Below are 109035 nucleotides of genomic sequence, written 5' to 3' on the forward strand. Positions count from 1 at the left end.
ACACGCTGCGTGCGGCGGGCGGCCTGGGGGTTCATGCACCCAAAAGCACTTTTGCCTAACAATAATTGATGTATATGGGGGTCGCCGCGCGCGCCCCGACACCCATACAATCCAGGATCTGTACCCATGCGCTGGCAGCCGGCTGAACACCGCTATGAGAAAATGCTCTACAACAGATGTGGGCGATCCGGCCTGAAACTGCCGGCGATCTCGCTCGGCCTGTGGCACAATTTCGGCAACGACACGCCGCACAACACCAAGCAGGCGATCGCGCGCAAGGCCTTCGATCTCGGCATCACCCATTTCGATCTCGCCAACAATTACGGCCCGCCGCCCGGCTCGGCCGAGATCGCCTTCGGCGAGATATTGCGCACCGACTTCGCCGGCTATCGCGACGAGCTGATCATCTCGACCAAGGCCGGCTATGAGATGTGGGCAGGGCCTTATGGCGAATGGGGCAGCCGCAAATATGTGCTGGCGAGCCTCGACCAGAGCCTGAAGCGGATGGGGCTCGACTATGTCGACATCTTCTATTCGCACCGCTTCGATCCGGATACGCCGCTTGAGGAAACGATGGGCGCTCTCGACCATGCGGTGCGTTCCGGCAAGGCGCTCTATGCCGGCATCTCGTCCTACAATTCGCAGCGCACGCGCGAGGCCGCCGACATATTGAAGCAGCTCGGTACGCCCTGCATCATCCATCAGCCGAGCTATTCGATGCTCAACCGCTGGGTCGAAGAGGACGGACTGCTCGATACGCTGGAAGGGCTCGGTGTCGGATCGATCGTGTTCTCGCCGCTGGCGCAAGGCATGCTGACCGACAAATATCTCGGCGGCATCCCCGAGGGTAGCCGCGCCAGCCAAGGCAAGTCGCTGCGGCCCGCCTTCATCAACGAAAAGACCATCGCCAACATCCAGGCGCTGAACGCGATCGCCGGCAAGCGTGGCCAGACGCTGGCGCAGATGGCGCTGGCCTGGGTGCTGCGCAAGGGCCGGGTCACCTCGGCGCTGATCGGCGCCAGCCGGCCCGAACAGGTCGAGGACTGCGTCGGCGCGCTCAAGGTGCTCGAGTTCAGCGATGCCGAGCTCGCCGAAATCGACACTTACGCACGCGAGTCCGACATCAATCTGTGGGCGGCGTCGGCCGAGCGCAAAGGCCCGCCGCGGAAGTAAGCGGAACAGCCGGCACCGGACATGAATCAAAACGGCGGGAAAGATCCCGCCGTTTTGCGTTTATCAAGCTTCGGGCCCGTTCAGGGCTTCTTGGCCGTGCCGAGACCGGCCTTGGGCGCCGCCGCGGCTGCCGGAGCCGGGGTCTTCATCTTGGCTTCGATCCAACCCGTATAGTTGGCCAATCGCGTGTAGATGCCATAGGCATTCTTGTGGCCGCAAGCGGCGGTGCCGTCGGACGGACCTTCGCCCCAGGAGACGACGCCGACCTGGACCGGACCGTTGGCGCCGGTCATGAACAGCGGACCGCCGCTGTCGCCGTTGCAGGCGTCGCGTTCGCCGCTGTCGGTGCCGGCGCAGATCATGTTCTTGGTCAGCGGATCCGACATATCGGCGGCGATCGCATTGGCGGCGGCATCGATGCCCTTTTCCGAATAACGCATCCGATGCGAGAGATCGCCAAGTGCCGCCTTCAGGTCATGCGCATAGATCGACTTGATGCCGCTGTTGCAGGCAGCGCTCGGCTCGAGATCGAGATCGGCCACCATCAGCGCGGTCGGGAAGGTGCCGTCCTGCATCTTGCCCCAGCCGATGACCGTGGTCTTGCCGCTGTCTGGCGTCGGCTCATTGGTGATCTTGATGACCGGCGCATCGGCGGGCTCCGCCAGCCGGAGCAGGCCGAGATCATTGTCCAGCGTCTGTTCGCTGTAGCCCTCGTTGACGATGACCTCGACCACCTTGTAGCGCTTGCCTTCGGTAAGATCGGTGGCGCCGGTCAGCACGGTCACCGTGTCGGGCGAAATCGGCCGGCCCTTGTCGTTGAGGCAGTGCGCCGCCGTCAGCACCCATTGCGGAGCAATCAGGCTGCCGCCGCAGAATTGCGCGTTCGGCTGCGAGGCCGGGCTGGGGTCCAGCCGGGCGCTGGTCAGCAGCGCCACCTGGAACGGATAGGCCCCTTTGTCGGCTTCCTTGCCGCCATAGACGCGGTCGGCCCCGTCGGGATTCTCGGCCTTGGCCTTGTCCCGGGATTCGGCAACGCGCTGCATCGGCGAGACCGCCGCTTCCGGCCTGGCGGCGTCGTCGGCTGCATAGAGCGCGTTGACGGCGGGGAAAGCGGCCGCGATGCCCAGCAGCGATGCAGCGGCAAGCGGCCTGAACCGATGGATAATGTTCACCTTGAAACCCTCCTGAGATGAAAATTGCCGAGCCATGCCGCCATGACGCATAACCAACAGAAGCGGTAGCGGTACCTCGATCGCCTTCTGCCAGAACGAACGACATCCGCGCGGTTATAAAACCGAAATACCACTTTTGCTAATCGTGCCCCATCGGGCAGAGCCCACCCAAACCCTATAGCCCCCCACGGGCTACGTGGAAGCGATTTGTCATTGCCAATGTTGGATTATTTTAGGCAGTATATCGACGCGGGTGCGTTTGGCGGAGGGCTTTAACGAGGCCGCCCGGACCGATGATCCGATACGGGCGGGTAACCAAACTAATTTTTTAACTCCACCACGATCTCGACAATATTTCTGTATTTTGCTCCACTCCTTGCTGACTTTTGGGAGAGTCTCACCATGACGAAACTGACAAGCACTATCATTGCGTCCGCACTGCTATCCACCGCACTGTGGACGATGCCTGCCTTCGCCGCCGATCCCGGCTCAGCGAATGCCGGCAATGGCGAAAGCATGCGCGATCTCGGAACGGGCGACTACCAGCCCGGCCGGGCAAAGCCGATCGCTCCGCCGAAACTGACCGAAGATGAAGCCAGCCGGGCAGCGCCGCTGACCGACGAGGGCACGGCGGTCAAATCCTATGGCATCGTCGGACGTTCCGCCGATGGCAAGGACATCAAGATCGATGCAGGCGAGACGCTGAAGGACCTTGTCATCAAGGAATTGAACGCGCCCGCCAACACACCGAACGCCGACAAGACCGGACTGACGGGCGGCGACGAAGCCGGCCGCCAGGTGTTCGGGGCCGACGACCGCGAGCAGATCAAGAACACCAAGACCTACCCGTTCACCGCGATCGGCTATATCGAAGGCAAAGCCAAGAGCGGTTACGGCAGCTGTTCGGGGACTTTGATCGGTCCGCGCACGGTGCTCACCGCCGCGCATTGTCTCTACAGCAATGAAGACAAGGCTTGGCTCGACGACGTCATCTTCGTGCCGTCGCTCAACGGCAACACCGCCGACGATGCACCGTTTGGCGCTTTCAGCTATGAGAGCGTCTACATCCTGCAGGGCTTCATCGACAATTATCAGGGTTACTACGGCTCGGTTATTCCGTGGGACCTCGGCATCATCACGCTGAAGCAGGATGTCGGCACCAATCTCGGCTGGCTGGGTTATGCCAACTATGAGAACCTCGGCGATTTCACCGCCAACATCGTTGGCTACCCCGGCGACAAGCCGATGGGTACGATGTGGAAGGCGACCTGCGAAGTGAAAGCCGAAAACATCGGCGCGGAGTATTTCCAGTACGACTGCGACACCTATCCGGGGTCGAGCGGCAGCTCGGTCTACGCCTATGACAATGGCGCCAAGCAGCGCGTCGTCACCGGCGTGAACGTGGCCGAAAGCCCCAACGCCAACACAGCGGTGCGCCTGAACGCTGCCAACGTGGCGTGGATCAACAGCCTGTACAAATAAGGCCCGATCTTTCGCCGGCAAACAGCGGCGAGAAACAGCATTAGCAAACCGGCGGCGGGACGTTCCTGCCGCCGGTTTTTTTGTATCGGAACACCTCTCTTGCACTGTGTTACAGCGGTGCTTACGCTAGGCGATCCAAGGGGTTGGGTAAGATGGCGCGGGCAAGAATGATCTTCGGAGTCAAAGCGATGGCGGCTGCATCCATGCTGGCCGCACTGACATGCTTTTCCGCTATGGCCGATCAAGGCGGTGCCACACCCGATGGCGCCTGGGCCGAGCGGGTGCAAATCCTCTATAAAAGCGAAACACGTTCGGTGCTGCGCAAGAATGTACGGGTCTGGGATTCCCACCCGGAATTGGGTCTTGATTTCACCTGGGAGCCGGCAGCCGGCGTGTCGCCGGACCGCACCGTCGCAGCCGACGGCACCGTCAACGGCAAGGGCAGGCTGGTCTGGCGCGTACGCGGCTCGGCGAGCTATGACCCCAAGACGATCTATTCCAGCTATTTCGGCGAGATCAGGAATGGCCGCCCCGAAGGACAAGGCCGGCTGGAGCTGCGTTCAGGCGAGATTCTCGACGGCCGTTGGGTCGCCGGCCAGCTCTACGGCCATGCGATCCATGTCGATGCCGACGGCAATCGCTATGAAGGGCAATTCAGGGCCGGTGTGCCGAATGGCGAGGGCAGGCTGGAGACGAAGACAGGCGAGATATTCGTCGGCTCTTTTGCCGATGGGCTGAAGGACGGCAAGGGCCGCACCCGGCTGTCCGGCGGCACCGTCTACTGGTCGCAATGGGCGATGGGCAAGGAGATCGGCGGTGCGCGCCCCGACGTGCTGGCCGATGCCAGAGTGGGCGGGTTGCTCAAGGCGCAGACCGGCGGCGGTTCCGCCGACAAGGTCGAGATCGGCATTGCCGTCGACCAGCGCATGACGCAGCAGGCCGACATGCAGTACCAGCATCTGGTGCGCGACGAAGACATCGCGATCTATCCGGTGTCGGACCAGTACAACGATGCCTGGAACGGCACCGGAGAGATTCGTACCGGCAATGTCTATGAAGGCATGGACTGGGAGACGGCGCCGGCCTTCGCCGAAGTCGACCTCAAGACCACCGACCAGTCGAGGGTCAAGATCGACAGCCTGGAAATGAAGGTGGCCGCGAGCGAGGCCTACCGCAAGCCGATGCTGTCGATCAGCGAGCACTATGGCTGCGTCGGCTTCCGCCCCGACTTCTCGATCGTCAACAATGGCTGGGGCGACGTGAAAGACATGAAGATGTCGATCCAGTTCACCAGGACCGACGAGGAGGACAACGCGACCGGCGAGCCGAGCCGCATGTTCACGAAGGACATCGGCACTTTCGGCGATGGCGTCGACGTCTCGATCAAGGACGTGCTGACTGAAGCCGGCGTCGACACAACCACGCTCGAGACCGAGCGCTTCACCTGCCCGTCAAGGGACAGCCTGGATGTCTGCCGCGCCCAGGTGGCCAACAAGGTCAAGTTCGGCGACGTTGCCGATTACATCAGCGGCAGCGTCGAGAAAATGAGCGTGACCGGGATTGGCAAGCTCGATTATTCCTGGGCGGACGATCAGGGCGCTGTCTACCAGCAGAGCGAGCCGTTTCGCGTCATCGTCTCGCTGGTCAGCATCGAGGTCCCAGAATCGCTCGCCGAATGCGGCGATGGCGGCGGCGCGTCGCCCGAAGCGCTGCGCTACCAGAACATCGAATTTCCGATCGGCAAGACCGATTACAGCATCCCCATGCCGGTGCGCGGCAACAAGAATCTCAGCGCCTACACGGCACGGCTGAAAATGTGGTCGTCAATGTCGTCGATCCATCGCTTCAGCATCGCCGCCCATTTCGCCGATGGCAGCACACGTGAGAGCAAGCCGGCCACGTTCTTCTATTTCAGGCCGAAGCAGTCGCTGTTCGAAACCAGCACCAAGCCGGCGGTCTGCTATCTGCCGGAAGATCTGCAAGGCTGTTGAGGTCCTGTCACGTCCTTTCGGGAATCGCGTCATTTCGAGCCCATCTCGAAAAAATTGGGCAGCGGGATCAGCCGGGCAAAGATCGTGTCCTGGCTGAACACCCTGAGTTCCAGCATCGACCCGGACGATCGTTCGGCTTTCTGGTCGAACAGGAAATTGCCGAGCGAATAGATCTCCGCAACATCGCCGCCGCCGAGCGGCAGGATCGCCTCGCTCGATACATGTGGATGACCGCCGACGATTGCCGTGACACCGCGCAGCCGCATCTGGTCGGCAAGCATCTCCTCGCGCGGCGACGGCTCCGTCTTGTACTCGCGGCCCCAATGGACGAAGGCAATCACCGGCCGCTCGGCATTGTCGTGCAGCAGCCGGTCGAGCAAAGCAGGCGTCAGAAGGTCGGTGTTCCTGGAGCCGTTGGTATCGATGTCGGTCAGCCCGACCAGGTCGAGATCGGCAAGCGCCAGCGTCTCGCCCTGCCCGAAATGGGCGATGCCGGCCGCATCGAGTGCGGCCAGCGTCTCGGCATAGCCTGACGGGCCGAGGTCGTAGGCGTGATTGTTGGCCAGGCTGACAGCGGCGACATGCAATTTCTTGAGCATGTCGATGGCGAGGTCTGCGGGCATGGCCAGCGTCATGTCGTCGATCGCCTCAGGGACGTTGGGCAGGATCACGCCTTCGAGATTGACGATCAGCGGCCGCGAGCGGGTCAGGGCCAGCACGCTTTCGACGATCTTCTCGGCAACACCGTCGCGGACCAGGATCTTCTTCATGGCGCGGGCGAAATTCACGTCGCCCGCGAAATAGTAGAGCTTGTCGTCGGGACGGGCAGGATTGTTGAAGCCGGGGCCGAAGGCGCCGAACAGCGCCACGACATAGCTGGTGGTGCGCTCGACATAGTCGCTTGAATGCGCCTGCGAGTTCTCGTTGGCGACGACCAGCGGCGCAGCACCGAACAGTTCGCGCTGCAGCCTGGTCTGGATATAGAGCGCACCGACCGAATCGGCGTGATCCGGCTGGCGCAGCGCCGCGATGCCGTCGAGCGACCCGGCGGCGAGCATGTTGAGCGTCTGCTGGTCGAAACGCCTGGCTTCGTGCTGCGGCAGATAGTGGGAGAAATCGGTGGATTCGACGATCAGCGTGTCCTTGTCGACGATCGCTTTCAGCGCCTGCGCCAGCCGGTCCCAGTCGGCTCGCTTGGCTTTGACCGACATCGCCACCGGCACGATTGCAGCTTCGGGGAAATAGTGATGCAGGAAAGGCAGCATCGCCTGCACGCCATGCTCCCTGGCGAACAGGCAGGAGTCTTCGACCATGTCGCGGTTCGCTTCCAGAAGGTGCACGGCTTCCGTGTCGGCCTGGACTGGACCGAGCACTGTTTCAAAACCGCGCGGCGTCGTGGCGAAGAGTTTCTGCGTCTCGTGGAAATGGTCCGGCGACAGGATGACGATGCGCTTGTAGCGGAAGCCGGACGCGGCGTGGAAACCGAGTGCGACGAGATCTGCGACGAGCAGGTGGTGGGGGACTGTGATGCCGGTGAGGCGTTGGTTGGACGGCTCGATTCTGGCGACGGCGGCGATGGCGTCGGTGAAGAGTGTGGGGTCGGAGTAGAAGGACGGGAAGTTTGTGTCGCCGGGCGGGCAGGTGATGGGGGCGGCAGACGCTTGAAGCACTGAGAGGATAAGCAAGGCGGTGGCAAAGACCAGAATGCTGGTCCGTGCCCAGGCACCCCCCGCTGTCCTGCCGGACATCTCCCCCGCAAGGGGGGAGATTGGATGTCGCCTCGACTTTCGCCAATCATCAACCTTGAAAATAGATCTCCAGCAATGAAGAGACTGATCTCCCCCCTTGCGGGGGAGATGGCCGGCAGGCCAGAGGTGGGTGCCTGGGTGCCGACCTCTCACGGCTCAGCCAGCACAATGTTCTCCACGCCGCCGACATAGTAGAACGGCTTCTGCTTGGACGCGGTCAGCCGCAGCACTTCGCGCGAAATGTAGTCGGCGAGGCCGAACAGCGTCACGCCGCCGTCGGAGGTCTTGGCCCGGCCGCGCAGGCCTTCGAGGATCGAATAGGTGAAGACGCCATGGCCGAGCTCGGGCAGTTCGGCGGCGGTGTTGTTGGCAGCGGTGGCCGAGAAGACGACGATGCGTGCGTCCTGCGCGTCTTTTTCCAGGCGCGGGTTGAAGGCGTTGGCGGCGTGGCAGGTGTCGAGCAGCATGAAGCGCATGCCCTTGGCCCGCTCAACCGATTTCTGGATGTCGCCCCAGTCGACCAGCGAGGAGCGCTTCCAGCGGTCGGGATCCTGTTTGCGGCCGTCCGTGGGGATGAAATAATAGTCTTCGTCGATGTTGATGCCGTGACCGGCGACGAAAATGATGGTGGTGTCGTTCTCGCCGGGTTTGTCGAGGAAATCGGCGAGCTGGTCGTCGATGGTGTCGGAATCCGGTTCCAGGATGGTGTCGGCGCTGGCGACCTTGAACACGTCCTTGCCGGTATCGGGCGCCTCATCCAGCGCTTCGCGGTTGACCAGAACCAGCGTCTCCATCGCCGAAAACAAGGGCGCGGATTTCTGCGAGATCACCTTGAGGAATTCGGTGGCGTCATCGACGGGATAGCGCAGATCGCAGGCGTGGCCGGCGCATGCATCGGTGAGGAAAGGATATTTGTCGACGCCGATCACGGCGACGTAGAGCTTGCCCTTGTTGGCTGGATTTTCGGTTTTCCTGGCAAGCGCTGTGACACTGCGCTCGGTCAGATAGCCGAACTCGTTGGTGCCGGTGATGCGAATGGTATTTTCGCCATTCTCGACCGGCACTTCGACGATGGTGCTCTTGCCGCCATCGATTGACCGAACGGTGACATCGCCGACATTGCGGCTGTCCGACAGGATCGAAAATCCGGCGACATCGGCGCCGGCTTCCTGCGCGCCCGAAATCTCGACGGCGACATAGCCCTCGCGGACGTTGCTCTGGTCGGCGGCAAGCTTGATGCCGAATTCCGGCGGTTTGCGCTCGAGCAGCTTTTCCAGCTCGCGGTCGACGCCGGGGCGCATTTCCTGGACCGCCTGTTCGGCGCTGCGCAGGATGATGGCCCGGCGCACCATTTCCGGGCTCCAGAGATATTTCTTCAGCTGGCCGGCGCTGATGAAACGCCCTTCGTGGTCGCGACCCTGATTGACGTGCCAGCCTATCAACTTGTCGCCGTCGGCGGAGGAATAATAGTAGCCCTGCGGCATCCAGGCGATCCATTCGGAACCGGCGAAGAACATCGACACGATCAGTTTGTGGCTCTTCAAATTCCACAACCGCACGGTCTGGTCGGCGCTGCCGGTGACCAACAGCCCTTCCTTCTCGGCGGCAACCATGGCGTTGATCTCGCCGGTGTGGCCGGTGAATTCACCCGATACATCGGCGGTCGCGGTTTTGTATTCCAACAGCGTGCCGTCGCTGCCGCCGGTGATCAGGCCAAGCCCATTGCCGATCAGCGTGTAAGCCGAATGGACGAAGCCATTGGTGGCGGCATTCTCGATGCTGTGCATCACCTTTCCGCCGCTCGCGATTTCGAGCACGGCATTCTCCAGGCCGTCCTTGCCGCCGGGGGCAGCACGGAGCGACCACTCACCCTCTGCGAGTGCCGCGCGGGCATAGGCGCCCTGTTCCGCCAACGCCACCGGGTCTTCGAAGAACCGCTCGGCCGTCGGTAGTGCCAGTACCTTGTCCAGCGTGCCCTGCAGCTCGGGACAGGACACGCGTTCAGGGCAGGGGTTGGTGTTGCCCCAAGCGATGGAGTTGCTCGCCGCATCGATCCCGATCGCCGTCACGGGTTCGCCGACCCCTTGCAGCAGCGCCTTGCGCTCGCCGGTCATGGGGTTCCAGACCTGGATGCCGTTGCGGGTGCCGCCGGCTGTCGCCACCAGCGAGCCGTCGGCATTGCCGGCGCCAGCAAAGACCGTGCCGTCATGGCCGTTATAGTCGAGCAGTTGCTCGCCGCTGTCGGTATTCCAGATCACCGAGCGATGCTTGTCGGCGCAGCGATAGCTGCATGACGCCACAAGCCGCGAACCCGTCGCGAAGCTCAGAGCGCCGATCTGGAAATCCTGCTTCGGCATGGCGCGGACGAATTTGCCCGTGCTGGCCTGCCAGAGCTGGACGTCGCCGTCCTTGCTGCCGGTGGCGAACAGCCTGCCATCCAATGACACGGCGAGTGCGGCGACGCCGACATCGCGCAGCGGTTCGGCCTCGGCGGGCAAAGCGATTTCCTCTGACTTGGCGACGTCCCAGAGCCGGATGCCATTGTCGGTGGTCGTCGCTGCCAGCCGGGTTCCCGCAGCGGCGAAGGCGAGCTTTTCTACACGCCAGGAATCGGCATCGAATTTTTCCGCCAGCGTCCAGCCCGACGCGGATTTGTCGTCCGCCCGCCAGAGGTAGACGAAACCATCGCCACCGCCGGCGGCGAGCGTGTTTCCGTCGGGTGAAAAGGCGACATCATAGATGGCATAGTCGGCGGCCTTGAGCACGGTTCTGATCTTGCCGGTGGCGAAATCGAACAGCCTGATATCGCCATAAGGGGGCTTGTCGCCGATGCCGGCGCCGAAATAACCGCCGGCGGCGATCGTCTTGCCATCCGGCGACACGGCAATCGCAAAGACCTTGCCGTCATTGCCATTGCCAAGATAGCCGCGAATGGTGCGGAGCGTCACCCCGCTCTGCCAGTCCCAGATGCGGATGGTCTTGTCATCGGACGCCGAGACCAGTCCCTCGCCGTCCGGCGTGAAGGCAAGATCGGTGACCCTGGCGCTGTGGCCGCCGGTGTTGAGATCGAGATGGAAATCGAGGTCCTCGGCACCGGCGGTTGACGTTAACGCCAGAAGACCGACCAGGATTAGCCACCGGATAGCACGAAAGGGATGGGAGCTGCCCGGCACCTTGTTGCGCCGCTATTTGGAGTCGGCGGGCGGCGGCGACCCGTGACGCACATAATTCTCGATCGCCTGGGCATAATTGGCGGAACCGGCCTTGCGTTCTTTTTCGATGTAGCCGGCAAAATAGCTCCAGAACGACACCGCATAGCCGCGGAAATAGGCATCGGCGACATCGCGCGAACAGAGCTTGCCCTCAACACAGATGGAGAGACGATTGAGGAAATAGACGATGCGATCAAAATTGTCGTTGAAATCGGCGATCGGCATGGTGCCGCCGCCGGCAGTCATCGCCTCGATGCCAATGCGTTGCCGGAAGACCTGTTCCTCGGTCGGCGACGGCGTGGCGCTGAGCAGATTGTCGTATTTGGCGTTGAGCGACGAGAGGCGCTCCTTGAGCGCGCGCTGCGCCTGCTGAAAATCCTTGCTTTCCCAAAGCTCGACCAGCGACATCGTCTGCTCGACGCGCTTCTGTTCCTGGTTTGCCAGAAACTGGAAGACCGAGAAGGCCAGGGTGAAGATGATCGCCAGGCGCACGGCGAGACCCGACCAGGCGTAGATCAGCATGCGCCAGTCGCGGTCGGTGAAGGGGTTGGCTTCCTTCTTGATCTCGTGACTGCTCGGCCACGGAAAGCCTTCGGTGGTTTCGGGCAAGGTCGCCGGCTTCTTGGCCGGCGGAGGCGCCGATGTGGTCGGCGATTTCTGCGTTGCAGTGCCCCCCGGCTTTTTCATCCGCAGCTGTCCAGTTGGATGATGGCGGTGGGATCGAGCACGATGCCGGGTGTCTCCAGCTTCTTTTTCAGGCAATCGAGCTGCGTGCGCGAAATCATGAACTGCACGTCCGGTTCGGCAGCCGCCTTGCTGGGTGACGGCAAGGGCTCGACCACGCCGCGCGAGGCGCAGCTGGAGAGATCGACGACAACGGCCGTGTTGCCGGTCTTGGCGATCTGGTCGTACTGGTCGAGAAAGCAGGTGGCGAGCTCGGAATTGGTGACGATCTGCTTGGCGCACAGGCCGCAATTCTCGTCCGCCGAGGCGCTGGCAACCAGCAACAGGCTGCCGGCAAGGCCGGCCGTCGCTGCACGCCAGGAGAGCACGGGGATAGTCACTGATGTCCTCATCTGTTGCATCCAGCCGCGGCGCATAGAGGTGTCGCGAGCCGGGAATGTTCATATATCACGCCTACAAGAGCCGGCGAAGCAATGTCAGGTCAGGCGCGGGGCACCGTCTCCATCGGGAAGATCATCACCGCGCCTTTGGGACCGCTCTTGTCGGCAAGCCGCATCACGGAGCGCGTTGCCGGTGCCATGCCGATGTCGGCCAGCATGTCGGAAAAACCAGGCGTTCCCGATGCGGCACGCGTCACGGCGCGCACGCCTTCCTGGGCAAGAAAGCTCAGATCCTCTTTCTCGCTTTGCGGCGGCGCCTCGGTCAGCACGGCAATCATTCGCTCCATGCCGAAGCTGGTGTCGGTGAAGGCGAGCAGCCCTTCCTTCAGGCCCTGATCGGCCTGCTGATTGATCGGGGCCAGCCGCTCGGCGACGATGTGGGTGATCGAATAGTCGCTGCCGATATACAGCACGTTGATGTCGACGAACTCGTCGGACTCGTTCTTGGCCGCAATGTGTACCTGATCGCCCGGCGAAACGCGCGGCACCGTTGACGATTCGATCGGCTCCAGCGCATCGCTGTCCTGGCGCTTGATCAGGAACTGGACGCTGACCTCGTCCGGCCGGTAGTCGGACGCCGCGGCGAGCCGCGACAGGCCGGTGGCGCGGAAGATCGTGGTCAGGGTCTTGGCTGTGTTTTCCGCAAGCTTGTCGCGGCCATCCTGATGGATGACGACGCGCGGCGGCTTGCTGCCGTCCTTCAAGCTGATGTCGCCGGACGCCGGCAGGAACCACAGCGCCGGTTCGTCGCTGGCGTTGGCGGCAGCGCCGTCCATGGATTTTTCGCGCAGCACCGCAAGCCGCAGATCGGCGCTCTTGCCGGGCTCGACCAGCGCGATGTGAAAGCCGGACTTCGGCTTCGCCACCAATTCGTCCAGAACCGAATTGACCAGCTCGGTTTCTTTTTCGAGCCCTGCGGTCGGCGCCGGCTTTGCCACCAGCAGCTTGTAGTCGACTGCGAGTTCGGCAACGCGCGCATAGGCGCCGGCGGGCACCGCCGTCGGCGCAAGCGCCGGCTTGCCGTCGAATTCGACCGGTGCGAGCTGGCTTTCGAGGTTTTTTGCCGATTTCACTTCGAGATAGCCGACGGCGTCGGAGAGCTTCGACAGCGCCGAAGGCAAAATGGCGAGCTTGCTGCCGGGGGTCAGACCCTGCAGCAGCCCGGCGCCGATCGCGGCATCGCCGTCCTTGACGGCAATCGGCCATTGCATGACGGCGTCGGTCTTGTCGGTGCCGAACACGCGGGCGTCCAGTTCGCCCTCGAACAGGGGCGTCGGCCTTGTGCGGCCATCGGCCGAATATTGCTGCAGCACGGCCTGGCCGAGCTGGCGATAGGTGACGTTGGGGTTCTCGGCCAATTTCGACAGGATCGTGAAGGTGAACAGGCCGAAGCGCGGCGCGTCGGGCGTGCCCTTGGGCAGCGGCATTTCCGGCGTCGTCTCGACCGTCTGCGCGGCATAGAAGGCGACCAGCTTGCCCCGGGCGATTGGCTCTGCGCCGGTCGGCGTCAGGTTGAAGGCCGGCTTGCGGCCGCCATTCTCGTCGAAACCGCGCGATGGGCTTGCCGAGATGTCGTCATAGGCCTTCACCGCGGCTGCTCTCGCCGCGTCGTCGCCGCCGACGAGGTCGGCGAACTCGACCTTGCGCTCCAGTTCGTCATCGACTTCCGCGGCGCGCGTCGCGGTGCCGGAATGGCAGCAGTCGAACACCACCCAGACAAAGGCGCCCTTGTCGCGGATGGCGTCGAGTGCGGCGCCGACTTCGTTGTCGACCAGCGCGTTCGGCACGCCCTCTTCGCGGTTGATCCATTTGTCGATATCGGACGGCAGGAAAATCTCGTCGAGGCCGTCGGTCTCGTCACCGGCCTTGGCTTGCGGCTGCTGGGCGCCGTGGCCCGACAGATGCAGATAGACGAAATCGTCGCGTTGCACCTTGCCGGCGAGGTCGGCAAGGGCGGCCTTGATCGCCGCATGCGTCGGCGGGCCGTTGGCGCCTTCGACGTCCTTGGCGAGCAGGATCACATTCTCGGCCGAGAACTTCACCGGATCGGGCGTGTTCTTCAGGAGATAGTCGCGCACCAGGCCGGCATCGTTCTTCGGCCCGATCAGCCAGTTCTTCTGCGGCAGGTTCGGATAGTCGGTGCAGGCAACCAGCAGCGCGTGATAGGTGCGCGAGGCGGCGAGGGCACGGAACGAAACCGTACCGGCAACCACAAGCGCCGACGTGCCGACGAGCAGCGTCCGTCGTGTCAGTTTGATCATAATTGCTTCCCCAAGCCCGATCGAATTTGCAAGTGCGGCACCTTTCCTCGCGAATTTTGTCAGTATTTTGAATGTGGTCGGTGCCGTCAATCGGCGGTGGTGGTCATGGTGTCGATGGCGATAACGGAAACAGTGGCAAAAAGCCTGCTTCATCGCTATCTCAAGGGAATTGAGACCGTCGCATGGCAGAAATGATTTGCGAGCGGCGCTGGATCAAACAGATGGAACGTGATGTCGTCCGAGAACCGCTCCACACTTTTCGGCATCATGCTCTAAACGATCGGAAAACGGGATCATGGCGGCAAGGGATGTGCTGACGAAGAATCAGCTGAGCGTACTCGAAAAGCTCGAGGCCGCCAGCGGACCGCTCAGCGCCTATACGCTTCTCGACCAGCTGCGCGAGCGCGGTTTCCGCGCGCCGCTACAGGTTTACCGGGCACTCGACAGCCTGGTGAAGTCAGGCTTCGTGCACCGGTTGGAAAGCCTCAACTCCTTCGTCGCCTGCGCCGAACCGCACGACCATACGCATTCGATGACAGCCTTCGCTATCTGCGACACATGCGGGCAGGTGATGGAGATGTCCGACCATGACGTCGACCATCGGCTGGACGAATGGGTGCGCTCGACCGGGTTTGCTGCGAAGAAGGCGGTGATCGAGTTTCGCGGGACGTGTGCCAAGTGCCTGGCTGAGGCGGCTTAGCTTGCTTCCTACTTGAGCCGAGGCGGTGCGCTATTCTCGAATTCGTTCAAGAATGTCTCATAGACGACGTACCGCGTAGGCCCAGGTGTTAGCTGCTCCATAAGCAGGGGTTTCACCTCGTCGAGCCAAGATAATTTGCCAAGGCCAGACCCGATTTTTGGCAAGGCGATGGATTCTACCCGGTTTTTGTCGGCCCATTTCACAAGCCCGCGAACTGCTTTCCGTAAATAGGGAAGCGTGGCGTGATACATATCTGGCTGGGTTGCCAGATAAATGAAGCCCGGCTGATTGCCGTCTGGCTCCAATGTCCAGATATGACCCCCAATAAACCTGCCGGTCCGAGCATATTTCTTGAACGCAGCCTGCACATTCGGCCACTTTTTCGAAATCTTCAGCGCAAGTCCGGTGCCAAGGCCCTCTTGATTGCCCTCTGCCACGCCTTGAGCGATATAGCTTTCCTGGGCGGCCAGCAGGTCTCCGGTGACAAAGACAATCATCGCACCTTCAATGCGCCTCGTCCCAGTTGTTCGCTGCGCGGGCATCGACATGCAGCGGCACCGACATCGAGATGGCCGGCATCGGCGCGTTCTCCATCACCCTGCGCACCACGGGGATCGTCGCCTCGACTTCCGCTTCAACCGTCTCGAAGATCAATTCGTCATGCACCTGCAAGAGCATGCGGGCGGACAGGCCGGCCTTTTCCAGCGCCTCGTCCATATGCACCATGGCGCGGCGGATGATATCGGCAGCGGTGCCTTGCAGCCTGGCGTTGATCGAGGCGCGCTCGTTGAAGGCACGGATCGACGGGTTTGACGACCGGATCTCAGGATAGTGGATGCGGCGGCCGAAGATGGTTTCGACGAAGCCATGCTCGCGGGCATAGGCTTTTGTTGCCTCGATATAGTCGCGGATGCCGGGGAAACGCTCGAAGTATTTCTTGATGTAGGCGCCGGCCTCCTCGCGCGGGATCGACAGCTGGTTGGCCAGCCCAAAGGCCGAGATGCCGTAGATGATGCCGAAATTGATTGCCTTGGCGCGGCGGCGCACTTCGGAAGGCATGCCTTCGACCGGCACGTTGAACATTTCCGAGGCGGTGATGGCGTGGATGTCGGCGCCATCGGCGAAGGCCTGCTTCAGTTGCGGGATCTCGGCGACGTGGGCAAGCACGCGCAGTTCGATCTGGCTGTAGTCGGCCGAGACCAGTTTCTGGCCCTTGTCGGCGATGAAGGCCGTCCTGATCTTGCGTCCCTCCGCGGTGCGCACCGGGATGTTCTGCAGATTGGGATCGGATGAGGAAAGCCGGCCCGTCGTCGTCGCGGCCAGCGCATAGGAGGTGTGGACGCGCCTGGTGTCGGGATGGATGAAGCCCGGCAGCGCGTCGGTGTAGGTCGATTTCAGCTTGGTCAGCTGGCGCCAGTCGACGATCTTGCGCGGCAGTTCGTGGCCTTCGGCGGCGAGATCCTCCAGAAGCTGCGCGGAAGTCGACCATTGCCCGGTCTTGGTCTTGGAGCCGCCGGGCAGGCCCATGCGGCCGAACAGGATGTCGCCCAGCTGCTTTGGCGACCCGATGTTGATGCGCTCGCCGACAAGGCCGTAGATTTCCTCTTCCAGGCGTGCGGCGCCTTGCGCCAGCTCGCCGGAGAGCCGCGACAGGATCTGGCGGTCGACCGAGATGCCGCGCTGCTCCATCCGCGCCAGCACCGGCACCAGCGGCCGCTCCAGCCGCTCATAGACCGAGACCAGGCCCTTGGCGGCAAGTCGGGGCTTCAGCACCTGCCACAGCCGCAGCGCCACGTCGGCATGGCCGGCGGCGTAGGCGGTCGCCCGGTCGATGTCGACCTGGTCGAAGCCGACCGAGCTTCTGCCGGAACCGGCGAGATCCTTGAGCGGCGTCGTGGCATGGCCGAGCCATTTGTCGGCGAGCGAGGACAAAGTGTGGTGGCCGGTGCCGGCGTCGAGCACATAGGAAATCAACATCGTGTCGTCGAAGGGTGCGATATCGATGCCGTGGCGGCTCATGACGACGATGTCGTATTTGGCGTCCTGGGCGATCTTGAGCACCGATTTGTCTTCCAGCAGCGGCTTCAGCAGCGCCAGCGCCTCGCGGATCGGAATCTGGTTCTCCAGCGTGCCGCCGCCGAGCAGGTCGCCGGCGCCGCTCTTGTGGGCGAGCGGCACATAGGCGGCGCGGCCGGGGCCGATCGCCAGAGAGAAACCGATGAGGTCGGCCAGCATCGGATCGGAAGACGTGGTTTCGGTGTCGAAGGCGACGATGCCGGTCTCCTTGGCTTGGGCCAGCCATGTCTTGAGCGTCGCCGTGTCGCGGATGGCGACATAGGCGGCGGGATCGATTTTGGCCGCAGCGGCCGTTTCCAGGCGAAGTGCGGCAAGCAGCGAAGGGGCGTCGCCGGCTCTGGCGGTTTCGGTTTTGGCTTCATCCTGTGTTGCCGCAGGCGCCGCTATGCCGGAACCGACATCGGGGCCGTGCGCGGTGTCGGCGCGCTCGACGGTGACGGCGACAGCCTGCACATCGCCGGCTTCGGTGCTGGTCGCCTCGGCCACACGGCGGGTCAGCGAGGTGAATTCCATGGTTTTGAGAAAGCCGATCAGCTTCGGCCCATCCGGCGCATGCAGCACGAAATCGTCGAGCCCGTCGGTCACCGGCACGTCGTTCTTCAGCGTCACCAGCTGGCGCGATATGCGCGCCTTGTCGGCATTGGCGATGATCGATTCGCGCCTCTTGTCCTGCTTGATCTCGCTGGCCCGGGCGAGCAGCCCGTCAAGGTCGCCGAACTGTTCCAGAAGCTGCGCCGCCGTTTTCGGCCCGATGCCGGGTACGCCCGGCACATTGTCGACGGAGTCGCCGGTCAGCGCCTGCAGGTCGATCATCTTTTCCGGCGGCACGCCCCATTTCTCGATGACTTCGGGGATGCCGATCTGGCGGTCCTTCATCGGGTCGTACATGCCGACCGTGGGTCCGACCAGCTGCATCAGATCCTTGTCGGAGGAGATGATAGTGGTGTCGCCGCCGGCCTCGCACGCCAGCCTGGCATAAGTGGCGATGAGGTCGTCGGCCTCGTAGCCTTCGATCTCGATGCAAGGCAGGTTGAAGGCCACGGTTGCCTGGCGGATCAGACCGAATTGCGGGATCAGGTCTTCGGGCGGTGCGTTGCGGTTGGCCTTGTATTCCGGGTAAAGATCATTGCGGAAGGTTTTCGACGAATAATCGAAAATGACCGCTAAATGCGTCGGCACGATGCCTACATCGGTGTTGCGGGCGTCCTGCATCAGCTTCCACAACATGTTGCAGAAGCCGGAGACCGCGCCGACCGGCAGCCCATCGGATTTGCGGGTCAGCGGCGGCAGCGCATGATAGGCGCGAAAGATGTAGCCGGAGCCGTCGATAAGGAAGAGATGGTCGCCTTTTTTCATGCCGGCAGGGATAGCGCGCCGGGACGGCGCGGTCCATGGCAAAGGCGGGCTTCCAACAGGTGTTGCGGCGACATGCTGACAGAGCCTGCCTGCCGATAGGCCCTGCTGCTGTTTGCCTCGGCGCTCACGGCTATGTTACAAAAGTGTAATTTTTGTGCCCTTGAAACGCCACGATCCGAGACACAAATAAAGGTCATCGGCAGTTTTCGCCGAGTCCGGAGCAAGGCCCGTCCCCCGCCTATCCCGGACAATTGCGGCAGCCTATCCCCCCTCTCCGGGCTGCCGCATCGTTTCGAGTAAAAACCGCCGTGGTTCCCCTCCACCACGGCGGTTCTTTTTTGCCTTCTGACAAGTGTTTACGGTCCGTGGTCCAACGATCGCGGGCTTTTCGTTTTGATGCGCTGCCTTTACGGTCCCGGCACCGAAAAGAAAGGCCCGCAGTAATGTCCACTATTTCCTCCGTCCTAGACCGTCTCGATAAAAATCTCGACCATAGCCTGGAGCGCCTGTTCGGCCTGCTTCGCATCAAGTCGATCTCGACCGATTCCGACTATGCCGCCGACTGCCGCAAGGCCGCCGAATGGCTGGTGGCGGACCTCAAGCTGATCGGCTTCGACGCTTCGGTGCGCGACACGCCGGGACACCCGATGGTGGTTGCGCACCATGAAGGCCCCGCCGGCTCGCCGCATGTGCTGTTTTACGGCCATTACGACGTGCAGCCGGTCGATCCGATCGAGCTTTGGGAGAACGACCCGTTTGCGCCGGCGGTCAAGGAGATCGAGCCCGGTCACAAGGTAATCACCGGCCGTGGCTCGGCCGACGACAAGGGGCAGCTGATGACCTTCGTCGAGGCCTGCCGCGCCTGGAAGCAGGTGCATGGCAATCTGCCCTGCCGCATCACCATCCTGTTCGAGGGCGAGGAGGAGTCCGGTTCGCCGTCGCTCAAGCCGTTCCTCGAGGCCAATGCCGATGAGCTCAAGGCCGATTTCGCGCTGGTCTGCGACACCGGCATGTGGGACCGCGAGACGCCGTCGATCTGCGTTTCGCTGCGCGGAATGGTCGGCGAGGAGGTCACCGTCAAGGCCGCCGATCGCGACCTGCATTCGGGCCTCTATGGCGGCGCCGCCGCCAACCCGATCCGCATCCTGGCGAAAATCCTCGCCGACATCCATGACGAGAACGGCCACATCACCATTCCCGGCTTCTATGACGGGGTCGAGGAAACGCCGTCGCAGATCCTGAAATCATGGGAAACTCTGGGCGAGACCGCCGAAACCTTCCTCGGACCGATCGGCCTCTCGATCCCGTCGGGCGAAAAAGGCCGCTCGGTGATGGAACTGACCTGGGCGCGGCCGACGGCCGAGTTCAACGGCATCATCGGCGGCTATACCGGCAAGGGGTTCAAGACAGTGATCGCGGCGGAAGCGTCGTCGAAAATCTCCTTCCGCCTCGTCCACAAGCAGGACCCCGAGAAGATCCGCGCCGCTTTCCGGAAATTCGTCGAGGCGCGCATTCCCGGGGACTGTTCGGTCGAATTCCACCCGCATGGCGGCGGGCCGGCAATTCAGCTTTCCTACGACTCGCCATTCCTGACCAAGGCCAAGACTGCGCTGTCGGATGAATGGCCGAAGCCCGCTGTGACCACGGGCGGTGGTGGTTCCATTCCGGTGGTCGGCGACTTTCAGACCTATCTCGGCATGGAATCGCTGCTGGTCGGGTTCGGGCTCGACGACGACCGCATCCACTCGCCCAACGAGAAATACGAGCTGACCTCCTTCCACAAGGGCCAGCGCTCCTGGGCGCGCATTCTCGATGCGCTGACGCGCTGAGGAGGCTGGGAAGTTTTCTTGTTGATTTTTCAGCGGATCGCGGCGAGGACGAGTTACGCCGCGATCCGGAGACAACCATGGCCGACATCCGCTTCCACAAGAACGATCTGCCCGACCTCGCCCACTACAATGTCGACGCGGTGGCCATCGATACCGAGACGCTGGGCTTGAACCCGCACCGCGACCGGCTGTGCGTGGTGCAGATTTCGCCCGGCGATGGCTCCGCCGACGTGATCCAGATCGCGCCCGGCCAGAAGAAAGCGCCGAACCTCGTCAGCCTGCTGCGCAACCGCGGCATATCGAAACTGTTCCACTACGGCCGTTTCGACCTCGCCGTGCTCTACAACGCCTTCGGCGTCATGCCGGAGCCGGTGTTCTGCACCAAGATCGCCTCGCGGCTGACCCGCACCTATACCGACCGGCACGGCTTGAAGGACATCTGCTTCGAACTGCTTGGCGTCGGCCTGTCGAAGGCGCAGCAGTCGTCGGACTGGGCGGCCGAGACCCTGTCGCCCGAACAGCTCGAATATGCCGCTTCCGACGTTCTCTATCTGCACCGTCTGCGCGAGGTCCTGGCTGGACGCCTGGCGCGGGACGGGCGCACCAAGGAAGCCGACGCCTGCTTCTGCTTCCTGCCGACGCGTGCCAAGCTCGATTTGATGGGTTGGGACGAAGAGGATATTTTTGCCCACAGCTGATGGCCTTCAGATAACGCTTCCGGCAGCCTTGCAACCAGACACGCGTCGTGGCGTTCTGTCGACTCAATGAGGGGGATGACGTGGCAGACCGCAAACCGATAGCGACCGCCCCGACGGATGGATCCAAGGTCACTGTTCTGTGGAAGGACGGCGCCGGCGTCGTCAGCGAATCCGTCGGGCAATATCGCGACGGCGCCTGGTGGGTCTACACCGACAGCGATACCCAGAAAAAGGTCGACCCGACCAGCTGGCGGCCAGTCTCCAGCGACGATGACGACGATCAATGAGCGCCGCTAGCGGGTGCAACTGCTTTCGCATAGCCTGAAGTCGTTGATATCGAGGCCGATTCGGGGCCTTCCGCTCCGTAGCCTCTCTTCCTGGAGGAACGCGTCATGGGCATCGAAAGCCTTCTCATCTTCATCATAATCGGCGCCATTGCCGGCTGGCTCGCCGGCCTCATCGTCTCGGGCTTCGGCTTCGGCCTCATCGGCAACATCATCGTCGGCATTATCGGCGCCCTGATCGCCGGCTGGCTATTTCCAAGGCTCGGTTTCGCTATCGGCGGCGGCATTCTGGCTGCCATCATCAACGCCACGATCGGCGCCGTCATCCTGCTGGTGCTGGTCAAGGTTCTGAAGCGAGCTTGACGCTCTAAGTTTCATTCAACGCAATTCCTCAGGAGAAAGCCTGTGCTTTCCTGAAATTGCTGCCAAAGGAGCGCGCCGTGAAACAGAACACTCTCTATCTCCTTGTCGGCGCGCTCGTTGTCGTGGTCATCGCGCTCGGTGCATATGTCTATCACGAACAGACCAAGCCCAAGGGCGTCGAACTGAAGATCGACGACAAGGGCATTTCGATCCAGCAGAATTGAAATATTCGGGGTAGCCAGGGCCTCTGCCTTTTGCGGCAGACAGGCCGCGAGGATGCGGCTTTCGGACCCAGTTGGCGGCAGCGGATTTTAGAAATTCTTAAGGAATTTCAGAAGGGTGCATAAACCCTGCTTTAACGCGCCCTTAAAGGTAAGTCATTGATTTTATTGCAAAGTGTTACCGGTTCCATCTCCGGTAGGCGCCATCGCCAATTTGTGCGTAGCATATTCTGGGAACTCTGCCTCGGCCCACGCACTCAGCGGCTTAACCATAATGAGCGCATCATCGGCATAGCCGTTGCGGCTGTAGAAATTGTGTGTGCGCTCTTTGCCGAGAACCATTGAGATGCGGGTGATGTCGCAGCCGACACGCGCTGCTTCCTTCTCGATCCATCCCATCAGTTTGGCGCCGATACCAGCACTGCGCATATCAGCGTCGACAACCACATGGTCGGCCTCCGCCCACTTTCCTGCCCATAGCTGCACCCCTATCCAGAAGCCTGACATGCCGACCATTCTTTCACCGACGAAGGCGGCAATGCAGCGATAGTTGCCTTGGGCGATCATGGCGGTTAGGCGCTCCTGAAACATGTCCTCCGGCATGGATCCGGTTTGCTGATAAAGCGGGTAGATGGCCGCGATCTCTTCGAGCCCCACCAGTTCGCGAATGACGATGTCCATTTAAAGCCCTCCTCTCGCACCCAGGGGTCACGATACCGGTGGGCGTGACAGGGATTCAACCTGTGACCCATGCAATGTCAATGCGGTGCCAACAGAGCGGGAACGGAGCGAAAACATTCAAATGTTTCTGTGCCGTTTCTGTGCCAGAAGATGACGACGAAAAAAGCCCGTTGCCGCGATTGGCAACGGGCTTGAGCTATGGCGTCGGGTCAGGAGAGCAAAATGGAGACCCAACGACACGATGCGCCACGCCTCATGATCGACGTCTTAACCGAACCGCGACAATTCTAACCATCTTGTCGACGTGTGGATAACTTTGCTGGCGCGGGCCTACGGCAGGGAGAAGACGTGATTTGACCTTGGCGGAACGACCGCCAACGATGCGACGGCTTGGGAGGCGCGACATGCAAGTATGCAAAGACATGATTGTGGTGCCGCCGATCGGCGCACAATTCGAGACACCGGAATTCCTCGCCGAGATCAGCGCCCTGCTTGAGGATGCCTTTCCCGATTACGATTTCACCATCACCACCGTAAGCAAGTTTCGGGATGACAGCTTCGTGTTGATCCCCATGCTCGGCAGCGTCGGCGGTGAGGGCTCCGTTCTGGCGGCTTACCCAGACATGGCAGCGTTGCAGGAGATCGGCAATCTCCTATTCAAGCACATCCATCGGCCATCACCATCGCGACATTAGGTGCCGCACGTGGCCCCAATCCGTTCCCGGATCTCGGTCTCACCGTCTGCCTGGCGGCTAATCCTTTGGCGCATCCGCGACGCTATTGTCGTCGCGATGACCTTGACGAAGGCGCTTCAGCAGTTCGCGTGAGGATTGGATCGCCCTGCGCGATTGATCCATGTTCTGGCGAAACGTGGCGCGTTCCTCCATGGACTTCTGCCACTTCAGCAAGGTGGCCGTAGTCGCAGTGGCCGCTTGAGCGATATTTATGGGCGTTGCAACCATCGCTTCCTCCCAAAAAGGCAATGGTAAACGCAATCTTTATAGGCCCAACGAAACCCTTTCTGCAATCAAAAACGACCGTACTGATTCGTACGGCAAAATGGCTATTCGTGGGGGCGCTCGACGGCGGCTTCGTCGACCTCGGCTTCGATCTCGCCGTTGGCGGAGTTGGCTTGGATAAACCGTGTCGGATCAGGTGATGCTTCTCAGGCCCTAAATGGCCGGCGCGATGTTGCCGATGAGACAACAGTGAAACCCACGCCGGCGACTACGGGGAGGGACCCCGCCGTGATAGTTTAGGGCCGTTCGAACGACCCGCAATGCTTCGTAAAAAACGTACGCTCAAATGGAACGCATGAAGCTAAGCCTTGTCGAGAAGCGGGTTTCGCTTCGGCGCCGTGCTCGGCGCCAAGATGAGCGTGCGCGAATAACGCCACGAGCTTTCAAGGCGAAATGTCGTTGACAAACCTACTCATATTTTCTTTGGGCTTTCCGCTTCAGGAGGACCATCAGCAGCACGGTGCGCATTGCCTCATGCTGGCGGCCATCTATCTCCACCGTCCAGTCGTCAGGGGGATTGTGCCACGGGAAGTCTGAATCGCGCAAAGCCTCGCGAAACGTCTCAGGGTCAATCCCAACAGCGTTCGCCATCTCTGCGGCGGTAGTTACTCCGGCCATGCCACCTCCCGATGCTATGCGATAAGGCAGATAGGGCGATTGTTAGCAGGCTTCAAATACAACCGGCTGACCACTTCTGGCTTAAAAACTGTTAATCCCAAACCGTATTTGTTATTGAAAGCCCGCTTTCGTCGGCGCTATAGAACTCGACGTTGCCATTGCTTTTCGTAGGGAGGCTGTGATGGATAACGTGGTTCCTTTCCGCAAGGCCGTGCCTTGCGTCGAAGTGACAGAAACCTGCGGTGAATGGTTGGTTCGCGTGGTCGAGAATGATCAGGAAATTACCCGAACATTCGAGCTTGAATCGTTCGCGCTGTCCTTTGCGGAGGGCCAGCGGATACGCCTGCATCTCGACAAGTTCGTTCGCCTGTAGCTCTTGAAGAAGATCGCCGAGCGCGAACCACCCTACCCATCCGTAGGGAAATGGCCGGTGCAGTTGGGCATGCTCGTGGGGGCTTAACCGCACCGGCCGCTGCGGGAAGATATGATGTCCCCCGCGCTGCTTAAGATATAGGCATATTAGCAAGCCAGCAAATTATCTCGCAATGCCATCTTGAAGGCTCTACCGCGAAGCCAACCTTATTCCGGGAGAACGGACGGAATTGGTGAAGGTGATGTCGAACCCCGGTAGCAGTGAGCATCTTTGGGCTTTGGACCTTGCCGACCTGCGCAAGGAGTTTGGAAAGTTCGTTCAAGAGCGCGGCACAACGCCTCTTGAGTGGGACGAGCACACCAAGCTGTTCCTTAAAGAACGAAGGGAACGCTGTCAGGAACCGGATTCTTCCCAGCCGTTGGGGAATGGCTAGGTCGTCTTGGAATCAGCAACTTGTATCGAAATGGCACGGTCGCTCCGATCATGGCTGGTGGAAGAAAGAGCGCACATGCATCATCTTCGGGAGGAACTCGCCTCCGTACGGAGTGAGAGTGCTCACTCCCACCAGGAACGCATCAGATCCGAGCGCGTCAGGCCAGCGGGCTTTGTGATGGGATGGCCCGCGCCTGCTTCCGGACCCGAGAGATCGATGCCCGCGGAGATGCGCTAGGACAAGTCATTAACTTTCCGACGCGATAGATCGATCCGGTATTATGTAGCTGTCACCCCTGAAATGGCCAATCACCTGCTGGTGTCAACGGAAGGACTGGGTAAGCCCATAATCTGGCAGGTCAGAGTAAGCCTCCGAACGAGTGTTGCGCGCCAAGCCTAAGAAGAACGCCTAGACGTTTCACTATTGAGGGCCAGGTACCTCGGGTCGAGAATTGCGCCACTCGGAATCTTTAGCCCGTCAACATCAAAGGGCAAGAGAAGTTCAAGTTGGTCACGGTCTCGCGCAGCCCTTGTCCGGATTTTTGTTACGGCTGGCGGCGGCAACGGGGGCATTGCCGGGTAGCGCCCATCCAGCAAATCACCGACGGTCACGATCTGTACGCGGGGCAGTCTGCCGTGCGCAGACCGTTCCACAAACCCTGCGCCGGCAGCATCTGAAAGCATTGCCTTAGTTGGCTCTGCAAGAGTGACCAGAATGCCCATATTGGCGTCCTCTTCCCTTTGGACAACGCCGCTCAATTCCCGAACCATGGCTGGCCCGAGGTGTTCTCCGCCCTTCACAGAGACAATTATTCGCCCGAATCCGTACGGGCCGTTTGCAAAATAGATGTTTCCATCAATGCCCCTATCGGCTCCCTTCTTTGATTCATAGGTCTGCGCACCAAGCAGCCAAGAAGCCCACCATTGAAATTGGTGTTTGTCGCGCCGCGCGAGATCACGTGCGCCAGCAAGATCGGTCGGCCTTCCGCTTACTTCGAATTTTTGGACGTTCTCTATTTTTCTTAAGCGGCGTTCGATCAACGTTATGGCATAGTGGGTCACGTCAATTCCGATCCACTTCCGATTGAGTCGCTCTGCCGCTTCAACGCTTGTGCCGCAGCCGCAAAATGGGTCGAGCACGATGTCGCCGGGATTCGATGAGGCATTCAAAATTCGTTCAAGCAGAGCGAGAGGCTTTTGGGTTGGATATCCGAGCCTTTCACGCGCCTGTGAATTCACCGGGAAGATATCAGTCCAGAGATTGTCGACAATCTCGCCCTTCTGCTCATCTAGGTAGCGAATGAGATACGGCACACCATTGCGAGACCAGTAAATACGATTCGCCCGGTCTATTTCGGCAAGTTTCTCACGAACGACCCTCCAGCCGTGAGGCGGCGTAAATCCGTTGTATTCGTATACCAAGTTCGGTCTCGGCCCCATACTCTGGGATCGAATAATGTTGTCATGACGGTAATGCCTCCGTTGTGCGTCAACGTGGCGATAGTGGCTCGCTTTGTAAGATTCCGAGTGCTCGCCGTATTGGGTATTCCATGTCGCTTTGTCCGATTTTGCATAAAAGAAGATCGTATCCGTAACGCGGCTAAAGCCAGATTTTGTATCGCTATGGGCCGTGGTCCGCTTCCAGATGATTTCGTTCCGATAATTCCTTGGCCCGAAAATGGTGTCTAACAGCATTTTTAGGTAGTGACTGGCCGTTGAGTCACAGTGAAGATAGAGCGACCCAGTCGGTTTCAGTGTGCGGTGTAATTCAATCAAACGGACGGCCATCATAGCGAGGTAGGCCATCATCGAATTGTCGCCAAGCCAAGCGCGGAAGGCCCGAAGGACAAGCGCCAAGTCATCCCCTTCGCGCATGACATCATCAAATGCTATGGCCGCAGATTCTCCCCACGACCAGGTATCGCGAAACGCCTCTGCTTGCGCCTCGGATGGTATGCCGGCGCCCTCTTTGAATAGGACATTGTAGTTGGCATTCGAATTGAAAGGAGGGTCTAGATAGACAAGATCAACGCTCTCGTCTTTGACCTGCCTTCGCAGAACGTCAAGGTTGTCACCGAAGAATAGCTTGTTCATAGCTTCTGTCCCCGACAACAGAGTTGCAGGTTGTAGTTAAATCTTCGAAAATTCAGGAATTATTAACGAATGGCTAGAGTGCGCGCCTATAGGGCGGCGCGACTTGACAGCGCTCTGGACTCCCCAAAGTGTTCGACGCATTCTCTCGTTGGAGAGAGGGTTATGGGCCTCCAAAGGCAGAAGCTTGTAAGGCGGCGTCGGCGTTCGCTGTTAGATCAGCGGGCGCTAATCCCGGTTTTGCTTTGTGGCGTTGCCGGAGCCAGCTACTTCATGCCACAAGCCGAACTGCATCCTCTGCCGACCGTGCATCGGCAGGGCGACTCCCCAGCGTCCCGAGCGCCGGTTGGCTGCAACATCAAGGGTAATATCAGCGTCGAGACAGGCGAGCGCATCTATCACATGCCAGGTCAGCGCTATTACAACACAACAGTCGTCAACCCAGCCAAGGGCGAGCGCTGGTTTTGCTCCCAATGGCAAGCTTGGTGGGCGGGGTGGCGGAAGGCTAAGGTGTAACATTCCCCTACGGCTGGGTAGCCAAGCGCTGCGCTTGAAATCGTAGCGTGGTTGCGCGACTGTCTCGCCAGCGTGAGGCGAGCAACCCAAATGAAACGTATGGAAAAGGCACCCTTTGTGCCGACCGAAATTCGCGTTGCCACGGTTCGGGCCAAAGACGGCGTTCTCGGAGTTCTTTCCATTCAGACAACGGAAGGTCGCTTGGATATTGCCCTCGACCTAACAACAGCAGACGCTATCGTGGACGTATCAACAGCATTCGCTCAAAGTTGGATTCGCTCGATAGCAGCTTACTCTGATCTTGGCTGGGTAGCGCCCTTATCGGAATAGAGAAACCCGCCGCTGAGGGGGGACCATGGCGGCGGGTTCTGCACCTTGAATAGAGCGGCCATATTCCTGAGAAAGCCGCTGCACGACATAAACCCGCAGATGCGGCTCTTGTTCCAAACAATTTTAAGCACCAGCCTGTCTCGGACCCACATACCCGTGCGCAGTTCCGTACAGGACATTGTAATTGGCATTAGCCGCCACGCATCACCCGCCAAATATCTGACCAGTAGGCCGTGACCAGGGAGGCCAAGGCGGCCGCTGCCATACCGGTCACGCCCAAGGCACCTAGGCCCATCAGCTTCCATCTGGTCACCTCGGCAGTGACGGCTTTCACCTCCGTCATATCTTCGCTGAGGGATCTCACCGCGCCTTCAGTTTCGGCAAGCCGCTCCACCAGCTCGTCGGTCTTCGCGTACATCTTCGACCGGCTGGCAGCGGCGCGCTGTTCAGACTGCTCATAAGAGAGCGCGGCCCTGGCATCGCTGTCTTTGATATCGCGCCGGATCTCGGTTACGTCCCGCTGGACGCCCTCCATAGCGGCGACGAGGCCGCCTACCATCATCTCTAGGCTCTTCGTCGCCGATGTTGCCATGTCAGGCTTCCCAGCCGCAGAGCTTTTCGCCCTTGAGATTGTGGGCGAGCGCGTCTCTTGCCTCAACAACGGTCATGTCCTCGACCGGGTTGCGGTTCGGCTCCTCGATATCGCAGAATGAACCGCCCGCGTGCTGACAGGCGCCGAGCGCCATGAAGGCGACAAGCGCTAGGACTTTGGGCGTGACCATCTGGCCTGTCCTTTCAGCACTTCGGCGTCACTCATGCCGGCGACGGCCTGGTCGATCTTGTCGGATTCGGTGCGGGCCGCCAGCCGCTCGGCGTCATGCTTGGCCTGCTCTGCCTTGGCTCCGGAAAGCCTGCCCTTGATCCAAGCACCGATGGCAAGGACAACGCCGGCACCAATGGCCATGACGGTGGGATTGAGAAAGAATCCTTCGAGGCCGGCGATGATGAGTTCGGCCATCTCACTTCTCCTCGGCCGGCGGTGGAGGCGCAACCATGCCGGTCGGGCCATCGCGCACGGCGTTGATCACCAGCTTGAGCAAAGCCAGCGCGCCGCTGATCTGCAATGCCGTGCGATCGGTGAGGCCGAACATGGTCCAGTCGAAGCCGACGAGCGCGCCACCGCAAACGACGGTGATCAGCACGTTCAGGAGGTTGTGGAAGCTGTTGGTGTTGAACCACTTCATGGTCATTTCCTTCCGAAGAGGGCTTTGAGGATAGCGAACAGGCCCGCCCAAAACGGATTGCGCTCGACATAGGCCGGATCAGGAGCGGCAGGAGGCGCTACGGGTGGCTGTGGAGCCGGGATGGGCTTCGCGGGCGCCGGCTGTATCGTCATCGACCGTGACGCCCGGCGCACGCTCTCGACGCGAGAGGCCCAGCCCTTGCCGAAGGTGGGCCATGTCTTGAGCCCCTTCTGGAAGGTCAGCCGATTGTCGCAGAGAGCGTCGATGACCGCGCCGGGTGACTTCTTGCCTAGCGCGGCCATGGTGGCAGGGCCTATGCGCCCGTCCTGCGCCACACCGACCACGGCTTGCAGATACTTCGCAGCTCGGCTCGGGCCGCTGTTGACCGCGAAGTCAAAGGTGGCATAATCGACACCATCGGGTAGTTCGGCGCCAGCGACCGCATCCCAATAAAAGCGGCGATAAACAGTGGCGATCTGCGCATCGGTGATATGGCGCAGATCGTCCTTCGTCGCATCCGCCTTCACATAGCGGCGGAAATTGGCAATGGTAACGCCCTTCATGGTGGCGCCGCCCGGATCGGCCGGATTGTCCGACCAGAGCCCTTCCGATTTGAGAACGAGCGCGAGCGCCCGCACGAAATTGCGGTCCATGTGTAAGCCTCTTGAGGTTGCATTTGAAAGAAGGTAACCGCTCTTTAGCGGTCAGGGCGGGATGTCTAAATGTCAGTATTTTCTAAGTGGTTCAAAGACGCGCGCGCGAAACTGCCCGATAATGTGTCCGTCGGCCGCCACACCTACGGCGTCACTTGGCGGAAGGTGCTTTTCCCGACTAATGAAGCGCCCCTAAATGTGGGTAGCTTCTGCTCTGTTGCTGGCCAAGTGCTGTTCATGTGCACCGGCCAACACCAGACGAAGAGTGCCACTTCATTCCCGATCTATAGCCGCGTCCTGAAGCAGCCTGAGCCTTTACCCAACGCTGGGAAGCCTGGGGGCATCACGATCGGCAACGATGTTTGGATTGGCCACGGCGCCATCATATTGCCAGGCGTGACAGTCGGCGACGGCGCTGTTGTGGGTGCCGGCTCCGTCGTCACTAAGTCTGTCGAGCCCTATGCGATAGTGGCCGGCAATCGTGCACAAGTTATCCGCAGTCGGTTCCCTGCTGATACCGTTGCGCAATTGCTGGAAATACAGTGGTGGTTATGGGACGAGGATAAGATCAAGAGCGAGGCAGCTACTCTCAGCGGTCCGATCGAGGTTTTCATTGCAAAGCACGCTACTCGAATAAAGTCAGTGTCGACCCCGAAGCTCTAGTAATCTGCGCCGTAGGCGCGTGAGGCGACGCAGTTTCACAAGAGGTGGCGTACGGTTGCACCGAGGTGAGTGGTGATGAAGGACGTTTTCGGTTACATCGCGTATGGCGGAAACGAATTGTACCATCGCGGCGCGTTGCTGAGCGCCCTCAAGCTTTTGTATCATTGTCCAGAAGCAAAGATCATTATTGCGACGGACAGGCCCGAATTGTTTGTCGACTATCCCATGGAGACGTTGCTTCTGACTGACATGCAGAAAGAGGCTTGGTCCTTCAGCGGTCAATATCATTTTGGCATCAAGGCCCGGGCGCTGATCAAATTACTGAGGATGACCGACCGCCTCATCTTCATGGACTCAGACCACTACCCAGCAGGATTTCTATCCCTTGGCTTCGAAAGCATTTCGCCTAAGCATTCAGTGATGCGACGCCTAGAGAAACCCCACAAATGGACGCCTGTGCTGGAAGGGGAAGGCCTTCGGATCGGCGAACATGTTATCACGGGCCGCGAACCTATGTGGCAAAGTGGCATTCTCGGAGTGCATCGAGACAATCTTCCCGCTCTGATGGACGCGTATCCACCGATGCTTGCTGTCCATCAGATATCGAAAATTGACGCTGCGGAGCAGTTCTGCATCGGCATAGCCTTGTCCTTGGGGGGGCGGACGATCAGCCCCCATAAGCTCAAGATCAGGGACTATAATACACGAGGGAAGAAGGCGTTCGCAGAACCTCGTGTATATCGCTTCTTCGATGCATACGCTGCCGAGCCCGTTGCACGGCAAATCGTCGAAGCTGGCCGATATCGAATGTGGCGGACGCCGGTGGATATCATTCGCCAAAAACTCAAGGCGCGAGGATGACCGCAGGATCAAGCCCAAGAGCACGGACTAGTCCGACTGCGTCAGGATCGTCGCTGTAAACTTCCGGCCGATCCGGCGCGAACCAGCGGGCAAAATAGATTGGGTTGCCCGCCAGGGCGGCATAGGCCTGCGACATCTTGCCAGCCTCAATAATCCGAGCCTGCACAACCGATTTTGGCACCATGCGACGCTCAGCAGGCGGCGCGCTCCACGCTTTGCCATCCCAGACTTGGCGGGCATCTGCCGGGGCCTCCAAGACCTCAATGCCATTTTCAGGCAGCACGACGCCTTCACCGTCGAAGCCGCCGAGATAGACGCCATCGGCGTCGACGAAAAATTTGGTCATATCTACCGGTCCCTTACCCAGAAATTGTGATTGATGTATGTGTTGGCCAAGCACGCTCTTTTTGCGATGAGGCGAAGATGTTCTATTTGGGGTTGGCGATCGGCTTTGCGTTGGGCGTCGTCGCTATGTCAGCTGTCGTTTACTATTGGACGCACCACGATGATTTTGAGATCAGGCGAGGGGAAACGCGGTAGGCGCATGCCTTCTCGGCACCGATTTAGACGGGCAGATTTGACCGAATGAACTCATGCTTCTTTTTGGCCGCTGACGCGGAATATTTCCCGTACGCCTGCCTTGCAGCGCGTCGGATCGCAGACGTTTCGACGCCGATCGATGGCTACCTTTTTTATACCGGAGTTCGCCAAGAGGATCTCGGTATCGGCCAGCGTATATTGAGCGGCCGCGTCGAATTGGTTGATGTCGCCGCCTTCATCGCGAATGCTCGATTTGAGGCCGCAAGCCACAGCATAGCAGCCTACGTTCGCCTCTTCTCCGATCGGTTGCCTGTTTTCACGGGCTACGATCGCATCGCATATTCAGATTCCGACGTCCTTTTCAACCGCGACATCAACGATCTGGTTGGGCAGCAATTGCGCGCCCCACTACTCGCCGCTCATGACGATTACATGTATTTCCGGCCATCATATCGCGAAAAGCTGGGCCTGCAGCCCGGCGCGCCATACTTCAATTCCGGCGTCGTCGTCATGGACATGAACTCGATTCGGGCTGACGACCTATTGGGGCTAACCCGCAAGACGGCCGTTCTCGGAAAACTGAACGATCAGAACGCGCTGAACATCGTCTTCGAGGGCAAGTGGCAGACAATGCACCCGAACTGGAATCTGCAATCACTCGGCACAAGGGAATTCCGGTTCGCCCATGCCTATGCCCGCCATTTCGCCGGCGGCAAGCCTTGGGGCAATCAGGTGGGTGTCGAACTTGAAGCCCTCAAAGTTTGGCGCGATCTGGCGAAGGACACGCCTTGGGCAGGACCTTTCAAGCAACTGATCCCATTTGAGCGAGGTGTCATCAAAAGGTTCAAGCGCCGATTTGATGGTCTGACGGCCATGGTATCGAGCAAAGAATACTATCAGCGACGCGCTCGCTACGATGGACGGAAGACGCATGCTTTATATTCAGCGCAAGCTGATGCTGGGGAAATGGCGATCAGTTTTCCGGAGGTTGTCGGCGGCTTCGCCTAGGCCCATGCCCTCACGACAATTTTCCAACTGCTGGCTGTGGCCACAAAACCACTACCACCGGCTTTGCTGATGTAATCGAAAACGGTGTTACCGATCCTGACGTTGATGTTCGTAGCATCCGGCCAAATACCATGCCCCTTGCTACCGGCACCGTTGCTCATGAAGAGCGGAATTTCGTCCCCGATAGCCCAGCCATTATCTACTGTGGTGCATTGCGCAAACATCGCATACAGTTTTGGCTTCACACCAAGACCGTGCGCAAGCGTCAGGAGTCCACCTAGTGTGTAGGGCTGCTGGGCGCTCTCATAGGCTGTTTGGAATTTAGCGCCAGCGATCTGAAGGTATCGCGCATCCTGTTCGGCCTGAGACCACTGGATTTTGTACCAAGCACCCCAGACGCCGCCATTCTGGTGGCGCCGCCAGATTGTCGTGTTGGCTGCTGCTGCCGTGGTGAAGTCATAGACTGTCTGCGTCCTGTATCCGGCAGCACCGTGGGCTTCGACCGTGCCGATGTTCCACCCGGTGTTTGCCGCAGGGGCGTTGGCCGCCCCACTGCCCATATACCAGCCGTTGTCGAGCGCCGTGTTCCAATCGGCAATGGTCTTGGCCACCACGCCCAGGCGCGTGGGGAGGTTGGCGTCGGAGATTGCGGCGATCGGCTGGCCTGAGGCGCGCATGTAGGATCGAACACGCCAGCTGCCACCGCCCAGGGACTGCGCCACGGCGGTATCACCGGCGGCGGCAACGATGTTGGCGGCGCCCGGCAGGATGAGCGTGGCGGCATTATGGGTAAGCGTCGCCGCTCCGGAGAAGGTCAGGAAACGCAAGACGCCGCTGGGCAGCACGCCGAAAGCGGTGATCGCAGCCGCGCCCGACACCGTGACGGAGACACCGGTTGCTGCGGCCAGATCAGTCGTTGCGGCTGATGCGATGACACTGCTGGTCGTATGCAGAGCATCATTGCCACCAACCGCCGTGCTCGCGCCCGTGCCGCCCATCGTGATCGGGCGCGGCGTGTTCATGATCGACAGGAGATCGGCCAAGAAGGCGTTATATTTCCCGCTCTCGATCGTTGTGTTCGGGATCGCCGTTGTGTTCGGCGGCCATGACGTGACGCCGGCTCCATTCATAGGCATTGGCAGCACCTTTTGCTTTTTGGGGGATTGATCTATGTTCCGCGCCTATGCGCGTCAGAATTCTTCAGATCGTCTCGGCAGTGATTACGATTGTGATCCTGGTCGCTTTTCGCGACGCCCTGAAATGGTGGCTTGATCAGATGTCGGAGGACTTCATCTCCGGGCTGTTTTTCGGTGTGTTCGGGATGCTCGCCATCTTCCTGGGTCTAATGCTGTGGGAGCGCCGTGCGTTGGCCCGACGAGAGCAGCAGCGCGCGAGAGACCTTATCGACCTCTGACGCGTTCACACGCGAGCCACGGCCAGCGCGAAGAAGAGCCTCAAGCACTTCCGGATCGTTGCTGGTGAGGATCTTGGCCATAGCGCTCCGCGTGGCTTCATTCTTGACGCCGCTGAGTGCTTCAACGACCGCGTCAACGCCTTTCATGGCCGTGGCCCGGGCCGCCCCCGCTACCCCACCTGCCATGAACGCCTGAGGGACACCAAAGGCCTCGGCGCCGGAGCCGGTGAGTTCCTGCTGTGAGGCCTGGCGGGCTGCGGTGTAGGAGTTGCGAACTACCTGATCGGTTGTCTCGGCAAAGTGGCGCTCGCGCTCCAGCATGTCGAGCACCTTGCCGGTTGGCTCGCGGCCAAACAGAGTGGATAGCCGCGCGCGGTTCCAGTCGCCTTCGCCGCCGACGGCGCGCTGAAGAGCCACTCGGTCGTTAGCGGTCGTGCCAACCAGGCGCTCGATCTCGGCGCGGGCTCCCTGACGCAAGCGGACCGGCACCGCCGAAGGGCCGATCTGCAGACCCTGTGGCAGAGCACCTTGCCTGACCTCATCAACCAACTCATTCGGCCGTGGCGCTTCTCGGCCACCGGCGAGAACCGACTGTCCGCGCCCTACAGCCTCTTTCTGCCGGGCAAGCTCGGAGTATTTCGCGTCGACCTCCTTGATGCCTGGAACAGACGCCCGAAGCTCGTCGTCAACCGCTTGTCGGGCGGTTGTCAGCGCGTTCCTTGCATTTGTGCCCTGCGCTGTCTCCAGCAGGTCGTCGATCGCATGGCGGGTGTTCAGCAATTCGGCAGCGTCAGCCACAAGGGACGGCCCTGGTGCTGGCTGACCAAGCGCACGGGCGCGAGCGATATCTGCCGGGGTAGGCTCATGATCCAGCATCGCCCTGACCCGCTGGATGAGGCGTTGAGGTTCACCGCGAAGCGTCTGGGCTTCGGTTTCGAGGTATCGGGCGATCGGCAACGTGTCGACTGGTCCAGCGTCGCGCAAGGCCTCTCGATATTCCGGCGCCAAAAGCTGCTGGTTCCGGTTCGCGCGGTCGATAAGGTGCGATGGCGTTGGGGCATCACCAAGCGTCTCGTCTAGCCCGGAGCGGATACGCCAATTGGCATCCGCTTCGCGAGCGCCGACTGCACCCTTGACGATTGTCTTGCCTTCGCCAGGAAGAGCAGCCAGGCCAGCAGCCTGTGACCGAAGATTTTCGCCAAGATCCATGATCATGCCGCCGGGGCCGAGCTTTTCCATCTGACCCCGAGCGCCGGCATCGAGGGCGTCACGCCCTGCCGCCCTCGACAGCATCGCCGCGGCAACCTTGTCGATGCCAAGTTCCTTGGCTGCAGCGCCGAGGTTCCATCCATCGGCCAGCCATTTGACGCCTCGGCCAGCGAGCGGGCCTACGATCGGTGCGGCGAGACCCAGGCCGGCGCCGATTAGAGCACCCTTCCGAGCTTCAGACCAATCACCACCGGACCTGACGAGAGCATCCGCGCCGCTTATCGCCCCGCCCGACCCAGCACCCAGCACCAGTCGAGTTCCAAGTGTTCCTGCACCGACGCCGAAGGCTCCAGGCGCCGCTGCGATGGCCGGTATCGTGCCAGCAACTGCACCAGTAATCTGAGACGCCCGATCCAGCTTCGGATTCATCGACTTTTCTGCAGCGGTGCCGGCTTGGATGCGCTTCAGAACTTGGTCATAGGTCTCGTCAGACGCTCCTGCGATTGTCGCAGCAGCTGCCCGATCGACGCCGCCTCGGATAATTGGGCCCAAGATCGGAATGCCCTCCAGTATCCCGCCCGACGTGGTGCGCATTTTGCTCAGAGCATCGTCGCCCTCGATCCTGTCGGTGAGCGCATTGTACCCGGGAGGCGCGAACGCCGGGACGCGGGCCGGCTGCAGCGTGTCTTGGTCGATGCCGGCAACAGCGCGCTTTTGCTCGGGTGACAGCGTCTGCATCTGTTGGGCAAGCGCAATGCCGGCCTGAGCGCGTGTCTGCGCTGAGGCATCGGGCGCGGCCTGTCCAAGGGCGCCCAGCGCGGTCCTTTCGTCGGGCGCGTCGACTTCGTAGGTCTTGCCGTCCGCGCCTTGAATTTCGAATGTCGCCATTATGGTTTCACCCTGATCCGAACACCGTTGCCGACATCCTTCCAGCCATCCGGATTTGGCGATGCTGCCGGAGCGTTCGGCTCGGCCGTAGTCCGGTCGACCGAAGCCTTGATGCCTTCCAGCATGCGCTTCAGCTCTTTGACGCTGTTGGCCGCCCTGTCACCCGCCCCGCCAGTAGCTGCGGTGTAGACCTGGCTCGGAAGGTTCCATGCCCCGCCGTCCTTGGTCACGTCGACAACCGGGTCGTAGATCATGTTTTCCATCAACTGGAGATCAGGCCCATTGAGGACACCCAGATTGAAGAGTTCCTTCATCTGCAACATGATGCCTTGGCGGACGGTGTTCAGATTGTCCTTGGACGCGCCGGGCATTGCCTCGATGCCGGTCTTGGCGACCAGCTCCGAATAGCGGTCGAGTTCGCCGGTGATGGCATCGAACGCCTGGTTGACGGAGGAAACCCGGTTCCGCTGTGTTTCTGTCGGCTTCATTGTGCCGGGGATGACGGCTCCTGCAGAAGGAGCGGCCGAAGGCGGCGCAGCGACGGCGGGAGCCGGTGCCCCAGCAGCAGGAGGCGCTACCTGAGCGGGCGAAGTCACTCCTGGCGCGGCTGGTGCGGCAGGCACGGCACCACCACCGGGAGCCTGTAGCCATGCCGGAAGGTTGGGCGGCACCTGAATAGGCACCATCCCATCAGGCGTCTGCACCATCTGCGTCTTTGGCTGCGAAATGATGGCGTAGGCAGTTGCATATTCTCGCGAAGCGGGATCGGCGGTCGAGAGGATGTTCCAAGCCTGGGCATCGAGGCCGTTGCCTTCGAACTTCGTCGGGCCGCCGCCTGAAATGCTTTTCGTCTCGCCGCTGGCCGCATCGAACAGGGTGTCGTCGTCCAGCTTCTGCCACTGCTTCGGCGGAACGGCCAGAGACTTGCGCGCAGCCTGAATTTGCAGCTGCCGCAAAGGATCGGCCTCCTGCATTTTCTGCTGGAGCATCATATTGGCCATCGTCTTTTGCTCGGGCGACGCCCACGGGTCAGCGGCAACCTGCATGATCTGCTGAATAAACGGACCGCCCTGACCGGGCTGGATAGCGCCGCCAGTGCCGCCAGCCTCTACCGGGATGCTGGACAGGTCTTCCTGCGGAGACATCGCCTGAGCGACCTTCTGGACGCCGGCAGAGGCTGGTGCAGCCTGCTGGGGCTGCTGAGCGCCAGCAAGAGCCGCAACGACCGGCGACGGGGCCGCTGCCGCTGGAGCGGGCTGCTGAGCCGCGCTGAGGGCCTGCACGACGCCACCGCGACCGCTCAGCGGTTCCGGGCTCATCATTGTTGACAGCACGCGCTGGCCGGCCGGCGTGGTCGCAGCAGCATCGCCGGGGCCGGGATTGGGCAAAGGCGCATCGGCATTGACCGGAATCCATCCCTGATTGCCAGTCGCGCCGGCCATGCCAGTCGTCTCGACAAACTGATAGGTCTTGCCGTCGGCGCCGCGGCGAACTTCACCAGCTTTTCCAGGTTCTTGCGGAGCGCCGGGATAAGTGGGACGCGTTGCGGGTGCCATCGGGTCGTTAGGATCGAGCGGAGGAAGGCCGCTGGGATCATACGCAGGAGCCGTGGTGCCGGGCGACATAGTGGCGAGGCTCGGGGCCGGTGTCATACCAGCGGAGGGATCGACCGAGGCAACCTGAACTGGGTCTTGTGACTGCTCCTGCTGGGCCGCCCGCGTTGCCTGTGAGGGCGTAGCGCCGGCGCCAAGCGCCTTCTGGTAGGTCGCAACGAACCTGTTCGTATTTGTGCCCTGCTCGATGCCACCGGGAAGGCTCGTCCACGTCCCGCTCAAGACCTGGCCTACGTTGGCGATTGCGTCCGGATCGCCGGATTGTAGAACGTCGTCGAGCACTTGGCCCGTCTTGGCCTTGTAGGTCTTGGCGGCGAGGTTCCATGCCGCCTTGTCCTGGTTGACTGGCGAGAAGTCGGGCAAGCCGAGTTCCTTGGCCTCATCGTCCCATGTGGAACCCAAAAACTGATACTTGCCGGCGGCTGACGAGGTGCGGCCAGCATTCGGCCCGGTTTGGATGCGCACCGCCTGGTTAGGGTGGCGGGAGAAATCGTCGAACTTCCCGCCGCCATAGATGACGTTGTAGCGACCGCCGCTTTCTGGGCCGGAAATCGTGTTGAGCAGCGCCTTCTGGTAAGGCTTTGCGTCCTGCCATGCGAGTTGGTCGCCGCCGTAGTCGGCCGCGCCGCTCGCGGAGGCCGCAACTGGAGAGCCCGGAGCCGCCGGGAAAATGCCGGCATTGATCATGCCGCCAAACGCGTCGGTCGCGCGGGCTTGTCCTGCGGTCTCTGCCGCGTCGGCGCGCCTGTTGAGCACATTCTGCACGATGCCGTCGCCGAGCGCGTTCAAGCCCTCGCCGATGTTCTGCGGCGCCCGCTGGGAAGACATCAGCGCCTGGACAATTGCCCGCTTCTTGGCGACTGACGCAGGCGTCTCGCCCTTCTCGGCATCGAAGATGAATGACAACGCCATGTCTCAGGCCCCCAACGACAGAGCTTTGCCGTAGTCGACCTGGCGATAACCGTCAGGCCGACGCGAAACAGCATCGGGTCGCACCTTCTCGACTTCGCTGGCCATGAGCCCGAGCCGCATCGGAGCGCCCTTCGCTTCGCCTTTGTAGTGGAACTTCCACAGCCCCATTTCCGGGGTGATGTCGGCGAGCCGTTCCTTGTCCTTTTTCGCGTCGTCGTCGGATAGTCCGATGAGCTTGCTGCCGAGACCAAAAAGACCACCGACCAAGCTTCCGGTCTGCGCGTTTTTTGCATTCACCGCGTCGACGCGCTGCTGGTAATTCTGGTTGATCAGCCCGGCGTTGTCGGTTGTCGGAATGGTGCTGCCGGTATACCCGGCGGCCTGTGGCGAACTGACCTGCGATCCCGAAAGCAGCGCCGTGATTTCGTTGATCGGTTGGTTGCGGATTGCCTGGCCCTCCGCGAACGCCTGCCCATGCCCCGAAAGGATGAGCTGGTTATTGGCGTCGTTGACGTTGTGGCCCTGCTGGGCCATTGCTCGGTCATAGGCGGCCGAGCCAAGTTTGATGCCCTGATTTGAGAGCTTTGTTGCCAAGGCATCCTGCTGTTGAGCCAAGATCGGATCGAGGCGCGCTTTCCCGAGCTGCAGCAGCCGTGCTTCGGTGGCGTCGTTCGAGCCATCGAAGGGCTTGGCCATGTAGTCGTTCAGGAACGACGATTGGTTGTTGGCAAGGGTGCCAAGGTTCAGCTGCGCCTTGTCGGTCTGGTCCTTGATCGCCTGCTGCGCGGCGGAAAGCGTCGTCGTCGCGGTGCGCGTCGGGATTTGATAGGTCTTGCCCGTATAGGGATCAGTGATCGATTGCGTGCCGCTGTTCGTATAGGTGATCGTGCCATCAGGCCCGACCTGATTGGCGTTGTTCAAATACGAGTTGGCAATAGCAGTCGAGATGTTCGTCCCGGTCGAAGCCGCGGAAGTTTCCTTGGGATCTGGCGGCTTAGGTGCTGAGGCTTTACCCATTTGTCTTCCTCGTGAAACGGCCGTTGCGCCAGTCTTCTTCAGTGAGCGTGAAAACGTAGCCGTCTTCGTCGCGGCCGCGCATGCGCTTGATCAAGTAAGGGGTGAAGCCGAAGGCCTTGGCGATGCGCACCATGCGCTCGTTCTTCGCGGAGACCTGCAGAACCACCATCTGACATCCGACCTGGTCGAACGGATACGAAAACATGATGTGGCGGACGTTTGCCGTCAGCCATCGCGGCGTCTTCGAAGCACTCGAAATCTGCATTAGCCCCGGCTCGGGCTGGTAATCGTGAAACACCATGCCCGCCACGAGCTCGCCCGTCTCGTCGTCTCCAACGCCGATCGCCTGGCACTTGCCGAAACCGGCTTCGCAGCCAGGCGTCATGTCGGCCACGAACCGAGCGACCGCTTCGCTATGGCCGAAAATCAGTTTCAAACGACCACCGAACCGACTTCATAGGTCATGTCGATCGCGACGAGCTCGGCATCAGGCGTCGGCGTCACACCACAGGTCACCTGCACCTGAGGCGCGATGGCAAACCCCGTCAGGCCGACAGAGACCCATTTCGTGGAAACCGTCTTCGTTGCGCTGGCGTCCCACTTCGCAACATCCCAGAGGCCCAGATCCCATTCATCGAAAACGACATCGTCGGCAACCGACGACGGCGCCGACGGCAGCGAGACCTGATAGTCCTTGGAAACCGAGAGCTTGGCGATGAACTTCCGGCTGGCCAGGAAGACCGTCCGCGCCATGTGAACGATCTTTCTCCGCGCCGGCGACTTCATGTGATCGAACAGGCCAACATAGGTGCAGGTATAAGGCGAGCCGTCATCACTGCCGCTGACCTCGCACTGCATGATCTTGCCATCCGACGTCCCGAAATACGCCCAGCCGTCATGCAGGACTAGGCATCGCGTATCCCAGCCTGTGTAGTCCGCCCATGCACCGGTTTGCAGGTTGACGACGAAGCACCTCGCATCCTGTCCGACATCCGCCGGCAGCGAGACGATTGCCATGTTGAACAGCGGCCACTTCAGGATTTCCCAAGGCAGGTTGGCGCGAGCCGCAGCTTCCCTGCGCCAGTCCGGCTCGATGTTGCGCGAAACGCTGATCATCGAAAGCGCCGCACGGTCTTTCTGGATGGCTTGGGAAATCGGAATGATGCCATCATCCATGCCGATCAGCAGTTCGCCACCGGCTTGCATGACTGCGCGCTTGCCGCGCGGCGGCGACATGTCATAGCGGCCTACGAGCGACCAGTCATTCGGGTCGGCCGGGTTTGCACCCTCGTAGACCGCTACCTCGCCCTTGGTCGAAACGAATACGCATTTGTCGTCGACACCGTCGCCGGCATCAAGCGACCAGGTGCCGCCAAAAAGCAGCGATCCGCCCTTCTGGAAGACACCGGCAAGTGAGAGATCGACGGCGGCGCCGGCAATGGTATCGACTGGTAGAAACCAAGCCGTAAGGCTGTTTTTTTGGATGAAAAATTCGCGGTTTCGATAGGTCCAGACGTGCGAGAGCTTGTTCGTGGCAATGGTGCCCAGCGCGGCCACCGTCGTCCATGCCGTGCCGTCGAATTGGCGCATGCTGTCCGTGCCGTTCACGGCCGACAGATAGTCGCCGCCAGCGGTCTCGAACTGCACATAGGAGAAATAACCGCTGGTCAGCCCGGAGACCACGGGAGCCGGCGCTACATTGGGGTTGGCAGGGTTCGTGACATCGAAAATCTTCGTGCCATCGGCCGCGAACATGAACCGGCCCGGCGACGCGTCATAGGACATCATGCTGACCACTGCGGTAGTGCCGATCGTCGCCTTCTTCTTCTCGCCGCCACGCAATCGGATGCCGGTTGTCGTAGGAAACCAGTTCTCGAGGACGCGGGCACCCTGCGGCTTCGACGCAGCGAGGTTTTCATTCGAAATCTTGCCCCGGATCGGTGCTGGAAATGTGAGCGTGCTGTGGTGCTGCTGCGATTGGGCCGCAACAGGAACGCGCCTGAAGCCGGCCCTCATGGCGTGATTACTCCCGGAAAGGCAAAGTCGGCGTCAATCGTCGAGCGACGCCGACCGACGGCCAGGATGTTGGAGCCCTTGTCGGCACCGGCTGACACCGCGATGGCATCCTCGTAGGTCGCCATGTCCTCGGAATAGGCTTGCCCTTTGTTGGCCTTCCATTGCCAAATGATGCCGAGCTTCAAAACGCGCTCATCGAGGCGGAACACGTCATCGTCAGCCGTGAAAGCTGCCTTTGTGGCGCCGTCCTTGTCCTTCACGATTTTGTTGGTCAGGTAATAGAATTGCGCCGTGGCCAGGTTGGGGATGGCGGGCTTGATCTGGATCTGATCCCCGATCATCGTCCATGCGCCAACGAGGATTTGAAAATTCTGCACCGCCAGCCCCAGCCACTCGTCGCTGTCGGGATAGTGCGTGAGCGACGTGTAGGGGCTTGCCGACGGCCAGACACGCGCTTTCTTCAGCATGCGCTGGTAATCGGCCGGGAGATTGAGGCCGGTCGAAACGCCGTCGCCGGTGAGCGTGGCAAGCGTCTTGAGTTTCGTCCAGTCCCGAGTGTCGAATGCGATCCTCTGCGCCATCTCGTTGGCGAGCGACTGCAATTCGATATGCTCGCGGTCGGTCGACGAAAAGACGGCGGTCGGCACGGTCAAGCCGATGACCGTGCAGACATCCTTGATGACGCTGAGGATCGTCATGACGGATCAATCCACCATCGCCAATTCCTTGGCCGCAGCGACCAAGGTGTCGTGGTTCGGATTGCCACGCGGCCGGGAGCCGGTTTCCTTGGCGATGTAGACCTTCAGGGCTTCATCATCCATCGCCTCAATCTCGGCAGCGGTTGGCGGCTTGGTCGGCTCGTCTTCGTTTTCTTCGTCGACTTCATCATCGTCGGCGGTCTGGTCGTCGTCTTTCTCGTCGGGCTCTGCCGCGACAGCGGTTGCGGTATCGTCGCCCTTTACGCCAGCCTGCATGAACTCTTCGCGCAGCCGGCGTTCATCCGCCAACTGCTGGGTCAGGGCCGCGACCTGAGCCGCAAGGTTGACGATGTCGGCGCTGCCGGCCGCATTGTCGAGATAGGCCTGCGCCTGGTTCTTCAGTTCGCGGCCGCCCATGCCGAGCTGCTTCAGCGGGGTGCCGTCCAGCGAAGCCAGCTGCTCGACTGTGTGGACGCCGAGCGCCTTCAACTCGCGGCGCTTGCCTTCCTTCAGGAACGGCGCTTCGGAAAGCGGCGTGCCGGAAAGCGGCTGGGAGGTGCCGTCTTTGAAGGCGAGATATTGCTTGTTGTAGAGCTGGGCATAGGTGACGAGACCGCCGCCGGCCGCAATGCTCTCGCGCGTGGCGTTCGGTTCGGCATCATGCGCCGGATAGGTCGCCTTGGTCTGGCGATTCGCCGGGAATGAAAGGTCGCAGACCTCCATATCGGTGAAGATCGGCCGGCCGGCTGACCTGCTGGCCTGTTCGTTGGGGATGACGTGATTTCGGAAAACGACGTTGACGATGTTCTGGTTCGCGCTCATGGCGAAACTCCTGTCTGAGAGGGTGCAAAGAAAAACGGGAGCCGAAGCCCCCGTTTCAGTGTCCTGTTGGAATTGGCCGGGTTACGCGGCCAGAGCGTCGTCGACGTACGGTCGATCGATCTCGAACTCGGCGAGACCGGCAGACGGTACGCCGACCGCAGAAGCGCCCTTGGCGTTCTTGACGCGGTCGCCAGCGACAACAGCATCGTCGACGCTGCCGGCGGTCGCCGTGGCGTAGACGTTGGCATTGTCGAGGAAGCCGACCAGAGCCTTGCCGATCGCCTTGCCCTTGATCTGATACCAACCGAACTGGCTGGCGACATTCGCGGACATGGCGACTGCAATGGAACCGATCATGTCGGGGCCGAGGAGCACCGTCGACCAGTCGTCAGGATTGTAGAGCACCCACGAGCCGACACCGGTGGTGGCGACGCCGGCGAGATAGATGAACTCGCCGACGCCGTAGACCGGATCTTGCGCCTGGATGATCTGACCCAGCCAAGGGCCAGGAGTGGAGCGCCCGGCCGCCGTAGAGGCCGGGAGCGTTGCGGCGATCGGCGGGAGGCCGAGATGCGGAGTGTGAGGAACGTATGCCATTTTCTGGGTCCTCTCCTTTACGCGGCCGGGTTGCTGTCGATGAGCTTCCACTGGAACAGCGGATTGTTCATCGTCAGTTCGCCCATGAAGCCGATGTACTGGACATTCGCGTCCTGATTGATCGGCATCATGGATTTGCCGATCTTGTTGAAGTTGCGTTCCGGGTGGTAGCGGAGCCAGAGCGTGTCGGTGTCCAGACCATAGGTCGTGTTCGCCGGCATGTTGGAGCCGATGCCGCCTTCCTGGACGATTTCAGCGGAGCGACCGGCGCCGAAGTATTTCAGCGACGTGAAGCCGAGCTTGCCGAGCCCAGAAACATCGTTGACGCGCTGGATTGCCACGGTGGCCGCGTCATAGGCTGCGTAATGCTCCGGCGACATCAGCAGGAGATCGGCGGCCCTGGTGCCACGCGAGCGCTGCGTCATGATCGAGTTGAGCATCGGGCGGATGGTGGTCGCCGTTACCTGCGTTCCGATAGCCGGGAAGGCAGAATTCGCATCGAACACCGAAGTGCGCCAGATCGCATTGGCGCCGCGATCGATACCGGCATAGACGCCGGAATTGACCACAGTCGGAACCGCCAGCTGGAGGCCGCCAAGTTCCTTGCCGCCGAAGCGGGTGCCGTTGCCGTGGAGCGAGATATCAACCTCGTCCTGCAACTCACCTTCCGCAGCCTCGATGTGAGACTCCAGAATGTCCATGAGCTGGTTTTCGCCCTCGTTGTTGAGGATGTCCTCATTGGCGAGAGTGACGGCGACCGCGCACATTTTCGGCGAGTATTCGGCGTCGTTGAACAACTCAGCCGGAACCGGGTTGAGGAAGTCGAAGCCGTTATACCAGACCGCCGAACCCGTCTTGGTGTAGAGCAGGCGCTGGCGGATTTTCGGGCCGGAGTACTCCTTGAACTTGCCCTTGCGCTTCAGCACGTTGAGCAAGCGTTGGAATTGGAGACCAGGTCCTGGTAACCCGAGGCTCGATCCTCAAGCGCCAGAGACAAAATCTCCTGGTTCTTTTCTACGGAAGTAAGAGCCATGTCGGCCCTCCTTTTTGCGATGGATTATCCGATCTGGGACACAGCCCGCCGGAGCGAATCCTTGATTGAGGTGGAAGCTCGCTTCGTTGCCGGGTCTGAGCCAGCCGAGGGCGCGCCTGTGATGGATTTCTGGCCCTTCAGGGTCTGAGCCTGGAGGTCTTGAGCGGTGCGCGTCTGAGGCGCTGCTGAAACTGTGGTTGTCGATGCGGCCGGTTCGGGATTGAGCATTTCCGCGAGCTTGTAAGCTTCGGCCAGATCGGCGGTTTTGCCCGATTTCAAGAAAAAGGCGATGTCTTCGGCCAGGTCCTCGAAACGGGGATTGTCAGCCGCGAACTTCTGCACCTGCGCGTCGATCGTTGCGACGTGCTGCTGCTGCATCGTGTTGGTGACGCCGCCGACGCTATGCTTCAGCGTCTCGATCTCGCGCTTGAGCTGCTGGATGGTGGCGTCATTCTGGCCCTGCACCTCGTCGGGCTTCTGGCCCATGACATGCGCAGCGAGCTGGCGAAGCGAGATGCCGGCATAGTCGCAGACGGCCTCAATGCCCTTCAGCGGGTCCGAGAGTAGCGTCCGCTCCAAATTGGTGTAGCGCGTCATCGCATCGCGCATCGTGGTGTTGTTCTTGGTGGCCAGTTCGTGGAAGTCCCGGACCTTCTCGAATTCCTCCGCTGGCACGCGGTGCTTTTCGATGCCGGCTTCAAGCTCGCGGATCGAGCGGTGAACGGCTGCCTTGACCGGGTCGGGAGCCTTTTCCCATTCGGCCATCGCAGCGGCATCGCTCTTGAAGCGCGCTGGCGCCTCGGCATGGCTGGTTTGCGTCTTGCCGGGCTCGGTCCTGGCTGTCTCTGCCGGCTTGGCAGGCTGCTGAGTGGTGTTCGCGTCCTTGGTCGGCTTCGGATCGGGAAGCGTCTTGTCGGTCTTGTCAGCAGCCTTCTCGGCCGGCTTGGGCTGGGCCTCCACTGGTTTCTTGCCGGTGTCGGTCTCTTCGGCCTTGGCTTTCTCATTGACTTTTTCGGCCGCAGCCTTCAGCGCTTCGCGAGCGGTCGGCGCCTTCTTTGCTTCCGGTTCGGGCTTGGGCTCGGCGGTGTTGGGTTCGGTGCTGATCGGATTCGGCGTCTGCACGTCGTCGGCAACAGTCGAGATTTCGGCGGGCGCCGAAGCGCCTCCGTTCAAGTCTTCCATGGGATTGCTCCGTCTGAGGGATTGCTGGTTAGTGGTGGTCCTGGCGCATCAATTCCAGCGCCTGGTCGATGTGCTCGCGCGTGATTCCGCGCAGCAATTTCTCTTCCATCTTCGCCCGAATGTCGTTCGGGATGATCAGGGACAGCGCGCCCTCAAGCATGGCGACACACAAGACAGCCTGCTGGCCAATATCGAGGCGACTGGCTTTGAATGATGCCTCGATCGCGTTGGCGAGGCCGGCGCTGATCACGGCGCCCGGACCCGTTCGCCGCGGTCAAATCGGGCTTTTGCTTTCAGCACTGTTTCTTTGATCGCCTTACGGTCGATCTTCGCACGCTTGCGGGGCCGCAGCCGTGCCGGGTCGTTGCCAACTTCCTCGAGCCCGGCGGCGCGGTAAGTCGCGCGAAGAGCCGATTTCGAGGTGTAGACCTTGCCGTCGTGCATCGACTGGACTTCGGACATGGTGTCCGAATTGATCATTGGCGCCGACAGATGCGAGCGCTTCGGCTTGGTGGTATCCACCTTGCGAAAAACCTGCCGGCCGTCGCCGAGATTGATCCACGTGTAAGCCATTACAGGCCGCTGGTCCGCTTCAGCAGAGTTGCAACGCCCGGGTTCACATTGCTTAAAGCAAGCTTGTGCGCATCGAAGACACCGGCGTTGATCTGCTTGGCCAGTTCCTTTGCCTGCTCGCCAGGCACCCCAACGGACATAAGCCGGTCGACGTTGCCATTGGTGAGGCCAGCATTCATCTGGCGGGCTACTTCGACCGCCACCGGATATGACATCCCGCCCCGGCAGAGTTCATCAGCACTGACTGGCATGGTGTTGTCCTTTTCAAAGTTGAGCAGCAGATGGCTGAGGCGCGGCGTTCTTCTGCGCTTGGCCGAGCACCTGAAGGCGCAGTTTTTCGATTTCGAGCTGACCCTTCTGCATGTCCTGCTCGTGCTTCTGAGCTGCGGCAGCCGCGTTCGCCTCGATCTCGCGGATGCGGATATCGGCCTCGCGCTGCTTTTGCGCGGCATCGGCGTTGATCCGGGCGATATCGGCCTCCGCCTTGGTCCTTGCGATTTCCGCGTCGCTTTGTGACTTGGCCATTGCGGCGTCAGACTTGGCCTTTTCCACCGCCATCTTGCCTTCGTTGGCCTTGGCGTCAGCTTCCGCCTTGCCGGCACTGGGATCTGGCCTGGGCTGGGAACCCATCGCCTTCATCTGCTCCGCAAACTCGTCAATCGTCGCATCCATGCTGCGACCGGGGCGGAACGGCGCCATGGCGAATTTCAGCACCTCGGCAGCGAAGGGAGCCGTCTCGGGTTGCGCCTGCACCATCGGGCCAAGCTGGGCGAGCGTGCCAGCTAGTGCCGTCAGGAACTCGCTGCGGCGCTGCTTCTCGGCGTTCTCGTCGGGCTGGATGGTGCTGTCGGTCTCGATGTCGAGACTGAACGGCCGGATTTTCTGATCGTGCAGGAAGTCCATCACCTGGTCGATAGTGACGGTCTTTTTCAGATCCTCGATCTGCTTGGCGATCTGGGCAATCTGGCCCTGAGCCTGCTGCATGATCTGCTGCGCGGCTTTCGGGTTCTGCTTCGCCATCGCGGCGACTTCAGGATCGCTCGACGCGCCCTGCAATTCCTTCTCGATGCTCCTGGCCTGGGCCTCCAGCGGCTTTACCTGCTTGGCGATATCGGCATCGCTCGGCAGTTCCATCTGGCTCATTTCCAACAGCGTCTTCGACTGGAAATTCTCTGCCATGACCTCGGCGATGATGCGCGCCGCGTCGCGAGCGATGCGCACCAGCTCGTTCTGCCGGTCGCGGATGCGGACAGAGCCGTATTGCGTCTTGATCTGCTGCGCTCCGAGCGTTTCGTTCGGGTTGCTCTCGCCCCGCATGATGTCCGACAGGCCGCTGATCTGGTAAATGTCCTCGATAAGCTGCTTACGAAGGGCGATCAGCTGCGTGATCGTCGATGCCACCATGTCGGTCGGCAGCCAGACAATCGTGTCCTTGGCCGATCCATTGCCGAAAGCAGCCCAATTGCTGACCGGAACCATGATCTGGCGCGGATCGCGCGTCTTAACCGCAGCCTCGATCGCATCGCCGATTTCACCAGCGCCGGCCGGATAGAAGCCGCGCACTTGAAGCGCTTCGGTCAATGCCGAAATGCGGTTGGTGATGTCGTTGATTTCCTCGATCTGGTCTTTGTAGAAGACGTAATCGGGGACCGGGATAAGGCTCTCCGGCTGCAACGTGCCATAGGCCGGCTGCGGACACGGGAAGAAGTTTTCCAGCATCAGGTGCGGCGCGCCCTCGTCCAGCACGACATCAACGCCTGGTGACAGCCACACCACCTTGTTTTCGGACTTCGACCACAGCTCCCAGACGCGCGCCTTCAGCTTGCCGTCGGTGTTGTTCTTGTCGTCCTTGCGCTTGGCGAACTCGGCATCCTGATAGGCGTTGCCCGAAGTCGCCTTGAAGCGCTTGCGCATCTCTTTGCGCGTCATCCATGCGCCGCCGGCGACCCAGTCCACCTCTTTCCAGTTGCGGGCAGGATCATGCACGAAGTCGCGGCGGTTCTTGTGCTCGATGCAAACGGTTTCGGTGTAGCCGTTCTCTCGGCTCTTGGTCTCGTACCGGATCCACATGCACCCGCGCGCAATCGTGGCCAGGTCGTCGCGCACCAGGCGCATCACGCCGTCTATGTTCTGCCGATCGAACGTGACCGCCGTCGAGCGCTCGACAAGCTCCGATGCCGTGCGCGGGAGCGGTCGCCTGTCCTGAAAGCGCGGCGCCACAACCGGGACCGGTGGGCGGGAATACATGGAAGGCTTCAGGACTTCGATATTGGCCCAGAAGATTTGAAACTCACGGTCGCGGGTGACGTTCGCCAGGCGCTCCAGATCGGCATATCGCTTCTGGATGTTGGTGCATCGTGTCTGATAGTCGGCAAACCCGGCCTTCTCCTGATCCGTGATCAGCTTCAGCCAGCCCTTGGAAGCCTTGGGCTTCAGCGACGGGTCGACCGCATCATCTGCGGTGCTGTCAATCTCGTCTTCTGTGTCGTTGATCATATGCGAATCCTTCGACGCCCGTTGCCGTCGTCAGGCACGCCGGGAAGCTGGACATGGCCCTCTGGCACCTTGGGAGCCGGCGTCTTGGTCTTGGCCGCCCATGGCCGCGACATGCACGCGTAGCGCGTCTCGTCGGCGGCATGGTCTTCCTGGTCGCTGTTGAGGTCTTCCGGGTTCGCCTCGTCATGCTGAAGCGCCGGCAGTGTCCGAATGGTGTGGATGCAGGTTTCGAAGAAGAACAGCATCGCCCGGCCGTCTTCGTCGCCAGTCAGTCGGCCGCGCAACTGATCCCAGCCGCCCATAGCACCGCGTCCAGCCGTTCGCTTGTTGTCGGCGCGTCGGAAGGTCGATCCGTTAGCGTTCGTCCCGTTCGCCATGCGCTCGGCTAGCGATGGTCCGCCGTCTTGGCTGAACGCTGCAGGGTCAAGAACGCCGTAACTGATCGTGTCGTCATGGTCGCGCTGGCGGACGCCGGCCCCGACGGCTTCTGCATGAAGCTTCAGACCGGTGTTGGGCAGATAGCGGCCCGACTTGTCGATCTTCACCCCATACCATTCGCGGTACTTGATGAGCGCGCCGCGTGGAATGACGATGCCGGGCGTGCCAGCCACGCCGGACGGCACAATCGTGTCATCGGACGCCACCGCATACCACCCGAATGAGAACGGCTTGGCGCTGCCCCAGTCGCCCGCCCTGAAGCGTGTCCAATGGTCTGGAATGGCAAATGGTTTGACGACATGCCGGCGGCGTTCGAAGTTATCAAAATAGGCGCCCTCGACAACGTCCCAATCGCCATAGCGCATAGCGCGCACCAGGCTCTCCGAGCCGAGACCCATCAGGCGGCTTTCATAGCCGGGGTCATTGTCGTTCATGCTCGGGTTGTCTTCGAGCTGGGCAGGGATGAACTGCCGCTGCATGCCGCCTTCGCTGACTTCGGCCTTGTACACCTTCAGCGGCAGCACGCCGTCAATGAACGTTGCCTTGACGAACTGGTGACCGATCCCGCCTGGATTGGCTCCACAGAGGATGCGCGGGAACCGGCCGGCGTATTGCGGTGGAACCCTGATCCCGACCATGCGCACGCGGTTGCGGAGAAAACGATAGATCACTTCGGTGAAGTGGGTCAGTTCGTCGATCAGCAGCACGTGAATTTCAGCGCACTGATATTTGAAACGGTCCTTCTCGTCCTTGCAGTGACAAAGGTAGATCCTCGATCCGTTCCAGAATCGAATTTCGTCCTCGACGATCGTGACGAACCCGCATTCCACCCAGCCGGCGAGCATCTGGCGAAAGCCTTGCGGGCCTTCCATGTGGTTCTTGATCAGGTCGTCGCGGATGCGGCGGAACAAATAGACCTGAAGGCCTGGGATTTCAGCGCACCAAGTGATGGCCGCAGCGCGCATCAGGTGCGACTTGCCACCGCCGGCAGCACCGCCATAGAGCGCTTCGGTTGCTTCCGTCTCGAATGCCAGCGCCTGCTTGTCGTGCAGGTCGAGATTAATTTCAGCTGCGGCTGCGGAGGCGGACATTGACCACCGGGACGAGCGCGGCGCCGTCCTTGCCAGTGAGCTCGACGCGTTCCTTGAACATGCCGAGATGCTTGCCGAGGTCGACCAGCGCCGATTTCTTGTCGTGCATCTTGATCTTGATGCCAGTCTGGGTAAGCGACACCTCGGACACCGCGGCGGCTGTGTCGTCGTCCATCTTGTCGCTACCGATCAACTCGACCGGATAGATGCCGAGACCGTTCGGCTTGGCGTTCTCCGATTCCGTGTCGATCGGGCTGCGGCCCCACTGCACCGCCTTGCGGATGTCGGAAAAGGCAATCTTCGCCAGCTCGGCAACGATGCGTTCCTGCGTGACGCCGAGCTTCTGAGCGATGGCCGCCTGCCGCGCTGCGATGGCCTCGCCAACCATAACATTCGATAACAGGCGCGATCCCTGCACCTGGGCTGTTAATTCGCTGTAGCCGGCCCGCTTTGCCGCCTGTGTGGCGTTCAGGTCGATCATGAATTCTTCGACGAAGCGCGCTTGCTTCGGGGTTAGCTCTTTTGCGGGCATTGAGGCACCTTGCGGTCTGAGCGCATGCAGGAACTTGTGCGTTCTAAGACGCTATGGTTTGTTGGAGCTCGTGTGTGGGAGTGGCGACTTGGACGATAAGACAACTGGTGTTCGTATCGAACGCATCGACGGCAAATGGGCGGTGCAGATTTTTGAGAACGGCGAAACCACCCAGCATCTTTTTGAGAACGAAGAATTTGCCAGGAATTTTGCGGCCGGTCAGCGGATAAGGCTTAACCCGCCGGGGATCGAGCCAACGCTCACTTGAGACGGTCAGGCTGCAAGAAGAAGTCTCTGGAGGAGCTTCCTGCTTCGCTGCTCAACAAAAAACCCGCCTGACTTAGGCGGGTTCCGGCGCAAATCGTCACCGTGCCCAAATATCTACCATACGTGACGGCACGTTTCAACTGTTGTGACGCGTTGCTGACTGCGACCCGTAGTGGAAAACGAGGCGTTCCAGACCCATGCGCAAAAGCTGGGCGGGAATGTCTCGGACCACGTTCTCCCGCTGCGCCACTTCCTTGATTGACATCCCGAGACCGCATACCGCATCGATTACAGCCAGTATCTCGGGATAGACCAGAGCTTGCCGCGCCCGCGCCATGACAGCATGGTTGTCGATCAGCTTGGCCGGGACACTCGCTCCGGACCGCCCTCCGTCCACGCGCTCGCCCATGCCCATGGTCTTCAGGCCCTCGCGCGTGGCCAGTTCGAAGTCAGCGCGATAGCGAGTACCGGCCTCCCGCTGCTTGTACGTCAGGCTCGAGATGCCCTTGAGGGGATCGACCTTGCGAACCCGGGCTATGCCACCCGTGCTGATATAGCCGCCATTGCTGACATCGTAGACCCGACGCGCTTCTGCCGTCCCGGCGATAAGCCGATCGCGCCCGTAATCATCCGTCTGGACAGCGAAGTCATGGCCGAGGTCGCGACGGATTTTCACCTGTTCGGCCTCACCCTTGCGCATCTTTGGCGCGGTCGGCTTGGTTTTCTTTGCTGCTTTCGTCATACGAAACTCCGTTGGGGTGCGCCGCGCCGTCAATTCGCCGCGGCGCGCCGTTTCAGGCGACCAAGCGCATCACCTGTCGCTTCTTCTTTGTCTTGCGGTACCAGATTGATCCGAGCGCCTTCCATTCCGACGTGCGATGGGTCTTCGCCATTAGTTTCGCTTCGTCTTCGGCCGACAGGTACAGATCGCCTATCGTTTTCGACAGATCATCGGGATCGAGCTTTATCGACATCTCACTGTCGGTCATGACGTACTCGGCAGCCTTGATGTGAGTTGCGGTGATGGGTGCCAAATGAGCCTTGGCCAAGACCTCAAGGATGATCCGCGCTCCCAGTGGTTCACGACGGGCGACGAGGCCCCTGATGGCCGAAATCGCAATCGTATCGCCAGGCTGATATTTGCCCGACTTGGGCAGATTCTTAAGAACTTTGACCCCGGCCCGCTGACAGGTACGGTCAACGTCCACAGCGTCCTCAAAACCCGCTAAGACCGCAGAGTGATGGAGATGCAGTGCGGTAACTCCAAGCCGCTGAGTGTTTTGACCGACGAATGCCGCTGCCTGGGTCTGGGTGTCGGGCGCGTCGACGATCATCACCGGGATAAGATCGATATGAGGATTACTCGCAGCTGCAATTGCAGTGTGCTGCCCGTCAAGCACCTTCAAGATAGTTTTGCCGCCATGCTCGGCGTAGGCACAGATCGGCGGCTTATATTTCGTCCAGCAAAACCTCTCGATGATTTGCCGGATTTGTCTGTGGCCTTTTTCGCCAATAGCACGCTGGTACTCATGGTCGACGAATAGGGCCGACGGATCTACGCGCTCGCAGATCGGCTCACCTGTGCTGGGCTTACGTGGATTGAGGCCTGTTGTTGAGATCGCGGCAATACCATTGAGAAGTTCCACAGAGTTTTTCCTGTTACGCAGCTCAACCTGAGCGGGGACGCCTCTGCATGAGTGCGCGGCTGCTTGGTTGCAGGCCTCGCTGTGGACAACGACCAAGCGCGCCGAGCTTTCCCCGACATTCTCGGTGTCTGCCCACCGGTAGCCGAAAGATTGGTGAACGAACGCTTGCGAACCGCTCAATTTTCGTTCCCTTCGCTTGCCGCTAGATATTCCGCTGGACTGATGTGGCGGACGGGCGATGCCGCGCCAAATGTCCCGAGCTGCGCATCCCGATAATTGCGATTTCCCTTCGGGTCGAAGTCAGTCGCCGCTATTGTCCGCAGCCATTTCGGAGCCTTTGCTGCAGCGCGCTTCCGCCGCTCTTTCGTCCGCCGTTTCTTAGCGGCCTGTTTCTTCTCCTGCCGGGTCTGCTTCGGAAGGGTGGGAAACGGGTTTTCCTGCAACCCGTTTTCTGCCGGCCCGCTCGACAGGATCTTGTTCGAGATCCAGTCAGCCCGCTTTTCGGCTGGCGATATGGGCGAGCCCTCGATGCGATCAGCCGCGCGCCAGGCTTCCGCGTTGGTCGGAAACGGCCCCGCCAAGGTTTCGCCGCGAGAAACCACAATCCAGCCCCCGCCCGAAGCTTCAATCACGGTCATGGCAACGCCCTTTGTTGTCGTTCGAAAGTGTCAGGCCTCGGGGAATTCGCGGCGCCGGTAATCAACCTCGTCAATGATCCGCCGCAGATCCGCCCTATTGGCGTTGCCGATCGCTATCCACCGCTCCAGGACGGGTTTCATTGCCAACCAAGTCTTGTCTGGCAACTCGCACCAGATGCCGATTACAGCGTCGCGGGCCGCGAGATTGATGCTCGTGTGGACAAGCAACGCCTGTTCAACAGACCACGGAAGCCGCTCGGATTTTTCCTTATTCGGCATCTTCAAACCTCCCGTTCTGGATGTTGAAGTTGATCTTCAGCTTGCAGGGATGGCCCAGCTCGTCGAAGCGGGTCTTCTTGTGGAAGATCACCGCATCGGTGCAGCGTTGGCCCTCGTCGAACATCTTCGGGCGGTGCACGACCAAGCCCTGGTCAACGCGGTTGTCCCAATGCTTTGAGCCGGCTATGTCGTCGAGCTCCGGGGGCGAACCTTTGCGCGGCCCGTCCATTTTCGCCGGATGGGCCAACACTTGGACGTGACAGCCCATGTCCTGCGAAAATTTGTAGATCGCCGTCAGGCAGCGGCCGATGTATTCGGTTTCTGTTTCCCGAGCCTCGCGCTGGCTTTCCAGTCGGTTCCATGGGTCGAGCTGCACCACTGATGCGCCGTGCCTGACCACCGCGGCCTCTGCCGTTTCAAGTAGCCAGCCTAGCGTTGGCGTCTGCTCCGGGTGCTGCATGAACAGGTAGTGGTCGTTTATCCACTGGTCCGAGTACCGGATTTCTTCCGGCGTCATTTCTCGCTCCAGACGGCCTGCATGCAGCGTCCGCAGGATGCGCCGGTAGTGTGGCTTGGCCCGCGTCTCAAACGTGGCCGTGGCGATGACCAGCCCGTATTTGTCGGCGATGTCGGCCCAAACCTGCGCCATCACTGCCGTCTTGCCGTGGCCAGGGTGACCGGTGACCACTGACATGGTGCCGGGCGCGAAAAGGATCTTGCCGCGCCAGGCCGGCATGCGGGGAACCTCCCAAGCTCGGATCGGCGCCATCTCCGGCAGTTCCGCGAGCCTGTAGAGACCGGCGACCGGCCACGGCAACGCACCATTGGTGACCAGGTCCTTCAGCGCTTCGATGCCATCAGCGCGCAACATGTCGTTGGCGTCTTTGATACCTTCGGGCCAGTCGATGAACCAGAACTTGGCGGCGCCGAGCAGATGGGCCATGTCCGCCCGGAGCGAAAGCCCGGTGTCGTCCATGTCCCCGCACCAGATGAAACGCTTGTGCTTGCCGAGGCCGCGCGCCAGAGCCTGTTCGACGTACTCATAGCCGGCGGGCTCCGCTGGCTTGTCGTCCGCGCCTTCCTTCTTCTCCCGGCCGCCGTTTGGCACAGACAGAATCCGGCCGATCGGTAAACCGGCCTCGACCATGGCTGCCAAGTCCCATTCGCCTTCGACCATGTAGACATCGCCGGGGGGCGCGGCCAACACGCGGTCGAGATTGTAGAAGCAAAGCTTGCCGCCCTTCTCGCCGATGAAATCCTTCTCTGGGAAGGCGCAGGCCTTGTAGTTCACCCGCTTGCCGCTGAGCGTGTAGGGGAAGAAAACGGCCTCGCTTTTGCGTTCAAGACGGCGAGGAAAGTAGACCGTTCCTGAGGCGGCGCCGAGCTGCGCCAAAGTCGTCGCGCTTATGCCCCGGACCGTCTTTGCGTAGTCCTTTGCCGCCGCCGAAAGCTTGCCCTGTTCGAACGCCACCGTTGAAACCGCAGTGGTGGCAGAAGTAGGTTGCTCCGTCTCCGTCGATCCTGACAGCAAGGCATTTGTCCTTTTTCTTCCGGCGATGCGGGGAACAAGACGGGCAGGTAGTCCGCTGCTCGCCATCGCGATCATTGATGAAAATTCCGAGTTCGCTCAGCTCGCGCATCAGTTGCCGACCTGTTGCTTGGTGTCGTCGTAGAGGCCGCCAGCGAAGCGCCAGTACGTGCCTTCCCGCTCGACCGGGTAACCTTGGCAGCGCGCGTCTGTGATCCATGCCGGTAATTTGGGATCGACCTTTGCCGGCGCCGGGGGGCGGTATTGTTTCAGCACTCCGCCGAGATAGGCCTTTGGCTTTTTGGCGCTCGCGGCTCGACCAGCGATGTCAATCAACTGATCGAAGTCGCCGCCAAGATGCTCGCCGATCTGAAACAGCATCCCGCGCGGCACTCCGGCTTTCTGCCATCCGGGCAGGGCGGCATAAAACTTCTCTTCGGCCGACCCGTGCCAATCCGGCCCGCCCTCGCGGTCATTCTTGTTTTCTGCCGGGTTGGGTTGGACGGCTTGAGGGGGAATTTTGTCGACCACAGCCGAAGGCGCGTTGTTCTTCTTTTTAATGCCTTCAATGCCTTTAATGTCTTCTTGTTTGTCTCGGGGTTGTCTCGCGGTCGTCTCGCTTGGTGTCTCGCTAGCTGTCTCGGCTGGAAGGCTGACGCGCTGATAAGTGTCGTATTTACAGATAGTTATGACGCTCTGCCCTGTCTCGACGGAGATGCTGATCATTGTCTCGGTTTTTAGACGCTTTAGAAAGCGGTCGACACTGGACCGGTGCCATTGCCAGCGATCGGCCATGAACCTGACCGATGACGCGAGCTGGCCGCGCTTCAACGCTACCATGCCGTCCTTGACCCGAACGCGCCGCGCTTTCCATGCCGCCTCGCGGATCAGCCAAACCCATGCCTCGCGCTCGGTGAACGGTTCCGCCGCGAAAAAATGATGTTCGAAGATGTCGCGAGACACCGCGAAAACGCCGCTGGTCATTGCGCCGCCGTCATGCCGATGCTCGCACCAAATCAACTGACGGCAGTTCCGGCGGGTACAGGTCGGGACGGAGGCGGCCACGATGGATGCCTGTCAGCCGCTCGACTGCAATCACGCGGTCGTGCGGGATCTGCTTCCACTGGCTTACGGCCTGCGGCGTGATATCCAGCATCTCGGCAAGCTTCTTGGCCTGGCCGATTGCTTCAACGGCCAGTTCGAGGCCGCTCTTTCCGTCCGGATCACTCATTAAGTTCTGCACCCCTGGCTTGATTTGCGAAGTGAAATTCAAGCACGGCTTAACCATAAGTTCAAGTGCAGCTTGCTTGAATTAATCAAGTCTGGCTTTAGTCTCTTGAATTGAAACGGAGAATTTTTTCATGACCTTGGGGGAAACCATCAAAGCCGCGCGCAAGGCGAAGGATTTGACGCTGGCCTCGGTCGCCAATTCCATGGGCGTAAGTCTTCAGGCTGTATCCCAATGGGAAAGTGACACCACCACGCCGACTGGAGGCAGATTGATCAAGCTCAGCAATTTGCTGGGTATCGATCTAGCCCCAGCTGGTGGCCGGCGCGAGTTGCTCCCTTTCAAAGCGGAAGGCAAGGTTTTCGCCGCGCCGCTGATCAGCCGCGTGACAGCAGGCTCTTGGTCACCAGTCATTGCCGAGCAGCCACTGCCCCCAGATACCCAAGCTTTTGAAATCCATTGGGAGCCGGCCGGATACGCCTTTTCTTTGGAAATCGATGGCGACAGCATGCTTCCCGAATTTCAGAGCGGCGACGTGATTATAGTCGACACCGGCCTTCGGCCTCTGCCTGGCGATTGCGTGGTGGCCGCCATTGAGAGTGAGGAAGAGGCAACTTTCAAGAAGTACCGCCCGCGCGGCTTGGACGACAACGGCCAGCCGATCATCGAACTTTACCCGCTCAACCCCGACTATCCTACGCTGACCATCTCAGCCAAGAATCCTGGCCGCATTGTCGGGACAATGAACGAGCATCGAAGGTTCCGGCGCCGAACAAGGTGAAGCCGAACTTGAAAAGGTGTTAAGCGTGGCTTGACTATATGGTTAAGCGGTGCTTGAATAGTATCCATCGCATCCGATGGAGCTTTCAATGAACCCCACCCCCTTATCAAGCCTTATGCATACTGACGCTGACCTGATCGCCCTTGGCGTCGAATTCCGCAAGGCCTGGGCGGACGAGCGCGCCGCCTTCAGCGATTCAGGAGAGGACTTCGACAAAGACCCCTCTATTGCGGCCGCATTCCATCGATGCTCGGAGCTCTCCGACCGAATCCTGACGCTCACGCCCGAGACCATGGATGGGGCGCGGGTCGCCGCGATGGTTTGGGGCTGGTGCCACTATCTCAACAGTCAGCCCGGCGTTTACGACGGCGGCGAATTCAGCAACGCGGCCGACACCCGCGCCGTCCACAAGGTGCTAACGTTTCTGCTGAAGGATTGCGCGGCGTGAGCTATTCGCCGCTTTCATCGTCTTGGGCTGCCTTAGCGGCGGCAGCGTCGCGTTCGAGCTTGGCCAACCGTTTTAGTCGGCGCCGTTCGGTATTTTCCGCCGCGACCGAGACAATGATTCTTGCGTCGTCGATACCGGCATCTTGTGCGGGTTCGAGGCTATTTGCGGCGCGCTCGCGCTCCGCAAGCCCTTCGACCCGTTCAGCGGCGCGAATGCTTTCCACGCTTTCTTTCAGCGTCTTCGACAGGTCGGAAAAGAATGTGCCGATAGATACGTCGATGGCAGGCGTCCCAAACGGCAACGCCTCCAAGCGGATCGTGATCGACGGCGGATGCTTGGGGCCGAGAAAGGACTGTTCCAGCCGAGCGACGATTTCAGCGGTGGTGCTGCGGTTGTTGCGTTCGGCGCGCTCCTCCAGGCGCTCTTTCAAGTTCGCCGGTAGCCGGATGTTTATCTGGGGATCTTCGCGCGCCATAGGCTGGGGATATATAGCACGGTGCTATTGCTCGCAACCTAGCACGGTGCTATATTCCGTCTTGGTTAACGGAAAGGAAAGGACATGAGTCGGGCGGACCCGAAATTTCTGGTGAGACTGCCGGCAGACGTGAAGGCATTCATCGCCACGCAGGCCGCGCGGAACGGAAGTTCTCAAAATTCTGAAATCGTGCGGTGCATCCGTAACCGCATGGACGAAACGAAAACGACGACCAGCGAGCCGGCAAGCTCAATCTGATCGTCGTTCGAAATGAAACCGCCTTGCACGGCGGCTCCCCACGATCACCGACAAAGGATATTGAAGATGACCAAGGCGTTACATAACACCGCATCGGCGAAAATTCAAACTGGTCGCCCCGCTGCGAAGATAGCGCATGAGGCTGACACCCTGTCGTTTATGCACCGCAAAGGCCGCGATGCCGGCGGTGGCATCTGCTACTGGAATGTCGACGCAACCGGCCATTTCGGCAAGGACTGCGACAAAGGCCACGAACTGGCGCGCGAATATCTCGACTTCATCGGCCGTCACCCGACCAACGGCGCAACCACACTTCTCGGCTGCATCGTCAACGATATGTGCCGACTCCGGCAGGAAGAACGCTTGCCGTCCCGCAACCATCTGACCGGCGTCGAGATCGGTTTCCTGGGCGAGGTCAACCGCTACGCGATGGCGACAATGGTTGCCGTGGTCAAAACCATGGGCAAGTCGGAAGGCGGTGCGGAATGAGCCGCCCAGCGCACCCGCTCGGCTTCAAAACCGACCATCTCTCGCTCAAGCAACTGTCGGCACTCGTCGAGACGCTGACCACTGTCGCCCAAGTTCTCAGCGGTCTTCAGGAGCAGCCTCGTTTCAACGGCCCGGATGACGGTCAACCGTACAACGAAGCTGGCGAGATACTAGAGTTCCTCCGCAACAATATCGGCTGCGAGATCGACGACATACGCGAGGCCGTGTTGCAAAGGCCAGTCAGCACCCGAGACGAAGGCGAACTTAAGTTTGGGATCATAGTCGGCCAGTATGACGGGGGCACCGACAGCCCTGCATCGGTTGTCGCGGAGTTGGCCAAGATTGCCGGGGACATCGATTGGCAGCTTACCCGGGAAGGTGGCAAATGAGCCGCTTCATCGATCACAGAGACATGTCTGCAGATCAGATAATGTCTTGCTGCATCCAAGCGGCTGCAATCGTCCGGGTTTGCGGTGCAGCGGCCTGGGCGATCCAGGAAGGCGGCCATGTGAATATGGCAACCAGCATCGTTGATGCTCTTGCCGCCGCCGACGAACTCCTTGGACCCGTTACCGATGCGCTTGAGGGCCATGAAGGTCCGAAGGCAGGTGCGAAGTGATCCAAGTCGTCAGCATTACGAGCAAGATCAAGACCGCTGGCGCGCGGCTGGCCTGGGCGAGAACTCAGGCCGGTATCCACACCGTCAGCGGCGGCGCCGAAGCGCTGAAAGTGCCGCCCGGCACATATGCGGGCCACGAGAGCGGAAACCGCGCTTTCGACTATGAAGTCGCCCGCCTGTATGCGGCTGGCTATGGCGTCCGGTGGGAATGGTTGCTCAGCGGGGAGGGCGATCCAATAGGAGGCGGCCGGGTTGTCCCGCTCTCAGCGATCGACCAGCTTCACCAAGTGCGAGACGAACTGCGCACCATTTGGTTGGCCCTGGGCAATACGTCAGATCTGGATGATGACGGCACATTGACGCCAATACGCGAAGCGCTGAACGGCTCAACCAATCGGCTCGAAGACGCTTGCCAATCGATGGAGCGCGCCGGATGAACGGCGATTTCAGCAATTTTTCGAAAGCACAGCAACATTGTGACAACGCCGGCCTGTGGTTCTGGACCTGCGCGAGGGCGGGCAGATGACCCGCGCCGGGGCAACCCTCGACGATCTGCCCATGTTCGCATCGGACGAGCAGATCGCAGAGGCCATCGTCGGGAAGGATAAAGCAGGCAAATGGATGCGCGAGCGCCTGCCGACCCTTGCCAACAAGCCCGGTTTCCCGGCTATTGATGAATTTCACGGAGGGCGCCCGGTCGCCTTGGTGCAGCGGTTCTATGAAAATTACCTTGGAACCGGCTCGACCACGGCAACAGCGCCACCCGGCAAAGCGGACGCAAGCCAATGGAAAACGAAGACGCGACAAAGGCCCCAGGTCTGAAATGGATCAAGCGCGCTGGCGGCCGAGTGCCACACTGGGTTGCCGACGAAAATGACGTAAAGAACGGCTACATCCCGAAAACGGTGAACCTCTACTATCTGGCCGATCAGCCGGAGATGCTGAAGGCGAAATGCCATTCGCTCCAAGCCGAGATGCTTCTATGGCGCACCGGCTACCGTGCCGACCCTCTGAAGTTCGACGGAACGATCAAGTCGCTCCTGACCATCTACGAGACGCACAAGCGCAGCCCATACCGGAAGCTGAAACCCGGTTCGCTGCGGCCCTATAACCACTATCTGAAGAACCTGAAGGGCCACATAGGCAGCGTCCGGCTTGACGAAACAACCGGCGTTGACCTCATCGACTGGCATGACGTTTGGTCGGAGAACGGGCGTTATCTCGCCGCTGCGTCGACCGCGCGCGCCGTTCTTTTCGCTGCAGTCAGCTTCGGCATCATGATGCGCTTGCCCGGCTGTTCGGAATTGTCGGTCGTCATGCGCGAGACTGCAAAGAGGCTCCCGCACCCCAAGCCCCGCAAACAGTCCGCCACCGCCACCCAGATCATCGCGGCGCGCGCGGCAGCGCATCAGGCCGGCCGGCCTTCGTCGGCGCTCGCCTATGCCTTGTGCTTCGAGACGGTGCTTCGGTTGTGGGACGTGATCGGCCAGTGGTGGCCGATGGACATGGGCGGAATTTCCGAAGTGCTTGACGCCGACCGGGATCTGAAATGGTTTGGCCTTCGCTGGGAAGACATCGACGCCGACATGGTGCTGCACTACACGCCATCCAAGACCGCCGATAGCACAGGCATCAGCATTTCCTATTCGCTGAGGAAGGCGCCGATGGTCATGGAAGAGCTGCAGCACTGGCCGATCGAGAAGCGCAAGGGGCCGATCATCGTGGCCGAGGAAAACGGCTTGCCCTGGCGCGCCACGATTTTCGCGCAGCGCTGGTCGGTCGACCGCAAGGTGGCAGGTCTTCCGGTGACCCTTTGGGCGCGAGACTTGCGGGCTTCAGGCATCACCGAGGGCAGGGCATCCGATGCCAGTCTGGACGATGCCAGCAAGGTCGCCGGGCATAGCGCAACCACCACCACCAAGCAGTATGATCGCGCCGTGTTGGAGGCTGCGGACCGCTTTGCTGACGCGCGCGTCAAGCGACGTGAACAGAGCGGTAACGGCGGCGGTAACGCGCGGTAACGGATTAAGAATTTCGTAAGGAATTTCAACGGCCTGCACGAGCCCTGCTTTAACGCGCCCTTAAACCGCCGCATCTACCCTCCAACCCGAGCGCCATTGACACCGGGAAGACAGCGCAACGCATGGCGAACCGCAGAGACAGTCGCATCGAACCCAGCTTCGAGGGATCGCCAAAGGCGAAATCCGCGGCCGGTTTTTCGGTGAACGAGGAGGATCGGGTCGTGCCGGCCAATCGCAAATCATCTTCGGCGCGCAAAACCTCCAAGGCAAAATCATCGTCACGCGGCAAGCGCGGCAAACCCCGGCGCGGGCTGTTCGGCGTGATGGCGCGGATGTTCTACTGGTGCTTCGTGCTCTGCATCTGGGGCGGCATCGCCGTGGCCGGCATTGTCGTCTATTACGGCGCCAAGATGCCGGCGGCCACCACCTGGTCGATCCCCGACCGCGCGCCCAACATCAAGATCGTCTCGGTCGACGGGCAACTGCTTGCCAACCGCGGCATGAGTGGCGGGGAGGCGGTCGGCCTGCACGAAATGTCGCCCTACATTCCGGAAGCCGTCATCGCCATCGAGGATCGCCGCTTTTATTCGCATTTCGGCATCGACCCGATCGGCCTATCGCGCGCCATGGTGACCAACGTTCTGGGCCGGCGTTTCTCGCAGGGCGGCTCGACGCTGACCCAGCAGCTGGCCAAGAACCTGTTCCTGAAGCCCGACCGCACGCTGGAGCGCAAGGTGCAGGAAGTGCTGCTGTCGCTCTGGCTGGAGCACAAGCATACCAAGGACCAGATCCTCGAAATGTACCTCAACCGGGTTTATTTCGGCTCCGGCGCCTATGGCGTCGAGGCGGCCTCGCGTCGCTATTTCGGCAAGAGCGCGCGCGATGTCACTCTGTCGGAGGCGGCCCTTCTCGCCGGCCTCTTGAAGGCGCCGTCGCGACTGTCGCCGGCGCGGGATCCGAAGGCGGCGGAGGAGCGCTCGCAACTGGTGCTGGCCGCCATGCGCGACGAAGGCAAGATCAGCGCCAAGGAACTGGCCTCGGCGATGAGCGCGCCGGCAACGCGCGCGCCATCCTATTGGACCGGCTCGGAAAACTATGTCGCCGACACCATCATGGAAGAATTGCCCGATTTGATTGGTGACGTGCGCAGCGACATCGTCGTCGACACCACCGTCGACCTCAACCTGCAGAAGCTCGCCGAACAGTCGATCCGCCGGCTGATCGACGAGAGCGGCAAGAAGCTCAATGTCAGCCAAGGCGCGCTGGTCTCGATCGACAATTCCGGCGCCGTGCGCGCCATGGTCGGCGGCTACGACTATTCGACCAGCCAGTTCGACCGCGCCTCCGAAGCACGCCGCCAGCCGGGCTCGGCGTTCAAGCCGTTCGTCTATATGGCCGCGCTGGAAGCCGGCCGCACGCCCGACAGCGTGCGCAACGACGCACCGATCAAGATCGGCAAGTGGACACCGGACAATTACGGCGGCAAGTATTTCGGCAAGGTGACGTTGGCGACCGCTTTGGCGAAGTCGCTGAATTCCGTCGCGGCACAGCTAACCATGGAGGTCGGCCCCGACGCGGTGGTCGAGGCGGCGCACCGCATGGGCATCCAATCCGATTTGATCGCCAACACCTCGATCGCGCTCGGCACTTCGGAAGTGACGCCGCTGGAGCTGACATCGGCCTATGTGCCGTTCGCCAATGGTGGCTACAAGCCCGACATCCATTTCATCCGCCGCATCACCACGACCGAAGGCAAGGTGCTCTATGACGACAATGGCGGCAGCGCGCCGCGCGTCGTCGTCAAGCAGAACATTGTCGGCATGATGAACTCGATGATGACCGGCACGGTCGAGATCGGCACGGCGAAGAAGGCGGCCTTCGCCTGGCCGTCTGCTGGCAAGACCGGAACCAGCCAGAATTCGCGCGACGCCTGGTTCGTCGGCTACACCGCAAACCTCACCACCGGCGTGTGGTTCGGCAACGATGACGGCACGCCGATGAAGAAGGTCACCGGTGGCGCGCTGCCGGCACAGGCCTGGCACGAGTTCATGGTGGCCGCGCATGAAGGTGTGCCGGTCCGGCCGCTGCCCGGCACCTGGAAGTCGACGCCGCCCGACACCATCGTGCCCGACGATATTCCGTCAGTCGATAACAATCAGGCGGCGCCGTTGCCTGCCGTGGCCGTCAGCCGTTCTGAGCCTGCTGCCGCGCCGGCACCTGCTGCTGTACCCGCACAAGCACCGGTCCGCCGTCCGGCCGAAACCGTCGATGCCGACGGTTTCGACATGCCGGGCGACGGCGGCACCACGGCCTCGATCAAGCATCCGGTACCGCCGGGCAGCGTCGGCGGCCCGACCAAGAAGCGGAAAACCTCAATCCTGGATATTCTCGGCGGCGGCTGAGCGGCTCGTCATTCTAGCTTCGAATCAAATGCGAGCTGGCAATCCGTTCCTCATATGAGAGCTGCGGTGACAATTCGGCCTCTCGCCACCTTCGCGGCATTCGGCTACATCTCCGGCCGGAGTGACAGACATGGCTGAGACCGACATCAGAAAAACCATCGTGCTGACCGGAGCCAGCCGCGGCATCGGCCATGCCACGGTCAAGCGCTTTTCGCGTGAGGGCTGGCGGGTCATCACCTGTTCGCGCCAGGCTTTTGCCGAGGATTGCCCGTGGCCGGCCGGCCCGGAGGACCACATCAAGGTCGATCTCGCCGACCAGGAGGATGTCGGCATCGCCGTCTCGGAGATCCGTCACCGGCTGGAAGCGCATGGCGGGCAATTACACGCGCTGGTCAACAATGCCGGCATCTCGCCGAAGCTCAAGGACGGCAACAGCCGCATGGATTCGATCGACACGCCGATGCATGTCTGGCGCGATGTGTTCCAGGTGAATTTCTTCGCGCCGATCATGCTCGCGCGGGGCCTCTTCAAGGAGCTTGCTGCAGCAAAAGGCTCGATCGTCAACGTCACCTCGATCGCCGGCACGCGCGTGCATCCTTTCGCCGGCACCGCCTATGCGACCTCGAAGGCGGCACTCGGCTCGCTGACGCGCGAGATGGCGCATGATTTCGGCCCGCACGGCATCCGCGTCAATGCGATTGCGCCGGGCGAGATCGACACCGCGATCCTGTCGCCGGGCACCGACAAGATCGTGGAGACGATCCCACTCAGGCGCCTTGGCGCCACCTCGGAAGTCGCCGACATCATCTTCTTCCTGTGCTCGCAGCAGGCGTCCTATGTGACGGGCTCGGAAATCCACATCAATGGCGGCCAGCACGTCTGAGCGCTGACAGACTGCTCATTCGGCGATGGTGAGAACAGCCTTGCCGCTGAAGCTGCGCTGCCGCAAGGCGTCCAGGGCCTGGGCGATGTCTGTCCACGGCACGGTCATGGACACGCGGGTTTCCAGCTGGCCGGCCGCGACCAGAGCGAGCAGCGAGGCGATGTCCGCGCCAATGGCTGGACCGGATGTGTAGTAGACGAAAGTCTGAAGCCCCGCTCCCTCATGGCCCGGAACGAATTGTCTGAAGCCAACCGGCGTGAGTTCGCCGCTGCTCGAACCGAACATGACGATGGTGCCGCGGGGGGCGACGCGTTCGATGGCATGGGCGAGGCTTTGGCCGCCGACCGACTCGGTGATCAGAGAGAATGGCCCTTCGGCCAGTTCGATCGACTCGACGACCTCGTGAGCACCAAGACCGCGGAGCTCCTCGGCGTGCCGGGCGGCGGCGATTGCAGTCACCGCGGCGCCTTGCTCGCGGGCGAGCTGGATCTGGAAACGGCCGACCGCACCGCTCGCGCCGGTGATCAGGACCTGCTGTCCCGCGAGGTCGCCGCCATGGCGCAAGACCCTTAGGGCCGTCGTGCCCGCCACGGGAAGCGTGGCGGCGGAAACGAAGCTGACCTCGTCCGGGATGACGGCGAGGCGGTCGGTCGGAACGGCGACCTGTTCGGCCCAGCCGGCCTCGTCGACCAAAGCCACAACCCGGGCGCCGACGGCAGGCCCGGAGCCATCGGCTGCCGCCCGCTTGATTACTCCAACCACGTCCTGGCCAGGTATCCAGCCTTCCGGGCGTATGGTGAGCAGGCGCAATTCACCGCGGTTCAAGGAGGTTGCGTGGACGCAGACAAGCGCTTCGTTGGGGAGGGGCCGAGGGTCCTCGACCTCGGCGAGACTGATCCGGGTGATGCTCTCGGGAGAGATGACAAGCGCGCGCATGGGAAGCCTTCCTGCCGGTTTGTGACATGCCAGCCACGAACCAGAGTCTATCGATTTCCCGGATCAAAGAATTTAGCTATCATGGCGAATAGTCGCTAAAAGCCGTCAATCATGAGACAGCCTCTCCGCTACCCCTGGGTCAATTTCGACGTCGATGATGTGATCGCTCCTGCAATTGCGGTTCGCGTCGTCACCGAAACCAAAGCGGAAGTGGCGACCCATTGGCACCGCAAGGGCCAACTCGTCTTCGCGCTCGGCGGTGGCGTCACATGCCGCGTCCCGAGCGGCCTGTGGATGGTGCCGCCGCATTGCGGTGTGTGGATTCCCGGCAGTATGGAACACAGCAACATCGCGACCGCCAATGCGCGGATCTTCTTCGTCTATATCGAGCCGGGAGCCGCCGATCTGCCGGACCGGTGCTGCACGCTGTCGATCTCGCCATTGTTGCGCGAACTGATCATCGAGCTGGCCGATCGCGTGGAGGAAGATGAGGCGAGGGACGGGCTCTTGAACACGATCCTGCTTTCGGAACTGCCGCGCATGCCTGTCCAGCAGCTGCATCTGCCGATCTCCGCCGAGCCGCGCTTGCGGCGGATCGCCGAAGCGTTGGCGCAGAACCCTGCCGATCGCAGCACGCTTGCCGAGTGGGCCAACCGTGTTGCGCTCTCAGAAAGCAGCCTCGCCCGTCTCATCGTGAAGCAGACCGGCCTGAGCTTCGGCCGCTGGCGCCAGCAATTGCACCTGATCGTCGCCATACGGGAGCTGGCCTCCGGTGCGAGTGTCCAGCAGGTTTCGGGCGATCTCGGTTACGGCTCCGTCACCGCCTTCATCACCATGTTCAAGAAGGCGCTTGGCAAGCCGCCGGCAAAATATCTCGCCAGCGTCGCGCGAAATGGCGGCTCCGCCTTCGTGGCGTGATGGGATCGGCGGTACAAGCCTCAGGCCGGAGAGGGTTCAATGGCTTCGTGGCGCGGCATTGGCTTTGGCCCCAGCACTTCTTCGACAATGCCGCGGGCGATTTCGCGTTCACCCATGATGACGGTGTCGGCGCCGAGCCCCTTCAGGTGCTCGACCTCGGCATCGGAATGGGCTCGCGCGATGACGTTGATGCCGGGGTTGGCGGCGCGTGCCCTGAGTACGATCTGCCCGGCCTCGAAGGCGTTGGGTATGGCAAGGATCAATCGCCTGGCGCCCTGCGGATTCGCGGCGGCGAATACACCTGCATTGGCCGCATTGCCGGAGACGATTTCGACGCCGTCGTCTCTGAGCCTCGCCAGCGTCTTGTCGGCGTCCTCGATGACCAGGAAGGGCAGCGATGCCTGTTTCAGCGCCGCGCCGATCAGGCTGCCGACGCGGCCGTAGCCGATCAGGATGGTGTGGCCCGAAAGCGTTGTGCGTGGCGGTGGGCCATTCTCTTTTGCCGCGGCGGCCACCGAGGCCACTTGTCCGGGCTGCGTCGCCGGGCCGACCGGCTTGGCCTCTTCCGGTGGTGCTGCCTTGGCGGCGCGCGCGTCCAGCCATGGCTTCATCCAGTCGAGGGCGAGGAACATCAGCGGATTGACCAGGATCGACAGGATGGCGCCTGCCAGGATCAGGTCGCGTCCCTGTTCGGGCAACAGCTTCAGCCCGACGCCGAGCTCCGCCAGGATGAAGGAGAATTCGCCGATCTGCGCGAGGCTGGCCGAGATCATCAAGGCGGTTCCCAGCGGATAGCGGAAGGCGATGACGATAACGAAGGCGGCCAGCGACTTGCCGATGACGATGATGGCCAGCGTCGCCAGGATCGGCCAGCCATTGCTCATCAGGCTGAACGGATCGAACAGCATGCCGACCGAGACGAAGAACAGCACCGAGAAGGCGTCGCGCAGCGGCAGTGATTCCTCCGCCGCGCGGTGGCTGAGCTCGGATTCGCTCATGATCATGCCGGCGAAGAAGGCACCGAGCGCCAGCGAGACGCCGAACAGTTTGGCGGCGCCGAAGGCGACGCCGAGCGCGATCGCCAGCACCGCCAGCCGGAACAGTTCGCGCGAGCCGGTATGGGCGACGTAATGCAGGATCCACGGAATGACGCGGCGGCCAACCACCAGCATGACGATGACGAAGGCGACGACCTTGGCCAGCGTGAGGCCGACGACGCCCCAGATGCCGAAGCTGGCCGGCAGCGACAAAAGGCTCGCATGGTCATCGACCTGCGGCTGGCCGCCGAGCACGCCGGCCAACGCCGGCAAAAGCACCAGCGCCAGCACCATGGCGAGGTCCTCGACGATCAGCCAGCCGACGGCGATGCGGCCGCGCTCGGTCTCGATCAGCCGTCGCTCCTGCAACGCGCGCAACAGCACCACTGTGGACGCGACGGAAAGCGCCAGGCCGAAGACGAGGCCTGCGCCCATCGACCAGCCGAGCATCCAGGCAAGGCCGGCGCCCAGCGCGGTGGCAAAGCCGATCTGGACGATGGCGCCGGGTACGGCGATGACGCGGACGGAGAGAAGATCCTTCAGCGAGAAATGCAGGCCGACGCCGAACATGAGCAGGATGACGCCGATTTCGGCCAGCTCATTGGCAAGACCGGCATCGGCGACGAAACCCGGCGTGTTCGGTCCAACCAGCACGCCGGCGACGAGATAGCCGACCAGCGGCGGGATGCGAAAACGGTTGGCGAGCGCCCCGAAGATGAATGCCAGCCCCAGACCGGCGACGATGGTGGCGATAAGGGGCGTGTCATGCGGCATTGTCTATGGAGCGCCTTTCGGGAAATGTCGGGTGTGCGCCGCCCGCAGCCGCCGCCTTTGCAATATGGTGGAGGGGGTGCGGGCGACGCAACCCGCGAGACGTAAATTGGTGGCCAGAGGCGCCGAAAAACGAAAGGCGCGCGCAGCGAAAACGCTGCGCGCGCGAATGATCTATGAGATAGCGTCAGGCTGCCTGCTGCAGCATGGCCTCGATGTCGATCAGCGGGCGGTTGGTCAGTGTCTTTGGGATCTCCGCCTGCACCTTGTCGGTGACTTCCTTGTGCAATTTCTTGCGCATGGTGCCGAGCACCAGCGGCGGCGCGACCAGCACGATGTCGTCGAAGATGCCGTGATGGGCGAGCTTGTAGAGCCGGTCCGCGATCTCTTCGGCAAAGCGTTCCTTGCCCTGCCGGTGCCAGTCGGTTTCCTCAACCGCGCTGCGATGCACGGAGGGGCCGTCATTGTAGCGGCCGGGACTGTCGCTGCCTTGCTCGCGCGTCGCCGGATTGTCCTGTTTCATCTCCTGGAAGAGCTGCAGGTTCGGATAGAGATTGTCGCCCTCGTTCTTCAGGAACAGCGCTTTTTCGCCATCGGCCACCATGACCAGAAGGCCATGTTTCAGGTTGATCTTGCTCATGTGCGCGCTCCTGCTTGAAGGGTTCAAATCCTGCCGACGATTGTCTGTTACGGCAAGGGCAGAACGCGTGGTGAAGCGGGAACGTTCCACTTCGTTTGCCGGGTTCGCACGCAGCCCATATTGAGCCGATTCAACCGGCTATCGGAGCAATGTCCGTGGTGGCGGCTTTAATCTACTAAATTGGTAGAATTTAGAAAAAACAATTTTGCGGCTTGGCCGGATGGCGGATAAAAGAGCCGCAGAACAAGGCCTGCGGCAGCAGCTTGAATCCGCCTGATAGGCGGATGTGGAATATTTTTCTCCTGGCCTTCAGGCTTGCGGAAAACCGATTGCCTCCCGTCAGGGGATGCGCGAGTGGGTTCCTTCAGCTTTTTCACGCCCGCGCGTAAAACTGCCACCTTGTTCCGGAATCTGTTCGTCATGCCGCAGGCCAATCCCAAGCTCAACGCGTTCCCGGTGTTCATGCGGGTCGAAGGCGAAGCCGTGGCCATCGTCGGCGGCGGCGATGAAGCATTGGCAAAGGCACGGCTGCTCGATCAGTCGAGCGCTGTGCTGCGCATCGTCACCGATGCCGCCGACGCCGAATTGCTGACCTTCATCGCCACGACCGGCGCCACCCACATCGACGCCCCTTACGACGCCGAGCATCTCGAAGGCGCGGTCTTGGTGTTTGCCGCCAGCGGCGACGAGACGCTCGACCGCCGCGTCGCCCACGATGCGCGCCGCCTTGGCATTCCGGTCAATGCCGTCGACCGGCCGGAGCTATGCGATTTCTTCACCCCGGCGCTGGTCAACCGCGCCCCGGTCGCCATCGCCATCGGCACGGAAGGCGCGGGTCCGGTGCTGGCGCAGATGCTGCGCAGCCGCATCGACCGCATGCTGTCGCCGTCGCTCGGGCCGCTGGCAGCGCTTGCCGCCTCGTTCCGGGGTGCCGCCGAAAAGCTGCTGCCGAAAGGCAACGCCCGCCGCCAGTTCTGGAGCAGTTTTTTCCAGGGTGCACCGGCGCGCGCCGTCGAAGCCGGCGAGCTTTCGCAGGCGCATGACGCCGCCGCCGATCTGTTGCTGTCGAAGGCTCCGGCTTCGGGCCATATCGCGTTGGTTGGCGCCGGGCCAGGTGCTGAGGATCTTCTGACGCTGCGCGCCCATCGGCTTTTGATGGAAGCCGACGTCATCGTCTATGACGCGCTGGTGCCGGAGGCGATCGTCGCCATGGGCCGCCGCGACGCCGAGCGGCTGCCGGTCGGAAAACGCAAGGGATGCCACACCAAGAGCCAGGCCGAGATCAATGCGCTGCTGGTCGATCTCGACAGGCAGGGCAAGCGCGTCGTGCGGCTGAAGTCGGGCGACCCGCTGGTGTTCGGCCGCGCCGGCGAGGAGATGGCCGCACTGCGCGATGCCGGCATCGCCTATGATGTCGTTCCCGGGGTCACCGCCGCCTTTGCCGCCGCCGCCGATTTCGAGCTGCCGCTGACGCTGCGCGGCGTCTCCTCGTCGATGGTGTTCACCACCGGCCATGATCTGAAGGGCAATTCGCTGCCGGATTGGGCCAAGCTCGCCATTTCCGGCGCCACCGTAGCCGTCTATATGGGCCGCTCGGTCGCCGCCGAAGTCGCCGGACGGCTGATCGAGGCCGGCCTGTCGCCGGACACGGCGGTTGCCGTGGTCGAGAATGCCAGCTTGCAGAACCGCCGCCGTTTCCACGGCACACTGGCCGATTTGCCGTCGCTGGAAGAGCGCGCCGATCTGGCCGGTCCGGTGATGACCATCATCGGCGACGCGGTTGCCGGCGCCAACTTTGAACGTTCCGAGCCGCTCGCGGCACATAACTATGAGGGCGCCGCCAACGCGGCCGACGCAGAGGTCGAGCCATGAAGATACTGACCGCAAACCGCCTCTCCGACGGCATCGCCGTCTGGTATGCCGATGGCGGCTGGGCCGAGACGGTCGACCATGCCGACCTTGCCCATGACCAAGCGGCAGAGGACAGGCTGGAAGCAATCGGCGCCAAGGCCAACGCCAACAATCAGGTTGTCGACGTGAATCTGATCGACGCTGAAGTCGTCAATGGCGTCGTCGTGCCGGTGCGGCTGCGCGAAAAGATCCGCGCCGCCGGCCCGACCATCCGGGAAGATCTGGGCAAGCAGGCTGCGCGGGCAGCTTAACAAAATACGGGCGGACGCGCCCTGAAAGACGAAACATGTACCGCTACGATGAGTTCGACCACGATTTTGTCCAGGCCCGCGTCGCCGAGTTCAGCGACCAGGTCGAACGCCGCCTCTCCGGCGAGATCACCGAGGATCAGTTCCGGCCGCTGCGGCTGATGAACGGCGTCTACCTGCAGCTGCACGCCTACATGCTGCGCATCGCGGTGCCCTATGGCACGCTGAACAGCGCGCAACTGCGCATGCTCGGCCACATCGCGCGCAAATACGACAAAGGCTACGGCCACTTCACCACGCGCCAGAACATCCAGTTCAACTGGCCGGCGCTGTCCGACATTCCGGCGATCCTGGCCGATCTCGCCACCGTCGAGATGCATGCCATCCAGACCAGCGGCAATTGCATCCGCAACGTCACCGCCGACCATTTTGCCGGCGCCGCCGCCGACGAGGTCGCCGACCCGCGCCCCTATGCCGAGATCCTGCGGCAATGGTCGTCGGTGCATCCGGAATTCTCGTTCCTGCCGCGCAAGTTCAAGATCGCGGTGACCGGGGCCGAGCGCGACCGCGCCGCCATCCAGACGCATGATATCGGCCTGCATCTGAAGAAGAACGCCGCCGGCGAGCTCGGCTTTGCCGTCTATGTCGGTGGCGGCCAGGGCCGCACGCCGATGGTGGCGCGCAAGATCCGCGACTTCCTGCCGGAAGCCGACCTGCTGTCCTACTGCACCGCGATCCTGCGCGTGTACAACCTCTATGGCCGCCGCGACAACAAGTACAAGGCGCGCATCAAGATCCTCGTCCACGAGACCGGCGTCGGGGAAATCACCCGCCAGGTCGAGGCCGAATGGCAGGAGCTGAAGGACGCCGAGCTGAAGCTGCCGGAAGCCGACATCCGTGCCATCGACGCCTATTTCGCGCCGCCGGCACTGACCGCCCGGCCGGAAGGCGACGCGGCGATCAAGCTGGCGCGGCTCGATTCCAAGAGCTTCTCGGATTGGCTCGACCAGAATGTCGTGACGCATCGCCATCCCGACTATGCCGCGGTGACGATCTCGCTGAAAGGCATTGGCGAGGTGCCGGGCGATGCCACCGACAGCCAGATGGAAGCGGTCGCCGACATCGCCGAGAAATACGCGTTCGACGAACTGCGCGTCAGCCATGAGCAGAACCTGATCCTGCCGCATGTGGCGCGCGCCGATTTGAAAGCGGTCTACGACGCTTTGGTCGACATTGGCCTCGCGACGGCCAATTCCAACCTGATCAGCGACATCATCGCGTGCCCTGGCCTCGATTATTGCGCGCTGGCGACAGCGCGCTCGATCCCGATCGCGCAGGAGATTTCGCTTCGCTTCGCCTCGCTGGAGCGGCAGCGCGAGATCGGCGAATTGAAGCTGAAGATTTCCGGCTGCATCAATGCCTGCGGACATCACCATGTGGGCCACATCGGTATCCTCGGCGTCGAGAAGAAAGGCTCCGAACTCTACCAGGTGACGCTTGGCGGATCGGCCGACGAGAACACCTCGGTTGGCGAAATCATCGGCCGCGGCTTCTCTTCGGAAGAGATCACGGACGCCATCGAGCAGATCGTCGACACCTATCTCGGCCTTCGGCTCGGTCCCAGTGAACGTTTTATCGACGCCTACCGCCGTGTCGGTCCCGCGCCGTTCAAGGAGGCGCTCTATGCTGGCGAAACCAAGGCCGCTTGACCGCATCGTCGACGTCGACGACAGCATCGCCGCCAAAGCGGCGGGCTTCGAGGCGCTGTATGGACATCTGAGCCCGCTCGACATCATCGAACGCGCGGCGAGCGAATTGTTTCATGACGAGATCGCCGCCGTGTCGTCCTTCGGCGCGGATTCCGCCGTCCTGCTGCATATGATCGCCAAGGTCGACCGCACGCTGCCGGTCATTTTCCTGGACACCGGCAAGCATTTCGAAGAGACGCTGGGCTATCGCGATGCGCTGGTCGCCGATTTCGGGCTGACCAACATCAGGGTGATCAAGCCCGAAGACGCGGCGCTCGAGCGGGTCGATCCGACCGGCAATCTGCACCAGAGCAACACCGATGCCTGCTGCGACGTGCGCAAGGTCGAGCCGCTGGCGCGCGGCGTCGCCCCCTTCCGGGCCTGGCTGACCGGCCGCAAGCGCTTCCAGGCGGCGACGCGAGCCGCGCTGCCGGTGTTCGAGGCGGTCGGCCCGCGCGTACGCGTCAATCCGCTGGCGCACTGGACGACATCCGACCAGGCTGACTACATGCGCGCGCATGCGCTGCGCGAAAATCCGCTGGTTGCGTACGGCTATCTGTCGATCGGCTGCTTCCCATGCACGCAGCCGGTGCAGCCGGGCGAGGATGCGCGAAGCGGACGCTGGGCCGGTCATGCCAAGACCGAGTGCGGCATCCATCTGTCGGGACTGGAAGTGTCGCTGACCGACGCATCCCTTTAAGCTATGGTGATATTCAGGTGAGGCTGGCCTGCAACGGCGGCTTCCGCTCGGAGGCCGCCGGTTTCGTGTGGACCGGCTTTCGCGGACTTTCGATTTTTTGGGGCTTTAGGAATTTTCGATGACTGAACAGACCACAGCGGAGACCCGCCTCTGGACCCCGACGGGTTTTCGCGAAGACGAGTGGAGCCATGCCGAAAGCGCAGACGCGCTGACGGGCAATGGCCGCTTCATCCTGCCGTTGCAGGCATTTCTCGGCCTCGATGCCGAGGTGCGGCGCTCGGCCAAGGAGCGGCTTGGCGTCGCGCTGCAGCCCGGCGACCAGCTGGAAAAGATCGTGGATCTGCTGGAGCAGCTGTCGCTGGTGGCGCTGGCCTTTCCGGCCTTCAGCGACGGCCGCTCGTTTTCCAAGGGCGAATTGCTGCGCAGCCGCTACGATTTCGAGGGCGCGGTCCGCGCCACGGGCCAGGTGCTCGTCGACCAGCTGCCGCATATGCTGCGCCTCGGCTTCGACGAGTTCGAGATCTCCAACCCGGTTCTGCTGAAGCGCCTCGAAGAAGGCCGCACAGGCGGGCTGGGCCTTTACTATCAGCCGACCGAAGCGTCGGAGCCGAAGGGGCCGAAATACTCCTGGCGGCGCGTTCGCAACAGCTGACGCAGCGGTAATTTCGCCTGTCTTTACAAAGACTGTGATCTCTTGGCTGTCCGGACGGAAGTATCCGCCAGGGAGGAAGCCGCGCTGATCGGCGGCAACACCAATGCAGCGACCATCATGATCGCCGAAAAGGCGGCTGACGTGATCAGGGCTGCAAGGTCCTGATGCGCGAGGAGCGCAAGGCCACCTGAGCAGATCTTCTGGGAGATGCAGCCGCGCCTTTGGTACGGCGGTTTATTTCTTGTTTTATGCGATCCCGAGGGAAGGCGCTGCGCGCTTTTCCCGGGAAAACCGCATCACACTTTGCTGGGATTGCTTTCAGGCCAAGGCCCGCGCTTCGCGAAACGAGATCAGCTTGCGGCGATTCTCGTCCCATAGCGCCAGCTTTACGCAGCGCAGGCTGTCGAGAAGCGTGACGCGGCCGATGCCGCGCAATTCCGGATAGTCGCGCAGCACTTCCTGCAGCCGGTACCCCGGCACCTTGGCCGAGAGATGGTGCACGTGATGGACGCCGATATTGCCGGTGAACCAGTTCAGCACCGGCGGCAAATCGTAATAGGACGAGCCGTGCAGGGCGGCACGCTGGAATTCCCACTCTTCGTCCTTCGCCCATTCCGTCTCCTCGAACTGGTGCTGGACGTAGAACAGCCAGATGCCGGCCGATCCGGCCAGGATCACGATCGGCAAATGGACAATCAGGAAAGCGCCGGGGCCGACCAGCCAGATAAGCAGCGCTGCCGCGATCGCGATGCCGAGATTGGTGGTCATCGACGACACCCAGGGCGTCAGGCCGCCGCGCATCATGCCGACGGGCAGCCTCTGCTCGAAGATGAACAGCCAGATCGGCCCGAGGCCGAACATCACCAGGGGATGGCGGTAGAGACGATAGGCAAGGCGTCCCCGCCAAGACAGCTCCCGGTATTCAGCAACCGTCAACGTCCTGATATCGCCCATGCCGCGCTCGTCAAGATTGCCGGCGCTGGCGTGATGGGTGGCGTGCGCGCGCCGCCAGCAATCGTAAGGGGTCAGCGTCAGCACGCCGAGCGCGCGGCCGATCCAGTCGTCGGCAGTGCGGTTGGCGAAGAAGGAGCCGTGGCCGCAATCGTGCTGGATCATGAAGATCCGCACCAGAAAACCGGCGGCGGGAAGGATCAGGATCAAGCCCCACCAGTGGCCATAGGAATAGGCTGCCGAAGACAGCGCCCACAGCGTAACGAAAGGAATGAGGGTGATGGCGAGTTCAAGAGTGCTGCGTCGCCGGTCGGGCTTCTTGTAGCGCGCCAGGATCTTCAACCAGGCGCGCTTGCTGTTGGCGGCCGTCTCGGGGGAAATCATGTTCATCAGGAAGCATAGGCGGGGCGTCCCGCTGCCGCAAGGAAAAGCTCACGCAAAATTACTGCGCGTAATTGTCGCGCGATTGCATCGCTATTGACGGCGTTGGCCGCCGGCCATGCTGGCTTCTATGCCGTCCAGCCGGTCGAGCAGGTCCCGGAAACGGGCGGGAATGTCGGCCTCGGTGCGGAAGGCCGGCAAGGTGCGCAAGAAGCGCGTCGTCGCCTCGGTGCCGAACTGGCGCCTGATGTCGGCGGCGAGCTCTTCGCTTCTGTTGCCAGTATTGCGGTCCATTGTCTCAAATCCTGTGTCGGTTTCAAAACTCCTCCAAGCTTTGAATGGTTCCCCATAGCGGGGTATTGGCAAGCAAAGGCTGCCGTTACGGTAAAGTTTGAATTAATTTTGAACGTCTTTGCGTCCCGCACCAAGTCCGACGGGCAGCCCGCAACATTGCCTGCTGTTGGGCGTCCTCCTGGGCTTGCCCCTTGATTTTTGGCCGCCAAACCTCGATATCGGGCGCAAATCCAAACCATTCGAATGACGGGAAATGGCGATGAGCGACCAGACAAAAGACGAACGCGCGCCCGAGGATATCGAAACGGCCGAGGCCGAGCGCACGCAAGGCGGCATCGACGGCGACTATGAAGCGCTGGTGCGGCTGCTGAAGGAAAACGAGGAGCTGAAGGACCGCGCGCTGCGCGTCGCAGCCGAGATGGAGAATCTGCGCCGCCGCACCGCCCGCGACGTGCATGATGCGCGCGCCTATGCGGTGGCCAATTTCGCCCGCGACATGCTGTCGGTGTCGGACAATCTGCGCCGCGCGCTCGATGCTATCCCCGCCGAGGCGAAAGCGGCCGGAGATGCCGGCTTCAAGGCGCTGATCGACGGCGTCGAGATCACCGAGCGCGCCATGCTGTCGACGCTGGAACGGCATGGGGTGAAGAAGCTTGAGCCGGAAGGTGAGAAATTCGACCCGAATTTCCACCAGGCGATGTTCGAAGTGCCCAATCCAGATGTGCCGGCCAACACCGTCGTCCAGGTCGTGCAGCCGGGCTATTCGATCGGCGAGCGCGTGCTGCGGCCGGCCATGGTCGGGGTCGCCAAGGGCGGCCCCAAGATCGCGGCCACCGAAGCGCCGGTCGAGCCGGGGCCGGTGAACGAGCAGGCCGAGAAGGATGCGTGAGTAGGGAATAGCCAGTAGGGCATAGGGAATAGGGAATAGGGAATAGGGAATAGGGAATAGGGAATAGGGAATAGGGAATAGGGAATAGGCAGGCGTATCAATCGCGCGGCTTCGTGTTATTCATACTTTCCCTAATTCCCAATCCCTACTACCTCATGTCCCTGACACCCATCGACCTCCTCGACTATGCCGGCGTCGCCGTCTTTGCCGCGACCGGGGCGTTGGCGGCTTCGCGCAAGCAGCTCGACATTATCGGCTTCCTGTTTCTGGCCAGCGTCACCGGCATTGGCGGCGGCACGCTTCGCGACGTCATCCTCAACCTGCCCGTCTTTTGGGTCGCCAACTCCGGCTATGTGCTGGTTTGCGCGGCGGTTGCGGTGCTGGTCTTCTTCATCGCTCACCGCGTCGAATCCCGCTGGAAATGGCTGCTCTGGCTCGACGCCATCGGATTGGCGGCCTTTTCCGTAATGGGCGCGGCCAAGGGGCTGGCCATCACCGGCTCGCCGGTCGTCTCCGTTGTTATGGGCGTGCTGACAGCTACGTTCGGCGGCATCCTGCGCGATCTGCTGGCCGGCGAGCCATCGGTGCTGCTCAGGCCCGAAATCTACGTCACCGCCGCACTCGCGGGCGCCGGCCTCTACACACTTGGCGATCTTGCCGGCCTGCCACCGCTCGCCTCGGATGTCGCCGGCTTCGTCGCGGCTTTCCTGGTGCGCGGCGGCGCGCTGAAATTCGGCTGGACCTTTCCGTCCTACAAGAGCCGCCCGGGACGGCGACCGGAGGATATTCCGTAGGGAGAGGGATTAGGGAATAGGGAATAGTCGGTAGTCAGCAATTCGCGGCAGCCTTCACTACTGCCTACTGCCTACTGCCTACTGCCTCACGCCGCAAAGCGCTGCACTTCCCCGCCATAATAGTTGACGTAGCGGGCGCCGATTTCCTTGACCGGCATCACCACGAACACATCGACCGTGGAGAACTCACGGTCGATGACGCAGCCGTCGCCGATGCGGGCGCCGACGCGCAGATAGCCCTTGACCAACGGCGGCATGGCCGCGATCGCCGCCTTGGCGTTGACCGCCTCGATCGGCATCAGGTCCATCGAGCAATAGCGCCCGGAGACCGCCCGCACATCCCAGGCGGAGTTGGTCCGGCAGTGATGGGCAAGGTAGGTGAGCGCCTCGGCATGCGCAGCCGGCACCGTGCCAGGGAACGAGGCACAACCGGTCATCACGCCGATCTCATAGTGGTTGATGTAGGCCCAGATGCCTTGCCACAGCGCCTCGATGGTGCGCTTCGAGCGGTATTCCGGCAGCACGCAGGAGCGGCCGAGCTCAAGGAAGCGCTGGCCGGGATGGCGGGCGATCAGCTTGGTCAGTTCGAACTCGCCTTCGGAATAGAAGCCGCCGGCGGTCGCCGCAATCTCTTGCCGCAGCAGGCGGTAAGTGCCGACGATGCGGCGATGCTCGGGGCCGGAGATCGAGGTGTCAAGCACCAGCAGATGGTCGCACAGCGGGTCGAAGCGGTCGGCGTCGCGCCGGTCCTGCGCCTGGAACAGGTCCTTCCTGGCGCCAAGCTCGTCATAAAACACCCGGTAGCGCACTTCCTGCGCGGCGGCGATCTCGGCCTCATTGCGGGCAAGCCGCACTTCGAGATTGCCGATACGGCCCAGCGGTGCGCCTGTTGCGACGGCATCGGCGTTCCGCGCGGCGAGCAAAGCGCCGCCTGCGCTGGGCCGAGTGTCACATTCCGGCATAACTGTATGCACGAGTGATTCTCCTTCGAGCCATCCCTCTTGGCACGGGGATACGGTGTAGGTGCAACAGGATTGTGACAGTACCGTGATACGGCGCGACGGGCAATACTTCGTCGGCTGGCGAAAACCCTCATTCGGCTACCTACGTGACGCGAGGATTGCGCCAGCGTCGCGTCGCGCTGGGACGATTCACGCGACGCGCTTCTGTCTTTGTTTTGTGCATGTCGTCTTCTCAAAACCGGGGCCACTTTTGAGGGACATGAATTCAGGCGGCCACCTGGCCCTCGACGGCATGGACCAGCGCGTCGGGATCGAGCGGCTTGGTGACAAAGCCGCTGGCGCCATGGGCGAGCACGGTGTGGCGGGTCTTTTCCTGGCTGTCGGCCGAAAGCACCATGATCGGAACCGGCGGCACAGCCATTTCCTCCTCGTGGCGGCGGATGGCGGCGATCGCGTCCAGCCCGTCCATGACCGGCATGTGCAAATCCATCAGCACCACATCGAAGCGATTTTTCAGCCCGGCTTCGGTCACCGCCTCGACCGCGGCCTTGCCATTGCCGACCACTTTCACGCGATGTCCCGCCTTCAAAAGCGTGGCGCGGGCAAGCATGGCGTTGATGTCGTTGTCTTCGGCGATCAGCACCGACAAACCTTGCTGGCGCCCGCCATGGGCACGAAGCGAGGACGCGCCGGTCTTTTCCGGCTTGGGCGGCGGCAAGGCAGGGGCATGACTGGTCAGCAGCACGCGCAGCAGGGTTTCGCCGCGCACCGGCCTCGCCAAGAAGGTGGCGTAGCCGCTGGTGCGGAATTCGCCAAGCATGCCGCGGTCGGTCGGCGCGATCAGCGTGATCGCCTCGCAATCGGCAAAGCCACTCTGGCGCAGGCGCTTGAGCAGTCTGCCGTCGCCGTCCTCCAGGGCCGCGTCGATCAACAGCACATCGCAATGTTCGGCGAAGGGCGTCGCCTGGGAAGCGGTTGCGGCGACGTCGACGGCGCCGCCATGGGCGCGGATGGTGCGGGCGATGGCGTCCGCCTCGACGGCGTTCTTCGACACGATCACGGCGCGCCGGCCGGCGAGGATGTTCTGCCGGTTCTGCGGTGCTTCGGTTGCTCCTGCGGCCGGGATCTCGAAGACGAATTCCGATCCCTCGCCAAGCCGGCTCGACACCGAAATGGCACCGCCCATGGCGGCGACCAGGCGCCTCGATATGGCCAGACCGAGGCCGGCGCCGCCATGGGTGCGGGTCGAGGTGCCGTCGGACTGTTCGAACTCCTCGAAGATGCGCTCCATATCCTCTTCGCGCAGGCCAGGGCCGGTGTCGGCGACGGTGAAGCAGATGCGGTCGCTGGTCTCGGTGCGGGCCCGTGCAACCGAAACCAGCACGCCGCCGGTGTCGGTGAACTTGATCGCATTGCCGATCAGGTTGAGCAGCACCTGCCTGACTCTTCCCGGATCGGCCATGATCATCTGTGGCACGTCGGGCTCGACATGACAGCCGAGGCCGATGTTCTTGGCGAAGGCTTTCGCCGCCATCAGTTCGATGATGTTGTCGGCAATTTCACGCAACGATGTCGGCTGCGGTTCCGGGTCGAAGCGGCCGGCCTCGATCTTGGAATAGTCGAGCAGGTCTTCGATGAGCGCCAAAAGCGCGCTGGCCGAGGTCGAGACGGCGCCGACATAGGTGCGCTGCTCGGGCGACAGATTGGTGTCGGCCAGTAGCTTGGCCATGCCCATGATGCCGTTCATCGGCGTGCGGATCTCATGGCTGACGGTGGCGAGGAAGCGCGACTTGGCCTGGCTGGCATATTCAGCGCGCTCGCGCGCGGTGATCAACGAGGATTCGGCGCGCTTGCGGGCGGTGATGTCACGGGCAATCGCCCGGTGCGAGACGGCGCCGCTATCCTTGTCGCGCACCGACAGTTCGATCCACGAGAACCAGCGCGGACCGTTCGGCGTGCGGATGGAGACGTCGGTGGAACTCAGGCATTCGTGATCCGAAAAGGCGGCGTCGGGAACGATACCGACATCGATGCCGAGGTCGGCCAGAGTCCTGCCGGCAAGGTCGCGCTGATCGGTTCCGACGAGGCCGGCGAAAACCATGTTGGCATAGACGATGTGGCCGTCGCGGTCGCGGTGGACGACGAGATCGCCGAGCGCATCGATCAGCCCGCGAAAACGCTCCTCGCTCTCCTGCATCTCCCACATGCGGTCGGCCAGCGTCTCGATTTCGGCGCGGCTACGGGCCGCGGTTTCGTCGAGCAAGGCCGCCGCGCGGCGGACGGTGCGCCGGCTGCGCAGGTGCATGGCGACGCCGGCAAGGCCTGTCGCCAGCAGGCCGAGGGTGATGAAGATCGGCGCACCGGTGAGGTGGGAGAGGCCCGCCAGCACGACACTGGCGACCACCGTCAGGAACGGCAGGCCCTCGGACGTGGGGCGCGGCAAATCCGGCGCCAGCGGCGGCGCGGCAACATGCTGCCGCTTGGGCGTCGCCGGGTTCGGCCCGTCGATGCTTTCGGCGCGGCTCTTCTCTTTCCTGGCGGACTCCGCGATCATGCGGAACTCCTTGCCAGATAGAGATTATGGAAAAGCGCGGCGGATCGTTCGAATTTTAGCGGTCATGCATTTTTGCCGCCCGTTCTGGTGGCTTCGGGGCCTCACATATCCACGACCATGCGCCCCCTGATCTTGCCCTCGACGATGTCGTGGGCGGCGGTGATGATGCCGTCGAAGCCGATGGTCGTCGACAGGCCGGCGAGCTTCTTGAGATCAAGATCGCTGCCGATGCGGCGCCAGGCTTCCAGCCGCACAGCCTTTGGCGCCATCACTGAATCGATGCCGAGCAGCGAGACGCCGCGCAGGATGAACGGGGCGACGCTCGACGGCAGATCCATGCCACTCGCCAGGCCGCAGGCGGCGACCGCGCCGCCATAGGCGGTCATCGACAGCACATTGGCCAGCGTGTGGCTGCCGACGGCATCGATGCCGCCGGCCCAGCGCTCCTTGGCCAGCGGCTTGGCCGGCTGGGAGAGTTCCTCGCGCGAAATCACTTCGGCGGCACCGAGGTCGATCAGATAGGAGCTTTCGGCGTTGCGGCCGGTCGAGGCGATGACGTGATAGCCAAGGCTGGACAGGATCGAGACTGCGACCGACCCAACGCCGCCGGCTGCACCCGTCACCACCACCGGGCCGCGATCCGGCAGGATGCCGTGCCGCTCCAGCGCCATGACGCTGAGCATGGCCGTATAGCCGGCGGTGCCGACCGCCATCGCATCGTGCGCGCTGATGCCGTCGGGCAACGGCACCAGCCAGCCGCCGTTGACGCGGGCGCGCCCGGCATAGGCGCCGAAATGCGTCTCGCCGACGCCCCAGCCATTGAGGATGACCTTGTCGCCCTTGCGCCAGTCGGCATGCGATGAGGAGAGGACGGTTCCGGCGAAATCGATGCCCGGCACCAGCGGCCAGCGGCGGATCACTGGCGCTTTCCCAGTGATGGCCAGCCCGTCCTTGTAGTTGACCGTCGTCGCCTCGACCGCGACAGTTACGTCGCCTTCCATCAGATCGGCTTCGCCGAAATCGACGATCTCGACCGATTGCTTCTTTTCGGCGTCGCGCGAAACGAGGATGGCTTTGAAGGTTTCAGGCATCTCTTCTCCTCGGCTTCGCAAAGGCTGGCGGTCGGCATTGGCTGGCTCTGGCCGAACTGTGCGGCGACCGTCCGGCGAGGTCAATTGGTCAAAAGAGTCGGGCCGTCAGGCTTCTGGGCCTTGCGGCTTGGCCTCGCGCCGCCAGCCGATGAACTCGTCGAAGACGACCAGCGCCGCGCCGACCGAAATGAAGGCATCGGCAAGGTTGAAGACGGCGAAGGACCATACCGGCGTGTGGAACAATATATAGTCGATGACGTGGCCGTAGACGGCGCGGTCGATCAGATTGCCGATCGCGCCGCCGATGATCAGGGCAAAGCCGATGCGGGCCAGCACATGGCCGGAGGGGGTGCGCGTCGCCAGATAAAGCACGAAGGCAACGACCACGACCGCGATGACGACCAGGCCGGTGTCGCCGAAGGACGAGAACATCGAGAAGGCGATGCCGGTATTGTAGGTGCGAAACAGCGCCAGGAATGGCACCAAGTCGAGCTTTTCCTGGAAGACGAGGCCGGTCTCGACCAGATGCTTTATCCACTGGTCGAGCGCGATTGCCACCACCACCAGCAGCGCATAGGGAGACCAAGACTTCACGATGTGGCGTCCTCGGGGGCAAGTTTCAGCGCGCCGCGCCGGATCTCGAACAGCATGATTCCGGTGGCGACCGCCAAATTGAGTGAATCGGCGCGGCCGGCCTGCGGAATCCGCAGCAGCCGGTCGCAGCTTTCGGCCAGATTGTCGGGCAGGCCCTGCTGCTCATTGCCCATCATCAAGAGCACCGGTCCTCGGGAGAAATCGACCGAGCGGTAGTCGACCGCGCCCTTCAGATGGGTGCCGACGACCAGGCCCGAGAAGCTGTTTCGCCAAGCCAGAAATGCTTCCGGCGTCGCCTTGGTCACCGGCACGGCGAAGATCGAGCCCATGGTGGCGCGCACGGTCTCGACAGAAAAAGGATCGGTGGTTTCGCCTACCAGGATGACACCCTTGGCGCCGACGGCATCGACGGTGCGGATGACGGTGCCGAGATTGCCGGGATCGCGCACCCGGTCGAGCGCCACCCAGACGTCGCCGTCGTGAGCGCGGATGTCTCTTAGCGGCAGCAGTTTTTGCCGGAAGACGCCGACCACCATTTGCGGATTGTCGCGGCGGGTGATGGCGACCAGCACTTTTTCGGACACTTCGAGCACGGTGCCGCCGGCGGCAACCGTGCGCGCCGCCACCTTTTCGACCGCCGCATTGCCGCGTCCGGCCTTGGCGAAAACCAGCGTCCTGATCGACCAGCCGAGGTCGAGGGCGTCGATGACCAGCTTCAGCCCTTCGGCCATGAAGGCGTTCTGCTGGTCGCGGAATTTCTTCTGGGCGAGCGCCTTGATGTCCTTGATCAGCGGATTGGCAAGGCTGGTGACTTCCTTGACCTGCCCGGGCGCACCTGCGTGCCGCTCATTCATTCGGGACTCCCGGGCATTCAGGTCTCCCGGGCATTCAGGCCACCCAGCGCGAAAACAGCGATGTCGACAGCGCCCGGCCGGCGGATTGCTCGCGGATGATCAGTTCGCCTGATTCAACCGTGCCGCCCATGCCGGCAAAAGTGTCGCGCATCAAGGCATGGATGGCGAAGAAGGAGGCGCGGATGGAATAGGCGGTCAGCACCACGGCGAGCGGTTTCGGCGTCAGGATCGCGCGGCAAAGATCGGTCAGGCCGGGCAGGTCCTCGAACAACTGCCAGACCTCGCCCTTGGGGCCGCGGCCATAGGCGGGCGGGTCGAACAGGATGATGTCGTAGCGGCTGCCGCGGCGCTCTTCGCGCTCGGCGAATTTCACTGCATCGTCGACGATCCAGCGAATCGGCTTGCTGCCGAGACCGGCCATTTCCTGGTTTTCGCGCGCCCAGCCGACCGCCTTCTTGGAGGCATCGACATGGGTGACCTCGGCACCGGCGCGGGCGGCTACGAGAGACGCGAGCCCGGTATAGCCGAACAGGTTCAGCACCTTGACCGGGCGGTTGGCCGCCGCGATCAGGCTGGCCATATGGTCCCAGTGCGAAGCCTGCTCGGGGAAGACGCCGACATGGCGAAACGAGGTGAAGCGGCCGAGATAGTCGATGCCGTCATGCTTCATCGGCCAGGTCTCGCCCAGCGGTACCTTCGGGAACCGCCAGCGGCCGATGCCTTCCTCGTCGGTGTCGCCGGTGAAGATGGCGTCGGCGCGGTCCCAGTCCCTGGCGGGCAAGGCCTTTTGCCAGATCGCCTGTCCCTCGGGCCGCACGATGCGGTAGGGGCCGTATTGTTCGAGCTTCTCGCCGGCACCGCTGTCGAGCAGTGCATAATCCTGATTGGGCGCCACTTCGAGGATCACCGGCAGGCGCTCAGTGGGCAGGATGCCTTCGCGACGCGCCAGGACACGGGGGGCGGGCTTCGGATCAGACCGGTCGTCCGGTTTTGTTTCGTGGCGTTGCTGTCTGGCTTCGGGTCGGATTGGTACGGTCTCCGGCTGTGGCCGCGCATGTTCGGTCCTGCCTTTTGCGGGCGGACGGTTGTCGCGGCGTTTGTCGCGAAAAGACTTCAAGCAGGAGCGTCTCCGGAGGCGGCAGGCCGCTTTTGGCATAGGGTCACCGGCTGCGCAAACAAAATGGTCGAGCGTGCGAATGTCTGAGGTGGTGGACCTCGCTGAGGAAACAGGCAAATCTCGAATCATGTCCCGTTCCGAACGCCTGCTCGACCTGATCCAGATCCTGCGCCGGCATCGCCGGCCGGTGAGCGGTCGCACGCTTGCCGGCGAGATGGACGTTTCGATCCGAACGCTCTACCGCGACATTGCCACGCTGCAGGGGCAAGGCGCGCCGATCGAGGGCGAGGCTGGGCTGGGCTATGTGCTGAAACCCGGCTTCATGCTGCCGCCACTGATGTTCACCGACGAGGAGATCGAGGCCATCGTTCTGGGATCGCGTTGGGTTGCCAGACAACCGGACAAGCGGCTGTCGGCCGCCGCCACCGACGCGCTGGCCAAGATCGCCGCTGTGCTGCCGGATGATCTGCGCGAGGACCTCGATGCGACCGCGCTTTTGGTCGGGCCGCACGGCGATGCTGTCGAAAGCATCGACCTTGGCCTGGTGCGCCAGGCGATCCGCAACGAGAGAAAACTCGGCTTTCTTTACCGCGATGCCGGCGGCGCCGCCTCCGAGCGCTTGATCTGGCCATTCGCGCTCGGCTTTTTCGACAAGGTGCGGGTGGTGGTGGCCTGGTGCGAGACGCGGCAGGATTTCAGACATTTTCGCGCCGACCGGATGTCGGGGCTCAACACCACGGATATCCGCTATCCGCGTCGTCGGCAGGCGCTGCTAAAGGAATGGCGCGCGACGCTGGACGCACCGGAGCGCCAGCCTGGCGCTTAATGCTCCTTTCCACGCGCCCACAAGACGCTGCTGCCAGAATCTGACAGTGGGGTCACCTATGCTCCTCCAATCGAAACCTGGAGAGCAGACATGAACACCCCCAATTTCGTCATCCTTTATGTCGACAGCCCGGAGCGGAGCGGCGCCTTCTACGGTGCGCTGCTGGGACGCCAGCCGGTGGAGACGTCGCCGACCTTCGTGCTGTTCGTGCTCGACAATGGCTTCAAGCTCGGCCTGTGGTCGCGCCACACGGTGGAGCCGTCGGCCGCGGCCGCGGGCGGCGGTGCGGAGCTCGTCTTCGCGTTGGACCGGCCTGATGCGGTGGACGCCGCCTACACGGACTGGGCAGGACGCGGCTTGACCGTTCTGCAGACGCCGACCGACATGGACTTCGGCCGCACCTTCGTTGCGCTCGATCCCGACAAGCACCGGCTGCGCGTCTACTGGCTGAACGACGGAGAACAGGCCAATGGGGAACAGGCCAATGGAGAACAGAAATGAGTGCGCACTGGATCGCGGTCGCTTCCGCCGAACATGTCCGGCGCGGCCGCGAGGCCGGCTTCATGCAGGTCAACCACGGCAAGGCGGCACCTTTGCGCCGCATCAAGCCCGGCGACGGCATCATCTACTACTCGCCGACCACAATTCTGCGCGAGAAGGACGGCCTGCAGGCCTTCACGGCAATCGGCACCGTGCGCGAAGGCGAGCCTTACCAGGGCGACATGGGCGGTGGCTTCACGCCGTTCCGCAGGGATGTCGAATGGGCCAAGGCCGAGGAGGCGCCGATCAAGCCGCTGCTCGAGCAGCTCGACTTCACCGCGGGCAAATCGAACTGGGGTTATCAACTGCGCTTTGGGCTGTTCGAAATTACGGCGCATGATTTCGCGCTGATCGCCGAGGCGATGGGCGCTGCCATGAAGGCCGACTGACCGGCCATTCCTACCATGGTAGCGGCAGCTTCCGAGACATTCGAGATGCTCTGCCGTTGCCCCAAAGCGGCGGATCGCCGGGAACTTTAGCCGACGTTGCCTGAACGCGCGCCGGCAGGCGCGCTGCTCCGATTTATCAGCGCCGCACCCATTCTGGTTCTGATCGAATTGGCCTTCGGCTTTGCCGATATTGCTGCGATTTCAGGCATGGCGGTCTACTTCGTTCGCGTCGGCCACTCCGAAGCTTTCGCAGCATACGCCATTACCGTGCTGTCACTTCCCACCGCGTTTGCCCAGCCTCTGGTCGGATGGTTGCTGGACAAGACATCGCGTGCCGGTGTGACGATCTGCTGCGGCCTTTTAGGAGCGGTCGCGTTCCTGGCAATCCCGTTTTTGCAATCCGAGGCCGCTATCCTGGTGGTGTTCGCTATAATCGGCGTTGCAACATTCGCCTTGAGCACTTGTGCCCTCACAATCTTGGGCGAGCGCTTCGAGGGCGGGATGTTAGTAGCCGGAACTGCTAGCTTTTCTTTGGCCTACTCCATAGGCAGCGTTATGGGATCGACTGGAACCGGGTCACTCATGGACTGGATTTCGCCAAGAGCCGTACCAATAAGCGTTGGCTTGGGTCTCCTCGCTTTCACAATTCTAGTTTCTTTCAAACGCCCGTAGATTTGTCGGTCACCACTGACGTACGCGAAGCGGCGATTTGGCCCGAAAGCCGCCGTTCCGCTTCCCCACGCTTCTCAGTCGCTTGGTCTTCTACGCCTAATGTTTGGATGGGACCAAGGCGCGGGCAGCGCGGAGGCGGTCAGGAAGTTTGGTCTCAGGAACGGCGCCGGCGCCGGTGCAGGCAGACGCTACTGCTTGAGCGCGTTGTAGACGGCAATGCCGGTGGCAAGGTCTTCGAGGGCGGCGCCGACCGACTTGAACAGCGTGACCTCAGTGGGGCTCTGCCGGCCCTGTTTTTCCCCGCGCGCCAGCTCATGCAGATCGGCGACGATGGCTTCCGGCTTCAGCACGCCGGAGGCGAGCGGCTGGACGATGTCGCCGGCTTCCTTGGTGGCGCCGGCGCGGGTGTCGACATAGACGCGGGCGCGCGCGATCGCGTCGTCGTCGCTCTCGCGCATGGTCGGCGTGAAGCCGCCGACCAGATCGACATGCGCGCCCCGCTTGAGCAGCGCACCCTTGACCAGCGGCGTCGTCGTGATCGTCGCCGATGAGACGATGTCGGCCTCGGCGAGTTCGGCGTCGAGATCGCTTGCGGCCTCGGCGTTGAAACCGTCCGCGCGCAAATCAGCCGCGACCTTTTCGGCATTGGCGGGCGTGCGGTTCCAGATGCGGATGGTCTTGATCGGCCGCACCGCGGAGTGCGCCTTGGCGAGGAACGGCGACAGCGCGCCGGCGCCGACCACCAGAAGCCGCGATGCGTCCTCGCGGGCGAGATAGGAGGCCGCCAGCGCCGAGGCGCAAGCGGTGCGCCACTGTGTCAGCCGTTGGCCGTCGATCAGCGCTTCGGGCTCGCCGGTGGCGCCGTTGAGCAGGAGGTAGAGCCCCATCACCGCCGGTTTGCCGATGGCGTTGTTGTCGGGCGATACGGTGACGATCTTGACGCCGATATGACCGCCGACCGACGTGCCGGCCGCATGGAAGTCGGTCCACGCCGGCATCAACAGCAGCGTGGAAGTGGCACCGTCGGGCCGTTCGACTCCGTGATGATGGCGGACGGGTTGCACAGCACCCTGGCGGAAGGCCGCGCGCAATGTCTCGACGAGCCCGGGAAAGGTCAGCGCCTGGTCGACAGCGTCGGCCGAAATGGTCAGCATGCAAAACTCCGCGAAGACAAAAGCTTCGGCTTCAGGCCGTTGGCTTCGGCAGCGCCGGACCCTGGCCCGAGCCTTGCGGTGCGGCGGGTACCCGGCTGACCGCCTGGCGCAAATTCTCGGCCTCGACCCCGCGCTGGCGCGCCAGCTTGCGGTAGCGGCCCTGCTTGACCCAGGTCGCCAGGCTGCCGACGACCATGCCGATGGCGAGCGCCACGAACAGGAAGATGAACAGCGGCAAGGTCAGCGTCAGTTTCGGATTGCCGGGGTTGAACGGGTCGAGCGTGAAGGCGACCAGCTCGCGGTTGGCGACGGCCAGCGCAATCAGGATGACGGCGAGCGGCACGAAGACCACGATAAGTATGAAGCGGTTCAACATAGAGATTCCCTGGAGAAGGCAGGCCTTGATAAGGTCGGCGCGTGGTCCGCGCCTACTTGCCGCCATTCAGCCTTTCACGCAATTCCTTTCCGGTCTTGAAGAACGGCACCCACTTCTCCTCGACCTCGACGGATTCGCCGGTGCGCGGGTTGCGGCCGGTGCGGGCAGGGCGATTCTTCACCGAAAAAGCGCCGAAGCCACGCAACTCGACCCGATTGCCTTCCGCCAGGGCATCGGTGATCTCGTCGAAGATCGCTCCCACGATGTTTTCGACGTCGCGCAGGAAAAGATGCGGGTTGCGCGTGGCAATGATCTGCACAAGCTCGGATTTGATCATCAGAAAGGTCCCCGTGAAAGCGCTGCGGTCAAATTATCAGGATGATTTTATTTGCTTTTTTACTCGCCCCAACCGGCAGATCAAGGGTGCCAGACGGAAACGAGACCGTCAAGAAACAAGCGATCCGCGCCAATTTCGTGAAGCACGTCGCTGCCGGCCTCCGACAGGCCGAGCGCGCTGCCGACGCTGCGCGCTATTGCTTTCGAGAACAGGAAGCCACCACGCCGCTCGGTGTCCTTCCATTCCACCACCTTGAGCTTGGCGTCGACACCCTTGGTCGCCAGCCAGTCGATCGCCACGCTCTCGCCGCCGACAGCGTCGATCAGCCCGTTGGCAAGGCCCTGGCGGCCGGTGAAGATCGAGCCGTCGGCAAGGGCCAGTGCCTGATCGCGGGTCATTTTGCGGCGCTCGGCGACGATGCCGACGAACCAGTCATAGCTGTCGAGGATGAGCTTGCGGACCATGGCTCGCTCGTCTTCATTGGTCGGTTTGAAGGGCGAGGGCGATGCCTTCAGCGGCGAGGATTTCACTTCCTCGAGCTTGATGCCGACCTTGTCCATCAGACCGCTGACATCGGGATACTGGATGAGCACACCGATCGAGCCGACGATCGACGTCTTGCGGGCAACGATATGGTCGCTGGCACTGGCGATCATGTAGCCGGCCGATGCGGCCAGCGTGCCGACCTCGGCCACCACCGGCTTGTCGGCGGCAAGCTTGCGCACCTCCTCGTAGATCGATTCGCCGCCGACCGTGGTGCCGCCGGGCGAATCGATCGCCAGGATGACGCCCTTGACCTGCGGGGATGTGCGGATGGTTTCCAGCCGCTTGATCAGTTCCTCGTCCTCGGCGATGGTGCCTTCGATCCTGACCTTGGCGATGTGGTCGACGGAAGAACCGCCGAGGTCGCCCCCATAGAACCAGCTTGCAAGCGCAATCACCCCAAGGGCCACGATGGCAATGGCGGCGCCGCGCCAGAAGGTCAGCTTGCGCCGCAAGCGGCGGCGGTCGATCAGGTCGTCGGCTCTCAGTGCCATGGTCTGCCTCACAGTCGGTGGGAAGCGATGCTTTTAAAGCAAGCGTCCGCGCCCGGCTACCTCTTCCTCAAGAGCCTGCGACGAAGCGACCTTCGCGACGGAGGCATTTCACGAAAAAATGACGCGGCGCGTTCGTTTCTGCTATGAAGTGACGAAATTGTGTCGCCTGAGTTCCGTCTGTAAAACAGCGGCCGTCACATTTTTGCGGTTTTCCTCCGCTTGTGCTTGCTTGCGGGGGCCGGCAACCCACCTATAGCAGGTGTTTTGGCGGACAAGGGTTTATTAGAAGTCAGTCATGCTTGCGCGATCGAACGAACCGACCAACGCCGATGCGGCCTTGGCGCCCACGGCGCCAGCGGGCACGCGCGGCGACGCCTTCGACCGCGCCCAGCGCCACTCGCGCCGCGTGCGCGTGCTTAAGTTTGCCGTGCCGGTGCTTGCCGCCGGGATCGCGGTTGCGTTTCCGGTCTATTCCTATCTGGCGGCGCCGATCAACATTTCGATACAGGCAGACGGCACCGCTTTCGCGGATGGCAAGCTGGTGATGGCCAATCCGAAGCTCAACGGCTTCACCAAGGACAAGCTGCCCTATTCGCTGACGGCCTTGCGCGCCATCCAGGATGTCGGCAAGCAGGACATCATCGAACTCGAAGGCATCCATGCCAAATTGCCGCTGACGGCCGACAATGTGGCGACCGTCGACGCCAAGCGCGGGATCTACAACAGAAACGCCAACACGATGGACATGACCAGCGACGTTACCGTCACCACCACCGACGGCGTCGCTGCCATCTTCAAATCGGTCTTCCTCGATATGGGCAAAGGCTCTATGAAGACAGGTGATGCGGTCGATGTCAGCCGTAACGGCTCGCGGATCACCGCGGGTTCAATGTCGGTCGAAGACAATGGCAAGGTCATCGTTTTCGAGAACAAGGTAAGCGTTCACATCGATCCGGCCACTATGAAGGCGGCAGAGGCAAAGAGCGGAGAAACGAATGCGTCCCAGTAATTCGGCACGGCTTGTCGCCGCAGCTTCGGCCTTGCTGTTGCTGGGTATGGCGCCGTCCTGGGCTCAGTCCAGCGCCAGCAGCCAATCCGGGCTCAAACTGTCGGGCGACCAGCCGATCCAGATCGAGAGCGACAAACTTGAGGTCCGCCAGGCCGACAGCATGGCGCTGTTCAGCGGCAACGTCACCGTCACGCAAGGGCCGACGCTGCTCAAGGCCGGCAGCATGGAGGTCTACTACGTCAAGGACCCCAACGCCGCCAAAGGTGCTGCCGCCGGCGCTTCGGCGATGACCGGTTCGGCCAATATCGACCATCTGGTGGTCAAGAACAAAGTCTACATCAAGTCGAATGACCAGATCGCCACCGGCGACAACGCCACGTTCGACATGAAGACGCAGGTGCTTGTTCTGTCGGGCAAGGAGGTCGTCTTGTCCCAAGGACCCAACGTCCTCAAGGGCTGCAAGCTCACCGTGCAGATGAAAAGCGGCCTTGCTCAGGTCGATGGCTGCGGCGGGCGCGTCATCATGTCGATGACGCCGCCACCGAAATCCGAGGCCCCGAAGCCCGAATGACTGGCGTGTCTTCGCTGCTGACCCGCCTTCCGGGACGGGCGGCCAGTAAACTTGCAGCACCGGCCACAGTCACCGTTGATTCCTCGAAGTTCAAGGGCACCCTGATCGCCAAGGGTCTGACCAAGAGCTACAAGGGCCGCAAGGTGGTCAGCGGTGTCACCATCGGCGTGCGCGCCGGCGAGGCTGTCGGGCTGCTCGGGCCGAACGGCGCCGGCAAGACCACCTGTTTCTACATGGTCACCGGCTTGGTGCCGGTCGATGAGGGCACGATCGAGATCGACGGTTTCGACGTCACCTCGATGCCGATGTACCGCCGCGCCCGCCTCGGCATCGGCTATTTGCCGCAGGAAGCCTCGATCTTCCGCGGCCTGAATGTCGAGCAGAACATCCGCGCCGTGCTCGAAGTGGTTGAGAAGGACCGCAAGGTGCGCGAGCGCAATCTCGACGAACTGCTCGAGGAATTTCACATCAGCCATCTGCGGAAGTCGCCGTCCATGTCGCTGTCGGGTGGCGAGCGGCGGCGTCTTGAGATCGCCCGAGCTTTGGCGACGCGCCCGGCCTACATGCTGCTCGACGAGCCGTTCGCCGGCATCGACCCGATTGCCGTCGCCGACATCCAGCAGCTGGTTCGTCATCTAACGGCGCGCGGCATCGGCGTGCTGATTACCGACCACAATGTGCGCGAAACGCTCGGCCTCATCGACCGCGCCTACATCATCCATGCCGGCCAGGTGCTGACTCATGGCCGTGCCGACGAGGTGGTGGCGAACCCCGATGTGCGCCGGCTCTACCTCGGCGAAGGTTTCACGCTCTGAGCGTGAAATTTGTTTCCTGACGTGATTTTTGCCGCCCCGCCGGGCTTTTTTCTCCGATTTTGCGTGAGATAATGCTTCGGTAGGGGCCTTTTGCCATCGTTCGCCTTGACAAGCAAAAGCCGGGCCAGTTTCTATGGAAGGTCGGAAAAATTCATTTTCCGGCAGCTTCTGATGTGTAGGCTTCCGGGTGCAGAAGGGCGTTTGAAACCGAACCATGGCGTTGGCGGCGAAACTACAGCTACGACAATCCCAGTCGCTGGTGATGACGCCGCAGCTGATGCAGTCGATCAGGCTGTTGCAGCTCACCCATGTCGAGCTCGACCACTTCATCGACGACGAGATCGAGCGCAATCCGCTGCTGGAGCGCGCCGAGCCCCAGGATGACGCCGCAAGCGACCAGGTGCAGAAGGGCGATGCCGCTCCTGAGCCTGCCGCCGATGGCGACTGGTTCGAAAACGAGACGGCGTGGAGCGCCGAAGCGATCTCCGACAAGCTCGACAGCTCGCTGGAAAATCTGTTCCCCGACGATCCCGGCACCAGCGAGCGGCTCGGTCCGGACCTGACGGCGCAGTGGAAGTCGGCCACCGGCAATAGTTCGTCCGGTTCTTCCGAAGGCTTCGACGTCGGCGACATGGCCGCCGCGGCGATCACGCTGCGCCAGCATGTCGGCGAGCAGATCGCGCTTGCCTTTGCCGATCCGGCCGCAAGGCTGATCGCAGCCGAACTGGCCGACGGCCTGGACGAGGCCGGCTATCTGCGCGCCGATCCCGCCGAGATCGCCAAACGGCTCGGCGCCGATCGGGCGGTGGTGGCCAAGGTGCTGGCAGCCTGCCACACATTCGAGCCGGTCGGCCTGTTTGCGCGCGACCTTGCCGAATGCCTGTCGCTGCAACTTGCCATGCGCGATCGTCTCGATCCGGCGATGAAAACGCTGATCGGCAACCTCGAACTCCTGGCGCGGCGCGATTTCCAGACGCTGAAGCGGCTTTGCGGGGTTGACGAGGAGGATCTTCTCGACATGCTGGCCGAAATCCGCGCGCTCGATCCGCGTCCGGGCACGGCATTTTCAGGCGGCGCCAGCGATGCCATCGTCGCCGATGTCGAAGTCCGTGCCGCCAATGACGGTAGCTGGACGGTCGAGCTCAATGCCGAGACGCTGCCGCGCGTGCTTGTCGATCACATCTATTTCGCCCAGGTCTCGCCGCATGCGAAGAATCAGGCGGAGAAGGATTTCCTGGCCGAATGCCTGCAGAATGCCAACTGGCTGACGCGGAGCCTCGACCAGCGGGCAAAGACGATCCTGAAAGTGGCGTCGGAAATCGTGCGCCAGCAGGACGCTTTTCTCGTCCATGGCGTGCGCCAGCTCAGGCCGCTCAACCTGCGCACGGTGGCCGATGCCATCGGCATGCATGAATCGACCGTCAGCCGGGTGACGGCCAACAAATACATGCTGACGCCGCGTGGCGTGTTTGAGCTGCGTTATTTCTTCACGGCTTCGATCGCGGCGTCGGGCGGCGGTGATGCGCATTCCTCGGAAGCGGTGCGCGACCGCATCAAGCAGCTGATCGACGAGGAAAAGCCCGCCGATGTGCTGTCCGATGACGCAATCGTCGATATGTTGAAGGAAAGCGGCGTCGATATTGCCCGGCGCACGGTGGCCAAGTACCGGGAGGGTATGAATATTCCCTCGTCGGTGCAGCGGCGGCGTGAAAAGCGCGCTCTGGCGAGCGCGGGGCGCTAGGTCTGCTTGCCCGGCAAGGCTTTTGCTATGGCTGGATTCCACAACTTTCCGACCTTAAAGCGCATCGCGCTGAAACGGATTCATACGACGCGCTTTAAGTCTTTGTTTTGATGCATGTCGTTGTCCCAGAACCGCAGCGCACTTCTGGGCGACATGCATTAATTGACAAGCTGCAATGAAGTGTCTAGAAGCCCGCCCGCATGAGACGGGCTCGCGGCCCGCATGCGGATGGTCCGTCACGATGAAGGCCACGGGACGGCCAAGAAGGCGGATTGTGATCAACCGGAAAGTTCGGATCTAAAATCGGCGCGAGTTGACGCCGCAAAGCTTGTGCGCACGGATCACGAGTATAAACTCTGGCCAGTTTGAAGCCTGAGCAAGGAAGGTCAGTTTTCAGATGAAATTGCGCATATCGGGTAAACACATGGATATCGGCGATGCGTTGCGTACGCGCATTACCGATCGTGTCGGCGAGGCGATTGGAAAATATTTCGATCGCGGTTTTTCAGGGCACGTCACGGTCATCAAATCGGGGTCGCGTTACTCGGCCGATTGCATGATCAGGCTGGATTCCGGCGCTTCGCTGCAGGCAACCGGCGATTCCCAGGATCCGACACTTGCCTTCGAGGCGGCCGCGGACCGCCTCGAAACCAGGCTGCGGCGCTACAAACGCCGTCTGAAATCGCACAATTCAGGCAATGGAAATGGCGAAATCACCGACATCGCCTATACGGTAATGGCGCCGCTGACCGATGACGATGAGGACATTCCGGAGGACTACGCCCCGGCCATCGTCGCCGAATCAACCATGACGCTGCAGACCATGTCGGTGGCGTCGGCGGTTATCGAACTCGACACCAAGGACAGCCCGGTTTTCGTATTCCGCAACGCCGGAAACGACCACCTCAACATCGTCTATCGGCGGCCGGACGGAAATATCGGCTGGATCGACCCGTCGACGACCAAAGTCGCACAGGCGTGACGACAACGACAATGGTCGCACAGGTGACGGCAATGGTCGCACAGGGATAATAGCCAGCCGCGCGAGGGGCGAGGACTGGCGACGGCAGGCGAATAAGGGATTTCAAATATGGATCTGAGCGATCTTCTCAACGTTCCGGCGATCTTGCCGGCGTTGAAGGCGAACTCCAAAAAGCAGCTTCTGCAGTTGCTGTCCGAGAGAGCGGCGGCGATTTCCGGCATTCCGGAGCGCGAAGTGTTCGACACCATCCTGCAGCGCGAACGGCTGGGCTCCACCGGCGTCGGCAACGGCATCGCCATTCCGCACGGCAAGCTCGCCGGGGTGAAGCGCATCGCCGGCGTCTTTGCCCGGCTGGAGACGCCGGTCGATTTCGAGGCCTTGGATGACCAGCCGGTCGATCTGGTGTTTTTGCTGCTGGCCCCGGAAGGCGCCGGCGCCGATCACCTCAAGGCACTGTCGCGCATCGCCAGGGTTTTGCGCGACGCCGACACGGTGGCCAAGATCAGAGGCACGCGCGACGCGGTCGCCATCCACGCACTGCTTTCGGACACGCAGGCCTCGCACGCCGCCTGAAGTTCTTCGGATTTAAGTCTTCCAGGGGCCGCCGAAGGCGGCCCTCTCCATTTCAACCGCCAGCAGTCGCCTTAGTGAATGGCGACAGTGGTCAGGTCGTTTTCCATGGCGCCGGCCAAAGCCCGGTCTTTCGCATCCGAAAGCAGGATCGGCTGGCCGTTGGCGGCAAACAGGGCCCACAGGACCATACCAGGCGCTATTTCGCCGAGGTTGGGGAAGCGCCCGAGCAGCTCGTCGCTCGAGACCTTGCGGAGATAAGCGACCGAGCCTTCGCCGAGATGGGCGAATTCGCCGCTGGTCATGGTGATGGTTTCGTCAGTTCTGGTCATTTCAAGCCTCCTTGGCGCGAGGACGCCGCTCAAGGCCATCCCGCATGAGAGCCATCGGTAAAGATCAGTCTTTCACCGATATATTTATTTTCCGTACCAGCCGTTCGGTATCCGGCCGATCGAGATCGATCGACAAAAGGCCGTTCTTCAGTTCCGCTGCGATCACCCGCATGCCGTCTGCCAGCACGAAACAGCGCTGGAACTGGCGCGCGGCGATGCCGCGGTGGAGGAATTCGCGCTCAGTGTCGTCGGTTTGACGGCCGCGCACGACCAACTGGTTTTCCTCCGTGGTGACATCGAGATCGCTTTCGGCGAAACCCGCGACAGCCAGCGTAATGCGCAGCCTTTCGGCCTTGCCGTCAGCACCGCTGAGGCGCTCGATGTTGTAGGGAGGATAACTGTCACCGGATTTCGCCAGTCGTTCCAGGGTCTTTTCCATGGCATCGAAACCAAGGAGAAGCGGGCTGGAGAAGGGCGTCATTCGGCTCATGTTACACTGTCCTCTTTGGAGCGACATAAACTGGAAAAACCCGGATGGCATTTTTCCCGATGGTCTTGATATGGTCCGCGCCGCGGCCAAGTTCAAGCCGCCGAACACCCCCGCCAAAAAGACTCCCCCGCATAAGGAAATGAAATGCCCCAGACCCGCAAGATCATCATCGACACGGATCCCGGCCAGGACGATGCCGTCGCCATATTGCTGGCGCTCGGCAGCGCCGAGCTGGAGATCGTCGGCATCTCTGCTGTTGCCGGCAACGTGCCGCTGAAATTGACCGAAAAGAACGCCAGGAAAATCTGCGAACTGGCCGGCCGGCCCGACATCAAGGTCTATGCAGGCGCCATCCGCCCGTTGGCGCGCGAGCTGGTCACCGCCGAGGAAGTGCATGGCAAGACCGGCCTCAACGGCCCGCAACTGCCCGATCCGAAGATGAAGCTGCAGGGCCAGTATGCGGTCGACTTCATCGTCGAGACGCTGATGAAGGAAGAGGCCGGCACGATCACGCTGTGCGCGCTCGGCCCGCTCACCAATGTCGCGCTGGCGCTGATCCGTGAGCCGAAGATCGCGCCGCGCATCAAGGAAATCGTACTGATGGGCGGCGGTTTCTTCGAAGGCGGCAATGTCACGCCGACCGCAGAATTCAACATCTATGTCGATCCGCAAGCCGCCGACCTGGTGTTCAAATCCGGCATTCCGATCGTCATGATGCCGCTCGACGTCACCCACAAGGCGCTGACCACGGCCAAGCGCACGCAGGCCATCCGCCAGCTCGGCACCCGGGTCGGCACCGCGACGGCCGAGATGCTGGAGTTCTTCGAGCGCTTCGACGAGGAGAAATACGGCACCGATGGCGGCCCGCTGCACGACCCCTGCGTCATCGCCTATCTGTTGAAGCCGGAGCTGTTCAAGGGCCGCAACTGCAACGTCACCGTCGAAACGACCTCCGAACTCACCATGGGCATGACCGTGATCGACTGGTGGGGCGTGACCAAGCGGCCGAAGAACGCCATGGTGATGCGCGACATCGACCATGACGCGTTTTTCGCGCTGCTGGTTGAGAGGTTGGCGCGGCTTTAGCTCTGTCTTTCCTTTCTCCCATTGTGGGTTCCGAAGGGACGGGGCGAGACAAGTGGCTCGCCCCCGGGCGGCGTCGCCGAAGGCGACGGATGTGGGGTGTTCCAGGGAACGCCCACGTCTCACTCCGCTGGAACACCCCTCATCCGTCTCGGCGCTATCGCGCCGATCCACCTTCTCCCACAGGGGGAGAAGGAAGGCGCCGCCGCCGTTCACTTTGCAAATCGATAGAAGACCATTCCATTCTCGCGCGTGACGCGCTCCATGTTTGCCGTCGCGCCGATCAGATGCGGCCGGTCGTCATCGACAAGAATGGACGAACCGCTTTCGAGCGAAACCAGATAAAGGGTGTGGTCGTGGTCCGATTGGGCGCTTTTGACCGTTGCGTGGATTGGCTCGACTGACCGGATAGGGCTCGCGTCATTCGTCCATTTGTAGAGCGCCGAAGGAACCATCATCGCGAACATGGCGACGATCAGGACCACGCCGGGCGCGTTCCTTTTCAAATCCCTATAAGTCCATGACATTTGAAAGAATCCCCAGCACAAAGTCATGTGGTGGCGTGGAGACTGACTTTCAATCAGCCTTCACGTACGGGCTCATTCTGCCGTTGGAAACGACCGTCCACGGTTGTTACTTCGCCTTCGAAAAAGCTAGCCACAGGCCGCCGCCGACCAGAAAGCTGCCGCTGATCCTGGACATCAGCTTAATGCGGCTTGCCGAGAGCAGGCGGCCGGCGCGGCTGGCGGCGAGAGCATAGGTGGAATCCGAGACGGCGGCGAAGATCATGGCGGTGAGGCCCATGACGACGATCTGCAGGGTGTAATTGCCCTGCGGGGCGATGAATTGCGGGAAGAAGGCGCCGAAGAACACCAGGGTCTTGGGGTTGCTCAGCGCCACCAGCAGGCCCTGCAGGAAGAAGCCGCCGCGCGGCTTTCTCGCGGTGCCGTCGGCATTCAGCGCGCCCTTGGAACGGAACATCTGCACCCCCATCCAGATCAGATAGGCGGCGCCGATCAGGCGTACCCATTCGAACCAGTGGCCCATGCCCGATATCAGCGTGTTGAGGCCGATGCCGACAATGGCGATCATCACGGCGAGCCCAGCCTGCGTGCCGGCGACATTGGCAAGGCCGGCGCGGTAGCCATGGCGGATGCTGTTGGCGATGATCAGCGTGACAGTCGGACCGGGCACCAGGATGATGACGATGCAGGCAAGGACATAGGCGGCGTAGAGTTCCAGCGACATGGGGGATTTCCTCGAGGATGCGCTTAGGCGGCTGGCTGCAATCAATGCATGGCGGCGGGGCTGGTGCAAGCCGGTCGCAGACCGTGCCGCCCCTCGCGTCAGGACGCCCCCACCTGCCAAGGCAAGGTCGCCTCATAGGCCGCTCCGGCCCTGAGCACGGCGAGGTCGCCGCGCGGCCGGCCGATCAGCTGCATGCCCAAGGGGCGGCCTTTGTCGTCGAAGCCGACGGGCACGTTGAGCGCCGGACAGCCGCCGAGCGTGGCGAAGGCCGAAACCTGCATCCAGCGATGGTAGCTGTCCATCGTCCGTCCGGCGACCTCACTTGGCCAATGCGTGCCGACTTCGAAAGGAAAGACCTGCGCCGTCGGCAGCGCGATGAGATCGAAGTGCTCGAACAGCGACAGCAGCGTCCGGTGCCAGGAGGTGCGGATGACCGAGGCCGCGCGGATCTGCGGCGCCGTCAGCCGCATGGCGTTCTCCACCTCCCAGACGGCTTCCGGCTTCAGCAGGGCGCGCTTGTGCGGGTCGTCATAATGGACTTTCAGCGCCGAGCCGCTGCTCGCCTGCCGCAGCGTCACGAAGGCTTGCCACAGTGCCTCGAAATCGAAATCCGGCAGCAAGGGCTCGGTCAGGAAGGATGCCTCCGCGAAGCGGCCGAGTGCGGCCTCGCACAGATCGAGGATGCCAGGCTCCACCGGCAGGTGACCGCCGAGATCACCGAGCCAGCCGACGCGGCCGCCGCTTGCCGGCGTTGCCAGCCCTTCGAGGAATGAACCAGGCTTTTCCCAGGACAAGGGCGCATGCGGATGGTAGCCCGCCTGCACGTCGAGCAGCAGCGCCATGTCGCTGATGCTGCGGCCCATCGGCCCGTCTATGCCCATCTGAGCATGAAAGACTTCCAGGTCCGGCCCTCCGGGGACAAGGCCCTGCGACGGGCGGAAGCCATAGACATTGTTCCACGCCGCCGGATTGCGCAGCGAGCCGCCGAAATCGCTGCCGTCGGCGACCGGGACCATGTCGAGCGCAAGGGCGACCGCTGCGCCGCCGCTCGAGCCGCCGGCGGTCAGCGCCGGATCGAACGCGTTCAGCGTCGGTCCGAAAACATTATTGTAGGTGTTGGATCCCAGCCCGAATTCGGGAACGTTGGTCTTGCCGATGATGATGCCGCCGGCCTTGCGGATGCGCTCGACGAAGAAATCATCCTCCTGCGGCACGAAATCGGCGAAGATCGGCGAGCCGAAACTGGTCCTCAAGCCGCGCGTCATGGCGAGGTCTTTTATCGCCATCGGCAGGCCAAACAGCGAGCCGGCCGGCCCGCCTTGCGCTAGATGCGCGTCCGCCGCGTCGGCCTCGCGCAGGATGTCGGAGCGCTCGCGCAACGAGACGATGGCATTGACCAGCGGGTTTACCGCGTCGATGCGGTCAAGGAATGCGGCGACCAACTCGCGCACGGACAGGCGGCGCAGCCGGATCGCCTCGGCCAGGTCGACAGCGGACATCCGGCAGATGTCGCCGGCGGGGGGCACGGCGTGCTTCGTTGCGGGGCGCAGGGCTGTCATCCGGCGTTGTTGCGCAGGGCGGTGTCCACATCCGCGGCCAGCGGGATGGCCGGCTGGGCGCCGGGCTTCAGGCAGGCGAGCGAGCCGGCGGCTGCGGCGCGGGTGAGAGCCTGCTCCAGCGGCAGGTTGGACGCCAGCCCGGCGGCGAGATAACCGCAAAAAGTATCGCCGGCCCCGACGGTGTCGACCGGCGTGATCTTCAGCGCCGGCACGGTCAGGAAATCCTCCGGGGTCGCCGCCAGCACGCCGTCGCCGCCGAGCGTGACGACGATGGTGCGGCCGGTCTTGCGGGCGAAGTCGCGCATGCGCGCCGGGCGGTCGCGGCCTTTCAGCGACAGCGCCTCGCCGTAAAGGTCGAATTCGGTTTCGTTGGCGACGGCGTAGTCGGCCTTGCCGAGCAACGCTGCCGCCTCGCTACGGAACGGCGCGGTGTTGAGCACGGTGACCGCGGCGGCGGCGCGTGCGGCGTCGAGCGCTGCATCGACAGTCTGCAACGGGATCTCGTGCTGCAGCAGGACGACGTCGCCCTTCGCAAGGAAAGCCTTGGCGAGATCGCCGGGCAGCACCGAATCATTGGCGCCCGGCACCACGGCAATGACATTCTCGCCATCGGCGCCGACGAGGATCAGCGCCGTGCCGGTGGAGGCGAAGCTCTGGCCGACGCCGGAGAGATCGACCTTGCCGGCCACGAGCAAAGCCAGGGCTTCGGTTGCGAAATTGTCCTTGCCGACGGCGCCGACCATGCGCACCTTGGCGCCGGCGCGCGCCGCAGCCAGCGCCTGGTTGGCGCCCTTGCCGCCGGGCGCGGTGGCGAAGCCGGAGCCGCGGACCGTCTCGCCCGGCGAAGGCAGGCGGTCGACATTGGCGATAAGGTCGAGGTTGATCGAGCCGACAACGATGATCAAGAAAGCCTCCTGCGGAATGCGCGGGAAGCTAACCTGTAAGCCGGCGGCTTGCCAGAGCGTGCGGATGTTTTGCGCCGGGAGCTCGCAAAAAGAACAACACCGGCGAAGGGATTTCGCCGGTGTTGTTTGATGCGGGCAGCTTCAGGACGCGGTCTGGCCCGCTTCCCAACCGAGGATGGCGCGTTTGCGGGTCAGGCCCCAGTGGTAGCCGGTGAGTGCGCCGGACTTGCCCAGCGCCCGATGGCAAGGGACGACGAAGGACAATGGGTTGGCGCCGACCGCCGCCCCCACCGCCCGGCTGGCGTTTGGCGCGCCGATCCTGGAGGCGATCGAAGAATAAGTGCAGGCCTTGCCCATCGGGATCCTGAGCAGCGCGTCCCAGACGCGCAGCTGGAAGTCGGAGCCGATCATCACCACGCGCAGCGGCTGGTCGGCGCGCCACAATGTCGGATCGAAGATGCGCGCCGCATAGGGCTGGGTGGCGCTCATGTCCTCGACATAGGTGGCGTTCGGCCAGCGGCCCGACATGTCGGCGAAAGCCGCCCGCTCGCCGCCCGGATCGTTGAAGGCGAGCCCCGCAAGGCCACGGTCGGTGACCATGATCAGGGCGATGCCGAAGGGCGAGATGTGGTAGCCGTAGCGGATGGTCAGGCCAGCGCCGCGCGTCTTGTAGTCGCCCGGCGACATCGCCTCGTGGGTGACGAACAAATCGTGCAGCCGGCCGGGGCCGGACATGCCGAGTTCGAACGATGTTTCGAGGAGCGGCATGCCGGAATCGAGCAGTTTGCGGGCATGGTCGAGGGTGACCGCCTGCAGGAAGGCTTTTGGCGACAGGCCGGCCCAGCGGGTGAACAGCTTTTGCAGGCCCGTGGGTGTCTCGCCGACATCGGCTGCCAGGGCTTCCAGCGAGGGCTGGTCGCGATAGTCGAGGCTGATCTTCTCGATGGCGCGGCGCACGACCTCGTAGTCGCTGCCCTCGGGGGTGATGTCGTGCTGCAGGATCGCTGTCGGTTTCATCTGCGTATTCGTGGTCATCTGGGCGTTCATGGCAATATCTCCTTGACCGCGAATATCGGTCTTTCCGCCCCTTGCAACCACCCGAAACTTGCCTTGTTGCCGCCTGTTCCCAGATAAGTACTGGATTGCGCCCCGGGAGATGCCAATGGCCGGCGAAAGGGTGAATCTGAGCGGAGCAAGGGAGACCTTGCTGATGACGCTTTATGGCAAGGCACTGGAAAGCCGGCTGCCGCATTCGCTGCTCGGGGACCGCTTCGCCGACGAGGCCGTGCGCAAGATCGACTATGATTTCTCGCACCTCAAGGTCGACACCAATCTCGGCATCGGATTGGCGATTCGAGCCAAGACCTACGACGTGCGAGTTCAAGACTTCATCGCCAGAAATCCCGGCGCCATCGTGCTGCATCTCGGCTGCGGGCTCGATACGCGCATTTTCCGTGTCGATCCACCCGAAGGCGTGGAGTGGTTCGATGTCGATTTTCCGGATGTCATCGCGCTCCGGCGCAAGCTTTACCCGTCCCGCGACCATTACCACCTCGTCGGCTCTTCGGTAACCGACCCGGACTGGCTGGCAGAAGTGCCGCGCAATCGTCCGGCCGTCGTGGTGATGGAGGGGTTGACGCCTTATCTCCCGGTAGAGGAGGGGCCACGGCTGCTGTCACGCCTTGTCGCGCATCTTGCCGGCGGCGAGCTGATGTTCGACGCCTACAGCCACTTCGGCCTGAAGATGCTGCGCCTCAATCCGACCATCAGGGCGACGGGCGCCGAGGTTCACTGGGCGATCGACGACCCGCAGGTACTGGAGCGTGCCGTTCCGAAGCTGCGCTTTGTCGACGATATCTCGGCCTACAGCGCGGAACGCACAGCGCACATGAGCTGGTCCGCAAAACTGTTCATCGGGCTGTGGAGACACATTCCCGCATTGCGCAAGGTCGGCAGGATTTTACGCTACCGGTTCTGACGCGCCGGCTCTAACGCGTCCTGGCTTTTGTCAGAGCACGTGAAAATGCAGTGGCAAAACTCTCGCGGGAGTCAGGGTCCAGGAATGACCCGATCGGCACATTCTGTCCTTGTGCTTCCACCGTCATCCTGGTGATGCCGATCTCGGCATCGCGAGCGACGGAAAAGCGCGCCCAGAACGGGTTGAAGCGATGCGCTTCCGACTTTCCCGAGGGCGCCGTCTTGCGGATGTCGAGGCTGGTGCGCGACACCGACACTTCCTCGCGGGCACGGGCGGCACGATAGTTGGCGCGGAAGGCGATGTAGACGGCGATGACGTCGAGGCCGAAGAAGCCGAACACCGGCCAAGCGCCGCGCGACAGGAAAAACGCCCCGGTCACTACCCAGCCGAACAGCAGCGCGCCCATCAGCACGGCAAAGCCGGTGCGGCCCAGCGAGCGGTGCGGTGTCAGCAGCGCCTGGAAGAATGGCTCGTCGGCCTGAAACGAGGCGTTTGTGTCGCTCATCCCAGGATATTATAGGAGGGAAATGGCCAGCCCCAAGTCCAAAAATCTTTCCCTATCCAAAAGTGAACTGCCGCCCGGGCGGTGCGACGGCTCGAATGCCAAGCCGCGACCGCGGCCGGTGCGGCTCCGTTCGCTCTACAGCGCCGCCGAGGTGCATGAGATCTTCCGGCGGTTTTCGGTGCAGCGGCCCGAGCCGAAGGGCGAGCTCGAGCACGTCAACGCCTTCACGCTGCTGGTGGCCGTGGTGCTGTCGGCGCAGGCGACCGATGCCGGCGTCAACAAGGCGACGCGGGCGTTGTTCAAGGTCGCCGACACACCTGAAAAGATGCTGGCGCTGGGCGGAGCCAGGGTCGGCGAGTACATCCGCACCATCGGACTCTGGCGCAACAAGGCCAAGAATGTCGTGGCGCTCTCGGAGGCGCTGATACGCGATTACGGCGGCGAGGTGCCCAGCGAGCGCGATGAGTTGGTCAAGCTGCCGGGGGTCGGGCGCAAGACCGCCAATGTCGTGCTCAACATGGCGTTCGGCCAGCACACGATGGCGGTCGACACCCATATTTTCCGCATCGGCAACCGCCTCGGCCTGGCGCCAGGCAAGACGCCCGAACAGGTCGAGCAAGGGCTGCTGCGGATCATCCCGGACGAGTATATGCGCCATGCGCATCACTGGCTGATCCTGCATGGCCGCTATGTCTGCAAGGCGCGCAAGCCCGATTGCCCGGCCTGCGTCATCGCCGATCTCTGCAAGGCCGAGGTGAAGACGACAGACGTGCCGGCGCCGCTCGTGGAAATCGCGGCGCCCGGCGTCCCGACAACTAGCTTTCCTCCACGAACACCTCTTCGCGCTTCTTCTTGACCGACGGCAGGAAGACGACGACGAGCACGGCCAGTGCGACGAGCAGCAGGCCGGCGCTGATCGGCCGCGTCACGAAGGTCGAGGGGTCGCCGCGCGACAGGATCATGGCGCGGCGCAGGTTTTCCTCGAGCAGCGGGCCGAGCACGAAGCCGAGCAGCAGGGGTGCGGGTTCGCAGCGCAGCTTGGTCAGGATGTAGCCGAGCAGGCCGAAGAAGGCGACTGCGTAGAGATCGAAGGCGTTGGTGTTGACGCTGTAAACGCCGATCGAGCAGAACGCCATGATGATCGGGAAGAGCACATAATAGGGGATCGTCAGCAGCTTCACCCACAGCCCGATCAGCGGCAGGTTCAGCACGATCAGCATCAGATTGCCGATCCACATCGAGGCGATGATGCCCCAGAACAGCGCCGGCTGCTCGATCGCGACATTGGGGCCGGGCACGATGCCCTGGATGATCATGGCGCCGATCATCAGCGCCATGACCGGATTGGCCGGAATGCCCAGCGTCAGCATCGGAATGAAGGAGGTCTGGGCGCCGGCATTGTTGGCCGATTCCGGTCCGGCGACGCCGGCGATGGCGCCCTTGCCGAACTCCTCCGGGTGTTTCGACACGCGCTTTTCGACCGTGTAGGAGGCAAAGGCCGCAAGCACCGCGCCGCCGCCGGGCAGGATGCCGAGCGCCGAACCGATGATCGTGCCGCGCACGATGGGCGCGGCCATCGCCTTGAAGTCGTCGCGGGTCGGCATCAGGCCGGAGACCTTTTTGATCATCACCGAGCGCTCGTGCTCGTTTTCGAGATTGCGCAGGATCTCGGCAACGCCGAAGACGCCGACCGCCACCGCGACGAAGTTCAGCCCGTCGGCATATTCGCGGATGCCGAGCGTGAAGCGCGGCGTGCCGGTGTAGATGTCGGTGCCGACAATGCCGAGCAGCAGGCCGAGCACGACCATCGCCAGCGCCTTGACGATCGAGCCGTGGGCGAGCGCGATGGACGAGACGAGGCCGACGATCATCAGCGAAAAATATTCGGCCGCGCCGAATTGCAGGGCTATTGCCGTCAGCGGCGGGGCAAAGACGGCGACGAGAAAGGTCGACACCGTGCCGGCGAAGAACGAGCCGATCGCGGCGATCGCCAGAGCCGCCCCGGCGCGACCGTTCCTGGCCATCTGGTAGCCGTCGATGGCGGTCACGGCCGAGGAGGATTCGCCGGGCATGTTGATGAGAATGGCGGTGGTCGAACCGCCATACTGGGCGCCGTAGTAGATGCCGGCCAGCATGATGAGGGACGAGACCGGGTCGCCGATCTGGAAGGTGATCGGCAGCAGCATGGCGATGGTTGCGGTGGCGCCGATGCCGGGCAGGACGCCGATCAGCGTGCCGAGCAGAACGCCGATGAGGCAAAAACCCAGATTGGCCGGCGTGGTGGCCGTCGAAAAGCCGAGTTCGAGGTTCCTGAGGAGGTCCATCTCAGCGCCTCACAATGCCAGCCATTGGGGCAACCAGGGGCCGAAGCGCTGGAATGGCAGCCCGAGCGCGTAGCTGAAGACCAGCACCGAAAACAGCGTCAGGCCGGCCGACAGCAGAAGTGCCGTCAGCGGCTTCATGCGGGCGCTGGCAAAAGAGGCGATCAACGCCGTCAGGAAGATCGACGGGACGAAGCCGAGGCCGCGCACGGTCATGCCGAAAAAGATCGGCGCCGGCAGGATGAACAGCATGCCGCGCCACGCAATGGGGCCGATCGGCTCGCCCTCGACGCGCACCGCCTGGACGAGGATGATGGCGCCGAGCACGATCAGCACGATCGCCAGCACCAGCGGGAAATAGCCCGGTCCCATGCGAAAGGCGGTGCCGATTTCGAGGCCGAGCGATTGTATCGCGAAAAAGGCGCCGAAAAAGATGAACAGCGCGGCGCACAGGCCGTTTGTCCTGTCGATGGCGAAAGGTTTCATGGCTGTCCTCCCCTGACCCTTGCAACGGGCTTGCCGTTGCAAATGTGAAAACGGACGTCGAAGCGAAAACGGGGCGCCGGCAGCGCCCCGTTCAAGCCTCAGTCGGCGTATTGGCCGGCGGCTTCGATGATCGGCTTCCAGCGCGTGATCTCGCCTTCCAGCTTGGCCTTCAGCGCTGCCGGCGTCGCGTCGGCCTCGGACGACGGCTTGGTGCCGAGTTCGGCGAAGCGGGCGATGACGTTGGGGTCCTTCAGTGCGACCTGGAGCGATTTCGACAGTCGGCCGGTGATCTCGGCCGGCGTGCCCTTCGGCGCATAGAGGCCGTGCCAGATGCCGACCTGCACCGCGGGCAGGCCGGCTTCGATGGTCGTCGGCACGTCCTTCAGCACGTCGAGGCGCTCCGGCGTGGTGACGGCATAGGCCTTGATCGTGCCGCCCTGGATCTGCTTGGTGGTGTTGGTGGTCTGGTCGCACATAATGTCGACCTGGCCGCCGAGAAGGTCGGTCATGGCCGGGCCGGTGCCCTTGTAGGGTACGGTGACCAGCGGCGTGCCGATGGCGCTCATGAACAGCATGCCGCACAGATGCGAGGCAGCGCCGATGCCGGCATTGGCGACAGTGATGGTGTCCTTGTTGGTCTTGGCGTATTCGACCAGCCCTTTCAGGTCGGCCGGCTCCAGGTCCTTGCGGGCGACGATCGCCATCGGCACCTCGGTGACGAGGCCGACATACTCGAAGGCGTTCAGCGTGTCATAGGCGAGTTTTCTGTAGAGGGTCGCGCTGGTCGCCATGCCGATGTGATGGAGGAGCAGCGTGTAGCCATCCGGGTCGGCGTTGGCGACGCGGCCGGCGCCCAGCGTGCCGCCGGCGCCGCCGACATTTTCGACGATGATCTGCTGGCCGAGATCCTTCGACATGGCTTCGGCGACGAGCCGCGTGACCGTGTCGGTCGGACCGCCGGCCGCAAACGGCACGACGACGGTGATGGTGCGCTCGGGATAGGTCTGTGCGCTGGCGGTGAACGAATAAAGCGTGACGGCCGCGGCGGCGGCCAGGGCGGCTACAATTTTCCTCATCGTAATTCTCCTCCCAGGATATCAATCTCCGATCGCTGTGCAGGTCAGGCAGCGAGGGTGCAACAAAGGCAAGCTAACAGATTGTCGCCTGACGCAAACTGCAAAATACAGCCGTGCGCAACCATGGCGATCAGTGCGGAGTATGCCCGGCGGAGATGGGTTTGGTGTTGGCGTTGCTTCAATAACCGTAGCCGCGCGCCATCGCCGCCGCGAAGATCGGGATCAGCAGGAAGATGAAGGCTTCGGCGCGCACATAGGTCTTCACCGAGGCGAGTTCCGCCACCGGCACCTGAAAGCCGGGATTTGCACTGGCTTGCCGCTTCCAGGAGATGAAGCGGATGGTCGGGATGATCGACAGCAGGCCAACGATGCCGAATGCCGCCATCTTGGCCCAGAACACCCAGTTGTAGACGTAGAATTCCCAGCCCTTCAGGCCGTAGATGACGCGGCAGATGCCGATGATGATGATCAGCATGGCGATGATGCCATAATGGCGGTCGATGCCGGCAAGCCGCTTGAGCGTGGCGGCGGAGAGGTCGCCGCGGATCAGGACAAATTCGGCGCCGATGATGCCGGCCAGCGACAACACCAGCAGATGATGGAAAATGGCAAGCACGAGATCGGTGGTGTCCATGGCGTTCTCCTCCCATTGGCGGTATCGAGACCGGCCCTTGCCGGACCGGTTGCGAAAGGTAGCATCGTTCGGCAGAATTCCCAGAGGCGGACCTGGGTTGGACCATCGGCGTCGCCATCCTGACAGCTGGGGTTTTCTGAAATGA

The 109035-nt window shown here is 62.1% G+C and carries 122 protein-coding genes (1 of these 122 only partly in view); 52 read left to right on the forward strand and 70 right to left on the reverse strand.

The features are described from left to right. Window positions 1–126: 126 nt before the first annotated feature. A complete protein-coding gene (mgrA, locus tag NKJ75_RS00005; protein WP_023669798.1) occupies window positions 127–1173 on the forward strand; it encodes an L-glyceraldehyde 3-phosphate reductase in 1047 nt (348 codons plus the stop codon). 80 nt (window positions 1174–1253) lie between these two features. Here the strand turns inward: mgrA and NKJ75_RS00010 are convergent, their stop codons facing one another. Next, window positions 1254–2345 carry a S1 family serine peptidase gene (locus NKJ75_RS00010; RefSeq protein WP_023713445.1) on the reverse strand — a complete coding sequence of 364 codons (1092 nt, stop codon included), beginning with the start codon at window positions 2343–2345 and terminating at the stop codon, window positions 1254–1256. Between the two features lie 402 nt (window positions 2346–2747). Here NKJ75_RS00010 and NKJ75_RS00015 point away from each other — a divergent pair, with 402 nt between their 5' ends. Continuing rightward, the gene (locus NKJ75_RS00015; protein WP_023733608.1) at window positions 2748–3827 is read left to right on the forward strand and encodes a trypsin-like serine peptidase; all 1080 of its coding nucleotides are present in this window, start codon (window positions 2748–2750) and stop codon (window positions 3825–3827) included. Window positions 3828–4015: 188 nt separating this feature from the next. Next, window positions 4016–5818 carry an MORN repeat-containing protein gene (locus tag NKJ75_RS00020; protein WP_245274205.1) on the forward strand — a complete coding sequence of 601 codons (1803 nt, stop codon included), beginning with the start codon at window positions 4016–4018 and terminating at the stop codon, window positions 5816–5818. Window positions 5819–5847: 29 nt separating this feature from the next. Here the strand turns inward: NKJ75_RS00020 and amrB are convergent, their stop codons facing one another. From amrB to NKJ75_RS00045, 5 genes are all read right to left on the reverse strand, one after another. Then, a complete protein-coding gene (gene amrB / locus NKJ75_RS00025; RefSeq protein ID WP_352498989.1) occupies window positions 5848–7566 on the reverse strand; it encodes an AmmeMemoRadiSam system protein B in 1719 nt (572 codons plus the stop codon). A gap of 149 nt (window positions 7567–7715) precedes the next feature. Then, a complete protein-coding gene (locus NKJ75_RS00030; protein WP_352498990.1) occupies window positions 7716–10739 on the reverse strand; it encodes a hypothetical protein in 3024 nt (1007 codons plus the stop codon). A gap of 12 nt (window positions 10740–10751) precedes the next feature. Continuing rightward, entirely contained in the window at window positions 10752–11465 is a 714-nt protein-coding gene (locus NKJ75_RS00035) for a DUF4760 domain-containing protein (protein ID WP_352498991.1), read from the reverse strand. Beyond that, entirely contained in the window at window positions 11462–11854 is a 393-nt protein-coding gene (locus NKJ75_RS00040) for a hypothetical protein (RefSeq protein ID WP_031196013.1), read from the reverse strand. The genes NKJ75_RS00035 and NKJ75_RS00040 overlap by 4 nt, the downstream gene beginning before the upstream one ends. An 89-nt stretch (window positions 11855–11943) precedes the next feature. Further along, a complete protein-coding gene (locus tag NKJ75_RS00045; protein WP_023835015.1) occupies window positions 11944–14163 on the reverse strand; it encodes a caspase family protein in 2220 nt (739 codons plus the stop codon). Between the two features lie 295 nt (window positions 14164–14458). On the opposite strand from NKJ75_RS00045, the gene NKJ75_RS00050 reads away from it, so the two are divergent. Further along, window positions 14459–14863: a Fur family transcriptional regulator gene (locus tag NKJ75_RS00050; protein ID WP_023669789.1), complete on the forward strand. Its 405-nt coding sequence runs from the start codon at window positions 14459–14461 to the stop codon at window positions 14861–14863. A gap of 8 nt (window positions 14864–14871) precedes the next feature. On the opposite strand, the gene NKJ75_RS00055 is transcribed toward NKJ75_RS00050, so the two are convergent. Further along, entirely contained in the window at window positions 14872–15360 is a 489-nt protein-coding gene (locus NKJ75_RS00055) for a macro domain-containing protein (protein ID WP_023691986.1), read from the reverse strand. Between the two features lie 7 nt (window positions 15361–15367). Continuing rightward, window positions 15368–18295 carry a DNA polymerase I gene (gene polA / locus NKJ75_RS00060; protein ID WP_352499162.1) on the reverse strand — a complete coding sequence of 976 codons (2928 nt, stop codon included), beginning with the start codon at window positions 18293–18295 and terminating at the stop codon, window positions 15368–15370. Window positions 18296–18738: 443 nt separating this feature from the next. Here polA and NKJ75_RS00065 point away from each other — a divergent pair, with 443 nt between their 5' ends. From NKJ75_RS00065 to NKJ75_RS00085, 5 genes are all read left to right on the forward strand, one after another. Beyond that, entirely contained in the window at window positions 18739–20124 is a 1386-nt protein-coding gene (locus NKJ75_RS00065; RefSeq protein WP_023835013.1) for a M20/M25/M40 family metallo-hydrolase, read from the forward strand. 77 nt (window positions 20125–20201) lie between these two features. Next, window positions 20202–20822 carry a ribonuclease D gene (locus NKJ75_RS00070; protein WP_023835012.1) on the forward strand — a complete coding sequence of 207 codons (621 nt, stop codon included), beginning with the start codon at window positions 20202–20204 and terminating at the stop codon, window positions 20820–20822. Between the two features lie 80 nt (window positions 20823–20902). After that, entirely contained in the window at window positions 20903–21109 is a 207-nt protein-coding gene (locus NKJ75_RS00075) for a hypothetical protein (RefSeq protein ID WP_023683046.1), read from the forward strand. A 105-nt stretch (window positions 21110–21214) separates the two neighbouring features. After that, window positions 21215–21469 carry a GlsB/YeaQ/YmgE family stress response membrane protein gene (locus NKJ75_RS00080; protein ID WP_023704219.1) on the forward strand — a complete coding sequence of 85 codons (255 nt, stop codon included), beginning with the start codon at window positions 21215–21217 and terminating at the stop codon, window positions 21467–21469. Between the two features lie 77 nt (window positions 21470–21546). Next, window positions 21547–21693 carry a hypothetical protein gene (locus tag NKJ75_RS00085; protein WP_023686592.1) on the forward strand — a complete coding sequence of 49 codons (147 nt, stop codon included), beginning with the start codon at window positions 21547–21549 and terminating at the stop codon, window positions 21691–21693. Window positions 21694–21855: 162 nt separating this feature from the next. Here the strand turns inward: NKJ75_RS00085 and NKJ75_RS00090 are convergent, their stop codons facing one another. Further along, window positions 21856–22371 carry a GNAT family N-acetyltransferase gene (locus NKJ75_RS00090; protein WP_023820516.1) on the reverse strand — a complete coding sequence of 172 codons (516 nt, stop codon included), beginning with the start codon at window positions 22369–22371 and terminating at the stop codon, window positions 21856–21858. A 404-nt stretch (window positions 22372–22775) separates the two neighbouring features. Here NKJ75_RS00090 and NKJ75_RS00095 point away from each other — a divergent pair, with 404 nt between their 5' ends. After that, on the forward strand, window positions 22776–23066 hold the full coding sequence (locus tag NKJ75_RS00095) for a hypothetical protein (RefSeq protein WP_352498992.1): 291 nt from the start codon (window positions 22776–22778) through the stop codon (window positions 23064–23066). A 57-nt stretch (window positions 23067–23123) separates the two neighbouring features. On the opposite strand, the gene NKJ75_RS00100 is transcribed toward NKJ75_RS00095, so the two are convergent. Together NKJ75_RS00100 and NKJ75_RS00105 are read right to left on the reverse strand one after the other, a co-directional pair. Next, window positions 23124–23333, reverse strand: a complete 210-nt coding sequence (locus NKJ75_RS00100; RefSeq protein WP_352498993.1) for a hypothetical protein — start codon at window positions 23331–23333, stop codon at window positions 23124–23126. Window positions 23334–23798: 465 nt separating this feature from the next. Further along, a complete protein-coding gene (locus NKJ75_RS00105; RefSeq protein ID WP_352498994.1) occupies window positions 23799–24008 on the reverse strand; it encodes a hypothetical protein in 210 nt (69 codons plus the stop codon). Between the two features lie 181 nt (window positions 24009–24189). On the opposite strand from NKJ75_RS00105, the gene NKJ75_RS00110 reads away from it, so the two are divergent. Both NKJ75_RS00110 and NKJ75_RS00115 read left to right on the forward strand, forming a co-directional pair. Further along, the gene (locus NKJ75_RS00110) at window positions 24190–24381 is read left to right on the forward strand and encodes a hypothetical protein (RefSeq protein ID WP_023807180.1); all 192 of its coding nucleotides are present in this window, start codon (window positions 24190–24192) and stop codon (window positions 24379–24381) included. Between the two features lie 229 nt (window positions 24382–24610). After that, on the forward strand, window positions 24611–24814 hold the full coding sequence (locus tag NKJ75_RS00115) for a hypothetical protein (protein ID WP_023820521.1): 204 nt from the start codon (window positions 24611–24613) through the stop codon (window positions 24812–24814). A 395-nt stretch (window positions 24815–25209) separates the two neighbouring features. On the opposite strand, the gene NKJ75_RS00120 is transcribed toward NKJ75_RS00115, so the two are convergent. Further along, window positions 25210–26907: a DNA methyltransferase gene (locus tag NKJ75_RS00120; RefSeq protein WP_352498995.1), complete on the reverse strand. Its 1698-nt coding sequence runs from the start codon at window positions 26905–26907 to the stop codon at window positions 25210–25212. 162 nt (window positions 26908–27069) lie between these two features. On the opposite strand from NKJ75_RS00120, the gene NKJ75_RS00125 reads away from it, so the two are divergent. Further along, on the forward strand, window positions 27070–27420 hold the full coding sequence (locus NKJ75_RS00125) for a sunset domain-containing protein (protein WP_023820523.1): 351 nt from the start codon (window positions 27070–27072) through the stop codon (window positions 27418–27420). Window positions 27421–27510: 90 nt separating this feature from the next. Further along, on the forward strand, window positions 27511–27750 hold the full coding sequence (locus NKJ75_RS00130) for a hypothetical protein (RefSeq protein WP_352498996.1): 240 nt from the start codon (window positions 27511–27513) through the stop codon (window positions 27748–27750). 190 nt (window positions 27751–27940) lie between these two features. Here NKJ75_RS00130 and NKJ75_RS00135 read toward each other — a convergent pair whose 3' ends face one another. From NKJ75_RS00135 to NKJ75_RS00155, 5 genes are read right to left on the reverse strand one after another with little or no spacing between them, the layout of a single operon-like run. After that, window positions 27941–28342 carry a DUF1515 family protein gene (locus tag NKJ75_RS00135; RefSeq protein ID WP_023707603.1) on the reverse strand — a complete coding sequence of 134 codons (402 nt, stop codon included), beginning with the start codon at window positions 28340–28342 and terminating at the stop codon, window positions 27941–27943. Window position 28343: 1 nt separating this feature from the next. After that, window positions 28344–28532: a hypothetical protein gene (locus NKJ75_RS00140; protein WP_023691817.1), complete on the reverse strand. Its 189-nt coding sequence runs from the start codon at window positions 28530–28532 to the stop codon at window positions 28344–28346. Continuing rightward, the gene (locus NKJ75_RS00145; protein ID WP_023691816.1) at window positions 28511–28768 is read right to left on the reverse strand and encodes a hypothetical protein; all 258 of its coding nucleotides are present in this window, start codon (window positions 28766–28768) and stop codon (window positions 28511–28513) included. Before NKJ75_RS00145 ends, NKJ75_RS00140 begins: the two co-directional genes overlap by 22 nt. 1 nt (window position 28769) lies before the next feature. Next, window positions 28770–28994: a hypothetical protein gene (locus tag NKJ75_RS00150; protein ID WP_031195962.1), complete on the reverse strand. Its 225-nt coding sequence runs from the start codon at window positions 28992–28994 to the stop codon at window positions 28770–28772. 2 nt (window positions 28995–28996) lie between these two features. After that, window positions 28997–29632: a glycoside hydrolase family 108 protein gene (locus NKJ75_RS00155; RefSeq protein WP_352498997.1), complete on the reverse strand. Its 636-nt coding sequence runs from the start codon at window positions 29630–29632 to the stop codon at window positions 28997–28999. An 84-nt stretch (window positions 29633–29716) separates the two neighbouring features. Between NKJ75_RS00155 and NKJ75_RS00160 the strand changes: the two genes are divergently transcribed. Next, window positions 29717–30310, forward strand: a complete 594-nt coding sequence (locus NKJ75_RS00160) for a CatB-related O-acetyltransferase (RefSeq protein WP_023691813.1) — start codon at window positions 29717–29719, stop codon at window positions 30308–30310. 75 nt (window positions 30311–30385) lie between these two features. Then, on the forward strand, window positions 30386–31171 hold the full coding sequence (locus tag NKJ75_RS00165) for a hypothetical protein (protein WP_023707605.1): 786 nt from the start codon (window positions 30386–30388) through the stop codon (window positions 31169–31171). Here NKJ75_RS00165 and NKJ75_RS00170 read toward each other — a convergent pair. Further along, window positions 31155–31517, reverse strand: coding sequence for a hypothetical protein (locus NKJ75_RS00170; protein WP_352498998.1), 363 nt, complete (start codon window positions 31515–31517; stop codon window positions 31155–31157). The two genes, NKJ75_RS00165 and NKJ75_RS00170, sit on opposite strands and share 17 nt — an antisense overlap. 239 nt (window positions 31518–31756) lie before the next feature. On the opposite strand from NKJ75_RS00170, the gene NKJ75_RS00175 reads away from it, so the two are divergent. After that, window positions 31757–32719, forward strand: a complete 963-nt coding sequence (locus tag NKJ75_RS00175) for a glycosyltransferase family 8 protein (RefSeq protein WP_352498999.1) — start codon at window positions 31757–31759, stop codon at window positions 32717–32719. On the opposite strand, the gene NKJ75_RS00180 is transcribed toward NKJ75_RS00175, so the two are convergent. The 17 genes from NKJ75_RS00180 to NKJ75_RS00260 form a co-directional block, all read right to left on the reverse strand. Further along, the gene (locus NKJ75_RS00180; RefSeq protein ID WP_156932553.1) at window positions 32716–33855 is read right to left on the reverse strand and encodes a pyocin knob domain-containing protein; all 1140 of its coding nucleotides are present in this window, start codon (window positions 33853–33855) and stop codon (window positions 32716–32718) included. The genes NKJ75_RS00175 and NKJ75_RS00180 overlap by 4 nt on opposite strands. 206 nt (window positions 33856–34061) lie before the next feature. Beyond that, window positions 34062–36230: a hypothetical protein gene (locus tag NKJ75_RS00185; RefSeq protein ID WP_352499000.1), complete on the reverse strand. Its 2169-nt coding sequence runs from the start codon at window positions 36228–36230 to the stop codon at window positions 34062–34064. Next, entirely contained in the window at window positions 36230–38755 is a 2526-nt protein-coding gene (locus NKJ75_RS00190) for a glycoside hydrolase family 24 protein (RefSeq protein WP_352499001.1), read from the reverse strand. The genes NKJ75_RS00185 and NKJ75_RS00190 overlap by 1 nt, the downstream gene beginning before the upstream one ends. A gap of 3 nt (window positions 38756–38758) precedes the next feature. Next, window positions 38759–39772 (reverse strand): hypothetical protein, encoded by a 1014-nt coding sequence (locus NKJ75_RS00195; protein WP_352499002.1) that lies wholly within the window; start codon window positions 39770–39772, stop codon window positions 38759–38761. After that, a complete protein-coding gene (locus tag NKJ75_RS00200) occupies window positions 39765–40208 on the reverse strand; it encodes a GNAT family N-acetyltransferase (protein ID WP_352499003.1) in 444 nt (147 codons plus the stop codon). Before NKJ75_RS00200 ends, NKJ75_RS00195 begins: the two co-directional genes overlap by 8 nt. Further along, window positions 40205–41788, reverse strand: a complete 1584-nt coding sequence (locus NKJ75_RS00205; RefSeq protein WP_352499004.1) for a hypothetical protein — start codon at window positions 41786–41788, stop codon at window positions 40205–40207. The genes NKJ75_RS00200 and NKJ75_RS00205 overlap by 4 nt, the downstream gene beginning before the upstream one ends. Continuing rightward, a complete protein-coding gene (locus tag NKJ75_RS00210) occupies window positions 41785–42486 on the reverse strand; it encodes a phage adaptor protein (protein ID WP_023695664.1) in 702 nt (233 codons plus the stop codon). Before NKJ75_RS00210 ends, NKJ75_RS00205 begins: the two co-directional genes overlap by 4 nt. A 6-nt stretch (window positions 42487–42492) precedes the next feature. Next, window positions 42493–43308 (reverse strand): hypothetical protein, encoded by an 816-nt coding sequence (locus NKJ75_RS00215; RefSeq protein WP_023695665.1) that lies wholly within the window; start codon window positions 43306–43308, stop codon window positions 42493–42495. 81 nt (window positions 43309–43389) lie between these two features. Next, the gene (locus NKJ75_RS00220; protein WP_023695666.1) at window positions 43390–43905 is read right to left on the reverse strand and encodes a hypothetical protein; all 516 of its coding nucleotides are present in this window, start codon (window positions 43903–43905) and stop codon (window positions 43390–43392) included. 17 nt (window positions 43906–43922) lie between these two features. Next, a complete protein-coding gene (locus NKJ75_RS00225; RefSeq protein ID WP_352499005.1) occupies window positions 43923–44831 on the reverse strand; it encodes a phage major capsid protein in 909 nt (302 codons plus the stop codon). Window positions 44832–44962: 131 nt separating this feature from the next. Then, window positions 44963–46120 carry a hypothetical protein gene (locus tag NKJ75_RS00230; RefSeq protein ID WP_352499006.1) on the reverse strand — a complete coding sequence of 386 codons (1158 nt, stop codon included), beginning with the start codon at window positions 46118–46120 and terminating at the stop codon, window positions 44963–44965. 28 nt (window positions 46121–46148) lie between these two features. After that, complete coding sequence (locus NKJ75_RS00235; RefSeq protein ID WP_023695669.1) at window positions 46149–46370, reverse strand: hypothetical protein; 222 nt, start codon at window positions 46368–46370, stop codon at window positions 46149–46151. Further along, the gene (locus NKJ75_RS00240) at window positions 46367–46642 is read right to left on the reverse strand and encodes a hypothetical protein (RefSeq protein WP_156940676.1); all 276 of its coding nucleotides are present in this window, start codon (window positions 46640–46642) and stop codon (window positions 46367–46369) included. The genes NKJ75_RS00235 and NKJ75_RS00240 overlap by 4 nt, the downstream gene beginning before the upstream one ends. 50 nt (window positions 46643–46692) lie before the next feature. After that, window positions 46693–46944 (reverse strand): hypothetical protein, encoded by a 252-nt coding sequence (locus NKJ75_RS00245; protein WP_156939134.1) that lies wholly within the window; start codon window positions 46942–46944, stop codon window positions 46693–46695. 13 nt (window positions 46945–46957) lie between these two features. Next, window positions 46958–49189, reverse strand: coding sequence for a hypothetical protein (locus NKJ75_RS00250; RefSeq protein ID WP_352499007.1), 2232 nt, complete (start codon window positions 49187–49189; stop codon window positions 46958–46960). Then, entirely contained in the window at window positions 49186–50718 is a 1533-nt protein-coding gene (locus NKJ75_RS00255) for a terminase large subunit domain-containing protein (RefSeq protein ID WP_352499008.1), read from the reverse strand. Before NKJ75_RS00255 ends, NKJ75_RS00250 begins: the two co-directional genes overlap by 4 nt. Further along, window positions 50693–51250 carry a terminase small subunit gene (locus NKJ75_RS00260; protein WP_352499009.1) on the reverse strand — a complete coding sequence of 186 codons (558 nt, stop codon included), beginning with the start codon at window positions 51248–51250 and terminating at the stop codon, window positions 50693–50695. Before NKJ75_RS00260 ends, NKJ75_RS00255 begins: the two co-directional genes overlap by 26 nt. A gap of 88 nt (window positions 51251–51338) precedes the next feature. Between NKJ75_RS00260 and NKJ75_RS00265 the strand changes: the two genes are divergently transcribed. Continuing rightward, window positions 51339–51518, forward strand: a complete 180-nt coding sequence (locus NKJ75_RS00265) for a hypothetical protein (protein WP_081731211.1) — start codon at window positions 51339–51341, stop codon at window positions 51516–51518. 135 nt (window positions 51519–51653) lie between these two features. Here NKJ75_RS00265 and NKJ75_RS00270 read toward each other — a convergent pair whose 3' ends face one another. From NKJ75_RS00270 to NKJ75_RS00300, 7 genes are all read right to left on the reverse strand, one after another. After that, complete coding sequence (locus NKJ75_RS00270) at window positions 51654–52259, reverse strand: DUF6456 domain-containing protein (protein WP_352499010.1); 606 nt, start codon at window positions 52257–52259, stop codon at window positions 51654–51656. 52 nt (window positions 52260–52311) lie between these two features. Beyond that, on the reverse strand, window positions 52312–53163 hold the full coding sequence (locus NKJ75_RS00275) for a hypothetical protein (protein WP_352499011.1): 852 nt from the start codon (window positions 53161–53163) through the stop codon (window positions 52312–52314). Window positions 53164–53339: 176 nt separating this feature from the next. Further along, entirely contained in the window at window positions 53340–53801 is a 462-nt protein-coding gene (locus NKJ75_RS00280; protein ID WP_352499012.1) for a hypothetical protein, read from the reverse strand. Between the two features lie 30 nt (window positions 53802–53831). Then, window positions 53832–54080 (reverse strand): hypothetical protein, encoded by a 249-nt coding sequence (locus NKJ75_RS00285; RefSeq protein ID WP_023820551.1) that lies wholly within the window; start codon window positions 54078–54080, stop codon window positions 53832–53834. Beyond that, window positions 54070–55686 (reverse strand): AAA family ATPase, encoded by a 1617-nt coding sequence (locus NKJ75_RS00290; RefSeq protein ID WP_081731198.1) that lies wholly within the window; start codon window positions 55684–55686, stop codon window positions 54070–54072. Before NKJ75_RS00290 ends, NKJ75_RS00285 begins: the two co-directional genes overlap by 11 nt. 33 nt (window positions 55687–55719) lie before the next feature. Continuing rightward, window positions 55720–56592 carry a hypothetical protein gene (locus NKJ75_RS00295; RefSeq protein ID WP_352499013.1) on the reverse strand — a complete coding sequence of 291 codons (873 nt, stop codon included), beginning with the start codon at window positions 56590–56592 and terminating at the stop codon, window positions 55720–55722. 10 nt (window positions 56593–56602) lie between these two features. Continuing rightward, window positions 56603–56839 (reverse strand): transcriptional regulator, encoded by a 237-nt coding sequence (locus NKJ75_RS00300; RefSeq protein WP_023820554.1) that lies wholly within the window; start codon window positions 56837–56839, stop codon window positions 56603–56605. A gap of 130 nt (window positions 56840–56969) precedes the next feature. Here NKJ75_RS00300 and NKJ75_RS00305 point away from each other — a divergent pair, with 130 nt between their 5' ends. Both NKJ75_RS00305 and NKJ75_RS00310 read left to right on the forward strand, forming a co-directional pair. Next, a complete protein-coding gene (locus NKJ75_RS00305) occupies window positions 56970–57617 on the forward strand; it encodes a LexA family protein (protein WP_023820555.1) in 648 nt (215 codons plus the stop codon). Between the two features lie 88 nt (window positions 57618–57705). Next, window positions 57706–58065: a hypothetical protein gene (locus NKJ75_RS00310; protein WP_155921514.1), complete on the forward strand. Its 360-nt coding sequence runs from the start codon at window positions 57706–57708 to the stop codon at window positions 58063–58065. A gap of 1 nt (window position 58066) precedes the next feature. On the opposite strand, the gene NKJ75_RS00315 is transcribed toward NKJ75_RS00310, so the two are convergent. Continuing rightward, window positions 58067–58540: an Arc family DNA-binding protein gene (locus NKJ75_RS00315; RefSeq protein ID WP_352499014.1), complete on the reverse strand. Its 474-nt coding sequence runs from the start codon at window positions 58538–58540 to the stop codon at window positions 58067–58069. A gap of 84 nt (window positions 58541–58624) precedes the next feature. Here NKJ75_RS00315 and NKJ75_RS00320 point away from each other — a divergent pair, with 84 nt between their 5' ends. From NKJ75_RS00320 to NKJ75_RS00360, 9 genes are all read left to right on the forward strand, one after another. Further along, window positions 58625–58798 (forward strand): Arc family DNA-binding protein, encoded by a 174-nt coding sequence (locus tag NKJ75_RS00320; RefSeq protein WP_081731199.1) that lies wholly within the window; start codon window positions 58625–58627, stop codon window positions 58796–58798. 66 nt (window positions 58799–58864) lie between these two features. Then, the gene (locus NKJ75_RS00325) at window positions 58865–59287 is read left to right on the forward strand and encodes a hypothetical protein (protein WP_155921515.1); all 423 of its coding nucleotides are present in this window, start codon (window positions 58865–58867) and stop codon (window positions 59285–59287) included. Continuing rightward, window positions 59284–59676: a hypothetical protein gene (locus NKJ75_RS00330; RefSeq protein ID WP_352499015.1), complete on the forward strand. Its 393-nt coding sequence runs from the start codon at window positions 59284–59286 to the stop codon at window positions 59674–59676. The genes NKJ75_RS00325 and NKJ75_RS00330 overlap by 4 nt, the downstream gene beginning before the upstream one ends. After that, entirely contained in the window at window positions 59673–59906 is a 234-nt protein-coding gene (locus NKJ75_RS00335) for a hypothetical protein (RefSeq protein ID WP_023820561.1), read from the forward strand. The genes NKJ75_RS00330 and NKJ75_RS00335 overlap by 4 nt, the downstream gene beginning before the upstream one ends. After that, window positions 59903–60343, forward strand: a complete 441-nt coding sequence (locus NKJ75_RS00340) for a helix-turn-helix domain-containing protein (RefSeq protein ID WP_023820562.1) — start codon at window positions 59903–59905, stop codon at window positions 60341–60343. The genes NKJ75_RS00335 and NKJ75_RS00340 overlap by 4 nt, the downstream gene beginning before the upstream one ends. 85 nt (window positions 60344–60428) lie before the next feature. After that, entirely contained in the window at window positions 60429–60728 is a 300-nt protein-coding gene (locus tag NKJ75_RS00345) for a hypothetical protein (protein WP_031197714.1), read from the forward strand. A 26-nt stretch (window positions 60729–60754) separates the two neighbouring features. Next, window positions 60755–61927, forward strand: a complete 1173-nt coding sequence (locus NKJ75_RS00350) for a site-specific integrase (protein ID WP_155921516.1) — start codon at window positions 60755–60757, stop codon at window positions 61925–61927. 122 nt (window positions 61928–62049) lie between these two features. Beyond that, window positions 62050–64329, forward strand: coding sequence for a transglycosylase domain-containing protein (locus NKJ75_RS00355; RefSeq protein WP_023833682.1), 2280 nt, complete (start codon window positions 62050–62052; stop codon window positions 64327–64329). Window positions 64330–64459: 130 nt separating this feature from the next. Further along, entirely contained in the window at window positions 64460–65212 is a 753-nt protein-coding gene (locus tag NKJ75_RS00360; protein WP_023686590.1) for an SDR family NAD(P)-dependent oxidoreductase, read from the forward strand. Between the two features lie 15 nt (window positions 65213–65227). On the opposite strand, the gene NKJ75_RS00365 is transcribed toward NKJ75_RS00360, so the two are convergent. Beyond that, window positions 65228–66148, reverse strand: coding sequence for a zinc-binding dehydrogenase (locus NKJ75_RS00365; protein WP_352499016.1), 921 nt, complete (start codon window positions 66146–66148; stop codon window positions 65228–65230). A 111-nt stretch (window positions 66149–66259) separates the two neighbouring features. Here NKJ75_RS00365 and NKJ75_RS00370 point away from each other — a divergent pair, with 111 nt between their 5' ends. Further along, window positions 66260–67066 (forward strand): AraC family transcriptional regulator, encoded by an 807-nt coding sequence (locus NKJ75_RS00370; protein ID WP_352499017.1) that lies wholly within the window; start codon window positions 66260–66262, stop codon window positions 67064–67066. A gap of 20 nt (window positions 67067–67086) precedes the next feature. Here the strand turns inward: NKJ75_RS00370 and NKJ75_RS00375 are convergent, their stop codons facing one another. Together NKJ75_RS00375 and NKJ75_RS00380 are read right to left on the reverse strand one after the other, a co-directional pair. Then, complete coding sequence (locus NKJ75_RS00375; RefSeq protein ID WP_352499018.1) at window positions 67087–68877, reverse strand: cation:proton antiporter domain-containing protein; 1791 nt, start codon at window positions 68875–68877, stop codon at window positions 67087–67089. 184 nt (window positions 68878–69061) lie between these two features. Beyond that, window positions 69062–69514 (reverse strand): baeRF12 domain-containing protein, encoded by a 453-nt coding sequence (locus tag NKJ75_RS00380; RefSeq protein WP_023700117.1) that lies wholly within the window; start codon window positions 69512–69514, stop codon window positions 69062–69064. Window positions 69515–69934: 420 nt separating this feature from the next. On the opposite strand from NKJ75_RS00380, the gene cysG reads away from it, so the two are divergent. From cysG to NKJ75_RS00410, 6 genes are all read left to right on the forward strand, one after another. Next, the gene (gene cysG, locus NKJ75_RS00385; protein WP_352499019.1) at window positions 69935–71386 is read left to right on the forward strand and encodes a siroheme synthase CysG; all 1452 of its coding nucleotides are present in this window, start codon (window positions 69935–69937) and stop codon (window positions 71384–71386) included. After that, entirely contained in the window at window positions 71383–71676 is a 294-nt protein-coding gene (locus NKJ75_RS00390) for a DUF2849 domain-containing protein (RefSeq protein ID WP_023737532.1), read from the forward strand. Before cysG ends, NKJ75_RS00390 begins: the two co-directional genes overlap by 4 nt. Window positions 71677–71711: 35 nt before the next feature. After that, on the forward strand, window positions 71712–73382 hold the full coding sequence (locus NKJ75_RS00395) for a nitrite/sulfite reductase (RefSeq protein ID WP_023744083.1): 1671 nt from the start codon (window positions 71712–71714) through the stop codon (window positions 73380–73382). After that, window positions 73357–74121: a phosphoadenylyl-sulfate reductase gene (locus NKJ75_RS00400; RefSeq protein WP_023744084.1), complete on the forward strand. Its 765-nt coding sequence runs from the start codon at window positions 73357–73359 to the stop codon at window positions 74119–74121. Before NKJ75_RS00395 ends, NKJ75_RS00400 begins: the two co-directional genes overlap by 26 nt. 118 nt (window positions 74122–74239) lie before the next feature. Next, window positions 74240–74773 carry a DUF934 domain-containing protein gene (locus NKJ75_RS00405; protein WP_023744085.1) on the forward strand — a complete coding sequence of 178 codons (534 nt, stop codon included), beginning with the start codon at window positions 74240–74242 and terminating at the stop codon, window positions 74771–74773. Between the two features lie 42 nt (window positions 74774–74815). Then, the gene (locus NKJ75_RS00410) at window positions 74816–74938 is read left to right on the forward strand and encodes a hypothetical protein (protein WP_023728539.1); all 123 of its coding nucleotides are present in this window, start codon (window positions 74816–74818) and stop codon (window positions 74936–74938) included. Window positions 74939–75091: 153 nt separating this feature from the next. On the opposite strand, the gene NKJ75_RS00415 is transcribed toward NKJ75_RS00410, so the two are convergent. Together NKJ75_RS00415 and NKJ75_RS00420 are read right to left on the reverse strand one after the other, a co-directional pair. Then, window positions 75092–76114: a fatty acid desaturase gene (locus tag NKJ75_RS00415; protein WP_023744086.1), complete on the reverse strand. Its 1023-nt coding sequence runs from the start codon at window positions 76112–76114 to the stop codon at window positions 75092–75094. Between the two features lie 84 nt (window positions 76115–76198). Next, window positions 76199–76399 carry a hypothetical protein gene (locus NKJ75_RS00420; RefSeq protein ID WP_023669766.1) on the reverse strand — a complete coding sequence of 67 codons (201 nt, stop codon included), beginning with the start codon at window positions 76397–76399 and terminating at the stop codon, window positions 76199–76201. A gap of 259 nt (window positions 76400–76658) precedes the next feature. On the opposite strand from NKJ75_RS00420, the gene grpE reads away from it, so the two are divergent. Both grpE and NKJ75_RS00430 read left to right on the forward strand, forming a co-directional pair. Beyond that, window positions 76659–77288, forward strand: a complete 630-nt coding sequence (grpE, locus tag NKJ75_RS00425; protein ID WP_023691975.1) for a nucleotide exchange factor GrpE — start codon at window positions 76659–76661, stop codon at window positions 77286–77288. Window positions 77289–77449: 161 nt separating this feature from the next. Continuing rightward, on the forward strand, window positions 77450–78082 hold the full coding sequence (locus NKJ75_RS00430; protein WP_023744087.1) for a trimeric intracellular cation channel family protein: 633 nt from the start codon (window positions 77450–77452) through the stop codon (window positions 78080–78082). 86 nt (window positions 78083–78168) lie between these two features. Here the strand turns inward: NKJ75_RS00430 and olsB are convergent, their stop codons facing one another. The 6 genes from olsB to NKJ75_RS00460 all read right to left on the reverse strand — a co-directional run bounded on the left by olsB (window position 78169) and on the right by NKJ75_RS00460 (window position 85254). Continuing rightward, window positions 78169–79044 (reverse strand): l-ornithine N(alpha)-acyltransferase, encoded by an 876-nt coding sequence (gene olsB / locus NKJ75_RS00435; protein ID WP_023744088.1) that lies wholly within the window; start codon window positions 79042–79044, stop codon window positions 78169–78171. Between the two features lie 265 nt (window positions 79045–79309). After that, entirely contained in the window at window positions 79310–81598 is a 2289-nt protein-coding gene (locus NKJ75_RS00440; protein ID WP_352499020.1) for a response regulator, read from the reverse strand. Between the two features lie 101 nt (window positions 81599–81699). After that, window positions 81700–82689, reverse strand: coding sequence for an acrylyl-CoA reductase (NADPH) (acuI, locus tag NKJ75_RS00445; protein WP_023747042.1), 990 nt, complete (start codon window positions 82687–82689; stop codon window positions 81700–81702). Between the two features lie 105 nt (window positions 82690–82794). Next, window positions 82795–83283 (reverse strand): signal peptidase II, encoded by a 489-nt coding sequence (gene lspA / locus NKJ75_RS00450; RefSeq protein WP_352499021.1) that lies wholly within the window; start codon window positions 83281–83283, stop codon window positions 82795–82797. Next, window positions 83280–84137: a TrmH family RNA methyltransferase gene (locus NKJ75_RS00455; protein WP_023683061.1), complete on the reverse strand. Its 858-nt coding sequence runs from the start codon at window positions 84135–84137 to the stop codon at window positions 83280–83282. The genes lspA and NKJ75_RS00455 overlap by 4 nt, the downstream gene beginning before the upstream one ends. A 34-nt stretch (window positions 84138–84171) precedes the next feature. Continuing rightward, window positions 84172–85254, reverse strand: a complete 1083-nt coding sequence (locus NKJ75_RS00460) for an RsmD family RNA methyltransferase (RefSeq protein ID WP_352499022.1) — start codon at window positions 85252–85254, stop codon at window positions 84172–84174. Between the two features lie 127 nt (window positions 85255–85381). On the opposite strand from NKJ75_RS00460, the gene NKJ75_RS00465 reads away from it, so the two are divergent. The 4 genes from NKJ75_RS00465 to NKJ75_RS00480 all read left to right on the forward strand — a co-directional run bounded on the left by NKJ75_RS00465 (window position 85382) and on the right by NKJ75_RS00480 (window position 87681). Further along, a complete protein-coding gene (locus NKJ75_RS00465; RefSeq protein WP_023686574.1) occupies window positions 85382–86080 on the forward strand; it encodes a helix-turn-helix transcriptional regulator in 699 nt (232 codons plus the stop codon). A 90-nt stretch (window positions 86081–86170) separates the two neighbouring features. After that, window positions 86171–86581, forward strand: coding sequence for a VOC family protein (locus NKJ75_RS00470; RefSeq protein WP_023683064.1), 411 nt, complete (start codon window positions 86171–86173; stop codon window positions 86579–86581). Further along, complete coding sequence (locus NKJ75_RS00475) at window positions 86578–87009, forward strand: EVE domain-containing protein (protein ID WP_023698201.1); 432 nt, start codon at window positions 86578–86580, stop codon at window positions 87007–87009. The genes NKJ75_RS00470 and NKJ75_RS00475 overlap by 4 nt, the downstream gene beginning before the upstream one ends. Before the next feature lie 96 nt (window positions 87010–87105). Then, on the forward strand, window positions 87106–87681 hold the full coding sequence (locus tag NKJ75_RS00480; RefSeq protein ID WP_023824626.1) for an MFS transporter: 576 nt from the start codon (window positions 87106–87108) through the stop codon (window positions 87679–87681). Window positions 87682–87869: 188 nt separating this feature from the next. Here the strand turns inward: NKJ75_RS00480 and lhpI are convergent, their stop codons facing one another. The 4 genes from lhpI to sppA form a co-directional block, all read right to left on the reverse strand. Then, the gene (lhpI, locus tag NKJ75_RS00485; RefSeq protein WP_352499023.1) at window positions 87870–88835 is read right to left on the reverse strand and encodes a bifunctional Delta(1)-pyrroline-2-carboxylate/Delta(1)-piperideine-2-carboxylate reductase; all 966 of its coding nucleotides are present in this window, start codon (window positions 88833–88835) and stop codon (window positions 87870–87872) included. Window positions 88836–88866: 31 nt separating this feature from the next. After that, window positions 88867–89211, reverse strand: a complete 345-nt coding sequence (locus tag NKJ75_RS00490; protein ID WP_023698203.1) for a lipopolysaccharide assembly protein LapA domain-containing protein — start codon at window positions 89209–89211, stop codon at window positions 88867–88869. 52 nt (window positions 89212–89263) lie between these two features. Beyond that, window positions 89264–89548, reverse strand: coding sequence for an integration host factor subunit beta (locus NKJ75_RS00495; RefSeq protein WP_006200394.1), 285 nt, complete (start codon window positions 89546–89548; stop codon window positions 89264–89266). Window positions 89549–89628: 80 nt separating this feature from the next. Next, complete coding sequence (sppA, locus tag NKJ75_RS00500; protein WP_023700101.1) at window positions 89629–90585, reverse strand: signal peptide peptidase SppA; 957 nt, start codon at window positions 90583–90585, stop codon at window positions 89629–89631. Between the two features lie 295 nt (window positions 90586–90880). Here sppA and lptC point away from each other — a divergent pair, with 295 nt between their 5' ends. The 6 genes from lptC to ptsN all read left to right on the forward strand — a co-directional run bounded on the left by lptC (window position 90881) and on the right by ptsN (window position 96276). Next, window positions 90881–91594 (forward strand): LPS export ABC transporter periplasmic protein LptC, encoded by a 714-nt coding sequence (gene lptC, locus NKJ75_RS00505; protein WP_023669748.1) that lies wholly within the window; start codon window positions 90881–90883, stop codon window positions 91592–91594. Then, complete coding sequence (locus tag NKJ75_RS00510; RefSeq protein WP_023683069.1) at window positions 91581–92165, forward strand: LptA/OstA family protein; 585 nt, start codon at window positions 91581–91583, stop codon at window positions 92163–92165. The genes lptC and NKJ75_RS00510 overlap by 14 nt, the downstream gene beginning before the upstream one ends. After that, a complete protein-coding gene (lptB, locus tag NKJ75_RS00515; protein ID WP_023669746.1) occupies window positions 92162–92980 on the forward strand; it encodes an LPS export ABC transporter ATP-binding protein in 819 nt (272 codons plus the stop codon). Before NKJ75_RS00510 ends, lptB begins: the two co-directional genes overlap by 4 nt. Window positions 92981–93194: 214 nt before the next feature. After that, on the forward strand, window positions 93195–94721 hold the full coding sequence (gene rpoN / locus NKJ75_RS00520; RefSeq protein ID WP_352499024.1) for an RNA polymerase factor sigma-54: 1527 nt from the start codon (window positions 93195–93197) through the stop codon (window positions 94719–94721). 397 nt (window positions 94722–95118) lie between these two features. Next, complete coding sequence (hpf, locus tag NKJ75_RS00525; RefSeq protein ID WP_023751408.1) at window positions 95119–95703, forward strand: ribosome hibernation-promoting factor, HPF/YfiA family; 585 nt, start codon at window positions 95119–95121, stop codon at window positions 95701–95703. Between the two features lie 108 nt (window positions 95704–95811). Further along, window positions 95812–96276 carry a PTS IIA-like nitrogen regulatory protein PtsN gene (gene ptsN / locus NKJ75_RS00530; RefSeq protein ID WP_023669743.1) on the forward strand — a complete coding sequence of 155 codons (465 nt, stop codon included), beginning with the start codon at window positions 95812–95814 and terminating at the stop codon, window positions 96274–96276. Window positions 96277–96347: 71 nt separating this feature from the next. Here the strand turns inward: ptsN and NKJ75_RS00535 are convergent, their stop codons facing one another. Both NKJ75_RS00535 and NKJ75_RS00540 read right to left on the reverse strand, forming a co-directional pair. Then, window positions 96348–96605 (reverse strand): BQ00720 family protein, encoded by a 258-nt coding sequence (locus NKJ75_RS00535; RefSeq protein WP_023683072.1) that lies wholly within the window; start codon window positions 96603–96605, stop codon window positions 96348–96350. 64 nt (window positions 96606–96669) lie between these two features. After that, window positions 96670–97095 carry an Hsp20 family protein gene (locus NKJ75_RS00540; protein WP_023669741.1) on the reverse strand — a complete coding sequence of 142 codons (426 nt, stop codon included), beginning with the start codon at window positions 97093–97095 and terminating at the stop codon, window positions 96670–96672. A gap of 144 nt (window positions 97096–97239) precedes the next feature. On the opposite strand from NKJ75_RS00540, the gene NKJ75_RS00545 reads away from it, so the two are divergent. Beyond that, a complete protein-coding gene (locus NKJ75_RS00545; protein ID WP_023698210.1) occupies window positions 97240–98181 on the forward strand; it encodes a nucleoside hydrolase in 942 nt (313 codons plus the stop codon). 209 nt (window positions 98182–98390) lie between these two features. Here NKJ75_RS00545 and NKJ75_RS00550 read toward each other — a convergent pair whose 3' ends face one another. The 5 genes from NKJ75_RS00550 to NKJ75_RS00570 all read right to left on the reverse strand — a co-directional run bounded on the left by NKJ75_RS00550 (window position 98391) and on the right by NKJ75_RS00570 (window position 102937). After that, on the reverse strand, window positions 98391–98705 hold the full coding sequence (locus tag NKJ75_RS00550; protein ID WP_023728527.1) for a hypothetical protein: 315 nt from the start codon (window positions 98703–98705) through the stop codon (window positions 98391–98393). A 106-nt stretch (window positions 98706–98811) separates the two neighbouring features. Continuing rightward, complete coding sequence (locus NKJ75_RS00555) at window positions 98812–99426, reverse strand: LysE family translocator (protein WP_023669737.1); 615 nt, start codon at window positions 99424–99426, stop codon at window positions 98812–98814. 98 nt (window positions 99427–99524) lie between these two features. Beyond that, entirely contained in the window at window positions 99525–100985 is a 1461-nt protein-coding gene (locus NKJ75_RS00560; protein ID WP_031196903.1) for an amidase, read from the reverse strand. Continuing rightward, on the reverse strand, window positions 100982–101890 hold the full coding sequence (locus NKJ75_RS00565; RefSeq protein WP_023740841.1) for a ribokinase: 909 nt from the start codon (window positions 101888–101890) through the stop codon (window positions 100982–100984). Before NKJ75_RS00565 ends, NKJ75_RS00560 begins: the two co-directional genes overlap by 4 nt. A 141-nt stretch (window positions 101891–102031) precedes the next feature. Beyond that, the gene (locus NKJ75_RS00570) at window positions 102032–102937 is read right to left on the reverse strand and encodes a methylated-DNA--[protein]-cysteine S-methyltransferase (RefSeq protein WP_031203907.1); all 906 of its coding nucleotides are present in this window, start codon (window positions 102935–102937) and stop codon (window positions 102032–102034) included. 115 nt (window positions 102938–103052) lie between these two features. Between NKJ75_RS00570 and NKJ75_RS00575 the strand changes: the two genes are divergently transcribed. After that, the gene (locus tag NKJ75_RS00575; RefSeq protein WP_352499025.1) at window positions 103053–103868 is read left to right on the forward strand and encodes a class I SAM-dependent methyltransferase; all 816 of its coding nucleotides are present in this window, start codon (window positions 103053–103055) and stop codon (window positions 103866–103868) included. 10 nt (window positions 103869–103878) lie between these two features. On the opposite strand, the gene NKJ75_RS00580 is transcribed toward NKJ75_RS00575, so the two are convergent. Next, the gene (locus tag NKJ75_RS00580; RefSeq protein ID WP_352499026.1) at window positions 103879–104373 is read right to left on the reverse strand and encodes a DUF2244 domain-containing protein; all 495 of its coding nucleotides are present in this window, start codon (window positions 104371–104373) and stop codon (window positions 103879–103881) included. Window positions 104374–104395: 22 nt separating this feature from the next. On the opposite strand from NKJ75_RS00580, the gene nth reads away from it, so the two are divergent. Beyond that, complete coding sequence (gene nth, locus NKJ75_RS00585) at window positions 104396–105229, forward strand: endonuclease III (RefSeq protein ID WP_023700092.1); 834 nt, start codon at window positions 104396–104398, stop codon at window positions 105227–105229. Here the strand turns inward: nth and NKJ75_RS00590 are convergent. From NKJ75_RS00590 to NKJ75_RS00605, 4 genes are all read right to left on the reverse strand, one after another. After that, the gene (locus tag NKJ75_RS00590; RefSeq protein ID WP_023683079.1) at window positions 105189–106697 is read right to left on the reverse strand and encodes a tripartite tricarboxylate transporter permease; all 1509 of its coding nucleotides are present in this window, start codon (window positions 106695–106697) and stop codon (window positions 105189–105191) included. The genes nth and NKJ75_RS00590 overlap by 41 nt on opposite strands. A gap of 9 nt (window positions 106698–106706) precedes the next feature. Beyond that, window positions 106707–107180 carry a tripartite tricarboxylate transporter TctB family protein gene (locus NKJ75_RS00595; RefSeq protein ID WP_023686558.1) on the reverse strand — a complete coding sequence of 158 codons (474 nt, stop codon included), beginning with the start codon at window positions 107178–107180 and terminating at the stop codon, window positions 106707–106709. Window positions 107181–107278: 98 nt separating this feature from the next. Then, window positions 107279–108256 (reverse strand): tripartite tricarboxylate transporter substrate-binding protein, encoded by a 978-nt coding sequence (locus NKJ75_RS00600; RefSeq protein WP_023814702.1) that lies wholly within the window; start codon window positions 108254–108256, stop codon window positions 107279–107281. 178 nt (window positions 108257–108434) lie between these two features. Next, on the reverse strand, window positions 108435–108890 hold the full coding sequence (locus tag NKJ75_RS00605) for a DUF2214 family protein (protein ID WP_023704193.1): 456 nt from the start codon (window positions 108888–108890) through the stop codon (window positions 108435–108437). Between the two features lie 141 nt (window positions 108891–109031). On the opposite strand from NKJ75_RS00605, the gene NKJ75_RS00610 reads away from it, so the two are divergent. After that, window positions 109032–109035: the beginning of a YdeI/OmpD-associated family protein gene (locus NKJ75_RS00610; RefSeq protein ID WP_023683083.1), read on the forward strand. It continues 227 nt past the right edge of the window; the window shows 4 of its 231 coding nt (coding positions 1–4); the start codon lies at window positions 109032–109034; its stop codon lies beyond the right edge, outside the window.

The organism is Mesorhizobium sp. M0058 (assembly GCF_040323095.1).
Lineage (GTDB): Bacteria > Pseudomonadota > Alphaproteobacteria > Rhizobiales > Rhizobiaceae > Mesorhizobium.

What these genes read in the sequence shown, in the direction of transcription:
- NKJ75_RS00400 (WP_023744084.1), top strand. Translation starts at nt 73,357, where the DNA reads ATGCTGGCGAAACCAAGGCCGCTTGACCGCATCGTCGACGTCGACGAC.
- NKJ75_RS00140 (WP_023691817.1), bottom strand. Translation starts at nt 28,532, where the DNA reads ATGGTCACGCCCAAAGTCCTAGCGCTTGTCGCCTTCATGGCGCTCGGC.
- NKJ75_RS00440 (WP_352499020.1), bottom strand. Translation starts at nt 81,598, where the DNA reads ATGATCGCGGAGTCCGCCAGGAAAGAGAAGAGCCGCGCCGAAAGCATC.
- NKJ75_RS00595 (WP_023686558.1), bottom strand. Translation starts at nt 107,180, where the DNA reads ATGAAACCTTTCGCCATCGACAGGACAAACGGCCTGTGCGCCGCGCTG.
- lptB (WP_023669746.1), top strand. Translation starts at nt 92,162, where the DNA reads ATGACTGGCGTGTCTTCGCTGCTGACCCGCCTTCCGGGACGGGCGGCC.
- nth (WP_023700092.1), top strand. Translation starts at nt 104,396, where the DNA reads ATGGCCAGCCCCAAGTCCAAAAATCTTTCCCTATCCAAAAGTGAACTG.
- acuI (WP_023747042.1), bottom strand. Translation starts at nt 82,689, where the DNA reads ATGCCTGAAACCTTCAAAGCCATCCTCGTTTCGCGCGACGCCGAAAAG.
- NKJ75_RS00080 (WP_023704219.1), top strand. Translation starts at nt 21,215, where the DNA reads ATGGGCATCGAAAGCCTTCTCATCTTCATCATAATCGGCGCCATTGCC.
- NKJ75_RS00100 (WP_352498993.1), bottom strand. Translation starts at nt 23,333, where the DNA reads ATGGTTGCAACGCCCATAAATATCGCTCAAGCGGCCACTGCGACTACG.
- olsB (WP_023744088.1), bottom strand. Translation starts at nt 79,044, where the DNA reads ATGCCGGAATGTGACACTCGGCCCAGCGCAGGCGGCGCTTTGCTCGCC.
- NKJ75_RS00095 (WP_352498992.1), top strand. Translation starts at nt 22,776, where the DNA reads ATGCAAGTATGCAAAGACATGATTGTGGTGCCGCCGATCGGCGCACAA.
- NKJ75_RS00015 (WP_023733608.1), top strand. Translation starts at nt 2,748, where the DNA reads ATGACGAAACTGACAAGCACTATCATTGCGTCCGCACTGCTATCCACC.
- NKJ75_RS00295 (WP_352499013.1), bottom strand. Translation starts at nt 56,592, where the DNA reads ATGACCAGCGGCGTTTTCGCGGTGTCTCGCGACATCTTCGAACATCAT.
- NKJ75_RS00355 (WP_023833682.1), top strand. Translation starts at nt 62,050, where the DNA reads ATGGCGAACCGCAGAGACAGTCGCATCGAACCCAGCTTCGAGGGATCG.
- NKJ75_RS00190 (WP_352499001.1), bottom strand. Translation starts at nt 38,755, where the DNA reads ATGGCGTTGTCATTCATCTTCGATGCCGAGAAGGGCGAGACGCCTGCG.
- NKJ75_RS00380 (WP_023700117.1), bottom strand. Translation starts at nt 69,514, where the DNA reads ATGAGCAAGATCAACCTGAAACATGGCCTTCTGGTCATGGTGGCCGAT.
- NKJ75_RS00220 (WP_023695666.1), bottom strand. Translation starts at nt 43,905, where the DNA reads ATGGCATACGTTCCTCACACTCCGCATCTCGGCCTCCCGCCGATCGCC.
- NKJ75_RS00210 (WP_023695664.1), bottom strand. Translation starts at nt 42,486, where the DNA reads ATGACGATCCTCAGCGTCATCAAGGATGTCTGCACGGTCATCGGCTTG.
- NKJ75_RS00250 (WP_352499007.1), bottom strand. Translation starts at nt 49,189, where the DNA reads ATGATCAACGACACAGAAGACGAGATTGACAGCACCGCAGATGATGCG.
- sppA (WP_023700101.1), bottom strand. Translation starts at nt 90,585, where the DNA reads ATGGCACTGAGAGCCGACGACCTGATCGACCGCCGCCGCTTGCGGCGC.
- NKJ75_RS00300 (WP_023820554.1), bottom strand. Translation starts at nt 56,839, where the DNA reads ATGAGTGATCCGGACGGAAAGAGCGGCCTCGAACTGGCCGTTGAAGCA.
- NKJ75_RS00405 (WP_023744085.1), top strand. Translation starts at nt 74,240, where the DNA reads ATGACTGAACAGACCACAGCGGAGACCCGCCTCTGGACCCCGACGGGT.
- NKJ75_RS00375 (WP_352499018.1), bottom strand. Translation starts at nt 68,877, where the DNA reads ATGCCGCATGACACGCCCCTTATCGCCACCATCGTCGCCGGTCTGGGG.
- NKJ75_RS00365 (WP_352499016.1), bottom strand. Translation starts at nt 66,148, where the DNA reads ATGCGCGCGCTTGTCATCTCTCCCGAGAGCATCACCCGGATCAGTCTC.
- NKJ75_RS00175 (WP_352498999.1), top strand. Translation starts at nt 31,757, where the DNA reads ATGAACTCATGCTTCTTTTTGGCCGCTGACGCGGAATATTTCCCGTAC.
- NKJ75_RS00315 (WP_352499014.1), bottom strand. Translation starts at nt 58,540, where the DNA reads ATGGCGCGCGAAGATCCCCAGATAAACATCCGGCTACCGGCGAACTTG.
- NKJ75_RS00415 (WP_023744086.1), bottom strand. Translation starts at nt 76,114, where the DNA reads ATGAACATGATTTCCCCCGAGACGGCCGCCAACAGCAAGCGCGCCTGG.
- amrB (WP_352498989.1), bottom strand. Translation starts at nt 7,566, where the DNA reads ATGTCCGGCAGGACAGCGGGGGGTGCCTGGGCACGGACCAGCATTCTG.
- NKJ75_RS00050 (WP_023669789.1), top strand. Translation starts at nt 14,459, where the DNA reads ATGGCGGCAAGGGATGTGCTGACGAAGAATCAGCTGAGCGTACTCGAA.
- NKJ75_RS00305 (WP_023820555.1), top strand. Translation starts at nt 56,970, where the DNA reads ATGACCTTGGGGGAAACCATCAAAGCCGCGCGCAAGGCGAAGGATTTG.
- NKJ75_RS00055 (WP_023691986.1), bottom strand. Translation starts at nt 15,360, where the DNA reads ATGATTGTCTTTGTCACCGGAGACCTGCTGGCCGCCCAGGAAAGCTAT.
- NKJ75_RS00370 (WP_352499017.1), top strand. Translation starts at nt 66,260, where the DNA reads ATGAGACAGCCTCTCCGCTACCCCTGGGTCAATTTCGACGTCGATGAT.
- NKJ75_RS00570 (WP_031203907.1), bottom strand. Translation starts at nt 102,937, where the DNA reads ATGAACGCCCAGATGACCACGAATACGCAGATGAAACCGACAGCGATC.
- NKJ75_RS00090 (WP_023820516.1), bottom strand. Translation starts at nt 22,371, where the DNA reads ATGGACATCGTCATTCGCGAACTGGTGGGGCTCGAAGAGATCGCGGCC.
- mgrA (WP_023669798.1), top strand. Translation starts at nt 127, where the DNA reads ATGCGCTGGCAGCCGGCTGAACACCGCTATGAGAAAATGCTCTACAAC.
- NKJ75_RS00165 (WP_023707605.1), top strand. Translation starts at nt 30,386, where the DNA reads ATGAAGGACGTTTTCGGTTACATCGCGTATGGCGGAAACGAATTGTAC.
- NKJ75_RS00495 (WP_006200394.1), bottom strand. Translation starts at nt 89,548, where the DNA reads ATGATCAAATCCGAGCTTGTGCAGATCATTGCCACGCGCAACCCGCAT.
- ptsN (WP_023669743.1), top strand. Translation starts at nt 95,812, where the DNA reads ATGGATCTGAGCGATCTTCTCAACGTTCCGGCGATCTTGCCGGCGTTG.
- NKJ75_RS00575 (WP_352499025.1), top strand. Translation starts at nt 103,053, where the DNA reads ATGGCCGGCGAAAGGGTGAATCTGAGCGGAGCAAGGGAGACCTTGCTG.
- NKJ75_RS00040 (WP_031196013.1), bottom strand. Translation starts at nt 11,854, where the DNA reads ATGAGGACATCAGTGACTATCCCCGTGCTCTCCTGGCGTGCAGCGACG.
- NKJ75_RS00280 (WP_352499012.1), bottom strand. Translation starts at nt 53,801, where the DNA reads ATGACCGTGATTGAAGCTTCGGGCGGGGGCTGGATTGTGGTTTCTCGC.
- NKJ75_RS00580 (WP_352499026.1), bottom strand. Translation starts at nt 104,373, where the DNA reads ATGAGCGACACAAACGCCTCGTTTCAGGCCGACGAGCCATTCTTCCAG.
- NKJ75_RS00550 (WP_023728527.1), bottom strand. Translation starts at nt 98,705, where the DNA reads ATGTCATGGACTTATAGGGATTTGAAAAGGAACGCGCCCGGCGTGGTC.
- NKJ75_RS00125 (WP_023820523.1), top strand. Translation starts at nt 27,070, where the DNA reads ATGGGCCTCCAAAGGCAGAAGCTTGTAAGGCGGCGTCGGCGTTCGCTG.
- NKJ75_RS00230 (WP_352499006.1), bottom strand. Translation starts at nt 46,120, where the DNA reads ATGGAAGACTTGAACGGAGGCGCTTCGGCGCCCGCCGAAATCTCGACT.
- NKJ75_RS00540 (WP_023669741.1), bottom strand. Translation starts at nt 97,095, where the DNA reads ATGAGCCGAATGACGCCCTTCTCCAGCCCGCTTCTCCTTGGTTTCGAT.
- NKJ75_RS00320 (WP_081731199.1), top strand. Translation starts at nt 58,625, where the DNA reads ATGAGTCGGGCGGACCCGAAATTTCTGGTGAGACTGCCGGCAGACGTG.
- NKJ75_RS00420 (WP_023669766.1), bottom strand. Translation starts at nt 76,399, where the DNA reads ATGGACCGCAATACTGGCAACAGAAGCGAAGAGCTCGCCGCCGACATC.
- NKJ75_RS00545 (WP_023698210.1), top strand. Translation starts at nt 97,240, where the DNA reads ATGCCCCAGACCCGCAAGATCATCATCGACACGGATCCCGGCCAGGAC.
- NKJ75_RS00245 (WP_156939134.1), bottom strand. Translation starts at nt 46,944, where the DNA reads ATGCCAGTCAGTGCTGATGAACTCTGCCGGGGCGGGATGTCATATCCG.
- NKJ75_RS00170 (WP_352498998.1), bottom strand. Translation starts at nt 31,517, where the DNA reads ATGACCAAATTTTTCGTCGACGCCGATGGCGTCTATCTCGGCGGCTTC.
- NKJ75_RS00065 (WP_023835013.1), top strand. Translation starts at nt 18,739, where the DNA reads ATGTCCACTATTTCCTCCGTCCTAGACCGTCTCGATAAAAATCTCGAC.
- NKJ75_RS00195 (WP_352499002.1), bottom strand. Translation starts at nt 39,772, where the DNA reads ATGGGTAAAGCCTCAGCACCTAAGCCGCCAGATCCCAAGGAAACTTCC.
- NKJ75_RS00120 (WP_352498995.1), bottom strand. Translation starts at nt 26,907, where the DNA reads ATGAACAAGCTATTCTTCGGTGACAACCTTGACGTTCTGCGAAGGCAG.
- NKJ75_RS00345 (WP_031197714.1), top strand. Translation starts at nt 60,429, where the DNA reads ATGACCCGCGCCGGGGCAACCCTCGACGATCTGCCCATGTTCGCATCG.
- NKJ75_RS00470 (WP_023683064.1), top strand. Translation starts at nt 86,171, where the DNA reads ATGAACACCCCCAATTTCGTCATCCTTTATGTCGACAGCCCGGAGCGG.
- NKJ75_RS00455 (WP_023683061.1), bottom strand. Translation starts at nt 84,137, where the DNA reads ATGAATGAGCGGCACGCAGGTGCGCCCGGGCAGGTCAAGGAAGTCACC.
- NKJ75_RS00325 (WP_155921515.1), top strand. Translation starts at nt 58,865, where the DNA reads ATGACCAAGGCGTTACATAACACCGCATCGGCGAAAATTCAAACTGGT.
- NKJ75_RS00020 (WP_245274205.1), top strand. Translation starts at nt 4,016, where the DNA reads ATGGCGGCTGCATCCATGCTGGCCGCACTGACATGCTTTTCCGCTATG.
- NKJ75_RS00605 (WP_023704193.1), bottom strand. Translation starts at nt 108,890, where the DNA reads ATGGACACCACCGATCTCGTGCTTGCCATTTTCCATCATCTGCTGGTG.
- NKJ75_RS00045 (WP_023835015.1), bottom strand. Translation starts at nt 14,163, where the DNA reads ATGATCAAACTGACACGACGGACGCTGCTCGTCGGCACGTCGGCGCTT.
- NKJ75_RS00160 (WP_023691813.1), top strand. Translation starts at nt 29,717, where the DNA reads ATGTCAGTATTTTCTAAGTGGTTCAAAGACGCGCGCGCGAAACTGCCC.
- rpoN (WP_352499024.1), top strand. Translation starts at nt 93,195, where the DNA reads ATGGCGTTGGCGGCGAAACTACAGCTACGACAATCCCAGTCGCTGGTG.
- NKJ75_RS00510 (WP_023683069.1), top strand. Translation starts at nt 91,581, where the DNA reads ATGCGTCCCAGTAATTCGGCACGGCTTGTCGCCGCAGCTTCGGCCTTG.
- NKJ75_RS00110 (WP_023807180.1), top strand. Translation starts at nt 24,190, where the DNA reads ATGGATAACGTGGTTCCTTTCCGCAAGGCCGTGCCTTGCGTCGAAGTG.
- NKJ75_RS00390 (WP_023737532.1), top strand. Translation starts at nt 71,383, where the DNA reads ATGAAGATACTGACCGCAAACCGCCTCTCCGACGGCATCGCCGTCTGG.
- NKJ75_RS00395 (WP_023744083.1), top strand. Translation starts at nt 71,712, where the DNA reads ATGTACCGCTACGATGAGTTCGACCACGATTTTGTCCAGGCCCGCGTC.
- lptC (WP_023669748.1), top strand. Translation starts at nt 90,881, where the DNA reads ATGCTTGCGCGATCGAACGAACCGACCAACGCCGATGCGGCCTTGGCG.
- polA (WP_352499162.1), bottom strand. Translation starts at nt 18,295, where the DNA reads ATGAAAAAAGGCGACCATCTCTTCCTTATCGACGGCTCCGGCTACATC.
- NKJ75_RS00260 (WP_352499009.1), bottom strand. Translation starts at nt 51,250, where the DNA reads ATGCCCGCAAAAGAGCTAACCCCGAAGCAAGCGCGCTTCGTCGAAGAA.
- lhpI (WP_352499023.1), bottom strand. Translation starts at nt 88,835, where the DNA reads ATGCTGACCATTTCGGCCGACGCTGTCGACCAGGCGCTGACCTTTCCC.
- NKJ75_RS00180 (WP_156932553.1), bottom strand. Translation starts at nt 33,855, where the DNA reads ATGCCTATGAATGGAGCCGGCGTCACGTCATGGCCGCCGAACACAACG.
- NKJ75_RS00310 (WP_155921514.1), top strand. Translation starts at nt 57,706, where the DNA reads ATGAACCCCACCCCCTTATCAAGCCTTATGCATACTGACGCTGACCTG.
- NKJ75_RS00150 (WP_031195962.1), bottom strand. Translation starts at nt 28,994, where the DNA reads ATGAAGTGGTTCAACACCAACAGCTTCCACAACCTCCTGAACGTGCTG.
- NKJ75_RS00465 (WP_023686574.1), top strand. Translation starts at nt 85,382, where the DNA reads ATGTCCCGTTCCGAACGCCTGCTCGACCTGATCCAGATCCTGCGCCGG.
- NKJ75_RS00535 (WP_023683072.1), bottom strand. Translation starts at nt 96,605, where the DNA reads ATGACCAGAACTGACGAAACCATCACCATGACCAGCGGCGAATTCGCC.
- NKJ75_RS00555 (WP_023669737.1), bottom strand. Translation starts at nt 99,426, where the DNA reads ATGTCGCTGGAACTCTACGCCGCCTATGTCCTTGCCTGCATCGTCATC.
- NKJ75_RS00070 (WP_023835012.1), top strand. Translation starts at nt 20,202, where the DNA reads ATGGCCGACATCCGCTTCCACAAGAACGATCTGCCCGACCTCGCCCAC.
- NKJ75_RS00475 (WP_023698201.1), top strand. Translation starts at nt 86,578, where the DNA reads ATGAGTGCGCACTGGATCGCGGTCGCTTCCGCCGAACATGTCCGGCGC.
- NKJ75_RS00335 (WP_023820561.1), top strand. Translation starts at nt 59,673, where the DNA reads ATGAGCCGCTTCATCGATCACAGAGACATGTCTGCAGATCAGATAATG.
- NKJ75_RS00330 (WP_352499015.1), top strand. Translation starts at nt 59,284, where the DNA reads ATGAGCCGCCCAGCGCACCCGCTCGGCTTCAAAACCGACCATCTCTCG.
- NKJ75_RS00185 (WP_352499000.1), bottom strand. Translation starts at nt 36,230, where the DNA reads ATGGCGACATTCGAAATTCAAGGCGCGGACGGCAAGACCTACGAAGTC.
- NKJ75_RS00205 (WP_352499004.1), bottom strand. Translation starts at nt 41,788, where the DNA reads ATGAGGGCCGGCTTCAGGCGCGTTCCTGTTGCGGCCCAATCGCAGCAG.
- cysG (WP_352499019.1), top strand. Translation starts at nt 69,935, where the DNA reads ATGCCGCAGGCCAATCCCAAGCTCAACGCGTTCCCGGTGTTCATGCGG.
- NKJ75_RS00360 (WP_023686590.1), top strand. Translation starts at nt 64,460, where the DNA reads ATGGCTGAGACCGACATCAGAAAAACCATCGTGCTGACCGGAGCCAGC.
- NKJ75_RS00135 (WP_023707603.1), bottom strand. Translation starts at nt 28,342, where the DNA reads ATGGCAACATCGGCGACGAAGAGCCTAGAGATGATGGTAGGCGGCCTC.
- NKJ75_RS00490 (WP_023698203.1), bottom strand. Translation starts at nt 89,211, where the DNA reads ATGTTGAACCGCTTCATACTTATCGTGGTCTTCGTGCCGCTCGCCGTC.
- NKJ75_RS00035 (WP_352498991.1), bottom strand. Translation starts at nt 11,465, where the DNA reads ATGAAAAAGCCGGGGGGCACTGCAACGCAGAAATCGCCGACCACATCG.
- NKJ75_RS00105 (WP_352498994.1), bottom strand. Translation starts at nt 24,008, where the DNA reads ATGGCCGGAGTAACTACCGCCGCAGAGATGGCGAACGCTGTTGGGATT.
- grpE (WP_023691975.1), top strand. Translation starts at nt 76,659, where the DNA reads ATGAGCGACCAGACAAAAGACGAACGCGCGCCCGAGGATATCGAAACG.
- hpf (WP_023751408.1), top strand. Translation starts at nt 95,119, where the DNA reads ATGAAATTGCGCATATCGGGTAAACACATGGATATCGGCGATGCGTTG.
- NKJ75_RS00285 (WP_023820551.1), bottom strand. Translation starts at nt 54,080, where the DNA reads ATGCCGAATAAGGAAAAATCCGAGCGGCTTCCGTGGTCTGTTGAACAG.
- NKJ75_RS00270 (WP_352499010.1), bottom strand. Translation starts at nt 52,259, where the DNA reads ATGACGAAAGCAGCAAAGAAAACCAAGCCGACCGCGCCAAAGATGCGC.
- NKJ75_RS00290 (WP_081731198.1), bottom strand. Translation starts at nt 55,686, where the DNA reads ATGATCGCGATGGCGAGCAGCGGACTACCTGCCCGTCTTGTTCCCCGC.
- NKJ75_RS00590 (WP_023683079.1), bottom strand. Translation starts at nt 106,697, where the DNA reads ATGGACCTCCTCAGGAACCTCGAACTCGGCTTTTCGACGGCCACCACG.
- NKJ75_RS00215 (WP_023695665.1), bottom strand. Translation starts at nt 43,308, where the DNA reads ATGAGCGCGAACCAGAACATCGTCAACGTCGTTTTCCGAAATCACGTC.
- NKJ75_RS00560 (WP_031196903.1), bottom strand. Translation starts at nt 100,985, where the DNA reads ATGACAGCCCTGCGCCCCGCAACGAAGCACGCCGTGCCCCCCGCCGGC.
- NKJ75_RS00255 (WP_352499008.1), bottom strand. Translation starts at nt 50,718, where the DNA reads ATGTCCGCCTCCGCAGCCGCAGCTGAAATTAATCTCGACCTGCACGAC.
- NKJ75_RS00145 (WP_023691816.1), bottom strand. Translation starts at nt 28,768, where the DNA reads ATGGCCGAACTCATCATCGCCGGCCTCGAAGGATTCTTTCTCAATCCC.
- NKJ75_RS00600 (WP_023814702.1), bottom strand. Translation starts at nt 108,256, where the DNA reads ATGAGGAAAATTGTAGCCGCCCTGGCCGCCGCCGCGGCCGTCACGCTT.
- NKJ75_RS00130 (WP_352498996.1), top strand. Translation starts at nt 27,511, where the DNA reads ATGAAACGTATGGAAAAGGCACCCTTTGTGCCGACCGAAATTCGCGTT.